The following is a 115,343-nucleotide window of genomic DNA, read 5'->3' on the forward strand; positions in this document are numbered from 1 at the left end:
GCGGCGGTTTCGGAGTTGCTCTGCACCGACGCGGCCATCTGGTTCATCGTCGCAACGGTCTGCTGCACGTTCGCCACGGTCTGACGCGTGCGATCGTTGAGATCGTCATTCCCCTGCGCCAGCCTGTCGCTGCCGTCACGGACGCTCACCACCTGACTCGAAACGTCATTAATCAACCAGCGGCACATCAGGCCAAGCTGCCCTACCGCACGCAGCGTCAGCCCCATCTCGTCGCTGCGGTTCAGGTGCTGCACGCTGTTGCGCTCGCCGGTGGCCACCCTCAGCGCCTGTCGCGCCACATTTTCTACCGGACGGACAATCTGTTGTTCAAACAGCACGGTTCCCAGCAGCATCACCGCCGCCGCCGCCGCGAGCGGTGCCCAGCCTGCGGAGGTCGTTACCAGCGTAGCGGCGAGGAGGGCAAAGAGCGCCGCCATCACGCTGCGCACGCGCCAGCGCAGCGGCATGGCCGGCAGTTTGCCCAGCCAGCCCTTGCCCACCACCAGCCCTTTGTGAATTCGCTTTTTACAGCGCCCGTCGTTCAGCGCCCGGTAGAGCGGCTCCACGGCGGCAATCTCTTCCGCGGTGGCTCGGGTACGAATCGACATATAGCCCGTCACCTGCCCGCGGCGCACCATCGGCACCGCGTTAGCACGCACCCAGTAGTGGTCACCGTTTTTGCGTCGATTTTTGACAATCCCGCTCCACGGCTCGCCCTGCTGCAGCGTGTACCACATATCGGCAAACGCGGCTTTTGGCATATCGGGATGGCGCACCATATTGTGCGGCTGGCCCGTTAGCTCATCCAGCTGATAGCCGCTCACCTGCACAAAGGTGTCGTTGGCGTGGGTAATGTAGCTGTGGACGTCTGTGGTAGACATTAAGGTGGTGTCATCGTCCAGAGGATATTCATTCTGGGTGACATAGGTTGGAGAGGACATGGCGTGCATCCCTTGCAGGTTATTTGAATGTTAATTTTGTGGGTCAATGTTTTTTCGGCGGTAAACAATTTATCTTTAGTTGTTAAACTTGATGGAGATCGCAGATTTGACTTAAACCATACTTTTTGTACGATTTTTTAATCCATTGATTTCTAATACTTTCAGCAAGAAATTACCTACAAAGCATGACCCGTTAACGCCCACTTAAGTTGCAGCCTATGCTCTTCTTTAGTGCAGCGGCTCGCTTCTCCCCTGTCTTTTACTCTCTGGTCTGTACCGCTAAATACCGTTTGGCTTCTATCGGCATGATTAAATATTGTGCAACATTATTTTAACCTGGCGTTTATCCCGATTTTCGTTATGGCATCTGAAGTGGCGTAATCCCTGCAATACTTAAACCAGTATCATGTGATACGCGATCCCCGGGAGCACATTTTGAACAGGTTACCTTCCAGCGCCTCGGCTCTTGCCTGTACCGCGCACGCACTGAATCTCATTGAGAAGCGAACGCTCGATCATGAGGAGATGAAACAGCTTAACCGAGAGGTCATTGATTACTTTAAAGAGCACGTCAATCCAGGATTTCTGGAGTATCGCAAATCTGTTACCGCCGGCGGGGATTACGGAGCCGTAGAGTGGCAAGCGGGAAGTCTGAACACGCTTGTCGACACCCAGGGACAGGAGTTTATCGATTGCCTTGGTGGTTTTGGTATCTTCAACGTGGGGCACCGTAATCCAGTTGTGGTTTCCGCCGTACAGAATCAACTTGCGAAACAACCTCTCCATAGCCAGGAACTGCTCGACCCGCTTCGCGCCATGCTCGCGAAAACCCTGGCGGCCCTAACGCCCGGCAAACTGAAATACAGCTTCTTTAGCAACAGCGGCACGGAATCGGTCGAAGCGGCGATTAAGCTCGCCAAAGCGTACCAGTCGCCGCGCGGGAAATTCACCTTCATTGCCACCAGCGGCGCGTTCCACGGTAAATCCCTGGGCGCACTGTCGGCGACCGCTAAATCCACCTTCCGCAAGCCGTTTATGCCGCTGCTGCCGGGCTTCCGCCACGTGCCGTTTGGCGACATCAACGCCATGCGCACCGCGCTGAGTGAATGCCGTAAAACCGGCGATGACGTGGCGGCGGTGATCCTGGAGCCGATTCAGGGCGAAGGCGGCGTGATCCTCCCTCCGCAGGGCTATCTGCCTGCCGTGCGTCAGCTGTGCGATGAGTTTGGCGCGCTGCTGATCCTCGACGAAGTGCAGACCGGAATGGGGCGCACCGGCAAGATGTTTGCCTGCGAGCACGAAAACGTTCAGCCGGACATTCTGTGCCTGGCGAAGGCGCTCGGCGGCGGCGTGATGCCAATTGGTGCGACGGTCGCCACCGAAGAAGTCTTCTCGGTGCTGTTCGACAACCCGTTCCTGCATACCACCACCTTTGGCGGTAACCCGCTGGCCTGTGCGGCCGCGCTGGCGACAATCAACGTGCTGCTGGAGCAAAACCTGCCCGCGCAGGCGGAGCAGAAAGGCGACATGCTGCTGGACGGCTTCCGCCAGCTGGGCCGGGAATACCCGGACCTGGTGCAGGAGGCGCGCGGCAAGGGGATGCTGATGGCGATTGAGTTTGTTGATAACGAAATTGGCTACAGCTTCGCGAGCGAGATGTTCCGCCAGCGGGTGCTGGTGGCCGGCACGCTCAATAACTCGAAAACCATCCGGGTTGAACCCCCGCTGACGCTGACCGTCGAGCAGTGCGAGCAGGTGCTGAAGGCGGCGCGTAAAGCGCTGGCCGCGCTGCGGGTGAGCGTGGAAGAGGCGTAATAAAATGCCGGGTGGCGCTAACGCTTACCCGGCCTACTTTTTATCGGTGAAACTCCGCCACGGTCATGGTGAAGTGAAGCACGGTATCGCCAGCATTGGCATAGCCGTGCGCCGCTTCCGTTTTGGCCACCGCCGACGCCCCGGCAGCTACCCGCGTTACCGTCTCGTCCACCGTCAGGGTTAACACGCCCGCGTTTACGTGCAGCAGCTCACAGGTTCCCGCCGGGTGCCCCGGAGAGGTGAAGCACTCCCCCGGCTGCATTTCCCACTGCCACAGCTCAATCATATCCGGGCCCGCTGTACCTGCCAGCAGTCTGGCGTAACCACCCTGTTCACCCTGCCACAGCACCGGGATGGCCTGTTCTTCAATAACGTGTACAACCGGCTCGCTGGAGACGTTGACAATATCCGCCACCGACACGCCGAGCGCGGCGGCCAGCTTGCACAAGATGGCAATGCTGGGGTTCGCTGCCCCTTTCTCAATCTCAACCAGCATCCCTTTGCTGACGCTGGCGCGGCGGGACAGCTCGTCCAGCGACATTTTTTTATCTTTACGCCAGTTGCGGATGCGGTTCGCCACGGCCAGGCTTACCTGGGCAACATCGGCTCCCTGCACAGTCATTATATTGACTTTATCAGTCATTGGTCACTACCATGGTATAAAACAGTCAATACAGGATTATTTATGTCTCTCGTTACGCCGTCAATAGATCCGCGTCTTGCCGGAATTGCCCCGGGCTTTCGGGCGCTGAGCATTCTGGTTGAAGCCGCGGCGATTACCCATCCAGAGATCGCCCCTGCCGCGCTGGCGCAGGCCTGCCAGCAGGTGTTGAATGATGATGTGCCTTGGGCAGATGCGCACCTCTCAAACTGGGATGAGGTATTTAAAGCCTTCGGCGCGAAACCGAAGCGCACGCCCTGCTCCGCCGCGGCCCTGCGCAAGCGGGTCTTAAAAGACGGCTCGCTGCCGTCGTTAGATCCGGTCGTGGATATCTATAACGCAGTGAGTATTCGCTACGCCATTCCGGTAGGGGGCGAGAATCTCGCGGCCTACTCCGGTGCGCCGCGCCTGACGCTGGCCGAAGGTCATGAACCTTTCGATACCTTTAAAGAGGGCCAGCCGATGGTGGAATATCCGGAGCCGGGCGAGGTTATCTGGCGCGACGACCTCGGCGTCACCTGCCGCCGCTGGAACTGGCGACAGGGGGTACGCACCCGTCTTGATAGCGAAGCGCAGTCCATGTGGTTTATTCTCGAAAGCCTGCCGTCGATGCCCTTAACGGCGCTTGAGGAGGCGGGCGCAGAGCTGATCAACAACCTGCAACGCCTCATGCCAGGCGCAACGGCTCAGGTTCAACTGCTGGAACTGTAAGAGGACAACACGATGTTTCACGGGTTAAGTGCGTTTCCGTTAACGCCCCTGAAAGCGGGAAAGTTTGACGAGCAGACCTTTATCAACCTGCTGCGCCCCCTGGTCGACGCGGGGGTGGATTCGCTGGGGGTTCTGGGTTCAACGGGCAGCTATGCCTACCTCACCGTTGAGGAGCGCACGCACATTACCCGCTGCGCGGTGGAACATGCCAATGACATTCCGGTCATGGTCAGTATTGGCGCACTGAGACTGGATGACATTCTGCGTCTGGCCGAGCACGCGCAGAAGGCGGGTGCATCCAGCGTGCTGATGGCACCGGTGTCGTACCAGCGCTTGACGACGGACGAGGTCTATTCGCTGTATGAGACGGTAACTCGTCAGCTCTCCGTCCCGCTGTGCGTTTATGATAATCCCGCCACCACCGGGTTTGAGTTTAGCGACGAGCTGATGTTTGCCGTGGCGGCGCTGCCCAATATTGGCTCGGTGAAAATGGGCCGCATGCCGGAGGATGTGTCGCAGGTGCGGGCGCGTCTTCCCAAGACGGTCACGCTGGGGATAAGCGGCGACTGGCGGGCAGCATCCGCCCTGCAGGCCGGGTTTGACGTCTGGTATTCCGTCGTCGGCGGGCTGTTCCCTCGGGCGGCACTGGCAATCGCGCACTCGGAAGACGGTACGGAATCAGAACGTCTGGCTCCACTGTGGGCGCTGTTCCGCCGTTACGGCAGCTTGCGGGTGATGGCAGCGGCAGCCGAGATGCTGGGAAAAGTGGAGGCACCGGCGCTCCCCTTCCCGCTGCAGGCGATTCAGGGTGAGCCGCGCGAGGCGCTTGCTGCGATCCTGGCGGAGCTGAAGCTGGCCTGAGAAACGCCGGGTGGCGCTGGCGCTTACCCGGCCTACAAAACTTCATCCATCTGTTGCGTCCCCGATCAAACGTGGAATCTCGCAATAATGATTCCTTTTCCAGGATGAGATATCATTTCCAGATAATCGGCCAGCAGCCTCTGAGGGACCATGCGCTATTTTTTTCTGGGATACAGCGCCTTTCCGTTCCTGGATTATGTCGCCGGTATGCCGTGTAAAAAGTGCTTATTCTCCGCGACGTCCTTGACGCCCTGACGCGTAAATATAGCTTTGATCCCGCCATATGAGCCTATTCGCGCAAATGTGGTGCGCACATTAACATCGGCACTCGAAAATAGCGGCTTCAAAACAGATTTCTACCTGCTGGATAAGTACGGTAATCAGGATAGCCATCCTGATAATTGTCAAATAAACAACTCAGCCATCAGGAAAATACTGCGCAGACGGCCTGCTCGCAACGTTGCTGGAGTAAAACCTGGCCGCGCTGCGGGCGAGCGTGGAAGAGGTATGACATAAAGACCTACTCTTCAGATGTAGAGGGCGTGTTTTCAATTGTCTATATGATTCAATATTATTTCTTGAATATATTTATAGAAAATTCTGTCATCGCGTTAATTTATCGACCGCATCAATAACTTCACAGCATTAGCCGTCCCTTCGATTTTACAAAATACTACCGACGCATGTAACAGGTATAAAGTACAGTGTTATTATAAACACTAATAACCTTAATAGTACATCAATAAATACAAGGCGTTAAGAATAAAGTAATGCACCACGCCAAAATCATTAATTACAAGTTAATTCATTTTTAAGTAAAAATAATACTAAAGGAGTAGTTCCAATATTGATCTTTTTTTCACCTAAACATAAAATAAACTTCAACGTTGTTTATTTGTAAAGCTAATATCATCCTTCCACTTCACATGCTAACGGATTGAGAAAGCCGTTCCAGACAAATTAAACATCAAATCAACCAAATAGAACTTTATTTAATAAAAGGATTTGTATGAAAAAGAATATTTTGGCACTGGTCACTGCTGCAGCAGTGACGGGCGGTATTTGCGCGAACGCGCAGGCTGATACCGTAACCGTCTCTGGCGGTACCGTTGATTTCGTTGGGCAGGTTGTCAATGCCGCCTGTTCTGTTGCTGCTGATTCTGTCGACCAGACCGTTATTCTGAGCCAGGTTCGTACCGTGAAACTGACGCAGGCAGGGATGCTGGCCAATCAAAAAGAAGATTTCCAGATCAAACTGGAAGACTGTGACACCTCCGTAAGCCAGAACGCGGCGGTCATCTTTAACGCACAGCAAGATGAATCACAGCCCGGCACGCTGGCGAACACTGCAGGCGCTGGCTCCGCGCTGAACGTGGCACTGCAGCTGTTTGGACCAGATGGTAAGAAGCTGAATCTGGGCACGACATCGTCCACGATTAAGTTGATCAACGGCGAAAACATTATCCCTCTGAGCGTTGATTATATCGCCACAGGCGCTGCTGTAGCAGGTAACGTTGCCGCAACCGCAACGTTCCAGATGGTTTACTCCTGATTAATTAACCCGATAACCCTCAGCACGAGGGCTATATAGATCCTTTATTTCTGAAGCAGGTAAGAGAAGTCGTCATGAAGAAAATGTGTAAAATAGCCAGCGGACTCTTATTTGTGTCAGTAATGGTATCAAATGCCTATGCTGGAGGAATTGCCCTGGGCACGACTCGCGTTATTTATCCTCAGGGTGACAAACAAGTTTCACTTCCTGTTATCAACTCTTCAACAAACAACGCTTTTTTAGTGCAATCGTGGGTTGCCAATGCCGATCAGTCTAAATCTTCTGATTTTATCCTGACCCCACCGTTATTTGTCATGCATCCTAAAAAAGAGAATACCATACGGATTATGTACGTCGGGCCTGATTTACCGACCGATCGCGAAAGCGTATTTTACTTAAATAGCAAAGCGATACCTGCGGTGGATAAAAACAACTTGCGCGGAAACACGCTGCAAATTGCCACTCAAAGCGTCATTAAATTATTTGTACGCCCTAAAAAGCTACCGACCCCTTCTATTGATGCGCCGAAAACGCTTCGCTGCCGGGTCGCTAATGGCAAAGTTACCATTACCAATCCATCGCCGTATTACGTCTCGCTGGTGAAGTTTAACGTCGGCACCACGCTGCTTAAGAACAACATGGTTTCACCAAAAAACACGCTTACGGTCGACGTACCCGGTGAACAGGGCGGACAGGTGAGCTTCCAGACGGTTAATGACTTCGGTGCGACTACGCCGGTGCAGTCATGTCCATCCGCCTAGCCGCGGGAACGAACGCTGCGCCACTAACCTCCAGGCATAAACAGACAATGCATCGTAAGCAACAACATTTGTTACACACAGGTAACTATTCGCTGGCGCCCGTAGCGCTGTCAGTCCTGTGTATGTTGGCCTCTTTGGATGCACGGGCAAGTTACTACTTCAACCCTGCATTTCTCTCCAGCGATCCATCCGCGGTTGCAGATTTATCACGCTTCAGCGCTGATGGGCAGGCACCTGGCACATATCGCGTCGATCTGTGGCTAAATGACAATTTTCAGTCAACGCGAGATATTGTCTTCAACGCACGTAAAGCCTCCGCACCAGGCGATGACGATACAGGCCTGACGGCCTGCTTCACGCTGAAATCCTTAGACGATCTCGGCGTAAATGTTCACTCTATTCCTGCGCTGAAAGATGTCTCCCCCGACAGCTGTATCGATATTGCGACGGCCATTCCGGCCGCAAGCGCGCGTTTTAATTTCGAACAGCAGCGTCTGGATCTGAGCGTTCCGCAGGCGGCCATTCGCAACAATGCGCGCGGATACATCCCGCCAGAACAATGGGACGAGGGCATCAATGCCCTGCTACTGAACTATAACTTCAGCGGTTCTCACAGCCGTTCTCAGGGGGAGAACAGTTCAACATCAAAGAACTACTTCCTGAACCTGAACAGCGGGCTCAATCTTGGGCCGTGGCGCCTGCGCGACTACTCGACCTGGAATTACAGCCACTCCGGCTCCAGCAGTTATAACGACTGGGAACACGTTTCAACCTATGCCCAGCGGGCCATTATTCCGCTTAAGAGTCAGCTTACGGTTGGGGAAAACTACACCCCCTCCGAGGTGTTTGATAGCCTGCCCTTTCGCGGCATCCAGCTAAACTCCGATGACAACATGTTGCCAGATAGCATGAAGGGCTTTGCGCCGACTATCCGTGGCATCGCGCGTTCAAACGCTCAGGTCACCGTAAAGCAGAATGGCTATACCATTTATCAAAGCTATGTACCGCCTGGCGCCTTTGCCATTAACGACCTGTTCCCTACCTCCTCCAGCGGTGACTTAACCGTAGAGGTGAAAGAATCGGACGGCAGCATAAACAGCTACTCCGTTCCGTACTCCGCCGTTCCGGTTTTACAGCGCGAAGGCCGCGTAAAGTATGCCGCAACGGTTGCCCGGTATCGCAGCAACAGCAGTCAGCAGAACGATCCGAATTTTGCGCAGGGCACGGTAATTTGGGGCCTGCCAAAAGGCTTTACGGCGTATTCAGGCTCACAATTGTCGTCCAATTATACCGCCCTTGCCCTGGGCGGCGGTGTGAATATGGGCACGCTGGGCGCGGTCTCGGTGGATCTCACCCATGCAAAAAGCGAACTTTCGGATGACTCCACGCACAGCGGGCAATCCATTCGTTTTTTATATGCCAAATCGCTCAATGGCTTAGGCACCAACTTCCAGCTTCTGGGGTATCGCTACTCGACTTCCGGGTTCTATACCCTTAATGAGACAACCTATAAGCGGATGGAAGGGTACAACGGCGATAGCGGTGATAATGAGCACCAGGACGATCAAGACACCACGCCGGTCTGGACGGAATATTACAACCTCTATTACACCAAACGCGGCAAATTGCAGTTCAATATTTCCCAGCAAATTGCGCAGGCTGGCTCAATCTTCCTTACCGGCAGCCAGCAAACGTACTGGCATACTGACAAAAAGAACACGCTTGTGCAGGTCGGATACAGCGGTACAACGGCGGGTATCACCTACAACCTAAGCTACAACTACAACAAAGCCCCCGGTCTGGAGAAGAGCGACAGCATCTATTCTTTGACGCTGTCGCTGCCTATCAGTCTGTGGCTGCACCCCGGCGGGGACGTGACAAAACGTGTCAATAATATGTACGCCACGGCGGGAACGAGTACAGACAATCACGGTAAAGTTTCAAACATCGCGGGTTTGAACGGAACGCTGCTGGAAGATAACAACCTGTCCTATGCCATTCAGCAGGGTTATCAAAATCAAGGGGAGGGAGCCAACGGCTCGCTCAACGCCGAGTATGACAGTGCGTATGGCAATATCAACGCCGGTTATAACTACAGCAACAACGGTGACTATCAGCAGATCAACTACGGGCTTGAAGGCGGCGTTGTCTTACACCGTAACGGCCTCACGCTCAGCCAGCCGCTCGGTGAAACGAATGTACTTATCGCCGCCCCGGGTGCCGGCAATGTGAAAGTTGAGGATGGACCAGGCATCCATACCGACAGTCGCGGCTACGCGATCGTCCCTTACGCCACGGCCTATCACCGTAACCGGATGGCGCTGGATACCAACTCCTTGCAGGACGATCTTGATATTGATGAGGCGGTCGCGCACGTCGTTCCAACTCAGGGCGCTCTGGTGCGCGCAACCTTCAAAGCACGCCAGGGCGCGCGTGCGCTCTTTACCCTGATGCACAACGGCAAGCCCGTGCCGTTTGGCGCAGTGGTTGCCCTCATCGACGAAGGTGGAAATACCATTGTCGGCGAAAATGGCGAAGCCTACCTGTCGGGTCTGAGCCAGAAAGGGTCACTCCACGTCCAGTGGAGCGACGCAGTTGACGGCCAGTGCAACGCAAATTATCAGTTACCCGAAACGAAGCAAACTCTGGTTCGTTTGAAAGCGGAGTGTAAGTAAATGCTCAAACCTTCATCAACGTTATTACTCATTCTGCTGACCTCCTTCAACTGTCTGGCAAGCGTTTGTCATAACGTCAAGAATGCTGCCTCTCTGGTGAATTACGATTTAACAACAACGCTCACCAAGGAACAAAACCAGCTTGGCCAGGCGACTGAAATGACTAAGTCTCAGTTTGTTGGCGTAGACGCGATATGTCCTGAGTACGATCCTACTAACACCGATAGTCGAACATATCGAAGCTACACCACCAGCTTCCCCGTGGTTGAAACCGACGGACAATGGCAGTACTTAACACTCGATCCAGAGTATATAAACGGCGCCATGAGCATTACCGACACCGACGCTGGGGTTTTCTATCCCCCCATTAACTACATTCATATGGGTCGAAACACGCAGGTAAATAGGCTAAAAAGTTTCGGGGTTTATGACTCGAATTTAACGTTCCGGTTAAAGGTCGTTAAGCCGTTTATTGGTTCCGTGGTCATTCCAGCCAGAACGATGTTTAACGTCTATGTCACGACCAATAATAAAGACCCGCTTTCTACCATCGTTTACCAAATTACTTACAGTGGTGTTGTCACCGTTCCGCAAAACTGCGAAATCAACGGCGGTCAGATTATCACCGTTGATTTAGGGAAGCTGAATAGCGCCGCCTTTAACGAGGCGGGGAAAAAGCCGTATAACGTGCCAGAGAAAACCTTCAACGTGCCCATTGCCTGCAACGGCGACGTCATTTCTCCAGCGCATCTGACATTGCGTATGCAAGCCACGCCAGACAGCCATATTGCCGACGCCATTGCGACGGATAACCAGGATGTTGGCGTAGTGGTCACCAGTGAAAACGGTTCAATTTTAAAGCCCAACGATATCAACAGCAGCGTCGATTTCACGACCAATGACGCAGGCAACGCCAACATTACGCTGAAAACCTATCCTGTCAGTACGACCGGTAACGCGCCAGCGGAAGGGATATTTACGGCACTTGCCTGTTTGCGAGTCGATTTTGCCTAGGTGCGATGCATGAAAACATTCTTGTTAAAAGTAATAACGCTGTTGGCTTTGCTCAATACTCTTGCCGCGTACGCCGACAGTGGGGCGGTCTATAACCTGCGTGTGACGGGAACCATCATCAGCGAGTCCTGTGAAGTCGACACATCAAGCCAGGAGCAAAGCGTCTCACTGGGTGAGTTCGATAGCAGCGATTTCCCATCAACTGGAGCGACATCGGCATGGGTGCCGTTTAATATTCAGTTGAAAAATTGTTCAAAAGCAATCAACGGGACCAAAATCTGGTTTAGTGGCCTGGCCGATACTGACAACCCGGCGCTGCTTGCGTTAAGCGACACGGGCAAAGGAACAGGCAGCACGATGGCGACAGGTCTCGGTGTGGAAATTAGCGATGCGGACCAGAGCATAGTGCCCATTAACAATACTGAATCAGCTACCTTTACGCTTCGGACCGGTGATAACGAACTGACATTCAACCTGCGTTATAAATCAACCCGTCAGGACATGACGCCGGGGGACGCGACCGCCGTGATGTATTTTGACCTTCTTTATCAATAAGAGCGCGCCATGAAACCAATAATCTTCTGGATCGTTGCCACCGTTTATACAGGGTTTGCCTTCTGCCTGCCCGTCCAGGCGCATGACGGCACGGTCTATATTAATGGCAAAATCAACCAACGAACCTGTACCGTCGCCACCGACTCTCAGGCACTGCTTGTCAAAATGGGGAACGTTCAGCGCAATCAATTCACTCAGGTCGGCGACAGTAGCTATTACGAATCCTTTACGATAAATCTGGAAAACTGCCAGGGTTCAAAGCAGAACATGAGCATCAGCTTTGAAGGTGCGCCTGATAAGAGCAATCCTTCCCTTCTTGCCCTTACACCCGACGCTGCCAGCGCGACGGGGATAGGCATTGGGATCTATAATCAGGATAAAACGCTTATTCCCATGGGCAAACCCAGCTCAACGCTTACGCCCGCGCAGGCCAGCGATACGCTGGCGTTTATCTTCTTTGCTCGCTATGTCTCGACTGTCACAGACGTGACGACCGGGACGGCCAACGCGTCCACCACGTTTATCGTCAATTATGCTTAATTTTCCCGGCATCCTGCTCAGCGCCTGCGCGTTGCTTACCGCCGTGCCCGCCGCTCACGCTGGCGTGGTTATCAGCGGAACGCGTTTCATTTATCCGGCGGGCGAGAAATCAATCACCTTCACGGTACGTAACCCGTCGACAAGCACGTGGCTGATTCACACGAAAGTCAATGCGGGAGGCAGTTGGAAAGGCGCGGACCAGCCTGAGACGACACAAAACACGTTCATTGCCACCCCGCCGCTTTTTACCCTCAGACCCGACCGGGAAAATACCGTCCGCCTGACCTTTACCGACGGTGCGCTGCCGACCGATCGTGAGTCACTTTTTACCCTGATTGTCGCGGCCATTCCTGAGGGGAAAAATGGGGGCAACAGCGTGCAGACTGCGGTTCGCTCCCGCTTCAAGCTCTTCTATCGCCCGGCCAAACTGCCCGGCGAACCTGACGGCGCCTACCAGGCATTACGCTGGTCATACGGTAATGGCGCAGTGACCGTGGAAAACCCAACGCCCTATTACGTCACGCTGTTTCAACTTTCGCTCAATGATAAAAAATTGGCCGACAGCGGCCTCGTTGCTCCTTACGCAAAGCGCACCTTCGCAGGATGCCAGCAGGCAAGCCGCTGTGATATCCGCTGGCACGCTATCAACGAGTACGGACGCATTCTGCCCGAAATCACTCGACATGTGAGATAACCCTATGAAAAACCCTTTCCTCCCTCTCGCGCTTTGCGTATCACTCTTCCCCGCCTTTCAGGCTAGCGCAGAGCCGGCCAACACGCTCACGCCGCAACAAATCGAGCAAACGGGCAAAGCTGCGGAAGCCTGGTTTGAAGCGCATCCTGAAAAAATGGGCGAGATTGTTGCGACCTACCTGGCAGAGCATCCTGAGTTTCTGGTGGCTGCTGGTGAAAATCTTCGTCAGCGCCAGCAGGTAGCTCAGCAGCAGGCCTTCGTGCAGGCCGCGCTGCACCAGCGCGATGCTCTGCTCAACGGCAAAAGTCCGGAACATGGCCCAAAAACAGCGAAAGCAGCCGTTATCGCCTTCCTGGATGAGACGAGCCCGGCAGGCCAGGCGGCCAGTGAAATGCTTAGCAATGTCGAAAAATCAAACCCGGACGTGCGCTTCATTTTTAAAGCGTTGGCTGCGACCGACAAGCAGCCGCTCGCGGCTGCCGTGCAGGAAACAAACGTCGCCCTGGCTCAGGCGATGAGTTTCACCGTCACGCCAGCGTTCGTCGTGATGCCGCAGGAGCAAGATCCGGAGATCCATCGGGTGAGCGTAATGAGCGGCAACGTCTCCGAAGAGGCGCTGATCATGGCAATCCAGAAAGCGAAGAAATAAGAACATTATGGCCGGGCGGTCCGCTATCCGCCCGGCAAAGCCACTACTCCGGCAACAATCCTACAAAACTGCGTTTTTTGCGCGGCTCTGACATCAATTCCTCAAGCTTATCCACGCACGCCAGATAGTGCGGGGTTTGCTTATGCGCCAGCACCGCTTCTTCATCTTTATAGGCTTCGTAGATAAAGAACCGGGTTTTCACCCTCGGATCCTGCAGCACGTCAAAGCGCAGGTTTCCCGGCTCCTTAATCGCCCCCTCGTGGTTGGCGCGAAACACCGTCAGAAACTCGTCTACCCGCTCGGGCTTGATGTTGATCTCCACTAACGTCACGTTCATTTTGCTTCTCCCTGTTTCTCTTCCTGCCAGAACTGGAACGCTTCACGGGCGCTCATGCTCTCGTGAACCACTTTTTTCACCGCCTTCAGCATGGCGAGCGGCGCGCTGGACTGGAAGATGTTGCGCCCCATGTCCACGCCGGACGCGCCCTGGTCAATCGCGCGCCAGCACATCTCCAGCGCCTCGTGCTCCGGCAGCTTTTTGCCGCCGGCGATGACGATGGGCACCGGGCAGCTGGCGGTGACTTTTTCAAAACCCTCGTCCACGTAGTAGGTTTTGACGAACTGCGCCCCCATTTCGGCGGCGATGCGGCTGGCGAGCGAGAAATAGCGCGCGTCGCGCGCCATCTCTTTCCCCACCCCCGTCACCGCCAGCGTCGGCATGCCGTAGCGTGCGCCCGCGTCCACCAGCTTGATGATGTTGTTGATCGACTGATGCTCGAACTCGCTGCCGATATAGACCTGCGCCGCGACCGCGCAGACGTTCAGGCGCAGGGCATCCTCCATTGCCACCGCCACGCACTCGTTGGACAATTCGCCCAAAATCGAGTTACCGCCGGAGGCGCGCAGCACGACCGGCTTGTTGGTGGCCGCAGGCACGGTGCTGCGCAGGATGCCGCGGGTGCACATCAGCACGTCGGTTTCGCCAAACAGCGGGGCGATGGAGAGATCGATACGCTCAAGGCCGGTGGTCGGCCCCTGGAAATAGCCGTGATCAAAGGCCAGCATCACCGTGCGGTTGCTTTGCGGGTTGAAGATGCGCGAAAGCCTGGACTGCATGCCCCAGTCCAGCGAGCCGCAGCCCTTCAGCGTGAACGGCACGTTGACCTGCGGCGTGCCGATGCCAAAATCCTTCCCGTCTTTGATGTCGTCTAAATCAGCCATTTGCTCCCCCGTCAGAAATCGTATTTGCTGATGTTCTCTTTGGTGAACACCACGCGCTCCGGCAGCAGCACGATGCCGTTGCCCTTAGCCTCATACTGGTAGCCCTGCACGCTGTTTGGCTCGACCTTCAGCGAGCCGAGATCTTTCACCTCTACGCTGTCGCCAACGTTAAGATCGCCTTTTTTCAGTAAACGATCGGCGACATTGACCGCAATTTTTCCCTGTTGCACCACGTCCCACAGGCCGAAGGCTTTTACCGTGCCGCGCTCCACGTACGGGCGCATCACGTTCGGCGTGCTGAACCCGACAATCGCTACCCCTTCCCGCTTCAGGTTTTCCGCCGCCTGCGCCGCCGCCGGCAGCGCGTTGGCGTCCGGGGCAACGATCGCATCCAGATCCGGATACGCTTTTAGGATCCCCTCGGCGGTCTGCAGGGATTTGGTGGCATCGTTATAGCCAAACTGGGTGGTGACGATCTGCCACTGGGGATGATCTTTCTCGATTTTGGCCTTCGCCTCTTTTACCCACTGGTTCTGGTCGGTGACCGTCGGGCTGGAGTAGAAGAATGCCACTTTGGCATTGGGTTTGGTGACCTGCTTGCCCGCCATCTCCACCAGCAGGCCGCCGAGCTGTTCCGGCGTCCCCTGGTTGATGTAAATACTGCGGCACTCCGGTTTGGTGTCGGAATCCCAGGTCAGCACCTTGACGCCGCGCTGCATCGCGCGCTTGAGTGCCGGGCATAATCCGTCCGGCGACACGGCGGAGACGATAATCGCGTTGTAGCCCTGGTTAACGAAGTTGTTGATGAGCTGCACCTGGCCGGAAACGCTCGGCTCGGTTGGGCCGTCGTAGGTGACGTCCACGCCAAGATCCTTCCCCGCCTCTTTCGCGCCGTTGCCGCCGCTGGTGAAGAAGCCGACGCCCACCAGTTTCGGGATAAAGGCAATGCGGTCCGCCGCCTGCGCCGAGGCGAAGCTGAGGGCCATTGCCAGGACGAGCAGTTTTGTTTTCATCTTACGCTCCGGATAGTTTTTTAAAGAGAGAACGCACCCATTCGCGGTGCAGACTCAGCGAACGTCCCATCACCACCACAACCAGCAGCGCCCCTGACAGCGCGCTCGATACCTGGTTGGGGATGCCGACCATCTGTAAACCCTGCTGCAGGTAGCCCACCAGCAGCGCCGCCAGCGCCGTCCCCACAACCGAACCTGACCCGCCGTAGATATTCGCTCCGCCGAGCACGGCGGCGGTGAGCGCGGGCATCAGCAAATCGCGCCCCAGATCCGAACGCGCGGAGCCGAAATAGGAGACCATCACCAGCGCGGCAATCGCCGAAGCCACGCCCACCAGACCGTACAGCGCGTAGGGCATACCGTTAACCGACAGCGCCGCATAGCGCGCCGCGCGGGGGTTTTGCCCAATCAAAAACAGATGACGACCAAAGCGCCCGCGGTGGGTAATGAGCCAGAAGAAGACGGTAATCACCGCGAACAGCACCAGTGGGATCGGCAAGCCCAGCACCGTGAGGTTAGCGAAGGCGGTAAAGCTGTCCGGGAAGCCGCCGATGCCCTCATAGCCCGTCGCCCCCGCCATGCCGGAAAGCAGCAGCGCCCCGCCGCCGTAGAGGTAGAGCGTGCCGAGGGTGATAACCAGCGGGCTGATGCCGGTGTAGTGGATCAGCGCCGCATTCACCAGCCCGCACAGCAGGCCGAGCAGCAGCGTCAGCGGAATGGCCACCGCCATCGGCCACCCGGCCTGCATCATCACCCCCAGCGCGATGGCGCACAGGCCGATGGTCGATCCCAGCGAGATGTCGATCCCGCCGCTGACGATCACCAGCGTAAGCGGCAGCGCCACAATCCCGATGCAGATAAAATCGCTGGTGCTGAACAGCAGCATGTTGACGTCGAGCATGCGCGGGTTGATGGCGCCAAAGAGCAGGATCTCCAGCACCAGCAATATCAGCAGCGCGCTCTCCCAGTTAAGCCTCATTTACGCCACCTCTTTTTTGCGTTTGGGAAACGGGGTGACGTGCTTTCCCCCTCTGTTACCCGGCTGGAAACGACCGTACTTCAGCGCCCGCTGGTGGCGCGCCAGCGCCTGACGCAGCCGCCCGTCGAGCACCAGCACGCCCAGCAGCACCAGCCCGGCGATAAAGTCGTTCCACCACGCAGGGAGCCTGAACAGCACCAGCACGGTGTCGATTTGCGTCAGGAAGAACGCGCCGAGCAGCGCGCCAATCAGCGTGCCCGTGCCGCCCAGCAGCGAAATACCGCCGAGCACGCAGGCAGCGATGGCCTTCATCTCCAGCCCGCTGCCGGTCTGATTGGGGACAAAACCAATCTGCGCGGCAAAGACGATCCCGGCGCAGGCCGCCAGCATGCCGTTGAGGGTAAAGGCAATCATGCGGGTGCGGTTCACCGCCACGCCCAGCTGGCGCGCGGCGGCGAGGTTATCCCCGACGGCGTAGAAATCACGACCGAACGCGGTGCGCGACAGCGTCCACGCCCCTGCGGCTGCGACGATCAACACCACCACACCGAGCGGCGAAATGCCGATGGCAAGCGGTTCGGAGAGGGATTTCAGCCCCGGCGGCAGCCTTTCAATCCACTTCCCGCCGGTCCAGAGCAGCATCGCCCCGCGATACAGCCCCAGCGTGCCGAGGGTGGCGACAATCGCCGGAATGCGCAGCCCCACCACCAGAAAGCCGTTGAACGCCCCGGCCAGCGCGCCGATGGAGAGCGCGAAGAGAATGGAAACGGACAGGCTGTAGCCGCCGTTGAGCGCCACGCCGACGGCGATGGCCGACAGCCCAACGGTCGAGCCAACTGAAACGTCAATATTGCGGGTCAGCATCACCAGCGCCGCGCCGATAGCCAGCAGGATCAGGATCTGCGAGCTGGCGAAGATCATCCCCAGCGTCTGTAAGCTCAGGTAGGACGGGTTCAGCGCCACCAGCACGGCGAACAGCGCCAGAATGGCGAGAAGCGCGCTCAGCTCGCGGTTTTTCAGTAAGGTCTTCATGATTGCCCCCCGAACGCCAGCGCCATCATCCTGTCGAGGCTGACGGCATGACGCGGCAGCTCGCCGCTCAGTACGCCCTGATGCATCACCAGCACGCGGTCCGCGAGCCCCGGGAACTCGTCGAGATCGCTTGAGATCATCAGCACCGCGACGTTCTGCGCCGCCACGCTTTTTATCAGCTGGTAGATGTCGGCGCGCGCCGAGACGTCCACGCCGCGCGTCGGTTCATCGACAATGAGTAATAGCGGATTGGCCTCCAGACAGCGCGCCAGCAGCACCTTCTGCTGGTTGCCGCCGGAGAGCGTGCGCACGGTTTGATCCGCATGGTTGAGCTTGATCCCGAGCGCCCGGTGATAGCGCTCCACCACCGCAGACTCCCGCTTGCGCTGCTGCCATAGGGACGGCTCGTTCAGCGCCACGGTGTTCCAGCGGATCGGCGCGTCAAGGAACAGGCCGGACACCTGCCTGTCTTCCGGCAGGTAAACCAGGCCTTTCTCCAGCCGAGAACTGACCGGATCGCCGGTGATATCCTGATTCTCGAGCCAGACGCGACCTCCGCGCACCGGACGCAGGCCGTAAAGGGTTTCGGCAAACTCGGTGCGCCCGGATCCCACCAGCCCGGCCAGGCCGACGATCTCTCCCGCGTAGATCTCAAGGCTCAGATCGATAAACCCCTCCCCGGTGAGATCCTCCACGCGCAGCACCGGGAAATCCTGCGGCTGGGTGCGCCGGTTGCCCGGCAGCGCCAGCCACAGCTTTTGCGTATCGCTCAGGGATTTCTCCCGGCTCACCGGCGTCATGGCGGCGATCAGGGCGCTATCGTCAAACTGCGCGGTTTCGCCGCTCAGCACCACCGCGCCGTCGCGCATCACCGAGACGTGGCTCGACAGCAGGCGGATTTCCGGCAGCTTGTGGGAGATAAACACGATCCCGACGCCGAGCGCCTGCATCGCGCGGATCTGGCGGAACAGGCGTTCGGTTTCGCCCGGCGTGAGGGAGGCGGTAGGTTCGTCGAGGATCAGGATCCTGGCGTTGCGCATTAGCCCACGCAGGATCTCCACCATCTGCTGATCCGCCACTTCCAGGGTGCTGGCGGCGGCGTCGAGGTTAAGCCGGCACTGCAGCTGCTCGAGTTTTTCCGCCAGCCGCTTTTCACGATCGCGTTCGCGCGGCAGGCGAAACAGGATGTTTTCCCGCACCGTCAGGTTGGGGAACAGCATCGGCTCCTGCGGCACCAGGTAAATGCCGAGCCTGTGCGCCTGCGCGGGCGTAAGGCGTGCAAAAGACTCCCCTGCAACCGAAAGTTCACCGCCGTCCGGCGTCTCAACCCCGGCGATGATCTTCATCAGCGTCGATTTTCCCGCGCCGTTCCCGCCCATCAGCGCGTGCACCTGGCCCGCAAGCAGCGTGAAATCAATGCTTTTTAGAACCGGCACGCCGGAGAACTGCTTGCTGATACTTCGCGCGTCGAGAAGTGGGGTCATCATCGCTCCGCTATTGAACAAATGATTTTTAGATTTAATAATGTTCAAAAGCGTAGACGGTGAACTATATTTACAACCGTGCAGGGATCACAGTTTTATCGATTGAGATTCAGATAAACCAGAAACGATCGAAATGATCCGTTTTGTCGCGTGGCTCACACTTTCCCTTCGCGCCATCACGAACATATGATCTAAATTTTTATAAGAGTTCAACTATGAGCGATAAACGCACTGCGGAAGAAGGACGGTTTGCCGGGCTGGCGCTGGCGGAAGAGGAGCTGGTCGCGCGCGTGGCCTGGTGCTACTACCACGACGGACTGACCCAGAACGACATCGGCGAGCGGCTCGGGCTGCCGCGTTTGAAGATCTCCCGCCTGCTGGAGAAGGGCCGCCAGTCCGGGGTGATCCGCGTGCAGATCAACTCCCGCTACGAGGGCTGCCTGGCGCTGGAGACCGAGCTACAGCAGCGCTTCGGCCTGAAGCTGGTGCGCGTCATGCCCGCGTTAAATACGCCGCCGATGAGCGTGCGGCTCGGTATTGGCGCGGCGCAGTCGCTGATGGGCGTGCTGGAGCCCGGCCAGCTGCTGGCGGTGGGCTTTGGTGAAACCACCATGATCAGCCTGCAGCACCTGAGCGGCTTTATCAGCTCGCAGCAGATCCGCCTGGTGACGCTCTCCGGCGGCGTCGGGCCGTATATGACCGGTATCGGCCAGCTGGACGCGGCCTGCAGCGTCAGCATGATCCCCGCCCCGCTGCGCGTGTCATCCGCCTCCGTTGCCGGGATCTTAAAGCGCGAAACCAGCGTGCGGGACGTGATCCTCGCGGCCACCGCCGCCGACGTGGCGGTGGTTGGGATTGGTTCGGTGAACCAGCGCCGCGACGCCACGATACTGCGCTCCGGCTACATCAGCGAAGGTGAACAGCTGATGTACGCCCGCAAAGGCGCGGTCGGCGACATTCTCGGCTATTTCCTCAATGCCGAAGGCGAATGCGTTGAGGAGCTGGAGATCCACAAAGAATTACTCGGCGTCACGCTCGATGAGCTGGCGCAGCTGCCCACCATCGTTGGCGTGGCCGGCGGGGAAGAGAAAGCCGATGCGATTTATGCCGCACTGAAGGGTCGCCGTATCAATGGCCTGGTGACGGAGGAGACGACAGCCCGCGCGGTGCTGGCTCTGGCCGAATAAGAGCCCGACCTGCGCAAACAGCGAGGCAAGCTCATGAGCTACCTTTTAGCGTTAGATGCAGGGACCGGCAGCGTTCGCGCCGTGATTTTCGATTTGCAGGGCAACCAGATTGCCGTCGGCCAGGCCGAGTGGAAGCACCTGAGCGTGGAGAATGTGCCGGGATCGATGGAGTTCGACCTCGACACCAACTGGCGGCTGGCCTGCCAGTGCATTCATCAGGCGCTTGCGCGCGCGCAGCTTGGCCCGGCGGATATTCAGTCCGTCGCCTGCTGCTCGATGCGCGAAGGGATCGTACTGTATGACCGCAACGGCGAGGCCATCTGGGCCTGCGCCAACGTCGACGCCCGCGCCAGCCGCGAGGTGGCCGAACTCAAAGAGATCCACGACAACCGCTTTGAATCCGAAGTGTATGACGTCTCCGGGCAGACGCTGGCGCTGAGCGCCATGCCGCGCCTGCTGTGGCTGGCGCACCACCGCCCGGACATCTACCGCAACGCCGCCACCATCACCATGATCGGCGACTGGCTGGCGGCGAAGCTCTCCGGCGAGCTGGCGGTTGACCCGTCGAACGCGGGCACCACCGGCATGCTGGACCTCTTCTCCCGCGACTGGCGTCCGGCGCTGCTCGACATGGCCGGGCTGCGCGCCGATATCCTCTCCCCGGTGAAAGAGACCGGTACCCTGCTGGGTGCCGTTACCCGTGAAGCCGCACAGCAGAGCGGCCTGCGCGAGGGTACGCCGGTGGTGATGGGCGGCGGCGACGTGCAGCTGGGCTGTCTGGGGCTGGGCGTGGTTCGCGCCGGGCAAACGGCGGTGCTGGGCGGCACCTTCTGGCAGCAGGTGGTGAACCTCCCCCAGGTACGCACCGACCCGGACATGAACATCCGCATCAACCCGCACGTGATCCCCGGCATGGCGCAGGCGGAGTCGATCAGCTTCTTCACCGGGCTGACCATGCGCTGGTTCCGCGACGCCTTCTGCGCGGAGGAAAAGCTGATTGCCGAGCGGATGGGAGTGGACACCTATTCCCTGCTGGAAGAGATGGCGAGCCGCGTGCCGGCGGGCTCCCACGGGGTGATGCCGATCTTCTCCGACGCGATGCATTTTAAGCAGTGGTACCACGCCGCGCCGTCGTTTATTAACCTCTCCATCGACCCGGAAAAGTGCAACAAAGCGACGCTGTTCCGCGCCCTGGAGGAGAATGCGGCAATCGTTTCGGCCTGCAACCTGGTGCAGATTTCGCGCTTCTCCGGCGTGACGTTTGACAGCCTGGTGTTTGCGGGTGGAGGCTCGAAGGGGGCCCTGTGGAGCCAGATTTTAAGCGACGTCACCGGCCTGCCGGTGCGCGTGCCGGAGGTCAAAGAGGCGACGGCGCTCGGCTGCGCCATTGCCGCCGGCACCGGCGCGGGGCTGTTTGCCGATATGGCCTCGACGGGCGAGCGGCTGGTGAAGTGGAGCCGGGAATTTACGCCGAACCCGGCGCACCGTGAGCTGTACGACGGCATGATGCAGAAATGGCAGGCGGTGTATGCCGACCAGCTTGGGCTGGTGGACAGCGGGCTGACGACGTCGATGTGGCAGGCGCCGGGGCTGGTGTGCGACACACGCCCCTCACCCTAACCCTCTCCCCCTGTACAGTCCGGGGACATAGTGAACACTTGTTCGGGGACATGGTAGACACTTACAACTAAGGCATAAGAACCCGTTTATGGAGTCGCTTATGCCGTGGGATGCGAGAGATACCATGTCATTACGTACCGAGTTTGTTTTGTTCGCCTCGCAGGACGGGGCGAACATCCGTTCCCTCTGCCGTCGCTTCGGCATTTCACCTGCTACCGGCTACAAGTGGCTTCAGCGCTGGGCTGTCGAGGGCGAACCCGGCCTGCAGGACCGCCCCCGCACGCCGCATCATTCCCCCAACCGCTCGTCTGACGACGTCACCGCCCTGCTGCGCATGGCACATGAGCGTCATGAACGCTGGGGCGCCCGCAAGATTAAGCGCTGGCTGGAAGACCAGGGACACCGTATGCCTGCCTTCAGCACTGTCCATAACCTGATGGCCCGTCACGGCCTGCTGCCCGGCACGGCTCCGGGTATTCCGGCCACCGGACGGTTCGAACATGACGCCCCGAACCGGCTCTGGCAGATGGATTTTAAGGGGCACTTCCCCTTTGGCGGCGGCCGTTGCCATCCGCTCACCCTGCTCGACGACCACTCCCGTTTTTCCCTGTGCCTCACACACTGTACCGATGAACGGCGTGAGACCGTGCAGCAACAGCTGGTCAGCGTCTTTGAACGCTACGGCCTGCCGGACCGGATGACGATGGATAACGGCTCACCGTGGGGCGACACAACCGGCACCTGGACGGCGCTGGAGCTGTGGCTGATGCGCCACGGTATCCGGGTGGGCCATTCCCGGCCTTATCATCCGCAGACGCAGGGCAAGCTGGAGCGTTTTCACCGCAGCCTGAAGGCGGAAGTGCTGCAGGGGAAATGGTTCGCGGACAGCGGCGAGCTGCAGCGTGCCTTCGACCACTGGCGGACGGTCTATAACCTTGAACGCCCGCACGAGGCGCTGGATATGGCGGTCCCGGCCTCACGCTATCAGCCGTCTGCGCGGCAGTACGGCGGCAGCGTGACGCCCCCGGAATATGATGAAGGTGTGCTGGTCAGGAAAGTGGATATCAGCGGGAAGCTGAGCTTACAGGGAGCCAGTCTGAATGCAGGAAAGGCGTTCAGGGGAGAACGGGTGGGGCTGAAGGAGACGCAGGAGGATGGCTGCTATGAAGTGTGGTGGTACAGCACGAAAGTGGGGGTGATCGACCTGAAGAAAAAGTCGATCACCATGGGTAAAGGATGTTAAAAAGTGTTCACCATGTCCCCGAACACCTGTCTACCATGTCCCCGGACCGTACACCCCCGAGGGGAGAGGGGACTGCTCCGTGCGGCCTTTCACCCTCTCCCCTCTGGGGAGAGGGCCGGGGTGAGGGGAAGTTCTTTGAGATCTATCACAATCATTCGATCCCGCTTTTACCTTTCCGCTGCCGCTGGCTAAATTAGTAACTCATCCGACCACATAACAATAATTTTACACTGGAAGAGACTATGAGCCGCTACCCGTCGTTATTCGCCCCCCTCGATCTGGGGTTCACCACCCTTAAAAACCGCGTGTTAATGGGCTCGATGCACACCGGTCTGGAGGAGCATCCGGACGGGGCCGAGCGTCTGGCGGCTTTCTACGCCGAGCGCGCCCGCCACGGGGTGGCGCTGATCGTCACCGGCGGCGTCGCCCCTGCCCCTTCCGGCGTCGGCATGGAAGGCGGCGCGGTGCTGAACGACGCGTCACAGCTGCCGCACCACCGCATCGTGACCGACGCGGTACACCGCGAGGGCGGCAAAATCGCCCTGCAAATCCTGCACACCGGACGCTACAGCTATCAGCCGAACCTGGTCGCACCGTCGGCTATTCAGGCGCCGATTAACCGCTTTAAACCTCACGCCCTCACCCACGACGAGATCCTCGCGCTGATCGACGACTTTGCCCGCTGCGCGGCGCTGGCGCGTGAAGCAGGTTATGACGGCGTCGAAGTCATGGGCTCAGAAGGTTATCTGATCAACGAATTCCTTGCCGCCCGCACTAACCAGCGCGAGGACGAATGGGGCGGCGACTACGTCCGCCGCATGCGCTTTGCCGTAGAAGTGGTGCGCGCGGTGCGCGAACGAACAGGAACAGATTTTATTATCGTCTTCCGCCTGTCGATGCTCGACCTAGTGGAGGGAGGCGGCACGTTCGACGAAACCGTGCAGCTGGCGCAGGCGATTGAAGCCGCGGGTGCCACCATCATTAACACCGGCATCGGCTGGCACGAGGCGCGCATCCCTACCATCGCCACGCCGGTGCCGCGCGCGGCCTTCAGCTGGGTGACGCGCAGGCTGAAAGGCAAAGTGTCTGTTCCGCTGGTCACCACCAACCGCATTAATGACCCGCAGGTGGCGGACGATGTGATATCGCGCGGCGATGCCGACATGGTGTCGATGGCGCGGCCGTTCCTTGCTGATGCCGAGCTGCTGTCCAAAGCGCAAAGCGGACGCGCGGATGAGATCAACACCTGCATCGGCTGTAACCAGGCCTGCCTGGATCAGATCTTCGTCGGCAAGGTGACCTCCTGCCTCGTCAACCCGCGCGCCTGCCACGAAACTAAAATGCCGGTCGTTCCGGCGGCCAGCATAAAACGCCTGGCCGTCGTGGGCGCGGGTCCGGCGGGCCTGGCGTTTGCAGTGAATGCCGCCTGGCGCGGCCACAGCGTGACGCTATTTGACGCCGCAGGCGAGATTGGCGGGCAGTTTAATATCGCCAAACAGATCCCCGGCAAAGAGGAGTTCTACGAAACGCTGCGCTACTACCGCCGGATGATCGACCTGACGGGCGTCGAGCTGCGGCTCAATCAGTTTGTCAGCGCGGCGGATCTGATCGGTTTTGATGAGGTGATTCTGGCGAGCGGGATCGTGCCGCGCACGCCTGCGATCGCCGGTATCGATCATCCAAAAGTGCTGAGCTATCTGGACGTATTGCGGGACAAAACGCCGGTTGGCGAGAAGGTAGCCATTATCGGCTGCGGCGGAATTGGCTTTGATACCGCCATGTACTTAAGCCAGCCGGGCGAGGCCACCAGCCAGAACATTGCCGAGTTTTGCGTGGAATGGGGCATTGATACCAGCCTGAGCCAGTCCGGCGGCCTGCGTCCGGAAGGGCCGCAGCTGCCGAAAAGCCCGCGCCAGATCGTGATGCTGCAGCGTAAAGCCAGCAAGCCGGGCGAAGGGCTGGGCAAAACCACGGGCTGGATCCACCGCGCCACCCTGCTCTCGCGCGGGGTGAAGATGATCCCGTCGGTGAGCTACGAAAAGATCGACGACGAGGGCCTGCACGTTACGATCGGCGGCGAGCCGCAGCTGCTGCGCGTGGATCACGTGATTTTGTGTGCCGGGCAGGAGCCGAAGCGCGATCTGGCGGATCCGCTGCGCGAGGCCGGTAAAACCGTTCATCTGATTGGCGGGTGCGACGTGGCGATGGAGCTGGACGCGCGGCGCGCGATTGCGCAGGGGACGAAGTTGGCATTAGCGATTTGATTTTTCCCCTCACCCTGGCCCTCTCCCCAAAGGGGCTAGAGGGAAAAGACCGCACCGAGCCGTTCCCTCTCCCCTCTGGGGAGAGGGTTAGGGTAAGGGGATAACAATCTTACCGACGGCGCCCCAGCTTCACCGACTTCAGCACCACAAACTTGTTGTTGGTCGCAACGGTGACGCAGTTGCCGAAAATTTTCTTCAGCTTGTGGAAGTAGTCCAGGTGGCGGTTCGCCACGATGTACAGCTCGCCGTTAATCTTCAGGCAGCGGCGCGCGTGGTGGAACATCTCCCAGGCGACGTTATCCGTCAGGGCGTGCTTCTGGTGGAACGGCGGGTTACAGAACACGGCGTTGAAGCGGAACGGCTCGACGCCGGAGAGCGCGTTGTTAATCATAAACTCGCAGCGGTCCAGCGCGTCCGGCAGGTTGGTTTCCACGTTCAGACGGCTCGACGCCACCGCCATCGGCGACTCGTCGCTGAACACCACGCTGGCTTCCGGGTTCTTCGCCAGCAGCGTCAGGCCAATCACGCCGTTGCCGCAGCCGAGGTCGACAATTTCCCCTTCCAGATTTTCCGGCAGATGCTCCATAAAGAAGCGCGCCCCGATATCCAGGCCGGTGCGGGAGAAGACGTTCGCGTGGTTGTGGATGGTCCAGTCGGTGCCTTCCAGCGTCCAGCTCAGCGTCTCCGGCGCGTCGGCCAGCTCCGGTGCGCTGAAGGTACAGTTGATCAGGCGCGCTTTTTTCCACGCCAGCGTCGTGGTGGTCGGGCCGAGGACTTTCTCGAACAGCTCCAGCGTCGAGGTGTGGATATCGCGCGCCTTGGCGCCCGCGATGATGCGGGTTTCTGGCGTGACGACCTTACGCAGCGCGCGCAGCTGCTGTTCCAGCAGCGCCATGGTTTTTGGCACTTTGATCAGCACCACGCCCGGCGCCTGCGGGTACTCCGCGGTGCTGTCGAGAAACTTCACGCTGGACTCGTCGATGTCGTTATGGCGCAGGTTTTCACGCGTCGCCAGCTCGCTCAGGTAGGAATCACCGATGCTGTATGGTTTGTGCTCCGCCAGGGCGCAGCCCAGGGCGCCAAACGCGTCATTCAGGATCAAAACCGGGCCGCGGATTTCAGCGTCATCCAACTGCTGCAGCAGATATTTATCCGCCGCTTCCCACGCCTGAAGCGGGTTAACGTCGTCCGTTTCCGGGAAACGCTTAAGGTTGAGTGAACGGAAACCGTTGTCTAAGTGGCTCATCGGCCCTCCTGAATGGTAAAATTTGGCGTATCCCTGAAAAGGGTGCGTGAGTATACCCGTTTTATTGTCAATTTGGGGCGTTGATGAACCAACTTACTTATCTCCAGGGCTACCCGGAGCATTTACTTTCTCAGGTTCGCAGCCTGATTGCCGAGCAGAAGCTGGGCGCGGTGCTGGAAAAACGCTACCCCGGCACGCACGATTTCACGACCGATAAGGCCCTCTGGCAGTATACGCAGGATCTGAAAAGCCGGTATCTGAAGAGCGCCCCGCCGATCAACAAGGTGATGTACGACAATAAAATCCACGTGCTGAAAAACGCGCTCGGCCTGCACACGGCGATTTCCCGCGTGCAGGGCGGCAAGCTAAAGGCGAAGGCCGAGATCCGCGTGGCGACGGTGTTTCGCAACGCGCCGGAAGCCTTTCTGCGGATGATTGTGGTCCACGAGCTGGCGCACCTGAAAGAGAAAGAGCACGACAAAGCGTTCTATTCCCTGTGCTGCCACATGGAGCCGCAGTATCACCAGCTGGAGTTTGATACCCGGCTGTGGCTGACGCATTTATCGTTAAAGAGTAATGCGCAGTAGCGCACGCGAATTGTCATGATGACGTGCTACAGTGGCTAAAGGTTCCCCGCTACGGAGTACGTAAACGTTTATGATACGTTTCGCAGTCATTGGAACGAACTGGATCACGCGCCAGTTCGTCGACGCCGCCCACGAAACCGGCAAACTTAAACTTACCGCAGTCTATTCCCGCAGCCTTGAGCAGGCGCAGAGTTTTGCCAACGATTACCTCGTCGAGCATCTCTTTACCTCGCTGGATGAGATGGCGCAAAGCGATGCCATAGACGCGGTGTATATCGCCAGCCCGAACTCCCTGCACTTCCCGCAGACGACGCTGTTCCTCAGCCACAAAAAGCATGTGATTTGCGAGAAGCCGCTGGCGTCGAATATCCAGGAAGTGGAAGCCGCCATCGCGCTTGCCCGCGAAAACCAGGTGGTGCTCTTCGAAGCGTTCAAAACTGCCAGCCTGCCGAATTTCCTGCTGCTACAGCAGTCGCTGCCGAAAATTGGCAAAGTGCGTAAAGCCTTTATTAACTACTGCCAGTACTCGTCGCGCTATCAGCGCTACCTCGACGGCGAGAACCCCAACACCTTTAACCCGGCCTTCTCGAACGGCTCGATTATGGATATCGGCTTCTACTGCCTGGCCTCCGCCGTGGCCCTGTGGGGCGAGCCGCACGGCGTGACGGCCACCGCCAGCCTGCTGGAAAGCGGGGTGGATGCGCACGGGCTAGCGGTGCTCGATTACGGCGATTTCAGCGTCACGCTGCAGCACTCCAAGGTGAGCGATTCCGTGCTGCCGAGCGAAATTCAGGGCGAAGCCGGGTCGCTGGTAATCGAGAAGATCTCCGAGTGCCAGAAAGTGAGCTTTGTGCCTCGCGGCGGCAAAGCGCAGGAGCTGACGCAGCCTCAGCATATTAACACTATGCTCTATGAGGCAGAGGTCTTCGCCCGACTGGTGGAAGACAACGAAGTGAATCACCCGGGCCTCGCGGTGAGCCGCACCACGGCGAAGCTGCAGACGGAGATCCGCCGTCAGACCGGCGTGGTCTTCCCGGCGGACGGCGTGAGCACGGAAGTTATCGCGTAAAGCTGTGTAATGAAACGGCGCAGACCATTGACGAAACCGATGGTCTGACATATTTTGTTACCTGCAAAGGGGAGTAACTTCTTCGCCGGTGGATCGTCATTACGATGCGTGCAAAACCGCATCCGGTCGCCGGGCAACCCTCGTGGTTGTAAGTGAGACCTTGCCGGAAGGCGAGGTCTATGCATAAAAAGCTAACGGCTATCGTCTTCTGACCATAGCCGTTTTTGTTTTTTATGTGTAAGGAAAATAGTATGCATTCTGTCGGCACTCCAATGTTGTGGGGCGGATTCGCGGTTGTCGTGCTCATCATGCTGGCGATCGACCTCTTTTTGCAGGGGCGTCGCGGCGAGCACGGCATGACCATGAAGCAGGCCGCCGTCTGGTCTCTGGTGTGGGTCACGCTCTCCCTGCTCTTCTGCGCGGCATTCTGGTGGTATCTGGCCTCGACCGAAGGCCGGGCGGTGGCCGATCCTCAGGCGCTCGCCTTCCTCACCGGCTATCTGATTGAAAAAGCCCTCGCCGTTGATAACGTCTTCGTCTGGCTGATGCTGTTCAGCTACTTTGCCGTACCTGCTGCCCTACAGCGCCGCGTGCTGGTCTACGGCGTGCTGGGTGCGATTATCCTGCGTACCATTATGATCTTCGCCGGCAGCTGGCTGATTACCCAGTTCGAATGGCTGCTGTACGTCTTCGGCGCGTTCCTGCTGTTCACCGGGGTCAAAATGGCGCTGGCGAAAGAGGACGGCTCTGCGATTGGCGATCGCCCGCTGGTGAAGTGGATCCGCGGCCACCTGCGCATGACCGACAAGATCGAGAGCGAGCACTTCTTCGTGCGCAAGAACGGCCTGCTGTTTGCCACACCGCTGCTGCTGGTGCTGATTCTCGTTGAGCTGAGCGACGTGATTTTCGCGGTGGACAGCATCCCGGCCATTTTCGCCGTCACCACCGACCCGTTCATCGTTCTGACCTCAAACCTGTTCGCCATTCTGGGCCTGCGTGCGATGTACTTCCTGCTGGCGGGCGCGGCGGAGCGCTTCTCCATGCTGAAGTACGGCCTGTCGGTGATCCTGGTGTTTATCGGTATCAAGATGCTGATCGTCGATTTCTACCATATCCCGATCGCTATCTCGCTCGGCGTGGTGTTTGGCATTCTGATCGTGACGCTGATTATCAATACCTGGGTTAACCGCCAGCACGATAAGAAGCAGCAGGTGGAATAAAACGTTCGGTGCGGGCTGATGCCCTCACCCCGACCCTCTCCCACAGGGAGAGGGAGAAATACAATGTAGGCCGGGTAAGCGCAGCGCCGCCCGGCAATTTCGTTAATCAATAGTTAAAAAACATGACGCAACACGTAAAATCCAGCATTTTACGCTTCCCTCTATTCGCACATTCCCTATACTCGACCAGGCAAACATTTACTTACATCCGGACATAAATGTGACTAAGAGCACATCCAGGATGGAACGCAATTTCACTCAGGAATAACGTATGAGCACACAATCAAGCGGTCTGTTCGCGCGCCTGGCGCAGGGCAGCCTCGTTAAACAAATTCTGGTCGGGCTGGTATTGGGTATTCTGCTGGCCATGGTGTCAAAACCTGCTGCAGAGGCCACTGGGCTGCTCGGGACGCTGTTCGTCGGCGCACTGAAGGCCGTCGCACCGGTTCTGGTTCTGATGCTGGTCATGGCCTCAATTGCCAATCACCAGCACGGACAAAAAACCAACATTCGCCCTATTCTGTTCCTGTATCTTCTGGGAACCTTCTCGGCTGCCTTAACGGCCGTTGTATTTAGCTTCCTGTTCCCGTCTACGCTGCATCTGACCAGCGCGGCCGGTGACATCACGCCGCCGTCCGGCATTGTCGAAGTGCTTCGCGGCCTGCTGATGAGCATGGTCTCTAACCCCGTCACGGCGCTGATGAACGGAAACTACATCGGCATCCTGGTCTGGGCGATTGGTCTGGGCTTTGCGCTGCGTCACGGTAACGACACCACGAAAAACCTGGTCAACGATTTGTCGAACGCCGTCACCTTTATGGTGAAGCTGGTGATTCGCTTTGCGCCAATCGGGATCTTCGGGCTGGTCTCCTCCACGCTGGCCACCACCGGTTTTGACGCGCTGTGGGGCTACGCGCAGCTGCTGGTTGTTCTGGTCGGCTGTATGCTGCTGGTGGCGCTGGTGATCAACCCGCTGCTGGTGTTCTGGCAGATCCGCCGCAATCCGTATCCGCTGGTGCTGACCTGCCTGCGCGAGAGCGGCGTGTATGCGTTCTTCACCCGCAGCTCTGCGGCAAATATTCCGGTTAACATGGCGCTGGCAGAGAAGCTGAACCTGGACCGCGATACCTACTCCGTCTCCATTCCGCTGGGTGCGACCGTGAACATGGCTGGCGCGGCGATCACCATCACCGTGCTGACCCTGGCCGCGGTGCATACGCTGGGTATTCCGGTGGATCTGCCAACGGCGCTGCTGCTGAGCGTGGTGGCATCGCTGTGTGCCTGTGGCGCGTCCGGCGTGGCGGGCGGCTCGCTGCTGCTGATCCCGCTGGCGTGCAATATGTTCGGCATCCCGAACGAAATCGCGATGCAGGTTGTGGCCGTCGGCTTTATCATCGGCGTACTGCAGGACTCCTGCGAAACGGCCCTGAACTCTTCTACCGACGTGCTGTTCACCGCAGCGGCCTGCCAGGCGGAAGACGCGCGTTTAGCGAAGAATGCCCTGCGCGGATAACAGCAAAACGGCAACCCTGAGGTTGCCGTTTTTAGTGTTTGTACCCTCTCCCCGTGGGAGAGGGCCAGGGTGAGGGCATCAGGCCGCACCCGACTTAAAGCGTCACACCACTCTTAAAGATCGCCAGCTCGCGGAAGTCGTTCTTCTCGTTGCAGGTCTGCCTGCCGCTGGCAAATTCCACGATAGCGTCCACGAACTCCGTCAGCAGCTGCGGCATCGCCTTGCCGTGAATGAGCTGGCCTGCATCAAAGTCGATCCAGTGTTTTTTCTTCGCCGCCAGCTCGCTGTTGGTGGCAATTTTTACCGTCGGCACAAAACCGCCGTACGGCGTACCGCGACCGGTACTGAACAGCACCATATGGCAGCCGGCACCCGCCAGCGCGCTGGTGGCAACGGCGTCATTACCCGGTGCGCTCAGCAGGTTCAGACCGTGGGTTTTCAGGCGCTCGCCGTAGCGCAGCACGTCAACCACCTGGCTTGCGCCCGCTTTCTGGGTGCAGCCCAGGGATTTCTCTTCGAGCGTAGTGATCCCGCCCGCTTTGTTACCCGGCGACGGGTTCTCATAAATCGGCTGATTATGGGCGATGAAGTACTGCTTGAAGTCGTTCACCATGGTGACGGTCTTCTCAAACGTCGCTTCGTCGCGGCAGTGGCTCATCAGAATACGCTCTGCCCCGAACATTTCCGGCACCTCGGTCAGCACCGTCGTGCCGCCGTTGGCGATCACGTAGTCCGAGAAGCGGCCCAGCATCGGGTTAGCGGTAATGCCGGAGAGGCCATCGGACCCGCCGCACTCCAGACCAAACTTCAGCTCGCTCAGCTTGCCCGGCTCGCGCGTGTCCTGGCGCATCACCTCGTACAGCTGGTGCAGATGCTCCAGGCCCGCCTCCACTTCGTCATCCTGGTGCTGACACACCATAAAATGGACGCGCGAAGGATCGAACTCGCCCAGCGTGTCGCGGAAGGCGTCTACCTGATTGTTCTCGCAGCCCAGGCCAATCACCAGCACCGCGCCCGCGTTCGGGTGGCGCACCATGTTTTGCAGCATGGTGCGGGTGTTGATGTGGTCGTCGCCCAGCTGTGAACAGCCGTAGGTGTGGCTGAACAGATGCACCCCGTCGATGCCTTCGGCATCGCGAGTCTCTTTCAGAAAACGCGTCTGGATCTGACGCGCAATCCCGTTGACGCAGCCGACGGTTGGAAGGATCCACAGCTCGTTGCGGATCCCCACCTCGCCGTTGCCGCGGCGATAGATCTGCACCTCACGATCCGCCGCCTCCCGCGCTTGCGCAGGTAAATCAGGTTGATAGCTATACTCGTCCAGATCGCTCAGATTGGTGCGGGTATTGTGGGAATGAATATGTTCACCCGGCTCGATATCCGCCAGCGCATGCCCAATCGGAAGCCCGTACTTAACGACGTTCTCCCCGTTAGCGATGGGCTTCACGGCAAACTTATGTCCGCGACCGATCGCCTGACGCAGGGTGGTACTCTGGTTATCAACGGTCACCACGTCGCCTTCACCGAGATCCGTCAGCGCGACGGCAACGTTATCCAGCGAATGGATTTTGATGTATTGCATATCAACCTCAAACGGCCCTAGTTCAGTTCAATGGCGAAGTAGTCACGCGCATTGTTAAAGCAGATGTTTCTCACCATGTCGCCCAGCAGCTGGAGGTCCGCTGGCGCTTCGCCCGCGTGCACCCAGCGGCCAATCATCTGGCACAAAATGCGGCGGAAATATTCATGACGGGTATAGGACAGGAAGCTGCGGCTGTCGGTCAGCATGCCGACAAAGCGGCTCAGCAGGCCCAGCTGCGCGAGCTGCGTCATCTGACGCTCCATGCCGTCTTTCTGATCGTTAAACCACCAGCCGGAACCGAACTGCATTTTGCCCGGCATCCCTTCGCCCTGGAAGTTGCCAACCATGGTGCCCAGCACTTCGTTATCACGCGGGTTCAGGCAGTAAAGGATGGTTTTTGGCAGCAGGTTTTGTTCGTTCTGTTTGCTCAGCAGTTTTGACAGCTCTTCCGCCAGCGGACGATCGTTGATGGAGTCGAAGCCCACGTCCGCGCCCAGCAGTTTGAACTGGCGCTGGTTGTTATTGCGCAGCGCACCGATGTGGTACTGCTGCACCCAGCCGCGACGCGCGTATTCCGCACCGAGGAACACCAGCACCGCCGTTTTGAACTGCGCCACGTCGTGCTCGCTGAGCGATTCACCGGACAGGCGACGCGCCAGGATGCTGTCCAGCTCGGCCTCGCTTGATTCCGCGAACAGCACCACGTCCAGCGCGTGGTCAGAGACTTTACAGCCGTGCGCCGCGAAGTGATCCAGACGTTTGGTCAGCGCGGTTTGCAGGTCAGCGAAACGGCGAATATCGGTATCCGACACTTCTGCCAGCTTCGCCATGTAGTCGTTAAACGTGGTCTGCTCAATGTTGAAGGCTTTGTCCGGGCGCCAGCTTGGCAGCACCTTGATATCAAAAGAGGCGTCTCTGGCGACAACGGCATGATGCTCCAGAGAGTCAATCGGATCGTCGGTGGTACCCACCATCTTCACGTTCATCTGCTTCATGATGCCGCGCGCGGAGAAGTTCTCCTGCGCCAGCAGCGCATTGCAGCGATCCCAGATCTCATCGGCGGTCGCTGGGGAGAGCAGTTTGCCGGTGATGCCAAACGGACGGCGGAGCTCAAGGTGCGTCCAGTGATAGAGCGGGTTGCCGATGGTGTGCGGAACGGTCGCCGCCCAGGCGTCAAACTTCTCGCGGTCGGTCGCATCGCCGGTACACAGGCGCTCCGCGACGCCGTTGGTGCGCATGGCGCGCCATTTGTAGTGGTCACCCTTCAGCCAGATGTCATACAGGTTTTTGAAACGGTAATTTTCGGCAACCTGCTGCGGCGGCAAATGGCAGTGGTAGTCGAAAATCGGCTGGTCTTTAGCGTAGTCATGGTACAGGCGGCGAGCAAATTCGGTATCTAACAGAAAATCGTCGGTCATAAACGGCGTCATTATCGTCATCCTCATTACGGGAGCGTCAGAAAGCGTATGTTCATATGCTGCAAAGTTATCACACCAATTTCCACCGACCGAAGCTTTTTTCGTGAGTGAGATCAATAAACGTCAACAAATAAATTACCCTCAACGGAGTAAACCGTTCTGCATCCCGCGCCATTACTGGCTTTGTCCGCGACAATGAATGTCCCCACAAAGAATCATACATTTGTGATGTCACTCACCTTTTAAAGTTGTATGACAAGTTATCTTTTCGCCGTCGCAAACTATACGCCGACGGAATGCATTACCGATGTTTGATACATCGGGTTTAACGGTACGGATACCGACTTATGCACGCTTACTTATGGCAAGGTTCGGGCCGTTCCGGGACATGCTCCCGGCTACGCCCCTCCCGTTACACAACTGCTCCCGGAAACGGTTGAGAAGTTGCCGCGCCCAGGCGCGGACATAACATGACGATGAGGTTTTAGATGCGTAAAATTAAAGGGTTACGTTGGTATATGATCGCACTGGTGACGTTAGGCACCGTGCTGGGCTACCTGACGCGTAACACCATAGCGGCGGCTGCGCCTACGCTAATGGAAGAGCTGCACATTTCGACCCAGCAATATTCCTACATCATTGCGGCCTACTCCGCGGCGTATACCATCATGCAGCCGGTTGCTGGCTATGTTCTGGATATTTTAGGCACCAAAATCGGCTATGCCTTCTTCGCCGTCACCTGGGCTATTTTCTGTGGCGCCACGGCGCTGGCAGGCAGCTGGGGCGGGCTCGCGCTGGCGCGTGGTGCAGTAGGTGCCGCCGAAGCCGCGATGATCCCGGCAGGGCTGAAGGCCAGCTCTGAGTGGTTCCCGGCGAAAGAGCGTTCCATTGCAGTCGGGTACTTTAACGTGGGCTCGTCGATTGGCGCGATGATTGCGCCGCCGCTGGTGGTGTGGGCTATCGTGATGCACAGCTGGCAGCTGGCGTTCATTATCTCAGGCGTGCTGAGCTTCGCGTGGGCCATGGCGTGGCTGATTTTCTACAAGCACCCGCGCGACCAGAAAAAACTGTCTGAAGAAGAGCGTGAATACATTATTGGCGGTCAGGAAGCGCAGCATCAGGTCAATAACGGCAAGAAAATGTCCGTCTGGCAGATCCTGGGAACCCGTCAGTTCTGGGGTATCGCCCTGCCGCGCTTCCTGGCTGAGCCGGCCTGGGGTACCTTCAACGCGTGGATCCCCCTGTTCATGTTTAAGGTCTACGGCTTTAACCTGAAAGAGATCGCCATGTTCGCCTGGATGCCTATGCTGTTCGCGGACCTGGGCTGTATCGTCGGCGGCTACCTGCCACCGCTGTTCCAGCGCTGGTTTGGTGTGAACCTGATTGTTTCCCGTAAGATGGTGGTGACCATGGGCGCGCTGCTGATGATTGGCCCGGGGATGATCGGCCTGTTCACCAGTCCGTATGTGGCCATTGCCCTGCTGTGCATCGGTGGATTTGCGCACCAGTCCCTGTCCGGCGCGCTGATTACGCTCTCGTCTGACGTCTTTGGTCGTAACGAAGTGGCCACCGCCAACGGTCTGACGGGTATGGCCGCCTGGACCGCGAGCACGATGTTCGCCCTGGTGGTCGGCGCGCTGGCGGACACCATCGGCTTTAGCCCGCTCTTCGCCGTGCTGGCCATCTTCGACCTGATGGGCGCGGTGGTGATCTGGACGGTGCTGAAAAACAAATCCGCCGAGGAGCTGCAGAAAGAGACGGTTGGGAGCCCCGCGACGCAGAGCTAGCGTCAATGCACCTACTCGGCTAATCCCCCAAAAACCGCTGACCCGCAAAACCGTTCACTTAAGATATTTTGAGTGAACGGTTTACTGTTTTTTAGAGGCACGAATAATCCTCAGCAACTCTGGCGCGTGCAGACCCAATGTTTTGTGCCCCTCTTTCAAGAGGGGCATTAGATTACCTATCCCGGACCGAATATTTACGCCGCATATCTGTGTCATTTTTAAATCACCCCCGTGTTTTTTTAACACAAAATAAACATTCATCTTCGATTATAATCCCTTTAGACATAGCATTATTACGATGTATTAATTCGAAATATGTGAAATGGGATGATAAAAATAACCTCCTATATTAACCATTGTTTTGCCAGTCAATATAGTGAGTTTATTCATGTATTTTCATAAACCCTGTTTCTTTAGCCACCTCTTGCTATAGCTTTCCATTTGGAATGGTCCTCACCCTGGAATTTATTTTAACAAGCAGTTCGAGCATCTGAAATAGTTTGTACCACCAACCTCTCTGAAAAATTACTCTTGATGGTAATTATTGTAAGCAGAGTTAATTTTAAACCTATAGAAGGTAAATTCAATGAACAACCGTATAGTTTATTTTCAGGATTATATTGAGAGCAATCAAAATATTAGCACCGCTTCAGCAGACAACTACAGCATGACGCACTATGATGGAACCCCAAGAATACCTAATGGTCAATCCGTTACTAATATTCCGGCTGGAGCATGGTTAAAGTTTACGGGTTCCATTCCAGCCGGATATTATGCTACCTGTATGCTGTACGCATCAGCAATGGCAGGCAACCAGAAGGTCGAGATCCGCCTGAAATCTCTTGAGGCAGAGCCGACATGGCGTTTTAGTGTAAATACCGTTTCTGTCGAAAAGTTTTTCACTGAAACCGTAGGGCAGGCTGTAAATATCCCGGAAAGCGAAGAAGATATCGATATCTATTTTACCTTCCCGGATGGCTTTACCGGCTATCTGAACTGGTTCGTGTTCTGCCAGAACCCTGGTAATGAAACCCAGGAAGATAAACAGCGGCGTATGCTGTGGTTCAATGAAGCCCGCTTCGGGCATATGATCCACTGGGGAGCGTACTCTGTATTGGGGCGCGGCGAATGGGTGATGAATAATGAACATATCCCCAAAGATGAGTATATTCAGGAAGCCTGCATCCCGTTTGACCCACAAAATTATGATCCAGAGTACTGGGCCTATGTTATCCAGAGTACGGGTCAGAAATACCTGACCGTCACCACCAAACACCATGACGGCTTTGCCATGTTCGATACAAACGTTATCGACTTCGCACCGTATGATGTCGAAAATACCGCTAGCATTCATGCCTCCGTATTGCGCCCTCTGGCACAGGCCTGTCGTGCACGCGATATCCGTTTTTGCTGCTATTACTCATGGCTTGACTGGGGCAACGTGAATGAAGTGGCTATCGAAAACGCCGCAGCAGTGGACCCTGCAACCATTAATCCGGACGATGTCACTCGCTACCTGTCCGAGATAAAAGAACATCTCAAAGAGCTGATTGAAATCTTTGATCCGGCCCTGATTTGGTTTGATGGTTCCTGGGCTGCCTTTATTAACAGCTCAGTCTCTCAGGACATTGGTAACTTCCTGCGTCGCCTGTCGCCGGATATCATCATTAACGATCGTATCGGTAACTCTGCCGGCGACTTCTCGACAGCGGAACAAAGCATTCCAGCAGGTGCGCAAAGCGGCCCATGGGAAGCCTGCATGACAATGAACGACAGCTGGGGCTATAACAGCAGCGATACCGACTGGAAATCAACCCAAACCTTGCTGGCCGATTTGCTGGATTGTGCCAGCAAAGGCGGTAACCTGCTGCTGAACACTGGGCCGACCGGTGACGGGGTCATCCCTTCGGCCAGTATCAGCCGCCTTGCGGAGCTCGGGGACTGGATGAAAATCTGGGGCGCTGCCGTTTACAATACCCGCGCCGGAACGCTGGACGTCTCTGCCCAGCCGGGCGCTTATTGTACCGTCGGACGGGATAATACGCTGTACATCACACTGACGGAACGACCCGATGACGGGCTGCTGCGTATCGATTTACCCGTGAATCTGCCGGAAAAAGCGTACTGGCTGAATGCACCAGAAACGCCTGTGGCATACCAGACTGAAGACGGTTTTATGGTCGTCCCCCTGCCAGATGCATTATCGGACGATCTTGGCGTCGTACTGGCAATGACATTCGATGAACTTCCTCAGTCACGCCAGTACCCGGACAAAGCCCTGTTCCGCAGTGCAACGGCCAGCAATGTCTGGAATGGTGATACCACAAATTACGGTCCGCAGAATCTGACCGATGGTAATGACAGTACTCGCTGGGCCGCAGATAAAACTGATAATGTCACGCTGACGATTAATCTGAGCCAGGCGGAATCGTTTGACCGGATCGCCTTCCGCCAGTATGAGCAGCGTATTGACGCATTCCGGATTGATGTGTATTCCGGTGCAACCATGCTGACCTCTGTGTCTGGTTCACAACCTGCACAGAACTATGTGGCTTATCTGCCGAAAGCCATCACCGCAGACCGTATTGTGCTGACCATCATCTCTTGTCTGGATGCGACCGATCCCGCCAGCCTGTACACCTTCTCCGTATTTAATTCTGCCGATACGCTGTGGCCCGTCAATCTGCCGGTAAACCTGGCACAGGGTGCTCCAACCAGCGCAAGTTCCGTCTGGGATGGTGATGAAAAGCAGTACAGCGCATCCTACGCTACGGATGGGAATACCAGTACGCGCTGGGCCGCCAATGATAATCCGAAGCTACCGATTACGCTGACGGTCAATTTCCTGAAAGAGGAAACGTTCGACCTTGTCCGTATCAACGAAGTCACCTACGGTGACGGTACAACACGCATTGCCGCCTTTACGCTGCAGACGCTGGGTGAAGATGGTCAGACCTGGAACGACGTATTAAGTGGTACCGACATCAGCGCACCACTGGTCTTACCCTACCTAACCCGCAGCACTGCGATTCAAATTGTCATTACAGCCCTGACGGGGGCGGGTGGACCGTCATTCTGGGAGTTCAGCGTGTACCAGACGGCGCGGGAACTGACGACCATGACAGACGCTGAGCTGCTTGACGCGGAAGCCCGCCAGTGCTTCGAATACCTCTGGCGCGAGGCAAATCTGACCAAAGGTTCTGTTGGCTATGGTCTGGTGGCGGATACCAAAGGTTCGCGCAGCGCCAGCATCGCCTGCTCCGGTTTTGCCCTGAGTGGCCTGGTGATTGCCGCTGAGCGTGGCTGGATCAGCCACGATCTCGCGCAGCAGCGCTGCCTTGATTCTCTGAACACCATTTATCAGAACGTCCCGCAATATAAGGGTTTCCTGTACCACTTTATTAATATGGATAACCCGATGGAAAGCAGCGGTGCGGAGTACTCCACCGTCGATACCATGCTGGCGCTTAACGGGATCCTGACCGCCGGTCAGTATTTTGGCGGCGACTGCGCCACCGTTGCACAGCAGATTTTTGATCGCGTTGAGTGGGATCAGGCGCTGGATTCCAGCGGCTATTTCACCATGTCGTGGGATGATAACTTCAAGATGAACTCCGCCGACTGGGGAGGATACGCAGAACAGTTCTGTATGTATCCGATGGCGCTGGGGTCAACCACTCATGCACCGACACAGGGGGCGGATCTGTTTTATTCTCTTGAGCGTAAATATGGTCATTATGCTGACAGTGGCGATTTGATTTACGTGTGGGATGGCTCACTCTTCACCTACCAGTTCTCGCATGCCTGGCTGGATTTCCGCCGCTTATGGGATCGTCAGGGTGCGGATTGGTGGCAGAACTCTGTCAATGCCAGTAAGGCCAACCAGCTGTTCTGTATTGATAACCACGATGCGTTCCCCTCGCTTGATGCGACTCACTGGGGGTTGACTGCCTGCCATGGCCCTGCCGGTTATAATGCCTTTGGCACACCGCCATCCGGCTACATCGGGGCGAACGATCAGCACTACACCGACGGCACCGTCAGCCCGAGTGGCCCGATTGGCAGCCTGCCATTTATGCCACAAGACGTCCTGGCCGCCATGCGCCGCTGGTATAATGACCCGCGTTTGTGGACCGGCTACGGCTTCAGCGAATCGTTTAATCTCTCCAGCCCTGCGCCGTGGTATTGCCCAACAAACTCCGGCCTGATTAAAGGGTTAACGCTGTTGATGATTGAAAACTACCGCAGTCGTCTGGTCTGGGACACTTATATGAGTCACCCAGTACTGCAGCGAGGGCTGCCGGTTATTTTTGATAACCAGGCCGCGGAAACGATTTTCCAGGAAACCGATCCGTCTATCACCTACAGCAGTATGACAAACTGGTGGCAGGCGACAGGACGCCCGCAAAGCACTGATGGTGCCAGTATGGTGGTACAGAAAGCAGACGCCTGGTTTGAATTCACATTCAACAGCCGAAATGTGGCGTATTACGGTGAGCGGGATAATGACCAGGGGGATATTGATTTTTATCTCGACGGAGAATACCACGGCACCGCCAGCGCCTGGGGAGCAACACATGAAGACAGCGATGTCATTTACGCGATTACCAATCTGGAGCCAACGTCTCACGTACTGAAAGGCGTTAAACGTAGCGGGGAGTGGATGACGCTGGATGCGCTAAAAACCTACGCCAGCCACAGTTTTGATGCTGTCATCACCTCTGCGGCGGCGGCGGGAAATATGGCCAGCGTCGTGTTGACCCTGACGCAGAGTGCCGATTATCAAAGCGCCAGTAATAGTGAATCCTGGCAGGTTGATCAGAACGCAAGCATTTCAGCTGTCGTTCTGAGTCGGGATAAAAAAACGGTTACCCTTACGGTCACCGGTATTCAGGACGGTGTCACGTACCACCTGGATGCTGCACATGTTCGGAATGAAATCCTGAGTGAAACGCTGGATAAACGGATTTTGACATTCACCTGCGATGTACTTCCACCAGAGCGGGTTTACGATGACACCGATCCCGATATTGTTTATGAAGGTTCTGACTGGTGGCCTGCCGGTAACCGTGATGCCAGTATTTTTTATAATGAAAGCGCGGTTGCCGGAAATAATGGTGACAGTTTCAGCCTGACGTTTACCGGTACCGGCATTGCCTATTACTGTGAAACCAACAGCGACCAGGGTAATGTTGATATTTATATTGATGGCGTATTGGATAAAACCGTGAGTACCCACACTGATACGCATCAGGAGAGCGATATTCAATACCTGAACCTCACGTTACCCCTTGGGGTTCATACCATCAAAGGCGTCAAGCGTAGCGGTACCTGGATGCAGCTGGATGCATTAAAGGTTTATAACCCAGGTGATATTGCTGTCAGCAGCATTTCCACTGACAGTGAAGATAATATCATTGTCACCTTTAACCAGGCGCTTAATGAGACTCATGCACTGGATCTCAGCCACTACGCCCTGGATGGCGATGCGATTATCACAGCGGCTACCATTGATCGCCAGCTGTACCGGGTCACCCTGGCCACCCAGGATCTGCTTCTGAATAGCAGCTATACGCTGACCATCAGTGGTATCGATAACCAGAATGGGACCGCAACAATCGGAAAACTCACGGCCACCTTTGTCAACCGCGAAGGCCTGGTCAGATGGTATGCCTTTGACGATCTGGCGCAGGGCGTGGTCACTGAAAGCATAAGCGGCGATACCAGCGCCACCCTTAATGGCACAGTCTCTGCTGCGGTCGGGAAGTCAGGCTCCGGCTGCCTGTTCGGCAATGACGGCTATATTTCGCTGGGCAACTGGGATCTGCTACAGCAGCAGTATTTCACCATTGAGGCGTGGATCAACCCACGGGCCATGAGCGGTTCCGGCGCCATTATCAGCCAGCAGATGTCTGGTAATAATGACAGCCGCCTGATGCTGTACTACAGCGGAAACCAGCTCTATTTCTCCATGTCATCCGATGATAACAGCGAGAACGTGGGTATGCATACCGAAGGGTATATTTATGACGATGGTAATCACTGGGCGCATGTGGCGTTGATCCGCAATGGCGATATCTTCAACCTGGCGATTAACGGTAATATCCTGCGCACCTATGCTGACAACTTTACGCAAACGAATAAGCAGCCCGTCTGGATTGGCGCCTGCATGAGCGAAAGCGGCAGCACCGATCAATTCCTGGGGATGATTGATGAGCTCCGTTTCTATAACTGTGCGGTAACGCCTGACAAACTGGTTGAACACTACCGCCAGCTGGCGGACGACAACTACTCACTGGCGTTAATCAATGGTTCTGCCGTGGTGACGTTCAAGCAGGCACAGCCGGAACCACCAACCGCCGATGATTTCCATTGCTGGATCAAAATCAATGACGAGATGAAAGTCGGTTTACCGGTGACTTCATTTAGCTGGGATAATAAGACTCTGCAAGCCACGCTACTGTTTGACGAGATCCCGCGGGCAGCAGTGGTGCAGAACATCACGATTACCGTGCAGTATAACGAGTTACCGACAAAAGCCTCACTCTTCCTGGACGCGGTGGAATTTGCTGCACCTTCGGTTGAGCGTATTGCGCTGGCAGGGGATCGTAAAACCCGCGAGGTGCTGACGGCGGTATGGGAGATGCAGGACCCTGCCGGGCTGAAAGAAAATGGCAGTGCCTATACCTGGTGGGTAGGTGATACCACTGACGGTGAGTTCGAGCAGGTAATTGGCGTCTATACGCCAAGTATGATGCTGCTACCTGAACATGCCGGAAAATATATCCGTGTTGGTGTGACGCCGCGCAACGAGCGTTTTGCCTCAGGCGAGACGATGTATTGCACCACTACGCAAACTGTCGAAACACAGGAGGGTAACCCGCGTACCGACTGGTTTATGAAGGCCAAATACGGTGTTTCACATCACCTCCTGCCGAATTATCAGGGCATGTCACCGGCAGTACCGCCTGATGAACGCTGGCAGGAAGATGATACCTGGGATAGCTATCTGAGCACGTTTGACGTTGACAGCTATATCAAAGCCGTTGAGGCGCTGGGCGTTGGGTTTGTCATGATCACCATCGACCAACACTCCGGCTATAACCTGGCGCCGTCCTCCGTCTATGACAGCATTCTGGATATTGCGCCGGGGGTTCGTTCTCCATCACAGCGGGATTTACTTATGGAAATCGCTGAAAAGCTGAAGGAAAAAGGTATTCGCCTGATGTGCTATTTCATGGGGTACCCGCCGGGTAAAGCCAGCCTGACGTTCTATGATGACAACTATAACCAGCACTCCCCGGATCGCTGGGGGGATTACCTGGTCACCCGCACCATGGAGGTGGGACCATTCAGTGATGTCATGACCCGTGAAGCCACCCGGATGCACGCCGCCGTGGTGAAAAGTTTTGGCGAACACTACGGTGATATGCTGGCAGGCTTCTGGTTTGATGGTATGTACGATACCGACTGGTTTGAGGATACCAGCGAGCAGTACAACATCAATACGCTGATGGATGCAGCCAGGGCAGGCAACCCGGATCGTATTGTCACTGGCGCCGGCATGGGGGGCTCTGTTTATATGGACTTCCCGCATGGCGAAAGCTATGGCAAAACGGATGCGAATGGTAACGAGTTCATGAACGATTACCCAACCAGTCGCTGGTACAACAATGATGGTTATCATCAATGGTTTGAATGGATTGCGTTAGGTGATGTTGCCATCAACGCAGGCTGGGGAGTCCCAACCAACAGCGCCGACGGTCATCACTATGATACCGATGAACTGGTCACCTGGATTAAAGGTGCTACAGATAAGCAAGGGGTGGTGTGTATGGACGTTCGTGTTAACCGGTTCGGTGAGATTGATAGCTTCGGCGCAGAACAGGTAACAGCCGTTTGCAATGCTGTATATCCTCCTTCGGATAAAGCGTAAAAGCGCCCTCTAACGTTTACTGAAAGGACCCATTTACGTCTTCCTGCCAGAATAAATCCCCGCTTTTAAAAGCGGGGATATTCACTTCATGGCAAAATATGGAGAGTGGTACGCAAAAGTGGTATAACAAATCATCTGCCGTACCCTGCCTGGAGCGCATATGGAAATCACCGAACCACGTCGTTTATATCAACAGCTTGCTGCGGAGCTGAAAGATCGCATCGAGCAAGGGGTCTATCTTGTCGGTGATAAACTTCCCGCCGAGCGCTTCATCGCCGATGAAAAAAGCGTCAGCCGCACCGTGGTGCGTGAAGCGATCATCATGCTGGAAGTGGAAGGCTACGTTGAGGTACGCAAAGGCTCCGGCATTCACGTCATATCCAATCTGCCGAAACACTCTCCCGCCGCGGACGAAAGTCTGGAATTCGCCAGCTATGGTCCGTTCGAGCTGCTCCAGGCTCGCCAGCTCATCGAAAGCAATATTGCCGAATTCGCCGCGACGCAGGTGACCAAGCAGGACATCATGAAGCTGATGGAGATCCAGGAGAACGCGCGTAAGGAAAAATGTTTCCGCGATTCCGAGTGGGATCTGCAGTTCCACGTTCAGGTCGCTCTGGCAACCCAAAACACGGCGCTGGCGGCAATCGTTGAGAAAATGTGGACTCAGCGCGTTCACAACCCGTACTGGAAAAAACTGCACGACCACATCGATTCCCGTACCGTCGACAACTGGTGCGACGATCACGATCAAATCCTTAAGGCGCTGATTCGTAAAGATCCGCATGCCGCTAAGCTGGCGATGTGGCAGCACCTGGAAAACACCAAGCAGATGCTGTTCAATGAAACCAGCGATGACTTCGAATTCAACGCTGACCGCTATCTTTTTGCCGATAATCCGGTTGTTCATCTCGATACGGCGTCCAGTGCCGCAAAATAGCTGACGTTTCGGCTGGCAGGCGCTACGCTGCGCCTTCCGGCTTATATGGGTAAGCAAAACATATATAGTGTCAGCCTTTGTAAATCCCCTCGCTCACGTCCTGGGCTTACGCCAAAATCAATTCGCCCCTGCAAATTCTGTGACGCAGAACGTCGGGCTTTGTTACAATTGGATTCAATTCCTTATTTTGTAAGTTAGTGCTTGCTAACCAGCCAATTAACAGGGAACAGTGTTGGCCACACCGTAATGTGTCCGCGAGCGACCATAATGAAATCACAACAATGTCGCCGTGCTGTTTGTCCCGGATAACAGGCGTGACGTTAACCGATTTCCAGGAACACTGAATGGAACTTTTGACCCAACTACTGCATGCCCTCTGGGCGCAGGATTTTGAAACGCTGGCCAACCCTTCCATGATTGGCATGCTCTATTTCGTCTTGTTTATGATCCTGTTCCTTGAGAACGGTTTGCTGCCTGCTGCCTTCCTCCCCGGCGATAGTTTACTGGTGCTGGTTGGCGTGCTGTGTGCCAAAGGGGCGATGGCGTTTCCACAAACCATTTTATTACTGACCGTCGCCGCAAGCCTCGGTTGCTGGGTGAGCTATATCCAGGGAAGATGGCTGGGCAATACCCGGATCGTCCAGAACTGGCTCTCGCACCTGCCCGCCCATTACCACCAGCGGGCGCACCACCTTTTCCACAAGCACGGTCTTTCCGCGCTGCTGATTGGCCGCTTTATCGCCTTTGTTCGCACCCTGCTGCCCACCATTGCCGGCCTGTCGGGGCTGAGCAGCGCGCGCTTCCAGTTCTTTAACTGGATGAGCGGTCTGTTATGGGTGCTTATTCTGACGACGCTCGGCTATGCGTTGGGTAAAACGCCGGTCTTTATGAAATATGAAGACCAGCTGATGTCCTGTCTGATGCTGCTGCCTGTGGTGCTGCTGGTCTTCGGCCTGGTTGGCTCCCTGGTCGTCCTGTGGAAAAAGAAATACGGAGCCAAAGGCTGACGATGGTTATCTCACCGCTCGCTTTGCGCCGTTTTGCCTTTGCCGTGATTACGCTGGTGGTACTCAGCGCCCTGCTGCTGGCATGGCGCGCGCTTTCGCATCAGGAATCGACGCTGGCCATTCGCCCGATAAACCAGGGTGTCAGCGTGCCTGACGGTTTTTCCGTCTGGCATCATCTGGACGCGAACGGGATCCGCTTTAAGAGCATCACCCCGCAGGACGATGTTTTACTGATCAAGTTTGATTCCCGTGCGCAAAGTGCCGCCGCGAAAGTGGTTCTCGACCGTACGCTGCCGCACGGGTATATCATTGCTCAGCAGGAAGATGATAGCCAGCCTGCAGCCTGGCTCTCATTGATTCGCGATACGTCGCATCGGTTTGGATAACTTCCAGGATTCCGAATCTTTTCACTCACTTTGGTGATTCCCCCGTTTACTTACTATGCTTAAGTACGCGGAGCACCCCTCGAATGTACTCCGCATAACTTTGGATAGCGGCTTACGCCGCAGCACAATGGAAGGTTTCGATAATGAAATTCCGCATGACTCTGGCTCTGGCCCTTTTTTCTTTAAGCACAGCATCCTTCGCCAACTCTCTCTGTCAGGAGAAAGAACAGGATATTCAGCGTGAGATCGGTTATGCCGAAAAGCATAACAATCAGCACCGTGTTGATGGTCTTAAAAAAGCGCTCAGCGAAGTGAAAGCGAACTGTTCTGACAGCAAGCTGCGTGCCGACCACCAGAAAAAAATCGCTGAACAGAAGGACGAGATAGCCGAGCGCCGTCGCGACCTGCAGGAAGCGAAAGAGAAAGGGGATGCGGAAAAAATTGCGAAGCGCGAGAAGAAGCTGAAAGAAGCGCAGGACGACCTGAAAGCGCTGGAAGCTCGCGATTATTGAGTTAACGGAAATCTCAACAGGAGAGAGAATCATGTCAAAAGATACGACGTCTGAACATCTGCGCGCTGAACTGAAATCCCTGGCCGATACCCTTGAAGAGGTGCTGAACTCCTCGGCTGATAAATCGAAAGAAGAGGTCAGCAAGCTGCGCAGCAAGGCGGAGCAGGCGCTGAAAGAGAGCCGCTATCGTCTGGGTGAAACCGGTGATGCGCTGGCGAAACAGACCCGTGAAGCGGCCGCGCGCGCGGACGAATACGTGCGTGATAATCCATGGACGGGTGTAGGGATTGGTGCCGCAGTGGGCGTGGTACTGGGTGTCCTTCTGACGCGTCGTTGATATGGAAGATCCTCGTCACGCACAAGGGCCTGCTAACAACGTCCTCGGCATCGGCCAGCGTATTTTAACGACGCTGGTCGGGATTGCCGAAACGCGCGTCCGCCTGGCAGTGGTCGAGCTGGAAGAGGAGAAAGCGAACCTCTTCCAGATGCTGCTGATGCTCGGGCTAACCATGCTCTTCGCCGCGTTTGGTTTGATGAGCCTGATGGTGTTAATCATCTGGGCCATTGACCCGCAGTATCGTCTTAACGCTATGATTGCCACCACAGTCGTTCTGCTGGTCGCAGCCTTGATAGGCGGTATCTGGACGCTGCGTAAAGCGCGCAAGTCTACTTTCCTGCGCCATACGCGTCAGGAACTGGCGAACGATCGCGCCCTGCTGGAGGATGACAAGCCGTGAGCGGTAAAGCCGAACGTCAAAAGCGAAAAGCGTACCTGCTGAGCCAGATCCAGCAGCAGCGGCTGGATCTGTCTGCCAGCCGCCGCGACTGGATTGACGCGACGCGGCGGTTTGACCGGGGCTGGAACACCGTCCTGAGCCTGCGTTCATGGGCACTGGTCGGCAGCAGCGTGATGGCTATCTGGTCCGTTCGTCATCCGAATATGCTGATCCGCTGGGCGCGCCGTGGGTTTGGTGCCTGGAGCGCATGGCGTCTGGTGAAATCCACGATTCGACAGCAGCAGCTGCGGTAATAAACGCAAAACGGTAACCCGGGTTACCGTTTTTTGTTTTTAGTCCTCCCCCCGTGGGATAGGGCTGGGGTGAGGGTACCAGCGCGCACGTTCCCTTACTCAATATCTTTGAAGAAGATTGACAGTTTTCCTTGCTAACAATCGCCAACCGTCACGTTTATGATGCTCTCCATCGACAGCAACGACGCGGTATCTACCCGGAATTGCAGACAAATAACGTTCAGCCGCTGATGTGGTTTCCTGGAGAGTAAAATGAAAAAATTAGAAGATGTTGGTGTACTGGTAGCACGTATTCTGATGCCAATTCTGTTCATCGTGGCTGGTTGGGGCAAAATCACCGGTTATGCGGGTACCCAGCAGTATATGGAAGCCATGGGCGTTCCGGGGTTCCTGCTGCCGCTGACCATTCTTCTTGAGTTCGGCGGCGGCCTGGCAGTGCTGTTCGGCTTCCTGACCCGCACCACCGCGCTGTTTACCGCAGGCTTCACCGTGCTGACGGCGTTCATCTTCCACAGCAACTTTGCGGAATGCGTGAACTCCCTGATGTTCATGAAAAACCTGACCATCGCGGGTGGCTTCCTGCTGCTGGCCGTCACCGGTCCGGGCGCATACAGCATCGACCGCGTTCTGAATAAGAAATGGTAAGCACGCTATACTGAATAAACCCAAAGCGAGGAGACATCTCCTCGCTTTTGCTATCTGACGGAGGAGAAACAAATGGGACAACTCGTAGACGGCGTCTGGCAGGATGTCTGGTATGACACTCAATCCACCGGTGGACGCTTCAAGCGCTCTGTTTCGGCCTTCCGTAACTGGCTGACCGCCGACGGCGCACCTGGCCCAAGCGGCGAAGGCGGCTTCGCGGCGGAGAAAGATCGTTATCATCTGTATGTTTCTCTGGCCTGCCCGTGGGCGCACCGCACGCTGATCGTGCGCAAGCTTAAAGGTCTTGAATCCTTGATTCCGGTTTCGGTGGTCAACCCGCTGATGCTGGAAAACGGCTGGACGTTCGACAGTGATTTCCCCGCCGCCACCGGCGACGATCTTTATCACCATGATTTCCTCTACCAGCTTTATCTGCGCGCCGACCCGCACTACACCGGGCGCGTGACCGTGCCGGTGCTGTGGGACAAGAAAAACCAGACGATTGTCAGCAATGAGTCTGCGGAAATCATCCGCATGTTCAATACCGCATTTGACGCGCACGGCGCCCGCGCCGGGGATTACTACCCGACGGAACTGCGCGATAAGATTGATGAGCTGAACGGCTGGATCTACGACAACGTCAACAACGGCGTCTACAAGGCAGGTTTCGCCACCAGCCAGGAAGCGTATGACGAAGCGGTCGGGAAGGTGTTTGAATCGCTGGAGCGTCTGGAGCAGATCCTGGGCCAGCATCGCTACCTGACGGGCGATCGCCTGACGGAAGCGGACATTCGCCTGTGGACCACGCTGGTGCGCTTTGATCCGGTCTATGTCACCCACTTTAAGTGTGATAAGCACCGCATCAGCGACTACCTGAACCTGCACGGCTTCCTGCGTGACCTCTACCAGATGCCGGGCATCGCCGAAACGGTCGACTTCGACCATATCCGCACCCACTATTACCGAAGCCATAAGACCATTAACCCGACGGGCATTATCTCCATCGGCCCGTGGCAGGACCTGGATGAACCGCACGGTCGCGACGTCCGTTTTGGATAATTATCAAGGGCATCAATGGATGCCCTTTTTTAATTCACATTCTCCATCTATCCTTACCTCGATCGCTTAGAAAACAAGTGATTGACTGACTAATGAGGCAAGGAAAATGGACTGGTATTTAAAAGTACTGCGCAACTACATTGGATTTGGTGGCCGTGCCCGCCGCAAAGAGTACTGGATGTTCATTCTGGTGAACTTCATCTTCGCGCTGGTGCTAAGCATCGTGGATAAAATTCTGGGCTGGGAGCGGGCTGGCGGTGAAGGCGTGCTGACCACCATTTATGGCCTGTTAGTCCTGCTGCCATCATGGGCGGTTCTGTTCCGTCGACTGCACGACACCGATCGTTCAGCGTGGTGGTTATTGCTGCTGCTAATCCCGATCGTGGGCTGGATTGTGATTTTGATCTTCAACTGCCAGAGCGGCACGCCGGGCGAAAACCGCTTTGGTCCGGATCCTAAGATCGGCGCGTAAAATAACGCCCGGTGGCGCTTACGCTTACCGGGCCTACTCGTTTATTTATTATGGTGGGTGAAGAGTTTCGGTATTTCACGCAGGCACCACGACTTGGCTTCGCCCATGCTGTCGCGACGCCATGCCATAATAATGTCCACTTCGCTGGTGTACTCCGGGCTCACCACCCGCAGCCGCCCTTCCGCGATATCTTTTTCCACAAACGGGTACGGCATGGTCGCCACGCCAAGCCCTGCCAGCAGCGCCTGGCGTTTGTCTTCCAGTGAGGTCACCGTCAGACGAGGCTGTTTATCCAGCAGTTGCACCGTCAGTACCGGACGCTCGCGCGCGGTATCCGCGACCGCCACCCCGCGATACTTCACGCGCGTCACTTCAGAGAGCGGCTCCGGCTCCTGGTGAATCGGGTGATTGGGTGCGGCAACATAGACGTTCATGACGCTGTAAAGCTTGCGCGAGTTGATTTCCGATGAGGAACGAAAGTGCATGTCCGGCGCAATGACGATATCCGCCCTGCCCGTCTCCAGACGTTCCCACGCCCCTGCCAGCACCTCGGTGATGATCGACAGCTGCGTATTGGCCTTCGCCGCCAGGCGATCCACCAGCGGGAACAGCGCTTCCGTCGGCACCAGCGCTTCGGTCACTAACGTCAGGTGGGTCTCCCAGCCGCGCGCCAGCGCTTCGGCGTCCGTCGTGAGCTTGTCCGCCGCTTCCAGCAGGACGCGGCCGCGCTCCAGCAGCATTCGGCCCACGTTGGTGAATTTTGTTCGATGACCGGAGCGGTCAAACAGCACCACGTCGAGCTCTTCCTCCAGCTTCTGCATGGTGTAGCTCAGCGCAGACGGAACGCGCCCCAGCTCATCTGCCGCCGCCGCAAAACTGCCGCGGCGGTCAATCGCGTCCATGACGCGAAGCGCCTCAAGCGTCAATGCTCTCTCTTTAGCCATCTCGTTCTCATTCAGGAAATTTGAACATACCGGGCAGAATATCTGGCTAACAATGAAGCGTCCATACCTTTACCATTGTTTTAGTGTAAAGAGAGGTCAAGTTTATGATTACGACAAGAACAGCTAAACAGTGCGGACAAGCCGATTTCGGTTGGCTGCAGGCCCGCTACACCTTTTCCTTTGGACACTACTTTGACCCTAAACTCCTTGGTTACGCGTCATTACGCGTGTTGAATCAGGAAGTGCTCGCCCCGGGCGCCTCCTTCCAGCCGCGCACGTATCCGAAAGTCGATATCCTGAACCTGATCCTGGAAGGCGAGGCAGAATACCGCGATAGCGAGGGCAATCATGTCCAGGCAAAGGCTGGCGAAGCGCTGTTAATTTCCACGCAGCCGGGCATCAGCTACAGCGAGCACAACCTCAGCAAAGACAAAACGCTGACCCGCATGCAGCTGTGGCTGGACGCCTGCCCTGAGCGGGAAAATCCGCTGGTGCAGAAGATAGATTTAACGGGCGACGGGCAGCAGCTGATTGCATCACCCGATGGCAGCAAAGGCAGCCTGCAATTGCGTCAGCAGGTGTGGCTGCATCATATCGAGCTAAAGAAAGGTGAACAGGCGAGCTTCCAGCTTCATGGTCCGCGCGCCTATTTACAGTCTATTCACGGTACGGTGCATGCGGTGACGCACGCGGAAGAGAAAGAGGCGCTCACCTGCGGTGACGGGGCGTTTATTCGTGATGAAGCGAATATTACCCTGGTGGCGGATACGCCGCTGCGCGCGCTGCTGATTGATTTGCCGGTTTAACAATCCCCTCAGGCGAGGGTGCGATCGGTTCCCTCTCCCCTATGGGGAGAGGGTTAGGGTGAGGGGCAACTCACAACACCTTACTCGCCATAATCTCAATAATCTGCCGGTCCGTTGCCTGCATCGAGCGGCACGCCAGCGCGCACAGGTTTGCGATCGACTGCTCCACATCGTGCGCCACAATCCCCTCGTTACCCGTCACGCCCGAGTCATCCAGCGCCATCATCACCGCTTTCCAGGCGCTACTGACGCTGGTTGAGACCTTCATGGCACAGCTGTTTGATGCGCCGTCGCAGATCATGCCGCTGACGTCACCAATCATACTGCCGATCGCCGTCGCAATGGTCTGGTAACTGCCCCCCATCAGCCACGCCATCCCCGCCGCAGCGCCCATTGCCGCCGTTGTCGCCGCACACAGCGCGGAGAGGCGCGGAAGCTGGTAATGAATATAGATCGCCGACAGATGCGACAGCATCAGCGCCCGCGCCAGCCGTTCGTCATCAGCCTTAAGGTGCTCAGCGACCACGACAACCGGCATGGTGGCGGCGATCCCCTGATTACCGGAGCCCGAATTGCTCATCGCCGGCAGCGTCGCGCCGCCCATCCTGGCGTCCGATGCGGCGCTGGTGCGGATAACAATGTCTGACCCCAGATCCTGCGCCAGCCATCCGCGAGAACGCTGTTTACTGAGCGTTGCGCCTATGTGCAGCCCCCAGTGACCGCTTAAACCTTCGCGGGAGAGCGCATCGTTCAGACGCCCCGCATCGAGAATAAAGCGGATCGCATCGAACGGTATCTGTTCCACAAACTCAAGGATCTGCGAGAGCGTGGTGTTTGACAGTACCGCCAGCGGATCGTTACTTACCTCGGCCTGCCGATCGTCAAGCCTGAAGCGCGTTTCGCCCTGACAAACCACCTCCACCACGCGGGTATGCCCCCCCGCAATGGTCACCATAGCCGAAGCCTCTCCGGCGTAAACGCAGGCACGCGAATAAAGGATCTCATCGCACGGCTCCTGCAATTTCACCTGCACCAGCCCGGCGTTGAGCATCGACCTGGCGCGCGCCAGCGCATCGGCGGTGGCGTCTTTCAGCACCTCCAGCCCCGCCTGCGCATTGCCACCGATGGCGCCCAGCGCCGCTGCAATGGGCAGCCCGACCATACCGGTACCGGGCACCGTCACGCCCAGCCCGTTTTTCATCAGGTTTGGCGATACCCACGCCTCAATCTGCGTGACCTCCCCCGGCAGAAGGTCTGCGGCAATCGCGCAGGCCAATGCCAGAGAAACGGGTTCGGTACACCCCAGCGCAGGCTTAACTTCTTCCTGCACCGCGCGAATAAATTGATTCCATAAAGGATGATTTTGCTCAGACATCGTTACGACCTTAATTACCCTCAGGAGAATGCGAGGAAAGGAGAAACACAAAGCAGCAGTCCGGTGATGATGATAATCACCAGCGATACGCCCTTATATTTATGCAGGGCCGGCACCTTGTAGACCAGCCATGCCGGGATCAGGCAGCCCACCATGCCGAAGATAGGGCTACAGATGGAGGTGAAGCTCAGCACCGGCGCGTTCAGGACTATCGCGCTCCAGGCCAGCAGAATGGCGAACAGCATAATCCCGCGCTGGACGGCGTTCTCATTGATTTTCTCTGCCGGCATTTTGCGGTGCAGGATGTTCATGACGATCCCCTGCGTGGCCTCGCGAAAGCCGAGGTAGACGCCGAAGAACGCGGTCATCACGGCGAAGATATTCAGGATCACGCTGACGATTTTGACCCAGCCCGCGCCGTCACCGCTGATAAACTGCGCCGCAATCGCCAGAGCCGAAATGTTCTGTTCGTACGCTTTAACCGCCTCATCGTGCCCCATCGCCAGCGTGAAGGAGACGGCGTAGAAAAAGACCGTCACAAACAGTATGCCGAAGGCAATATTCATCGCCCGCAGCGCTTTATGGCGCGCCACCTCCACGGATTTTTCCCGTGAACGGTATGAGATAACCATCGGGCTCAGGGTCTGAATAAAGAGAATCGAGGTTAAGGTAAAAGGCAGCGTAATGATGGCGTTTTTGATCAGCAGCCCCGCTGGCGGCAGCATGCCTACGTTGGCCAGATGCCAGAGTCCAATCATCGACAGCCCCAGCGCCGCCACGACAAACAGCTTGGTAAGTACCATCAGGCTGGAGACTTTGAACAGCAGCTTTTCACCGCGTGAAGAAATCGCGACCAGAATGCAGATCAGGCATAGACCGTAGAATGGGTTCTCCGAGAGTAAACCGTCGGTCACGCCGAAGGTGTGTAAATACGAGGCGCTATCGTTGGTAATGGCCGTGGAATAGACAAACATCCAGATCACCAGCATCACGAAATAGAGCGCGCCTAACAAGATGCCCCAGTTTTTACCTAAATAGCCGCTAATTACGCTCGGGTAGTCTTTGCACTCCGGCGATTCCGCCAGCGTATTAATAAACAGGCGCTGGAACAGGTACATGGCCGGATAGCCAATTATTGATGAGAGCAAAAATACCCACAGCCCCATTAATCCTACCTGTACCGGGAGAAAAACAATCCCCGCGCCAATAGCCATCCCGATACTCATGATGACCCAGCCCGTGTCGGTGCTGTCGAATTTAATGGCCTCTTGCCACTCGCTTTCACTCATTCCCGCCCGCCTTGCCGCGGGGGAATTATTCACAATCACACTGCTGTTTGTTGCCGTATCCATGGGGCACTCGCTTATTTTGTAGGGTAAACAGTTGTTTTTATAGGGTTCCGATCGCCAGCGATTGCGAATCAGAGGGCAGCAGGTGCTTGTTATTGGTGTGGGAAGATCATATCCGCAGAGGCGGAGAAAAAAGTCACAATCTTTGTGTGGATTTTCAGAGACTGGAGGACAATTTGCTTTTATTCAGGTTTGAAATGTGGGATTTTTCTAAAAGTGACGACGATCAAGAAATATAAACCCGCGCCATGCGCGGGCAGGAAATCACTCAGCCAGCGCGTTAGCCATATCGGTTCGAATCTGTTTACGCTGTTCCGGCGTTAACATCTGACTGACGTCGAAGTAATATTTCACACGGTAATAGCGGGCCTGCTCTTCAATTTTGCTAAACGCGCTAAGCTGGCTCTTCACCGTGCTTTCGTCCCATTTACCCGCCTGGAACATGTCGATCAGCGCGCCGTCCTTCACGCCCGTCATCGGGATCTTGCTGACGTTTTGTTCCAGCTGCTTATGCAGATCGTCAATCTTCTTAACCTGCTCGTTGCTGAGCTTCAGGTGCTGAACCAGCGGATCCTGCGATGGAGAAGGAGCTGCCTCAACGTTCGCGGCCTGCGCCGTAAAACTGCACAGGGCCAGCGCCGCGGCGGCCAACGCAATACGGGTCATTTTCATCATCTTATTATCCTTACATGCTGTGATAGGAAAGGGCAGACATATTGTTTTTCAAGAGCGGATGAATATGTGTGAGTAATTATATAAACAATTTTGTATGTTCGACGGGACAAAAAAATGCCCCCTGCGCTGAGGGAGCATGAGAATTGACTTTTATCAGATAGATTGGGTAAAGGTTCGCGAAATCACATCCTGCTGCTGCTCGCGCGTCAGCGCATTGAAGCGTACGGCATAGCCCGAAACGCGGATCGTCAGGTTCGGATAATTTTCGGGATGAGCAATGGCATCCAGCAGCATCTCCCGGTTCATAACGTTAACGTTCAGGTGCTGCCCGCCCTCAATAGACGCTTCATGGTGGAAGTACCCGTCCAGCAGCCCCACCAGGTTGGTTTTGCGCACCAGCTCATCTTTGCCCAGCGCCTGCGGCACGATGGAGAAGGTGTAGGAGATCCCGTCTTTGGCATAGCTGAACGGCAGCTTGGCAACCGAGGTTAGCGAGGCCACCGCCCCTTTTCTGTCGCGGCCGTGCATCGGGTTCGCGCCCGGGGCAAACGGCGTGCCGCCGCGTCGTCCGTCCGGCGTGTTGCCGGTCTTCTGCCCATAAACCACGTTGGAGGTGATGGTCAGGATCGACTGGGTCGGTACGGCGTTGCGGTAGGTTGGCAGCGCCTGGATTTTCTTCATAAAGCGTTCCACCAGATCGCAGGCGATGCTGTCCACGCGATCGTCGTTATTGCCGTACTGCGGATAGTCCCCTTCTATCACGAAATCGACCGCCAGACCGGTATGGTCGCGCACCGGCTTCACCGTGGCATATTTAATGGCCGACAGGGAATCCGCCGCTACCGACAACCCGGCAATGCCGCAGGCCATGGTGCGGTAAACGTCCCGGTCGTGCAGCGCCATCAGCGAGGCTTCGTAGCTGTACTTATCATGCATGTAGTGAATGAGATTCAGCGCGCTGATGTACTGCACCGCCAGCCAGTCCATAAAGTGATCGAGGCTCGCCATCACGGTGTCGTAATCCAGCACGTCGTCCAGCAGCGGCGCGGTCTTCGGGCCGACCTGAATCTTCAGCTTCTCGTCCACCCCGCCGTTGATCGCGTACAGCAGCGTTTTGGCGAGGTTGGCGCGCGCGCCAAAGAACTGCATCTGCTTGCCGATCACCATCGGGCTGACGCAGCAGGCAATGGCGTAGTCGTCGCTGTTGAAGTCCGCACGCATCAGATCGTCGTTCTCATACTGCAGCGAAGAGGTGACGATCGACACCTGCGCGGCGTATTTCTTGAACGCGATCGGCAGGTGTTCAGACCAGAGGATCGTCAGGTTTGGCTCCGGCGCGGGCCCCATGGTGTGCAGGGTATGCAGATAGCGGAAGCTGTTTTTAGTCACCAGCGTGCGCCCGTCCAGCCCCATGCCGCCGATCACTTCCGTCGCCCAGATCGGATCGCCGGAGAAGAGCGTGTCGAACTCCGGCGTGCGCAGGAAGCGCACCATGCGGATCTTCATGATGAAGTGGTCGATCAGCTCCTGCGCCTGGACTTCATTCAGCCGCCCCGCCTGCATGTCGCGTTCGATGTAGATATCGAGGAACGAGGCCGTGCGCCCCAGCGACATCGCTCCGCCGTTCTGGGATTTTACCGCCGCCAGGTAGGCAAAGTAGACCCACTGCACCGCTTCCTGCGCGTTCATCGCCGGACGCGAGATATCAAAGCCGTAGCTCGCCGCCATCTGCTGGATCTGCAGCAGCGCGCGCTTGTGCTCCGCCAGCTCTTCACGCAGGCGGATCGTCGCTTCGAGATCTTCGCCGCGTTCCAGCCTGCCCTGCAGATCCGCAAACTGCAGCTCACGCTCGCGTACCAGATAGGCGATGCCGTACAGCGCCACGCGGCGATAGTCGCCGATGATGCGTCCGCGCCCGTAGCCGTCCGGCAAGCCGGTCAGCACGCCGGATTTACGGCAGCGCATCATCTCCGGCGAGTAAACGTCAAACACGCCCTGGTTGTGGGTTTTGCGCAGGTCGGTAAACAGGTATTCAAACTGCGGATCCATCTCGCGACCGTAGGCTTCGAACGAGCTGCGGATCATGTTGATCCCGCCGTACGGATGGAGCGCGCGCTTAAGCGGCTTATCGGTTTGCAGGCCGACGATCGTCTCCAGATCCTGGTCGATATAGCCCGGCCCGTGGGCCGTAATGGTGGTGGCAATGTTGGTATCAAAATCCACCGGGGCGTGGGTGGCGTTCTCCTGGCGAATGCCGACCATTACCTTCTGCCACAGCGCCGTCGTTGCTGGCGTCGCCTGCGCGAGGAAAGCTTCGTCGCCGTCATAAGGGGTGTAGTTATGCTGAATAAAATCGCGCACGTTGACGGCGCTTTTCCATTCTTCACCGCGAAACCCGGCCCATGCGTCGCTGTAGGGCGCGACGCCCGTATCGATTGTTACTTTCATGTGGATTCTCGCTTTATCAGGCGTAAGCCGCAGCCGGTGTCACCTTCCCAAGACGGAGGGCGTCCAGCGCGATCATTTTTTCTTCGTTGGTAGGGACAACCGCGCAGACCACGCGGGACGACTCGGTCGAGATGATGCGCTCGCCCGCGCTGCCCGGCAGGGCATTTTTGGCGTCGTCGAGGCGGATGCCGAACACGTTCAGATGCTCCGCCACCAGCGCGCGGATCAGCTTCGAGTTTTCGCCAATGCCGCCGGTAAAGATCACGCCGTCCAGACGGTGCAGCGACGCCGCGTGCCCCGCAATATGCCGCGCAATGCGGTGAACGAAGGTGCGGATCGCAAGCACAGCCCGCTCGTTGCCTTCGTGCCACGCTTTCTCCAGCGCGCGTAAATCGGAGGAGATGCCGGAGATCCCCAGCAGCCCGGACTCTTTATTGACCACTCGCTCCAGATCCTCGAAGGACTGGCCGGTCTGCTGGGCAATCCACGCCATCGCGCCAAAATCCACGTCGCCGCAGCGCGTGCCCATCATCAGCCCTTCCAGCGGCGTCATGCCCATCGAGGTATCAACGCTTTCGCCGTTACGCACCGCGCAGATGGACGCCCCGTTGCCGAGATGGGCAATCACCAGCCCGCTGTCGTCGGGGGACAGCCCGAGAAGCGTATGCGCCTGCGCGGCCACGTAGCGGTGAGAGGTGCCGTGGAAGCCGTACCGACGCACGCCCAGCGCTTCAAAATAGCGGTACGGCAAACCGTACAGGTACGCCTGCGGCGGCAGCGTCTGGTGGAAGCTGGTATCAAATACCGCAACCTGCTGCACGCCCGGGAACAGGCGCTCGGCGGCGTCCACGCCGCTTAAGTTGGCGTAGTTATGCAGCGGTGCCAGCGGGGAGACCTGGCGGATCTGCGCAATCACCGCTTCCGTAATCAGGGTCGACTCGCTGAAGAGGTCGCCGCCGTGCGCAATGCGGTGGCCAATTAAGGCCACGCTGCTCATCAGGTTACGCTTCTCCAGCTCCAGGGCGATGGCAGCCAGCGCCCCTTCGTAGTCCTGGTGAGCCAGTTTGACCGGCTCACCCCCGTTCACGGAAATAAAGGCCTTTTCAGTGTTAATGCCGTCCGCAATGCCCGTCATCAGGGCCTCACAGCTGCTGGCGTCGAGCACCGAAAACTTAACAGAGGACGAACCGCAGTTAATAACCAGTACTACCGGAAACTCAATCATCATGTGACTCCGCTCTTCCTGAGCAATGGGTTAGAACAGTTTGTAAACGATATTCAGAATGGTCAGCAGGCCCACAACCGTGACGAAGATGTTCTCGGGTTTGCCCTTATATTTCGCCATGGCTGGCGCTTTGCGGATGGCGTACATCGGCAGCAGGCACAGCAGAGAGGCGATGATCGGTGCGCCCATGGCTTCGATGAGGTCGAGAATGTTCGGGTTGGCGTAGGCCACAACCCAGGTGGATCCCATGATGAAGACCATGCTGATGGTGTTCAGCTTGCCGACAGAGACTTTCTTCTTGTCACCCTTGTAGCCGAACTTGAGGATCAGGCCGTTCAGCCCTTCCAGCGTGCCCAGATAGTGGCCGAAGAAGGATTTGAAGATAGCGACCAGCGCGATGATGGAGGCACCGTATTCGAGCACGGTGGCAAACGTCGATTTCGCTCCGGACAAGGAGGCAAAGTGGTTCGCCAGGTAAGAGAGCACCGGAATGTTCTGCGCCTTGGCGTCCGCCATGTTCTGCGGGGAGAGCGTGAACAGGCAGCTAAAGGCGAAGAACATCACCACGGCGACCATCAGCAGGCTGGCGCGGCCGATGATTTTGGAACATTTCTGCTCGGTGAAGGCTTTCCCGAACTCTGGCTCATACTCTTCGCGCTTGGAGACCACAAACGAGGAGACGATAGGCGAGAAGTTAAAGGAGAAGACCATGATGGAGATCCCCAGCCACACCGTGACCAGAATGCCATCATGCCCGGTGAAGGCGATATCGCTCAGGTTGACCTGGTCGATCACCGCCGAATTCCAGTAAGGGATCAGCGACAGGGAAATCAGCACCAGGCTGGCGATGAACGGGAACACCAGGAAGCTCATCACCTTCACCATCAGGTCTTTACCGAACCAGATAACAAAGGCCATCAGCAGCAGCAGGAACAGCGCCACCACGCCGCGGTTCAGCGCGGGCAGCTGGAGCTGGTTTTCCCAGAAGGTCATAAAGGTGTTGGTAATGGTAACGCCGTAAATCCACAGCAGAGGACAAATGGCGAAGAAGTAGAGGAACGTGATCACCACCCCGCCGGTTTTACCAAAGTGCTCTTCCACCGTTTCGGTGATGTTGCCGGAGACGTTGCTGCCGGAGAGGCACAGACGTGCCAGCGCGCGGTGGCAGTAAAAGGCGATCGGGAACGCGAGAACCAGCATCAGCAGGATAGGAATTAATCCGCCAAAGCCCGCGCGAATGGGGAAGAACAGCACGCCTGCGCCAATGGCGGTACCAAACAGGCCAAGCGTCCAAGTGGTATCAGACTTACGCCAGGAGGACGTTTTTGTCTGGCCAACGATAATGCTTTCTGTGTTGCTCATAGGTCACCTTTATGCGTCAACGAAGCCGGTAATTTGGGAAACACGGGAGAGATCGATATTGCCGCCGGAAATAATGCAGACGGTCTTGCGGCCCTGAATATAGTGATCGAGCTTGCCGCTTAACAACGCGGCACACGCCAGCGCGCCTGCGCCTTCCGTCACCACTTTATTTCGCTGAATAAGCGCGATCATGCTGTTGCGAATATCGTCTTCGCTCACCAGCACAATGTCATCGACCAGTTCACGAACGATTTCGAAGGTTAATTTCCCCGGACGAGAAACGTCGCAGCCGTCGGCTAACGTGCCGGTAATGCGATGGTTAGTTATTTCTCCGGCCTGCCAGGAAGCGGCCATTCCGTGCACGTTTTCAGACTGTACGCCGATAATATTGATGGTCGGGTTGATCGATTTAATCGCCGTCGCAATGCCGGCAATTAATCCGCCGCCGCCGATAGGGACAATGACGTTATCCACGTCGTATAAATCTTCGAGAATTTCCAGGCCGATGGTGCCCTGCCCGGCGATCACTTTGGCATCGTCGTAAGGCGGAATAAAAATACGCCCTTCCATCTCGACGATTTCGCTCACTTTGGCGATGGTGTCGTTGAAGTTCTCGCCGTGCAGCACCACTTCCGCCGAGTAGTCGCGCGTCGCGGCCACCTTGGATTTTGGCGCGCCCATCGGCATCACCACTTTGCCGTCGATGCCGAGCATGGCGCAGGAGAGCGAGACCCCCTGCGCGTGGTTTCCCGCGGAGCAGGCGACCACGCCCTTGCGTTTTTCAGCGTCGGTCAGCGAGCTTAATTTATTAAACGCGCCGCGAATTTTAAACGAACCGGTACGCTGCATGTTCTCAAACTTCAGGAATATTTCGCCCTTACAGCGCTCGCTGAGATAATTCGAACGCGGCATGCCGGTTTTATATATCTTGCCTGCCAGGCGTTTTCTGGCGTCCTGAATATCTTCAATAGTTACCGGGAGATCGTAAGTAATGTGCATAATATCCTCGTTATAATAATTCATTCTTTTCAGGCAAAGTCAGGGTATCAGAGCGTTAGAAAACTAAGCTCCGGGTATTTTTAAAATGCGTTCTATAAATTCATCGTCGTCTTTCGATATTCATCGACGAATACTGTTTTGCCAGCTCAACTAATACTGACGCTGATTTTTTAATTCTGTAATTTTTAGACCACACGGCGGCATAGCGCGCCACGGGTAATTCATCTTCTACGGGCAGCACGATAAACTGGTCAGAACCGAACGGGGCAATCATGTCGCGGGGAATGACCGTCAGATAATCGGCATTCAGCACAAGGTTATAAATGGTGACGACGGAATCGGTCTGGACGATGTTTTCGATGCTGATGTGGTTGTCTTGCAGAGTGGTCAGAAGTTCTTTGTAGTAGCCCATATCGGTTTGCGGCATCACCCACTGCTCGTGCGTGAGCGATGCCAGCGTCGTCGGGCCGGTGCACGTTCGCGTTTTGCTGGCGACCAGCACAAACTCGGACTCAAACAGCGGCTCGACGTGCAGATCCTGCAGCAACATTTCATCGCTCAGCGTGCCGATGGCGAAATCCAGACGTCCGTCGCGAATGGCCGGCAGGAAAGAGGAGAGCTGGGCTTCATACATGGATACGCGCGCTTTCGGGAACACTTCCTTGAATTTTTTGATCATTTCGGACAGGAAGGTAAAGCCGATCAGCGACGGATAGCCAAAGGAGACATCCATCACGGTGCTGAAACTCAGGCTGTTGATCTCGCTCACCATGTTTTTCATTTCGCGGGTAATCGACTCTGAGTAGGAGAGCAGCACCTGGCCTGCGGCAGTGAGTTTTACGCCGGTGTTTTTCCGCACCATCACTTCTACGCCGAAGTAGGATTCAATATCGCTGATGATTTTGCTCACGGCGGGCTGCGTCAGGCCCAGTTGTCTTGCAGCAGAACCTATGGAGCCACTTTTAATGACTTCCTGAAATACCACGAGGTGCTGTGTTTTCGGTAGAATAATAGTGTTCATAATATTCTGCGCTTATTTCCCTATGACGGGGTGGATTCTACTCAATAATGTTTAAAGGGGTATGTGCTGTTACTCACAATTTGCCTTCCAGGCCGTTTATTCCGCACAGCAAAAAACCATTAAAACCTTTATATATCAAAAGTATACATAATGATAAATACGCTACTACGCTGATATTGATCAACAAAAATAGCGGTAATAAATTTATTTTATGGCGATAACCCGGATAAATTCCCACGCCCTTAAAAAAGCAATAAAGACGATATTTCAGGCAATTAAAGGCCAATAAATAACCGTTATTTGTTTGAAACATTCTTTCAAATTATCAATTTTTTTCGAGGTGAATTTTCAGACTTCCTTAAAAGAGTGGATTAGGTCACATATTCACGGAGGGAATGTATTTGATTTCAATATATGTATATCAAACGAGAAAAGTTTCGCGATCATTAGAGTAACAACATTAACAAATTATCAATACTAAAAATCATCTGTTTTTTAGCGTGAAATTTTGTGATGGAGATCGTCTACAGATGCAGGAGCGACGATGAAGGGATAAAAGCAGTGGAATGTGCTTAATGTCGCAAATATGAGAATTGATGTCGTTTGTCCGCTGCCGGGTGGCGGTGCGCTTACCCTGCCTACAATCCCCACAAAGCAAAAACCCCGCCGAAGCGGGGTTTTTTAAGAAGTTGAAGCTGACCGATAAGCCGGGTTCTGTCGTGGACAGTCATTCATCTAGGCCAGCAATCGCTCACTGGCTCAAGCAGCCTACCCGGGTTCAGTACGGGCCGTACCATGTGAACCCCTATTTGGCCTTGCTCCGGGTGGAGTTTACCGTGCCACGGACTGTTACCAGCCGCGCGGTGCGCTCTTACCGCACCCTTTCACCCTTACCTGATCCCGCTTGCGCGGGCCATCGGCGGTTTGCTCTCTGTTGCACTGGTCGTGGGTTTCCCCCCCAGGCGTTACCTGGCACCCTGCCCTATGGAGCCCGGACTTTCCTCCCCTCCGCCCGTCTCCCCCGAAAGGGACGACGACGAAGCGGCGACTGTCTGGTCAGCTTCGGCGCGCAGTATAGAGGGTTTGCGCGCCGCTGTCACCCTCAGGTAGGGGTAAGCCGTGATTAACGCGCCACTTCCACCTTCGCCAGTTTTTCGTAATAGCACGCAATCGCGCTGTGATCGGCCGTGCCCAGGCCATCGGCACGCAGCGCCTGCATCATCTCCATGACCGCCGCGGTCAGCGGCAACTGCGCGCCCACGCCGTGTGACGTATCCAGCGCGTTCGCCAGATCTTTAATATGCAGGTCGATGCGGAAACCGGGTTTGAAATTACGATCCATCACCATCGGCGCTTTGGCATCCAGCACGGTACTGCCCGCCAGGCCACCGCGAATGGCCTGATAGACCAGGTCCGGATTGACGCCCGCTTTGGTTGCGAGGGTCAGCGCTTCGGACATCGCGGCGATGTTCAGCGCCACAATGACCTGGTTCGCCAGCTTGGTCACGTTGCCCGCGCCAATTTCACCCGTATGCACCACGGAGCCTGCCATCGCTTTCATCAGGTCATAGTATTTATCGAAAATAGCTTTATCACCGCCGACCATCACCGACAGCGTGCCGTCGATCGCTTTCGGCTCGCCGCCGCTGACCGGCGCGTCCAGCATATTGACGCCCTTCGCTTTTAACGCCTCGCTGATTTCACGGCTTGCGAGCGGCGCGATAGAGCTCATGTCAATCAGCACCAGGCCCGGCCTGGCGCCGTCGATAATGCCGTTTTCTCCCAGCGCAACCTCTTTAACGTGCGGGGAGTTTGGCAGCATGGTGATGATGACGTCGCACTGCTCGGCAATGGCTCTCGCGGTGGTGGCCGTTTCAGCGCCCGCCGCCATCACCTCCGCTACCGCATGCGAATTGTGATCGGAGACCACCAGAGAGTAACCCGCTTTGATGAGGTTCTTACTCATTGGTTTACCCATGATCCCCAGGCCAATAAAACCCACTTTCAGCGTCATAACTGTTTCCTCAATGATGGTTATTTTTTAAAAGCGTCCGCTAATTTTTGCGTCGCTGAGCGGAACACCCCAAGATCGCTGCCGACGGCAACAAAGGTGGCTCCCCACTCCAGATAGCGACGGGCGTCAGCCTCAACCGGCGCCAGGATGCCGCACGGTTTACCGTGTGCCTTGGCGCGGGCAAAGATGTGCTGGATAGCGCGCTGCACGTCAGGGTGGCTGGCGTTACCCAGGTGTCCAAAGGCGGCCGCCAGATCGCTTGGTCCGACAAAGATGCCGTCCACGCCGTTTGTGGCGGCAATCGCGTCGACGTTATCCACGCCCTGCTGGCTTTCGATCTGAACCAGAATGGTGATGTTGCTATTAGACTGGGTGAAGTAGTCCGGCACGGTGCCAAACATATTGGCGCGATGCGAAACGGAGACGCCGCGGATCCCTTCTGGCGGGTAGCGCGTTGAGGCAACGGCCAGCACCGCCTCTTCTTCCGTCTCCACAAACGGGATCAGGAAGTTGTAGAAACCGATATCCAGCAGGCGCTTAATAATCACCGGCTCGTTAGTCGGCACGCGCACAACCGGGGCGCTGGGACTGCCCTTCAGCGCCATCAGCTGCGGAATAAAGGTGCTGATATCGTTCGGCGCATGTTCGCCGTCCAGCACCAGCCAGTCGAAACCGGCCAGGCCCAGCACTTCGGTGCTGATGGGGTTTGCCAGCGCGGACCAGCAGCCAATCTGAATCTGGTGCGCCGCGAGGGCCGCTTTAAATTTATTCGGAAAGATATCGTTACTCATCGTATTTACCTTTTTAATTCCGCAGCCTTTTCAGCATCATTTTATTTATTCAGACACCGCGCCAGCATGATATTTATTTTTCTGACGTATTTAGGCGTAATAAAATCGTCATTCAGTATAAGACGCAATCCACGCGCGCACATTGTTTGAATGCTCAAGGATTGCGGTACATTTGGATAAAAATTTTTGCATATGCCCTGGATGCTGGGCGCTAATGCACAGAATCAAGGATTACGGGTTCCGGAGCGATCGCGATCACATTTTCATATCGCCTGTACTGACATGCTTTATTTCTGAAAAGCCGCGTATTTATTTCTACCATTAGAAAATTGGCTGACCTTAATATCAGACACTTTGCTGGAGAATACTGAACAATGGCCGACATTGAAATTCGACAGGCATCGCCGACGGCGTTTTATATAAAAGTACACGATACTGATAACGTGGCGATTATTGTCAACGACAATGGCTTAAAAGCGGGCACCCGCTTCCCGGACGGGCTGGAACTGATCGAGCATATTCCGCAGGGACATAAAGCCGCCCTGGTGGATATCCCTGCTAACGGCGAAATCGTACGTTACGGTGAAGTCATCGGCTATGCCGTTCGCGCTATACCGCAGGGGAGCTGGGTTGAGGAGTCGCTGGTTGCGCTGCCGGAAGCGCCGCCGCTGAATACGCTTCCGCTGGCTACCCGCGTGCCGGAACCGCTTCCTCCGCTGGAAGGCTATACCTTCGAAGGCTACCGCAACGCGGACGGCAGCGTCGGCACCAAAAACCTGCTCGGCATGACCACCAGCGTGCACTGCGTGGCGGGCGTCGTGGATTACGTGGTGAAAATCATCGAGCGCGATCTGCTGCCGAAATACCCCAACGTCGACGGCGTAGTTGGCCTGAACCATCTCTACGGCTGCGGCGTAGCGATTAACGCCCCCGCTGCCGTGGTGCCGATCCGGACCATTCACAATATCGCCCTGAACCCAAACTTTGGCGGCGAGGTGATGGTCATCGGCCTGGGGTGCGAAAAACTGCAGCCTGAGCGCCTGCTGCAGGGCACGGAAGATGTCAAAGCTATCCCGGCAGACGAGGCCAGCATCGTGCGCCTGCAGGATGAACGCCACGTGGGCTTCCGCTCAATGGTCGACGATATCCTGCAGGTGGCGGAGCGTCATCTGGACAAACTTAACCGCCGCCAGCGTGAAACGTGCCCGGCCTCGGAGCTGGTGGTCGGCACCCAGTGTGGCGGCAGCGATGCCTTCTCCGGCGTGACGGCCAACCCTGCGGTGGGCTATGCGTCCGATCTGCTTGTGCGCTGCGGCGCCACGGTGATGTTCTCCGAGGTAACCGAAGTGCGTGACGCCATCCATCTCCTGACGCCGCGCGCCGTCAATGAAGAAGTCGGCAAACGCCTGCTTGAGGAGATGGCCTGGTACGATAACTATCTCGATATGGGCAAAACCGACCGCAGCGCCAACCCCTCGCCCGGGAACAAAAAAGGCGGCCTGGCAAACGTGGTGGAAAAAGCCCTCGGATCGATTGCCAAATCCGGTCAGAGCGCCATTGCTGAAGTGCTCTCTCCGGGCCAGCGTCCGACGACGCGCGGCCTGATCTACGCAGCAACGCCGGCCAGCGATTTTGTATGCGGTACGCAGCAGGTGGCATCCGGCATTACGGTGCAGGTCTTTACCACCGGACGCGGCACGCCGTATGGCCTGATGGCGGTGCCGGTGATCAAAATGGCGACCCGCACCGAGCTGGCAAACCGCTGGTATGACTTAATGGACATCAACGCGGGCACCATCGCCACCGGGGAAGAGAGCATTGAGGACGTGGGCTGGAAGCTGTTCCACTTCATTCTGGACGTGGCGAGCGGGCGGAAGAAAACGTTCTCCGACCAGTGGGGATTGCATAACCAGCTGGCGGTGTTTAACCCGGCACCGGTGACGTGATGTCCCCTTCACCAAATCTGTCCCGCATTTAGATAACCCGTCGGGCACGCCGCAAACCTTCCAGGTTGAGGCGATACCCGTTGGCTAAAAGACGCATAACGATCGATAGGCCGGGTAAGGCATAGCCGCCCCCCGGCAAAAACCGGCAGGGGATGCCTTACTCCCCCTGCTGCTCCAGCGCGTACTTATACAGGGCATTCTTCTTCACGCCGTGAATTTCCGCCGCCAGCGCAGCGGCCTTTTTCAGCGGCAGCTCCGCCTGTAGCAATGCCAGAGTACGCAGCGCGTCGGCAGGCAGCGCGTCTTCTTCCGCCTTATGCCCTTCGACAATCAGCACCATTTCGCCCTTGCGGCGGTTTTCGTCTTCCTTTACCCATGCCAGCAGTTCGCCCACCGGCGCACCGTGAATCGTTTCCCAGGTTTTGGTCAGCTCGCGCGCCAGCACCACGTAGCGCCCTTCTCCCCAGACGGTCACCATATCTTCCAGGCTCTCCAGCAGTCGGTGGGTGGACTCGTAGAAAATCAGGGTGCGCGGTTCCGCTTCCAGGTCTTTTAAGACGTCGCGGCGGCCTTTGGATTTGGCAGGCAGGAAACCTTCATAGCAGAAGCGATCGGACGGCAGACCTGCGGCGCTCAGCGCAGCAATCGCGGCGCACGGCCCTGGCAGCGGCACTACGCGTATACCGGCTTCACGACAGGTACGCACCAGGTGATAGCCAGGATCGTTGATCAGCGGCGTACCGGCATCGGAGACCAGCGCAATGTTCTGCCCCTCTTTCAGCTTCGCCACCAGCGTTTCGGCTTTTTGTTGCTCATTGTGATCGTGCAAAGCAAACAAACGGGCGTTAATCGCGAAATGTTGCAGCAGTAAGCCGGTGTGGCGGGTATCTTCAGCAGCAATTAAATCAACAACTTGCAGTACGGTGAGCGCACGTTGGGTAATATCAGACAAATTCCCGATAGGAGTAGGTACAATATAAAGCTGGCCTTGAGAATTATCTGCCGTTTCGTGTTGTTTCATTGTTTCGTCCGTATTGCCGATTTAATATTGAGCATTGCGTAAAAAAAATCACTGGATACAGTATGGTACCGTTAACGTTTCTTCGAAAAAAAGCCGCGCGCAGCGTGCCGCTTCTGCTGGCAGCCCTGATCTTTGCAGGCTGTGGCACCCAGGCACCTGACCAGAGCACCGCCCATCTTCAGGGTTCTGCTCAGGCTGATTCTGGCTTTTATCTGCAACAAATGTCGCAGAGTTCAAATGATACCAAGACCAACTGGCAATTACTCGCCATTCGTGCACTGCTGAAAGAGGGTAAAACCCAGCAGGCTGCCGAACTGTTTAACCAGTTGCCAAAAGATCTTAACGACGCCCAGCGCCGTGAGCAGAGCCTGCTCTCCGCCGAGCTGAAGGTCGCGCTGAAAGATTACGCCGCCGCGAAGAAGATCCTCGGTGATATCGACCTGAGCGCGCTGGACAAAAACCAGCAGGCGCGCTTCTGGCAGGCGGGCATTACCGCGGAGCAGGGACGCCCTTCCCTGATGCTGCTCCGCGCGCTCGTCGCGCAAGAGCCGCTGCTCGGCGGTGCCGACAAACAGAAAAATATTGATGCCACCTGGCAAGCGCTGGCGTCGATGACGCAGGAACAGGCGCAGGCGCTGGTCATCAACGCCGATGAAAACGTCCTGCAGGGCTGGCTGGATCTGCAGCAGATGTGGTTTACCAACCGCAGCGATCCAAAGATGCTGAAAGCCGGCATTACGGACTGGCAGACGCGCTACCCGCAAAACCCGGGTGCGAAAATGCTGCCAACCCAGCTGGTGAACGTGCAGAACTTTAAGCCAGCGTCGACCAGCAAAATCGCCCTGCTTCTGCCGCTCAACGGCCAGGCGGCGGTGTTTGGACGCACCATTCAGCAGGGCTTTGAAGCGGCGAAAAACGGCACGACGCCGGTGACCGGCAGCGCCGTTCCCGCCCAGGCGGCTCAGGCGGCCAACGTGAACGATGTTGTCAGTCCGTCCGCCGCCGAGACCAGCGACCTGACCACGGCGCAAGCGCCAGCGCAGGGTACCATGCAAAACCCGGTGACGGCCCCGACCACGCCTCCGGCTACCCCTGCACCGGCGACTGCCGCCCCTGCGGCTCAGGCTCCGGTCGAGACGCAGGCGACACCAGCACCTGCCGCAACGGCAGAACAGCCTCAACAGCAGCCTGCACAGCCCGCGGTTCAGCCTGCCGCTCAGCCGCAGGCCGTGGCAACCACCAGCGCCAACCCCGGCGCTGAACTGAAAATCTACGATACCAGTTCGCAGCCGCTGGACCAGGTTCTGGCGCAGGTGCAACAGGACGGGGCGAGCATCGTTGTCGGTCCGCTGCTGAAAAACAACGTGGATGAGCTGATGAAGAGCAATACCACGCTGAACGTGCTGGCGCTCAACCAGCCTGAGCAGGTTCAGAACCGGGCGAATATCTGCTACTTCGCCCTTTCCCCTGAAGATGAAGCCCGCGACGCGGCGCGCCATATTCACGAGCAGGGCAAGCAGGCTCCGCTGCTGCTCATCCCACGCAGCGCGCTGGGCGACCGCGTGGCCACTGCCTTTGCCGATGAGTGGCAGAAGCTGGGCGGCGGCGTGGTGCTGCAGCAGAAATTCGGTTCCGTCTCTGAACTGCGCGCGGGCGTAAACGGTGGAGCGGGTATCGCGCTCAACGGTAGTCCTGTCGCCGCGAGCCTGCCACAGCAGCAGGGGGTGACGATTGGTGGCCTGACGATCCCAGCCCCACCAACCGACGCGCAGATTAGCGGGGGCGGCAAAGTGGATGCGGCCTATATCGTTGCCACGCCGCAGGAGATCGCCTTTATCAAACCGATGATTGCGATGCGTAACGGCAGCCAGAGCGGCGCAACGCTCTACGCCAGCTCGCGTAGCGCGCAGGGCACCGCAGGCCCGGATTTCCGTCTGGAAATGGACGGTCTGCAGTACAGCGAAATCCCAATGCTGGCAGGCAGCAACCCGGCGCTGATGCAGCAGGCGCTGAGTACCGTACGTAACGATTACTCGCTGGCGCGTCTGTATGCGATGGGTGTTGACGCGTGGGCGCTGGCGAACCACTTTACCCAGATGCGTCAGGTGCCTGGCTTTGAGCTCAACGGCAACACCGGCGATCTGACCGCCACTCAGGATTGTGTGATTAACAGGAAGTTATCATGGCTCAAATACCAGCAGGGGCAGATCGTCCCGGCCAGTTAAGCCGCAAGCAGACCGGCGATGCGTGGGAGCTAAAGGCGCGTCGCTGGCTTGAAGGCAAAGGACTGCGCTTTATCGCCGCTAACGTCCGCGGGCGCGGCGGCGAAATCGACCTGATCATGAAAGACGGTCAGGTCATCGTGTTTGTAGAAGTACGCTTTCGACAGTCCTCCCGTTTTGGCGGTGCTGCCGCCAGCGTGACGCTCGCCAAGCAACATAAATTATTACAGACTGCCCACTTGTGGCTTGCCCGCCATAATGGGAGTTTTGATACTGTGGATTGCCGGTTCGATGTGATAGCCTTCACCGGAAATGAGATCGAATGGCTTAAAAACGCTTTTGGCGAAGACGCATAATTAAGATTTAAAAGGGATAACGTGCTCGAAAGAATTAAAGTGTGCTTCACAGAAAGCATCCAGACTCAGATTGCCGCGGCGGAAGCCCTTCCGGATGCTATTTCGCGTGCCGCAATGACGCTGGTGCAGTCCCTGCTTAACGGCAACAAAATCCTCTGTTGTGGCAACGGCACGTCGGCCGCCAACGCACAGCATTTTGCTGCCAGCATGATCAACCGTTTTGAAACAGAGCGCCCGAGTTTACCTGCCATTGCACTTAATACCGATAATGTGGTCTTAACGGCGATTGCTAACGATCGTCTGCATGACGAAATTTACGCAAAGCAGGTGCGGGCCCTGGGTCATGCCGGAGATGTACTGCTGGCCATCTCCACGCGCGGCAATAGCCGGGATATTGTCAAAGCGGTTGAAGCCGCCGTCACCCGCGATATGACCATCGTGGCCTTAACCGGCTATGACGGGGGGGAGCTGGCGGGTCTGCTTGGGCCGCAGGATGTGGAAATCCGCATTCCTTCTCACCGGAGCGCGCGTATTCAGGAAATGCATATGCTCACGGTGAACTGCTTATGTGACCTGATCGATAACACGCTTTTCCCTCACCAGGATGATTAAGGAGTTCTTATGAAGGCTTTATCGACCCTCGCAGTCCTTATGTCTGCACTACTGCTTCAGGGATGTATCGCTGCGGCCGTTGTGGGTACCGCCGCGGTAGGCACCAAAGCGGCGACCGATCCACGCTCTGTCGGGACGCAGGTGGATGACGGCACGCTGGAGCTGCGCGTCAACAGTGCGCTGTCGAAAGACGAACAAATCAAGAAAGAGGCGCGTATCAACGTGACGGCCTATCAGGGCAAAGTGCTGCTGGCAGGCCAGGCGCCGAATATGGAGCTCGCCTCGCGTGCGAAACAGATTGCGATGGGCGTAGAAGGGACCACAGAGGTGTTTAACGAAGTGCGTCAGGGCAAGCCAATTGGCCTGGGTGACGCCTCTTCCGATACCTGGATCACCACCAAAGTGCGTTCCCAACTGCTGGGCTCGGACCAGGTGAAATCCTCCAACGTGAAAGTGACGACTGAAAACGGCGAAGTGTTCCTGCTGGGTCTGGTGACCGACCGTGAAGGAAAAGCGGCGGCCGATATCGCCAGCCGGGTGAGCGGCGTGAAGCACGTCACCACCGCGTTTACTTACATTAAATAAAAAAATCCCCTCAAGTGAGGGGATTGTTTTGTAGGCCCGGTAAGCGTAGCGCCACCGGGCGTTTTTCACAGAAGCGCAATACTCCCCACCATCACCCCACTTAACGCCACCAGCCCAGCGGTCAGCCACAGCGCTTTCGCCGGGAACGACTTACGCAGCATGATAAGCGACGGGAGACTGATCGCCGGCAGCGTAATCAGCAGCGCCAGCGCCGGCGCGGTGCCCATACCTGCCAGCATCATGGTCTGAACAATCGGGATCTCCGCCGCCGTTGGGATCACAAACAGGCAGCCTGCAACGGCCATCGCAATCACCCACATCAGCGTGTTGTCGATAGCGCCATCCGCATGCGGGAAGAGCCAGACGCGCGCCGCCCCGAGAACCAGCACCGCCAGTATATAGACCGGAATGGTGCTCCAGAAAAGCTGCCATAGCGCCCGGCCCCAGCGGGCAAAGAACCCGCCCTGCGGCTCGCTGACGTCCAGCTCAACAGACGCGGACGCTGGCGCCTTATCCTTCACCAAATTCTGCACCAGCGTCGCCACCACCAGCACGGTCAGCAGCCCGGCCACCAGACGAATAAACGCGAAATGCCAGCCCAGCACAAAGCCCATAAACACCAGAGTTGCCGGGTTGAGCAGCGGGTTGCCCATCCAGAACGCCAGCGCGCCGCCCATCGATACGCGCTGACGGCGCATTCCTGCCGCCACGGGCGCGGCGCAGCACGAACACATCATGCCCGGCAGGGAGAAAATCGTCCCCAGCAGCGTGCCCTGAAAGCGCGGCTGACCAAGCGTTTTCACCAGCCAGTTGCGCGAGATAAGCACCTGAATCAGCGAGCCCAGGATCACGCCGAGTACGGCGGCCTTCCAGACGGCAAGGAAGTAGACCATGGCGTAATCCCACGCCGCCTGAAGCGGGCTGGCATCAGCCTGCGCGAGAATAGATTTACCGATGCTGTGCGTTTCTGCGGCGGTGAAGGCTTTACCGTAGTACGGCTGCCATTTCACGTACCAGAGGCCAACAATGACCACGAGAAAGAAGAGTGCGGGCTTCCACCATTGAACAGGTGTTGCCGCCTGAGATGAAGACTGACCAGTCATAGCATTCCCCGGAGAGTATTAGGTTATTAGCCGGGGGAGTTTACGCCTCGCCCTGCGCGATTTCACGCAGTTTTGCCGAAGGGATGATGTTTACGCCCGCTTTCGACGGGGCGAGTCCCTCTTTTAACATCGCCCGCGCGACGTCCCGCGCCTCGATGGCCTTCCAGTTGCCGGGAAGGATTCGAAACAGCGGGGCCAGGATCGACTCGTTAAAGCGGCGCTCGTCCCGGTGGCCGATGAGCATCGAAGGGCGCGCAATCGTGAGTTGCTCCCATTTCTGCGCGATCAGCGCCTCCTCCATCTTGCCCTTCACCTTGTTGTAGAAGAAAGGCGATCCGGCGCTGGCGCCCAGCGCGCTGACCACCAGAAAATGTCTGGCCCCCAGCTTTTTCGCCGCGAGCGCGGTATCCACCACCAGCGTATAGTCGGCGTGGATAAATGCCTCTTTGCTACCCGCCTCCCGCCGCGTGGTGCCCAGACAGCAAAAGGCGATATCAATCGGGTCCTGCACCTGCGCCAGCGCATCCGTCAGCTGCGGATCGTGCGGATTAAAAACGCCGGAAATGTCCGCCAGCGGTCGACGCGTCGGGGCGGCAATGTAGTTCACGCGGCGATCCTGAATCAGCAGCCGCAGCAGATGATCGCCAACCAGCCCGGTCGCACCGGTAATCAATACCTGACTCATCGTATCCCCTTTACAGAATTGTCCGTTTGCGAACTCAGCATCGTCGACCACACTTAGAAGTCTGTTACAGGTAAGTATTTACCACAAGCGGAGAAAAATCAGTCTGAAGCGAAAACAACGGAGGAAGCATGGGTAAGAAAATCGCAGTCTTGATTACCGACGAGTTTGAAGATTCAGAATTCACCTCTCCTGCAGAGGCGTTCCGCAAGGCGGGACATGAGGTCATCACCATTGAGAAAGAGGCGGGCAAAACGGTCACAGGCCATAAGGGCGAGGCGAGCGTGACTATCGACGAGAACATCGATAACGTTAGCCCCTCCGATTTTGACGCCCTGCTGTTACCCGGCGGCCATTCACCGGACTCCCTGCGCGGAGACGATCGTTTCGTGACCTTTACGCGGGACTTCGTCGCGACCGGCAAACCGGTCTTTGCCATCTGTCACGGCCCGCAGCTGCTCATTAGCGCAGAAGTGGTTCGGGGGCGTAAGCTTACCGCCGTGAAGCCGATCGTTATCGATCTAAAAAACGCGGGAGCCGAGTTTTACGATCAGGAGGTGGTCAACGACAAAGACCAGCTGATCACCAGCCGGACTCCGGACGATCTCCCGGCGTTTAACCGCGAAGCGCTACGCCTGCTCGGCGCGTAGCCAGTGCAGCTTCTTGCCAAAACCCAGGGTGTTGTCGGTAAATTTCAGCTCATCGAGGCGAATTTCCCATACCGGGGCTTTTAGCGCAGCGGCAACCGGAAAGCGGCGCGTGTAGTGCTTACGACGCGCGTCGCTCTCTTCTCCGTCCAGACGACGAATTTCCCCTTTGAACTGCACGCCGCGGATCAGCGCGACCGTCTTCGGCTGGCCATTCACCGTGCCTGCGACCTTCGCCTGCTGGCCGGTCATTTGCGCATGACGCGTTTTGTCTTCGCTCATGACGTAAAACGCCACGCGTTCCGGATCGTAGTAGTAAAACGCGTTTGCGCACCACATCTCTTCGTCTTTACAGACGCACCAGGTGACAACATGCTGCTTCGCCAGCCAGCGGCTAATGGCGGCCAGTGTTTCCATTTTCGCTCTCTCTCATGCTATGGTGCGTTCACCTTAACATACTGAATCTGTTTACCGTGTGCTGGTTTCTCTATCTTGTCCGAACCGCTGATAACGCACTCTACACCGGGATCACCACCGATGTGGCCCGGCGTTTTTTACAACATCAAACGGGGAAAGGGGCAAAAGCGCTGCGGGGGAAAGGGGAATTACGGCTCGCCTTTTCGGCCCACGTCGGTGACCGAGCGCTGGCGCTCAGGCTGGAATACCGGATTAAACAGCTGACGAAGCGCCAGAAAGAGCGCCTCGTGACCGGAGACGGCTCCTTTGAGGCGCTACGCGAGAGCCTGATTAAAAGCGATTGAAATGGTCGTGGTACTCAACCAGGCCATGCACGCCGTTGAGCGCGTCGTCCGCCAGGCGATGCACCTGGAAGGCGGATTCCGTACCCGGCCAGCGACAGCGCAGATCGTAATGCGCGGCCTGCTCAAAGCCTAAACGGCCATAGAATGCCGGATCGCCCAGCGTGACAACGGCGGCGTAACCGAACTCATTGAGCGAATCCAGCCCTTCATAGACGAGCTGACGCGCCAGCCCCTGCCCGCGATAGCTTTCATCCACCGCCAGCGGCGCCATGCCAACCCACTGGAGCTCTTCGCCCTGAACGATGACCGGGCTGAAGGCTACATAGCCCACTACCTGACCTTCGTCATCGGTGGCAACCAGCCCCAGCGTAATCAGGCCGTCTTCACGAAGATCGTGGACCAGTTGAGCTTCGGCATCGCTCTCAAAGGCGCGTCGCAGCAGCGCATCGATCCCCGGCGCATCAATCCCAATTTCGACTCGAATCAGCATGGCTCACCTACTGAAGTGTGTTTACCGTCCGGCGGGGTTTTCAGCCCGGCCTCAACGAAATCTGCCATTTGCATTAACATCACGCGCAGCGCTTTCGGCATCTGCTCCAGCTCAATGGCATCCATTAAATTCTTCACGTACAGGCCCAGCTCCGTGTCGCCTTCAATCACCAGACGGCGCTGGAAGAAGAGCGTATCCGGATCCTGCTTACGCGCGGCGATCATCAGCAGATCGCTGGCGTTGGCGCTAAAGCTCACATCCGCCTCGGCGGATTCGCGGACGATCAGCTGGCCATTCTCAACGGAGGTAAACCAGCGCAGCCCGATGTCGCGCACTTCAATGCTCAACCAGCGGCCTTCCAGGAATTCCAGCTCGCCATCCTGCAGCGCCTGGCGGAACTGCCAGCTCAGGACCTGCTCCAGCACCTGGCGTTTAAGCGCGAACGGCGCCAGCTTGACCGGCACGCTCAGCATTGATGGACCAAATTGTACGAGACGTGAACGCAGTTTATCCAGCACGAGCTTTACTCCCTGATATCTATAGTCCGGCTATTTTGCCATATCCGACGCGTAACATAGCGGCGTAAATCAACAAACCGTCGTCCGCCGTACCTCATTATTGGTGCCATCAATACGCCATTAGCTGCCTTAAATCAAAAATTGTCGCGTATGGGTTAATTAAAATCCCAGCTCGTTAACAATTTTGCGATCGACTACATCAGGATAAATTATGGAGCTGCTCTGCCCTGCCGGAAACCTTCCGGCGCTTAAGGCGGCCATCGAAAATGGGGCCGATGCGGTCTATATCGGGCTGAAGGATGATACCAACGCCCGCCATTTTGCCGGCCTCAACTTCACGGAGAAAAAGCTTCAGGAAGCCGTTAACTTCGTTCACCAGCACCGCCGCAAACTGCATATCGCCATTAATACCTTTGCGCATCCTGACGGCTACGCGCGCTGGCAGCGTGCGGTGGATATGGCGGCTCAGCTGGGGGCCGACGCGCTGATCCTGGCCGACCTCGCCATGCTTGAGTATGCGGCAGAACGCTATCCCCATATTGAGCGCCACGTCTCTGTTCAGGCATCTGCCACCAACGAAGAGGCGGTGCGTTTTTATCATCGACACTTTGACGTGGCCCGCGTGGTGCTGCCGCGCGTGCTCTCTATTCATCAGGTTAAGCAACTCGCGCGCGTCACGCCAGTGCCGCTGGAGGTTTTTGCCTTTGGCAGCCTGTGCATTATGGCCGAAGGCCGTTGCTATCTTTCTTCTTACTTAACCGGTGAATCACCGAATACCGTCGGGGCCTGCTCCCCTGCCCGCTTTGTCCGCTGGCAGCAAACCCCGCAGGGGCTGGAGTCGCGCCTGAACGAGGTGCTGATCGACCGCTATCAGGACGGCGAAAACGCCGGTTATCCCACCCTGTGTAAAGGGCGCTATCTGGTCGATGGCGAACGCTACCACGCGCTAGAGGAACCTACCAGCCTCAACACGCTGGAGCTGCTGCCGGAACTGCTGGCGGCCAATATAGCCTCGGTGAAAATCGAAGGTCGTCAGCGCAGCCCGGCCTACGTGAGCCAGGTGGCGAAAGTGTGGCGTCAGGCCATCGACCGCTGCATGGCGGACCCGCAGAACTACGCGCCGCAGCAGGCCTGGATGGAGACGCTGGGCGCCATGTCCGAGGGCACGCAAACGACGCTTGGCGCCTATCACCGTAAATGGCAGTGAGATAACCATGAAATATTCATTAGGACCGGTGCTCTACTACTGGCCAAAAGAGACGCTGGAAGATTTTTACCAACAGGCCGCCGCCAGCAGCGCCGATGTGATTTACCTGGGAGAAGCGGTGTGCAGCAAGCGCCGCGCCACCAAAGTGGGCGACTGGCTGGAGATGGCGAAAAGCCTGGCCGGGAGCGGCAAGCAGGTGGTGCTCTCCACGCTCGCGCTGGTGCAGGCCTCGTCCGAGCTTGGCGAGCTGAAACGCTACGTAGAGAACGGCGAGTTCCTGCTGGAAGCGAGCGATCTCGGCGTGGTGAACATGTGCGCCGACCGCAGGCTGCCGTTTGTCGCGGGTCATGCACTGAACTGCTATAACGCCGTGACCCTGCGCCTGCTGCTCAAGCAGGGGATGACGCGCTGGTGCATGCCGGTAGAGCTCTCGCGCGACTGGCTGGCAAACCTGCTGAATCAGTGCGAAGAGCTGGGCATTCGCAACCAGTTTGAAGTGGAAGTGCTGAGCTATGGCCATCTCCCGCTGGCCTACTCCGCCCGCTGCTTTACCGCGCGCTCGGAAGACCGGCCGAAAGACGAATGCGAAACCTGCTGTATTAAGTACCCGAACGGCCGCAGCGTGCTGTCGCAGGAGAATCAGCAGGTCTTTGTCCTGAACGGCATTCAAACCATGAGCGGCTATGTCTATAACCTCGGCAACGAGCTGGCGTCGATGGCCGGGCTGGTGGATATGGTGCGCCTGTCGCCGCTGGATACCGGCGTGTTCGCGATGCTGGACGCCTTCCGCGCGAACGAAAACGGCGCAGCTCCGCTGCCGTTGACCGCAAACAGCGACTGCAACGGCTACTGGAGACGGTTAGCCGGGCTGGAACTGCAGGCGTAAAAAAGGCTCACTTTGTTAACAACGGTTATCATTTTTTAATGCAGTATTAAAGATTGACCGTCGACAAAGTGAGCTGTTATGACTGACAAAACCCTTCCGTTTTCGGTGCTGGATCTGGCGCCGATCCCACAAGGCGCCTCGGCAAGAGAGGCCTTTTCGCACTCTCTCGACCTGGCTCAGCTGGCTGAAAAGCGTGGCTATCAGCGCTACTGGCTGGCCGAGCACCACAACATGGTAGGCATTGCCAGCGCCGCCACCTCGGTACTGATTGGCTATCTGGCGGCAAATACCACCACCCTGCACCTGGGCTCCGGCGGCGTGATGCTGCCCAACCACGCCCCGCTGGTGATCGCCGAGCAGTTCGGCACCCTGAATACCCTCTATCCGGGACGTATCGATTTAGGGCTTGGCCGCGCGCCGGGCAGCGATCAGCCGACCATGCGCGCCCTGCGCCGCCATATGAGCGGCGATATCGACAACTTCCCGCGCGACGTGGCCGAGCTGGTGGACTGGTTCGACGCCCGCGATCCGAACCCGCACGTGCGGCCGGTGCCGGGCTACGGCGAGAAGATCCCGGTCTGGCTCTTAGGCTCAAGCCTCTACAGCGCGCAGCTCGCCGCCCAGCTGGGGCTGCCGTTTGCGTTTGCCTCGCACTTCGCGCCGGATATGCTGCATCAGGCGCTGCATCTTTACCGCACGAACTTCAAGCCGTCCGAGCGTCTGGAGAAGCCGTACGCGATGGTGTGTATCAACATCATTGCCGCCGACAGCAATCGTGACGCGGAATTCCTGTTTACCTCCATGCAGCAGGCGTTTGTGAGGCTGCGTCGCGGCGAAACGGGCCAGCTTCCGCCGCCGGTAGAGAATATGCATCAGCTGTGGTCAGCCTCCGAACAGTACGGCGTACAGCAGGCGCTGAGCATGTCGCTGGTCGGCGATAAGGCGAAAGTGCGCCACGGGCTGGAGGCGGTGCTGCGCGAAACGCAGGCGGATGAGATTATGGTTAACGGCCAGATTTTCGATCACCAGGCGCGTTTGCATTCGTTCGATCTGGCGATGCAGGTGAAAGAGGAGTTGGTGGGGTAGTTTTTTGCTTTGCTCCCTCTCCCTTTGGGAGAGGGGCGGAGTGAGGGGGCAAGCCGCACGTTTTACTGATATACCGGCAACAGGTTAAAGCTCGACAGCACGTGCACCAGCGCGTTACCCACCCCAAACACCAGGATTAGCGCAATCATCGGCTTGCCGCCCCAGACGCGGAATTTCGGGCTACCAAAGCGTTTACGTGATTTACGCGCCAGCAGCGCGGGCACGATCGCCGCCCAGATGGTTGCCGCCAGCCCCGCATAGCCAATGGCGTACAGAAAGCCGTTCGGCCACAGCAGGCCGCCCACAATCGGCGGCAGGAAGGTCAGCAGCGCGGTTTTGAAGCGCCCCAGCGCGGAATCATCAAAGCCAAACAGATCCGCCAGGTAGTCAAACAGGCCCAGCGTCACGCCGAGGAAAGAGCTCGCCACCGCAAAGTTAGAGAAGATCACCAGCAGCAGATCCAGGCTGCGGCTGTTCAGCACGCCGCTCAGGGCCTGCACCAGCACGTCGATGTTGCCGCCCTTCTGGGCAATGCCGATAAACTCCGGACGCGGGATGTTGCCCATCGTCCCCAGCAGCCAAATCACATACAGCCCCAGCGCCAGCAGCGTGCCGTAAACCAGACACTTCACGATGGTGCGCGGATCTTTGCCGTAGTACTTCATCAGGCTCGGCACGTTGCCGTGATAGCCGAACGACGCCAGGCAGAACGGCAGCGTCATGAGCAGGTACGGGGTGTAGGACGTATTCACTTCCGCGACGTTAAACAGCGTGGCGGGCGTCACGTGCCCCAGCAGGCTGCCGAAGGTCAGGAAGAAGGTGATGACCTTGGCGCCCAGCACGATCGCCGTCATGCGGCTCACCGCTTTGGTACTCATCCAGACAATAAACGCCACGGCCAGCGCGAAGCACAGCCCCGCCAGACGCGCCGGAACGTTCAGCGACATCTCCGAGAAGGTGTGATGCAGAATCGAACCGCTCGCCGAAATATATGCGTAGGTCAGGATATAGAGCACAAAGGCGATGGACAGACCGTTCACCAGGTTCCAGCCCTTGCCCAGCAGATCTTTGGTGATGGTGTCGAAGCTGGAGCCGATACGGTAGTTCAGGTTGGCTTCGAGGATCATCAGCCCGGAATGGAGCATACAGAACCAGGTAAAGACCAGCGCGGCCAGCGACCAGAAGAACCACGCACCGGACATGACCACGGGCAGGGAGAACATCCCGGCACCTATAATGGTTCCGCCGATGATCACCACGCCGCCAAGCAGCGAAGGTGACGTTTGGGTGGTGGTTAGTGTCGCCATACAGCCTTTTCTCCAGTCAATTATGCGGGAAGCATGTTAATGTGACGCACTGTACCAGTACAAGAGTACAAAGGGAATAAAAAAAACCCCGATAGCGCGTATCGGGGCTGTATATTTTACTTTACGTCAGAAGCGTAAGGCTTACGCGTCACCGAAACGACGACGGCTGGTGCCTTCTTCACGACGTGGGCCACGGCTTTCGCGACGCTCGCCGGAGAAACGACGACCTTCACCGCCGCGACCTTCGCTGCGACCGCCTTCACGACGCTCGCCGCCGAAGCTGCGACCACCGCCACGACGCTCGCCGCCACGGTCAGGACGTGGCTGTGCATCGCCCAGCAGCTGCATGTTCATCGGCTTGTTCAGGATGCGGGTACGCGTAAAGTGCTGCAGCACTTCACCCGGCATGCCTTTTGGCAGCTCGATGGTAGAGTGGGATGCGAACAGCTTGATGTTACCGATGTAACGGCTGCTGATGTCGCCTTCGTTAGCGATCGCGCCAACGATATGACGCACTTCAACGCCATCATCACGGCCCACTTCAATGCGGTACAGTTCCATGTCACCCGCGTCGCGACGTTCACGACGTGGACGGTCTTCACCACCACGCTCTGGACGGTCACCGCGTGGGCCACGGTCGTTACGGTCGCCACGACGCTCGAAGCGATCGTCACGGTCACGGAATTCACGCTTAGGACGCATCGGCGCATCGGGTGGCACGATCAGGCTACGTTCGCCCTGAGCCATTTTCAGCAGTGCTGCAGCCAGGGTTTCCATGTCCAGCTCTTCGCCTTCAGCAACAGGCTGAATCTGCGACAGCAGCGCACGGTACTGATCCAGATCGCTGCTTTCCAGCTGCTGCTGTACTTTGGCGGCGAATTTTTCCAGACGGCGTTTGCCCAGCAGCTCTGCGTTTGGCAGGTCCGCTTCTGGAATGGTCAGCTTCATGGTGCGTTCGATGTTACGCAGCAGGCGACGCTCGCGGTTCTCAACGAACAGCAGCGCGCGGCCAGCACGACCCGCACGACCGGTACGGCCGATACGGTGAACGTAAGACTCGGAATCCATCGGGATGTCGTAGTTCACAACCAGGCTGATACGCTCAACGTCCAGACCACGTGCTGCCACGTCGGTTGCAATCAGAATATCCAGACGACCGTCTTTCAGACGCTCCAGAGTCTGCTCACGCAGGGCCTGGTTCATGTCGCCGTTCAGCGCTGCGCTGTTGTAGCCGCTACGCTCCAGGGCTTCAGCCACTTCCAGGGTCGCGTTTTTGGTACGAACGAAGATAATCGCCGCATCAAAATCTTCCGCTTCCAGGAAACGTACCAGCGCTTCGTTTTTGCGCATGCCGTACACAGACCAGTAGCTCTGGCTGATGTCCGGGCGAGTGGTGACGCTGGACTGAATGCGCACTTCCTGAGGATCGTTCATGAAGCGCTTGGTGATACGACGGATCGCTTCCGGCATGGTGGCAGAGAACAGCGCGGTCTGATGACCGTCTGGGATCTGCGCCATGATGGTTTCAACGTCTTCGATGAAGCCCATACGCAGCATTTCATCTGCTTCATCCAGTACCAGACCGCTCAGTTTAGAGAGATCCAGCGTACCGCGCTTCAGGTGATCCAGCAGACGGCCCGGCGTACCGACAACAATCTGTGGGCCCTGGCGCAGGGCGCGTAACTGCACGTCATAACGCTGGCCGCCGTACAGGGCTACCACGTTTACGCCGCGCATATGTTTAGAGAATTCCGTCATGGCTTCTGCAACCTGAACAGCCAGTTCACGGGTTGGAGCCAGAACGAGGATCTGCGGTGCACGCAGGTCCGGATCAATGTTGTTCAGCAGCGGCAGCGAGAACGCTGCAGTTTTACCGCTACCAGTCTGGGCCATGCCCAGCACGTCACGACCAGAAAGCAGGTGTGGGATACACTCAGCCTGGATCGGAGATGGTTTTTCGTAACCCAGATCGTTAAGGGCTTCAAGGATAGGAGCCTTCAGGCCCAGATCTGCAAAAGTGGTTTCGAATTCAGCCATGTAGTACGAGTGCCTCAATGTCAATGGCGGCCAGTCTACTTAGCTCATCGTGAAAATGATTAGCAATTTTCATTGAAAAGTGTGAACCGGCTCAAAGTAGGTGTATTGACGAACAACAACGCCCTCACCAGTTAAGGTGATGGCAATCAAAAGATTACGGGCTGATGTTTATGTCGTCAGCTATTGCTGGTCCGATTCTGCCAGGTCGTCATGCTCCTGGCCCAAGAGCGATAATTCCAACAATGCATAACGGTGCTCAACGAAGTTGTGTACGTTGTTAGCAACCGCTAATTTGAACAGTGCCGTAGCGCTGTCCATATCCCCCAGACTTAGGTAGTACTTACCTAAATAGAAGTTGGTTTCACTGAGATGCTCAGCGAGCGAGGTGTTATCCGTTGCGTCCGCCTTGAGGCGTTCCATCAGCGTTGCTTCGCTAATGTTGCCCAGGTAGAACTCGACAATGTTCCATCCCCACTGTTCCTTGTCCGATTTATCGAAGCGCTGTTTCAGGGCCTCTTTTGCCTGCTTCTCATCGAGCTTCCGCTCAACGATGTAAAGCCACAGGCTACGGAAAGGATCATTAGGATCGTCTTGATAAAACGCCAGCAGATCATCTTGCGCTAACTTATCACGACCGCCGTAATACAATGCGATACCGCGATTCAAGTGCGCGTAGTTGTAAGTTGGATCAAGCTCAAGTACAGAATCAAACGCTTCATAGGCAGCATCAAAATTGCCTGCCTGCGTTAAATAAATGCCTAAGTAATTGAATACTTCAGGCATATCAGGTCGGATAGCCAGCGCTTGTGAAAAATCATTTCGCGCCAATGCCCTCAGACCGAGACTATCATACAACACTCCGCGCTCATATAAAAGCTGTGCGCGTTCGTCATCGGTTAAAGCCCGACTGGCAAGTATTTGTTCCATGCGTGCCAGAATCACTTCTTGCTGCAAAGTCGGTTGCAATGGCACTGCGAGGACTTCGCTCTTACGCCAGGCAGAGTTGCTGCATCCTGCCAGCGTTAAAGCTGTCGCAACGAAACACCAGCGCAAAAAAGGCTTCATTTCCCACTCCCGAAGACAACTATTGGATGAACGTCCTGTCCCCCGGCGGCTTAACAAGGCGTCCTGCCTGATAATAGGCCCTCCGCAACGCGGAGGGCAAATGGCAACTTACTCGCCCTGCTGTTCTGCTGCCTGTGCTTCTGGCGCAGCAGCTGGCTGAGACTGCTCGGTTGCTTCTTTAATGCTCAGACGGATACGGCCCTGGCGATCAACTTCCAGAACTTTAACCGGTACTTCCTGACCCATCTGCAGGTAATCGGTCACTTTCTCAACGCGCTTGTCAGCGATCTGAGAGATGTGAACCAGGCCTTCTTTACCGCCACCGATGGCAACGAACGCGCCAAAGTCAACGATACGGGTCACTTTACCTGCGTAGACGCGGCCCACTTCGATCTCTGCAGTGATTTCTTCGATGCGACGGATCGCGAATTTCGCCTTCTCGCCGTCGGTTGCTGCGATCTTCACAGTACCGTCATCTTCGATTTCGATGGTGGTGCCGGTCTCTTCGGTCAGCGCACGGATAACGGAACCGCCCTTACCGATAACATCTTTGATCTTGTCTGGATTGATCTTGATGGTGTGAATACGCGGTGCGAATTCAGAGATATCACCACGTGGCGCGTTGATAGCCTGTTCCATTACGCCCAGGATGTGCAGACGCGCACCCTTAGCCTGATTCAGCGCAACCTGCATGATCTCTTTGGTGATGCCTTCAATTTTGATATCCATCTGCAGCGCAGAGATACCGTCGCGGGAACCCGCCACTTTGAAGTCCATATCGCCCAGGTGGTCTTCGTCACCCAGAATGTCAGACAGAACAACGAAGTTGTCGCCTTCTTTCACCAGGCCCATTGCGATACCCGCAACGGCGGCTTTGATCGGCACGCCTGCATCCATCAGCGCCAGAGAAGCACCACACACGGAAGCCATGGAAGAAGAACCGTTGGATTCGGTGATTTCAGACACCACGCGTACGGTGTACGGGAATTTGTCTGCTTCTGGCATCACTGCCAGCACGCCGCGCTTCGCCAGACGACCGTGACCAATTTCACGACGCTTCGGCGAGCCAACCATACCGGTTTCGCCTACGGAGTACGGAGGGAAGTTGTAGTGGAACAGGAAGCTGTCGGTGCGCTCGCCCATCAGTTCGTCGATGATCTGTGCGTCACGAGCGGTACCCAGGGTCGCGGTAACCAGCGCCTGCGTTTCGCCACGGGTGAACAGCGCGGAGCCGTGAGTACGTGGCAGCACGCCAGTACGCACATCCAGACCACGGATCATGTCTTTTTCACGGCCATCGATACGCGGCTCGCCTGCCAGAACGCGGCTACGAACAACGTTTTTCTCGATAGCGTGCAGGATTTCGCCAATTTCGTTAGCGTCCAGCGTTTCGTCTTCGGCAACCAGGGTCGCGGTCACGTCAGATTTGATCGCATCAACCTGAGCATAGCGCTCCTGTTTGTCGGTGATACGGTACGCGTCGCTCAGACGAGATTCTGCCAGCGCCGCAACGCGTGCATTCAGCGCGTCGTTTGCTGCTTCTGGCTGCCAGTCCCAACGTGGCTTACCGGCTTCTTTCACCAGGTCGTTGATGTTCTGGATAACGATCTGCTGCTGATCGTGGCCAAAGACCACCGCACCCAGCATCTGGTCTTCGCTCAGCAGTTCAGCTTCGGATTCAACCATCAGCACAGCGGCTTCAGTACCGGCAACCACCAGGTCCAGCTTACTTTCTTTCAGCTCTTCCTGGGTCGGGTTCAGCACGTACTGGTCGTTGATGTAGCCAACGCGTGCGGCACCGATTGGGCCATTGAATGGAATACCAGACAGTGACAGGGCAGCGGATGCGCCGATCATCGCAACGATGTCCGGGTTAACCTGTGGGTTAACGGAAACAACGGTCGCGATAACCTGTACTTCGTTAACGAAGCCTTCCGGGAACAGCGGACGAACCGGGCGGTCAATCAGACGCGCGATCAGGGTTTCGCCTTCGCTTGGACGGCCTTCACGACGGAAGAAACCACCCGGGATTTTACCGGCAGCGTAGGTACGCTCCTGGTAGTTAACGGTCAGCGGGAAGAAGTCCTGACCTGGTTTAGCTTTTTTCTGGCCAACAACGGTAACGAATACCGCGGTGTCATCCATGCTTACCATAACGGCAGCAGTAGCCTGACGTGCCATCATGCCGGTTTCCAGGGTCACGGTATGTTGACCATACTGGAATTTACGAACGATCGGATTCAGCAAAGTTCTGTCCTTTCTTAAATGTTTGACAGCACACCACCGGCGTGCTGTCGATTTAACCCGACCTTCTTCGCATCCTCGCGACTAATGACAACCAACACCCCCATGGGTGAAGCCTCTCATTAGCCGCGCGAACCTCTGCAATGAAGATCATTTATAGCAACAATACAATAGTTTCCAGTGAATTGCTGCCGTCTGGTTGAAAAAAGGGGCCATCAGGCCCCCTTTTCTGAAACTCGCAAGACTTAGCGACGCAGACCCAGACGCTCGATCAGCGCGGTGTAGCGTGCAACATCTTTACGTTTCAGGTAGTCGAGCAGTTTACGACGCTGAGAAACCATGCGCAGCAGACCACGACGGCTGTGGTGATCTTTTTTGTGCTCTGCAAAGTGACCCTGCAGGTGGTTAATCTGTGCAGTCAGCAGCGCAACCTGAACTTCGGTAGAACCGCTGTCGTTAGTACCACGACCAAACTCAGAAACGATTTTAGCTTTAGCTTCAACGCTTAGAGACATTTTCAAACTCCAAAGTATAAAGAATGTAAGGGTGCCGATCTCTAATTCAGCGACCCCATGTACGCCCCGCAGATTGTTAAACAATTTACCAGGCGTTAAGCGGCGATATTCTACTCGTCTCCCCAGCTTATCGCAAGGTGAGCCGTTATCACCGTCACGCGTCGACCGGATATTCGACGACCAGACGACGCGGCGCAACGCGCCCTTCGCCATCCATTTCGCCCATCCCGATGAATTTCCCTTCGTCACCTTCGGTCACGCGCACCAGCCCTTCCTGCGGCGCTTGTGCCGTGCGAACCGGATTGCCGTTCTTAAAGTAAACGGACGATGTTAAAGGAAGATTAACAATCGGGAAGTCCGCTGCCGGACTGTCCATCGGCATCAGCAGGGGATCCAGCAAATCTGCCGGCGCGATCCCCTGGGCTTCCGCCTGCTCAACCAGCTCGCGAAGATGTTCCAGGGTTACCATTCGCTCCACCGGGTATTTGCTCACCGCCAGACGGCGCAGGTAAATCACATGCGCGCCGCAGCCCAGCTTTTCACCGAGGTCGTCAATGATGGTGCGAATATAGGTCCCTTTCGAACAGTGCACTTCCAGCTCCAGCTCATCACCTTGATGGCGAATAAAGAGCAGCTCATACACGGTAATCGGACGGGCTTCACGCGGGACGTCAATGCCCTGACGTGCATATTCGTAGAGTTTCTTGCCATGATATTTCAGCGCCGAATACATCGACGGCACCTGCATCGTGTCCCCACGGAAGCTCTCCAGCGCAGCGTCAAGCTGTTCCGCGCTGAAGGTCAGCGGACGCTCTTCCACGACCTGGCCATCCGCGTCGGAGGTATCCGTGCGCTGGCCCAGCTTAGCGATAACGCGGTAGCGCTTATCGGAGTCGAGCAGGTACTGGGAAAACTTTGTCGCCTCACCCAGGCATACCGGCAGCATGCCGGTTGCCAGCGGATCGAGCGCGCCGGTGTGGCCCGCCCGGTTGGCGTTATAAATACGCTTCACTTTTTGCAGCACGTCGTTGCTGGATGCGCCCTGGGGTTTATCCAGCAGCAGCACTCCATGCACGTCGCGACCGCGACGACGAGGACGACTCATCAGTCCTCCTTGCTGTCGTCCGCCGGGTTAACACGACGCTCGTCGTCATGTTTCACCACGCTGGTCACCAGGTTGGACATACGCATACCCTCGACCAGCGAGTTGTCGTAGAAGAAGGTCAGTTCAGGCACGATACGCAGGCGCATCGCTTTGCCGAGCAGAGAGCGGATGAAGCCGGAGGCTTCCTGCAGCGCTTTAATGCCGTTTTTCACGGCCGCTTCGTCCTGATCGTTCAGGAAGGTGACGAACACTTTTGCATACGCCAGATCGCGGGACATTTCGACACCGGACACGGTGGTCATCATGCCGACGCGCGGGTCTTTAATTTCACGTTGCAGAATGAGTGCGATCTCTTTCTGCATTTCCTGCGCTACGCGCTGAGGGCGACCAAATTCTTTCGCCATAATAAATTCTCCAGACAAAAAAGGGGCTAAAGCCCCTTTTTGAAATTATTGCCGGGTGGCGCTTCGCTTACCCGGCCTACGTCAGCCAATCTTCAGTCGACGAAGATTATGCGATGGTACGCTGAATTTCGATGATCTCGAACACTTCGATCATATCGCCAACGCGAACGTCGTTGTAGTTCTTCACGCCGATACCACATTCCATGCCGTTACGGACTTCGTTGACGTCATCTTTGAAGCGGCGCAGGGATTCCAGCTCGCCTTCGTAGATAACCACGTTGTCACGCAGTACGCGGATTGGGTTGTGACGCTTGATGTTACCTTCGGTAACCATACAGCCCGCGATCGCACCGAATTTCGGTGATTTGAACACGTCACGTACTTCAGCCAGACCGATAATCTGCTGTTTCAGCTCAGGAGACAGCATGCCGCTCATCGCTGCTTTCACTTCGTCGATCAGGTTATAGATGACGGAGTAGTAGCGCAGATCCAGGCTTTCAGATTCAATCACTTTACGCGCAGAGGCATCCGCACGAACGTTGAAGCCAACCAGGATAGCGTTGGACGCAGCGGCCAGGGTCGCGTCGGTTTCGGTGATACCACCTACGCCAGAACCGATGATCTTCACTTTCACTTCGTCGGTAGACAGTTTCAGCAAGGAGTCGGAGATCGCTTCCACAGAACCCTGAACGTCGGCTTTCAGAACAACGTTCACTTCGTGAACTTCGCCCTCGGTCATGTTGGCAAACATGTTCTCGAGTTTAGATTTCTGCTGACGAGCCAGCTTAACTTCACGGAATTTGCCCTGACGATACAGTGCCACTTCACGCGCTTTCTTCTCGTCACGCACAACGGTCACTTCGTCACCGGCAGCCGGAACACCGGACAGACCCAGGATTTCCACTGGAATGGACGGACCCGCTTCCAGCACTTCCTGACCCAGTTCGTTACGCATCGCACGAACACGACCGTATTCGAAACCGCACAGAACGATATCGCCTTTGTGCAGCGTACCTTCACGAACCAGAACGGTAGCAACCGGGCCACGTCCTTTATCCAGGAAGGATTCGATAACCGCACCGCTCGCCATACCGTTACGGATGGCTTTCAGCTCCAGAACTTCGGCCTGCAGCAGGATCGCGTCCAGCAGTTCGTCGATACCGGTACCCGCTTTCGCAGACACGTGTACGAACTGGCTTTCGCCGCCCCACTCTTCCGGCAGGATGCCGTACTGGGAAAGTTCGTTTTTAACACGATCGGGATCCGCTTCTGGCTTATCGATCTTGTTCACGGCAACCACAACCGGCACACCGGCCGCTTTCGCGTGCTGGATAGCTTCGATGGTCTGCGGCATCACGCCGTCGTCTGCAGCAACAACCAGTACAACGATATCCGTCGCCTGAGCACCACGAGCACGCATAGAGGTAAACGCGGCGTGGCCTGGGGTATCCAGGAAGGTGATCATACCGTTGTCAGTTTCTACGTGGTATGCACCGATGTGCTGCGTAATACCACCCGCTTCGCCAGAGGCAACCTTGGTAGAGCGAATGTAGTCAAGCAGAGAGGTCTTACCGTGGTCAACGTGACCCATGATGGTCACTACCGGTGCGCGCGGTTCTGCCGCAGCACCTGTGTCACGGTCGCTCATTACCGCTTCTTCCAGCTCGTTTTCACGACGCAGGATAACTTTGTGGCCCATTTCTTCGGCAACCAGCTGTGCGGTTTCCTGGTCGATCACCTGGTTGATGGTTGCCATCGCGCCCAGCTTCATCATCGCTTTGATGACCTGAGAGCCTTTAACCGCCATCTTGTTCGCCAGTTCGCCAACGGTGATGGTTTCGCCAATCACAACGTCACGGTTAACGGCCTGAGCTGGCTTCTGGAAGCCCTGCTGCAGCGCGGAACCTTTGCGCTTGCCGCCTTTACCACCGCGAACAGCCGCGCGTGCTTCTTCACGGTCAGCTTTAGATTCAGCGTGCTTGTTGCCTTTTTTCGCTGGACGCGCAGCTTTTGCATTACGGCCACGGCCACGACCGCCTTCAACTTCACGGTCGTTATCATCTTCAGCCTGACGCGCATGCTGAGAAGTGGTCACGTGATAGTCGCTGGTGTCTTCAGTCGGCTCAACGGTATTCACACCGTTCTTCTCGTTTTCTTCAGCCATACGGCGCGCTTCTTCGGCGACGCGGCGAGCTTCTTCTTCCAGCTTACGGCGGGCTTCTTCTTCCGCTTTACGCTTCAGCTCGGCAGCTTCATTTTCACGGCGGGCTTTTTCAGCCTGGGCGGTTTTGGTCATTTCGTCTGTCTGTTGATTGCTCACTTTGTCTTTTTCCGCAGCGTCACGCTTCACTTTATCACTTGCGTCGCGTTTCGCTTTTTCTGCGGCCTCACGTTCAGCTTTTAATTCTGCTTCACGTTTGGCGGCTGCTTCCGCCTCACGCTGAGCTTGTTCTTCCGCTTCACGCTGTGCCTGCTCTTCCGCGGCAAGGCGTTCTGCCTCTTGCGGATCACGTTTTACAAAGGTGCGCGTCTTGCGGACTTCAATTTGTACCGATTTGCTTTTGCCACCGGTACCAGGGATATTTAACGTGCTGCGCGTTTTGCGCTGCAGCGTTAACTTGTCAGGCGTAGAGCCGTGTTCACGGTTCAGGTGCGTTAACAAGGTTTGTTTTTCTTGCGCGGTCACCGAGTCATCAGCGGACTTCGGGATCCCTGCATCAGCAAATTGCTGTACCAGGCGGTCCACGGAGGTCTGAATCTCAGCAGCCAGCGATTTTACAGTTACATCAGTCATGCTGTTCCTTCCTGCTACAGTTTATTACGCTTCGTCGCCGAACCAGCAAATATTACGTGCGGCCATGATGAGCTCTCCGGCTTTCTCGTCGGTTAAACCTTCGATATCAGCCAGGTCATCAACGCCTTGCTCAGCGAGATCTTCCAGCGTACAAACACCACGGGCAGCCAGCTTGAACGCAATCGCACGATCAAGACCTTCCAGATTCAGCAGGTCATCAGCCGGCTTCTTATCGCCAAGGCTTTCTTCCTGAGCCAGTGCCAGGGTGGTCAGTGCGTTTTTAGCGCGTTCACGCAGGGCTTCAACGGTTGGTTCATCCAGACCGTCAATTTCCAGCAGCTCTTTCATTGGCACATAGGCCAGTTCTTCCAGCGTAGAGAAACCTTCTTCAACCAGAACAGTGGCGAAGTCTTCGTCAATGTCGAGGTATTTCGTGAAGGTATCGATCGCCGCATGGGCTTCAGCCTGATGCTTAGCCTGCAGGTCATCAACGGTCATCACGTTGAGTTCCCAGCCGCTCAGCTGTGACGCCAGGCGTACGTTCTGACCGTTACGGCCGATCGCCTGCGCCAGGTTGCCCGCTTCAACAGCGATATCCATGGTGTGTTTGTCTTCGTCAACAACGATAGACGCCACATCAGCTGGAGCCATTGCGTTGATCACGAACTGCGCCGGGTTGTCATCCCACAGAACGATATCAATACGTTCGCCGCCCAGCTCAGTAGACACTGCCTGGACACGCGCACCGCGCATACCGACGCAAGCACCGACCGGGTCGATACGCTTGTCGTTGGTTTTCACCGCAATTTTCGCACGGGAGCCCGGATCGCGAGCTGCCGCTTTAATCTCGATAACTTCTTCACCGATTTCCGGTACTTCGATACGGAACAGTTCTACCAGCATTTCTGGTTTAGAACGGGTCACGAACAGCTGTGCACCACGCGCTTCAGGGCGTACCGCGTACAGAACGCCGCGAATACGGTCGCCTGGGCGGAAGTTTTCACGCGGCAGCATATCTTCACGCAGGATCACGGCTTCAGCGTTACCCGGCAACCCTTCGGATTTGATCTCCAGAGAGATGTTGTCGCGGTTCACTTTCTTCACCACGCCGGTGATGATCTCGCCTTCCTGATCGCGGAACTGATCGACAACCAGCGCGCGCTCGGCTTCGCGCACTTTCTGCACGATAACCTGTTTAGCGGTCTGAGTCGTGATACGGTCGAAGGTAACAGATTCAATCTGATCTTCAACATAGTCGCCCACGTTCAGACTTTCGTCTTCAAAACGGGCAGCTTCCAGCGTGATCTCTTTCGTCGGCTGGGTCACTTCTTCAACGATTACCCAACGACGGAAGGTATCGAAGTCACCGCTTTTACGATCGATTTCTACGCGAACATCGATCTCTTGCTCGTATTTTTTCTTGGTTGCTGTAGCCAGTGCACTTTCCAGCGCTTCGAAAATCTTCTCACGCGGCAGTGATTTCTCGTTGGAGACGGCTTCAACAACAGCCAAAATTTCTTTGTTCATCGCGGGCTTTTCACCTCAATCCAGACTGTTAAAAGTGGGGAACCAGGTTCGCCTTCTGGATATTACTCAGCGCGAACACTTCATCTTTGCCTTCGACTGTCACCGTGATCATTTCACCATCAACGGCTTTGATAATTCCCTGCCATTTACGGCGGTTCTGTACGGCCATACGCAGAACGAGAGCCACTTCTTCACCGGTAAAGCGCACGTAGTGCTCGGCCGTGAACATCGGGCGATCGAGGCCAGGTGAGGAAACTTCCAGGTTGTACGCAACGGTAATCGGGTCTTCAACATCAAGAACCGCACTCACCTGGTGGCTGACATCAGCACAATCATCAACATTGATGCCATCTTCACTATCAATATAGATGCGCAGCGTCGATGTACGGCCGCGAACAAATTCGATGCCGACCAGTTCGTAGCCCAGTGCTTCGACCGGTGCAGTAATCATCTCTGTTAATTTTTGCTCTAATGTGGACAAGCCCACCCCCAAGACATAAAAAAAGGGCGTAAAGCCCAGTTATTCTGTAGTCAGATAACAAAAAACCCCGATAAATCGGGGCTTTAGATAACTGAACCCTATAGCCACAACTGTGGCCTGGAGCACTCTCCGAAAGAATTTTTTCAAATCCAGCTACGAAGGCTCTAAGTCTTCACAGTATATTTGAAAAAGAACTTTATGGGAAAGTGGTTGCGGGGGCCGGATTTGAACCGACGACCTTCGGGTTATGAGCCCGACGAGCTACCAGGCTGCTCCACCCCGCGCCTGAAACGTGGCAAATTCTACGCGTTTTGGACAGAATTTGCAAATAATGCTGGGATTTGGTACCGAAGACGGGACGTAAAATCGGCATTTAGTATATTGATAGTTGACCCCACCTGTCAAGGCGACTTCCGCCAGAGCGATCGGACCAAAATTTTTACAAAAAACGCACGACTCTCTTCCTGTCTTCGCCAAAAGATGATTAAATGAATACTCACTTATTTTGCATAAAAATGCACAAGAGAGCGAAAGCGGTCTCTAATCAGTCAATCAAGCAGGGTTTTATTCTATGACGACGATTCTCAAGCATCTTCCGGTAGGACAACGTATTGGCATCGCTTTCTCAGGCGGCCTGGATACCAGCGCTGCACTGCTGTGGATGCGCCAGAAGGGAGCGGTTCCGTATGCCTATACTGCGAACCTGGGTCAGCCGGATGAGGACGACTATGATGCCATTCCTCGTCGCGCTAAAGAGTATGGCGCAGAGAACGCGCGCCTGATTGACTGCCGTAAGCAACTGGTTGCGGAAGGTATCGCGGCTATTCAGTGTGGTGCATTCCATAACACCACCGGCGGCCTGACCTATTTCAACACCACCCCGCTGGGCCGTGCCGTTACCGGCACCATGCTGGTTGCCGCCATGAAAGAAGACGGCGTTAACATCTGGGGTGACGGCAGCACCTATAAAGGAAACGATATTGAACGTTTCTATCGTTATGGCCTGCTGACCAACGCCGAACTGCAGATCTACAAGCCGTGGCTGGATACCGACTTCATCGACGAGCTGGGTGGCCGTCATGAGATGTCAGAATTTATGATCGCCTGTGGTTTCGACTATAAGATGTCAGTCGAGAAAGCGTACTCCACCGACTCCAACATGCTGGGTGCAACGCACGAAGCGAAAGACCTGGAATTCCTGAACTCCAGCGTGAAGATCGTTAACCCGATCATGGGCGTGAAGTTCTGGGATGAGAACGTGAAGATCCCGGCAGAAGAAGTGACCGTGCGTTTCGAACGCGGCCATCCGGTTGCGCTGAACGGCAAAACCTTCTCTGACGACGTCGAGCTGATGCTGGAAGCGAACCGCATCGGCGGTCGTCACGGTCTGGGTATGAGCGATCAGATTGAAAACCGTATCATCGAAGCAAAAAGCCGCGGTATCTATGAAGCACCGGGGATGGCGCTGCTGCACATCGCTTACGAGCGTCTGCTGACCGGTATCCATAACGAAGACACCATCGAGCAGTATCACTCGCATGGCCGCCAGCTGGGTAAACTGCTGTATCAGGGCCGCTGGTTCGATCCGCAGGCGCTGATGCTGCGTGATGCACTGCAGCGTTGGGTGGCAAGCGCGATCACCGGTGAAGTGACGCTGGAGCTGCGTCGCGGTAACGACTACTCCATCCTGAATACCGTGTCTGACAACCTGACCTATAAAGCAGAGCGTCTGACCATGGAGAAAGGGGAATCGGTCTTCTCACCTGACGATCGTATTGGTCAGCTGACCATGCGTAACCTGGACATCGCCGATACCCGTGAAAAGCTGTTCAACTATGTTGAGAATGGCCTGCTCTCCGCCAGTTCCGGTAACGGCCTTCCGCAGGTAGAAAACCTGGAGCACAGCGATAAGAAGTAATCGACAGCAAGTCATGCAAAAGGCGCCCATCAGGCGCCTTTTTTGTTTGGTGTTTGTAGGGCGGGTAAGCGCAGCGCCACCCGCCATTTCGCCTGCCATACAATGTACAAACGAAAAAAAAGACGTCTTTCGACGTCTTTTTTCTGGAATATTGGTACCGAGGATGGGACTCGAACCCACAAGCCCGTTAGGGCACTACCACCTCAAGGTAGCGTGTCTACCAATTCCACCACCTCGGTACGGAATACTTACTGCGGGATATCGCTGGTTGGCTTAGCCGGTGCAGCTGGCTGAGTCTGCTCAGTTTTTGCTGGCGCGCTCAGATTTTCCCACTCGCTTCCTTTGCTGGTCTTGTTGCTGTTGATATTGCCAAGCACCAGGCTGATGATGAAGAACAGCGTAGCCAGAATCGCTGTGGTGCGGGTCATGAAGTTCGCAGAACCACTTGAACCGAACAGCGTACCGGAAGCGCCTGCTCCGAAGGAGGCTCCCATATCAGCGCCTTTACCTTGCTGCAGCATAATCAGCGCTACGAGAGCGATGGCTACAATAAGGAAAACAACTAAAAGAGCTTCGTACATAATCAACCTGTTCCTTGCGGATTTGCCGCATACCAATGCTTCGACCAATTAGCAGGATTTCTGTTTCCCACTGAAGCGGGTGTGAATACTAACCAAAGCGAATCACCTTCGCAAGGGCATTTTCGACGCATTGTATCAACTGCGGAAAAAAACAGCAAAAAGCCATTAATTGCTTAAAACAAAGGCGGCAAACGCCGCCTTTTTAAACATTTAGCATGCAAGATTATGCAGCTTTCACGGCATCCGCAATACGGTGCGCGAATTCGGTTACCTGCGCTTCGTCTTCACCTTCTACCATCACGCGGATCAAAGGTTCAGTTCCGGACTTACGCAGCAGCACGCGTCCACGGCTGCCCAGGGCCGCCTCAACGTCAGCCATTACGGCTTTCACGTTGTCATTTTCCAGCGGATCGCCTTTGCCAGCAGTAAAACGGACGTTTACCAGGACCTGTGGGAACATTTTCATGCCGCTGCAGAGATCGTGCAGGCTCATATGGTTGCGCGCCATTGCGGCAACCACCTGCAGCGCGGCCACAATGCCGTCACCGGTGGTGGTTTTATCGAGCAGGATCACGTGACCCGAGTTTTCTGCACCGATGCGCCAGCCCTTCTCCTGCAATTTTTCCAGCACATAGCGATCGCCCACTTTCGCGCGAACAAACGGAATACCGAGCTGTTTCAGCGCCAGTTCCAGGCCCATGTTACTCATCAGCGTGCCGACGGCACCGCCGCGCAGCTGGCCCTGGCGCAGCCCTTCGCGTGCAATGATGTAAAGGATCTGATCGCCGTCGACCTTGTTACCTTCGTGGTCAACCATGATCACGCGGTCACCGTCGCCGTCCAGGGCAATACCCAGATCGGCTTTTTCGGCCAGAACGCGCGCCTGCAGGGCACGAACGTCAGTAGCGCCCACCTGCTCGTTGATGTTCAGACCATCCGGCTCGCAGCCAATGGCGATCACTTTCGCACCCAGCTCGCGGAAGACGTTTGGCGCAATGTGGTAGGTCGCACCGTTGGCACAGTCCACCACAATTTTAAGGTGGGCCAGGCTCAGCTCATTCGGGAAGGTTCCTTTACAGAATTCGATATAGCGACCCGCCGCATCAACGATACGGTTCGCCTTACCCAGCTCTGCGGAGTCCACGCAGGTGATCTCTTTTTCCATTTCGGCTTCAATGGCTTCTTCTACGTCATCCGGCAGCTTGGTGCCATCAATGGAGAAGAATTTAATGCCGTTGTCATAGAACGGGTTGTGAGAAGCCGAGATGACAATTCCCGCTTCAGCGCGGAAGGTACGGGTCAGATACGCAACAGCAGGCGTCGGCATTGGGCCCGTAAAGGAGGCAGACAGCCCGGCCGCTGCCAGACCGGCTTCCAGCGCGGATTCCAGCATGTAACCTGAAATGCGAGTATCTTTACCAATAATGATCTTACGGGAGCCATGACGTGCGAGTACCTTGCCAGCAGCCCAGCCGAGCTTAAGGACAAAATCAGGCGTGATAGGCGCATCGCCGACACGCCCACGGATACCATCGGTCCCAAAATATTTACGATTACTCATAGCGTTTGTTTTCCTTCGCTGCCAGTGTGGCTTCCACCACGCGCATGGCTTCTACTGTTTCTTTGACGTCATGGACACGGATAATGTGCGCACCCTGCATCGCTGCAATCACCGCGCAGGCCAGGCTGCCGCTCAGGCGCTCGCTCGGTCCCACGTTAAGCAATTGGCCAATCATCGATTTTCTCGACATCCCCACCAGCAGCGGCAGGCCGAAGTGATGGAATTCCGATAAGCGCGCAAGCAGTGCATAGTTGTGGGAGAGATTTTTACCGAAACCGAACCCCGGGTCGAGCAGCAATTTCTCTTTTGGGATACCTGCACGTTCACAGCGTGCGATATGCTCAATAAAGAAGCGATTTACGTCGGCAAAGACATCGTCATACTTCGGTGCTTCCTGCATGGTTTTCGGTTGACCCTGCATGTGCATCAGACATACCGGCAACCCCGTCTCTGCCGCGGCTTCAAGTGCGCCAGGCTCGGTGAGCGAACGAATATCATTAATAATGTGAGCGCCTACTCTCGCTACTTCACGAATCACTTCTGGTTTAGACGTATCGACCGAGATCCATACCTCAAAACGTTGTGCGATTGCTTCAACCACCGGCACCACCCGCGCCAGCTCTTCTTCCACAGACACGTCTGCCGCACCAGGACGCGTTGATTCTCCGCCAACGTCAATGATGGTAGCACCCGCATTAATCATTAAATTCGCGTGCTTAACCGCCTCGATAAGCGTGTTATGCGTGCCGCCGTCAGAGAAGGAGTCAGGGGTAACATTCAGGATCCCCATCACATGGGGATGGGAAAGATCGAGATGCGAGTCCTGAGCGAATAATTTCATGGCGAAATCCCTGGTATCTTTATGGTTAAACAGAAATGAAAAACCCCGGAGCAAGCTCCAGGGTTTGAGGTACAGACGAACGCTTCAACAGCGGGGACTTACTTATCGCCCAACTGTTCTGACATGGTGTTGCCCGGGTTTGGCGTACGCGGTTCATCAACCGGACGCGGCGCACGCGGGGTGCCATTGTTGTCAGAATTATTGGAAGCGCCTGGGTCTTCCCAGCCCGCTGGCGGACGCACTTCGCGGCGAGCCATCAGGTCGTCAATCTGCGGTGCATCGATGGTCTCATATTTCATGAGCGCATCTTTCATCGAATGCAGGATATCCATATTGTCGTTCAGGATCTGACGCGCGCGACCGTAGTTACGTTCAATCAGCGCTTTCACTTCCTGGTCGATGATACGAGCCGTCTCATCGGACATATGTTTCGCTTTCGCCACGGAGCGACCCAGGAAGACTTCCCCCTCTTCCTCTGCATAAAGCAGCGGACCGAGTTTGTCGGAGAAGCCCCACTGCGTCACCATGTTACGCGCCAGGTTTGTCGCGACCTTAATGTCGTTAGACGCACCGGTCGAAACATGTTCCGCACCGTAGATAATCTCTTCTGCCAGACGACCGCCGTAGAGGGTAGAGATCTGACTTTCCAGCTTCTGACGACTGGCGCTAATCGCGTCGCCTTCAGGCAGGAAGAAGGTCACACCCAGCGCGCGACCGCGCGGAATAATCGTCACTTTATGCACCGGATCGTGTTCCGGCACCAGTCGACCAATAATCGCGTGACCGGCTTCGTGGTACGCCGTGGACTCTTTCTGCGCTTCCGTCATCACCATGGAGCGACGTTCCGCACCCATCATGATCTTGTCTTTCGCTTTCTCGAACTCCACCATCGATACGACGCGCTTGTTACCGCGAGCGGCAAACAGTGCAGCTTCGTTGACCAGGTTAGCGAGATCGGCACCGGAGAAGCCCGGGGTACCGCGCGCAATGATGGCCGCGTCAATATCTGGCGCCAGCGGTACGCGACGCATATGGACTTTCAGAATCTGTTCACGACCGCGAACATCCGGCAAACCGACAACAACCTGACGGTCGAAACGGCCTGGGCGCAGCAGCGCCGGGTCAAGTACGTCCGGACGGTTAGTCGCCGCGATAACGATGATACCTTCGTTACCTTCGAAGCCGTCCATCTCAACCAGCATCTGGTTCAGGGTCTGTTCACGTTCATCGTGACCACCGCCCAGGCCTGCGCCACGCTGGCGGCCCACGGCGTCGATTTCATCGATGAAGATAATGCACGGTGCTGCCTTCTTGGCCTGCTCGAACATGTCACGCACGCGAGATGCACCGACACCTACGAACATTTCAACGAAGTCAGAACCTGAAATAGTAAAGAACGGCACCTTCGCTTCACCCGCGATGGCTTTTGCCAGCAGGGTTTTACCGGTACCCGGAGGGCCAACCATCAGCACGCCTTTCGGGATCTTACCGCCCAGCTTCTGGAAACGGCTCGGTTCGCGCAGGTATTCAACCAGTTCCCCCACCTCTTCCTTCGCTTCGTCACAACCGGCGACGTCCGCGAACGTGGTCTTGATCTGGTCTTCCGTCAGCATACGCGCCTTGCTCTTACCGAACGACATGGCACCTTTGCCACCGCCGCCCTGCATCTGGCGCATAAAGAAGATCCAGACGCCGATAAGAAGCAGCATCGGGAACCAGGAGATGAAGATAGAAGCCAGCAGGCTTGGTTCTTCTGGCGGCTCACCGACCACCTTGACGTTTTTGGTCAGAAGGTTATCAAGCAGCTTAGGATCGTTCACCGGGATGTAAGTCGTGTAACGGTTACTATCTTTCTTGGTAACGTTGATCTCACGTCCGTTGATACGCGCTTCGCGAACCTGGTCCTGATTGACCTCCTGCAGGAAGGTAGAATAATCCACCTTGCGGCCATTCGACTCGCTGGGCCCAAAGCTCTGGAATACTGACATCAGCACAACGGCAATGACCAGCCAGAGTATTAGGTTTTTCGCCATGTCACTCAAGGGATTAACCTCATATTACAACTGTGTTAAAAACAGCGTCAGGATACTCTATATCCAGTTTCATTCAAACTTTCGTCTGAAATCTCCCGGTTATCATTTTCGCCCGGTCGCTACAATATACACTTCACGGGAACGGGCCCGGGAAGAGTCCGGCTTACGAACTTTAACCTTCGCAAACAGGGAGCGAATTTCCTTAAGATACTCCTCGAAACCTTCGCCCTGAAACACCTTCACAACAAAACTACCACCAGGCGCTAGTACATCACGACTCATTTCTAACGCTAGCTCCACCAGATACATGGCGCGGGGGATATCCACCGCCGGTGTTCCGCACATATTTGGTGCCATATCTGACATGACAACCTGGACCTTACTTTCACCTACACGATCAAGTAACGCTTTCAGCACTAATTCATCACGAAAGTCGCCCTGAAGGAAGTCGACACCGACGATGGGATCCATTGGTAAAAGATCGCACGCGATGATTCGGCCCGTTCCGCCGATCTGCGTTACCGCATACTGGGACCATCCGCCAGGTGCCGCACCGAGGTCAACAACCGTCATCCCCGGCTTAAAAAGTTTGTCACTTTGCTGTATTTCATCAAGTTTAAACCAGGCACGGGAACGTAACCCCTTTTTCTGTGCCTGTTGAACATATTTATCGCTAAAGTGTTCCTGAAGCCAGCGGCTGGAGCTGGCAGAACGCTTTTTACCTGTCATTTAACATTTCCGTCCTGGTTCATCGTTTCTTGCCTGTGACGTAAATTTCTACGCAGCTATTTGGCGATATAAGGGAGATGGCGGTAGAATGAACCGTTTTCAATCCCAACGTAAGCAAAAATATACGATGAATCTGAGTACTAAACAAAAACAGCACCTTAAAGGTCTGGCACATCCGCTCAAGCCTGTAGTGATGCTTGGCAACAATGGTTTGACCGAAGGGGTGCTTGCCGAGATTGAACAAGCGCTGGAACACCACGAGCTGATCAAGGTGAAAATCGCCTCTGAAGACAGAGACACTAAAAACCTGATCGTGGAAGCCATCGTGCGCGAAACCGGCGCCTGTAATGTACAGGTCATCGGTAAAACGCTGGTGCTCTACCGCCCATCTACAGAGCGTAAAATCTCGCTGCCACGCTAAGGATATCCTGAATCGAACACATTTTCTGTGTGAAACGAGGGATTTCTGTCAGCAGGCGAGCAAAATGCCATGCTCCTTGAGTTGATAAAAGGCCGCTATGCGGCCTTTTTCTTTTCTTTACAATGTATCAACATCTTAGTAGAGAAGCGAATTACAGGTATTCAACCTTAATAATTTCGTATTCCACTTCGCCGCCAGGGGTGCGGATGGTGACGACATCGTCCTGCTCTTTGCCAATCAGGCCACGAGCAATCGGCGAGTTCACTGAAATCAGGTTCTGTTTGAAGTCTGCTTCATCATCACCCACGATGCGATAGGTCTGCTCTTCGTCATTATCCAGGTTCAGCACGGTAACGGTAGAACCAAAGATCACACGCCCGTTGTTAGGCATTTTGGTGATATCGATAACCTGTGCATTGGAGAGTTTGGCTTCGATATCTTTAATACGCCCTTCACAAAAGCCCTGCTGTTCACGCGCAGCGTGATATTCAGCGTTCTCTTTCAGGTCGCCATGCTCGCGCGCATCCGCGATAGCGGCGATGATTTCAGGACGACGCACGGATTTCAGGAAATCCAGCTCTTCGCGCAGTTTTTCGGCACCACGTAAGGTCATCGGAATAGCTTGCATTTGTTATACCTCTTAAACATTCCTGTTGGGAGCAGTGTTCCCTGCTCCTGCCCCCCTAAGCGGGCAAGAAGCAAAAAGAAAACCGACCCGGGAGCAGCGCCCCAGGTCAGCAGCAATTTTTCAATTTGATATGCATTTTACCGCGAAGTTCACTATGGGTCATCGTTTACTTTGCAGTGCCATGCACCGTAGTATGACGGTTTGTTTTCGGGTTGTTAGCGCGAGATTATGCGATTTTCCAGATTTATCATCGGATTGACTACCAGTATAACGTTCACCGCCCAGGCCGCGAACGTTGATGAGTACATTAATCAGCTCCCCGCAGGCGCGAACCTCGCCCTGATGGTGCAGAAGGTTGGCGCACAGGCTCCGGAGATTGACTATCACAGTCAACAGATGGCGCTGCCTGCCAGTACCCAAAAGGTGATCACTGCCCTCGCCGCCCTGCTCCAGCTCGGGCCCGACTTCCGCTTTACGACCACACTCGAGACTAAAGGTAACGTCGAGGCTGGCGAACTAAAAGGCGATCTTATCGCCCGTTTTGGCGGCGATCCGACCTTTAAGCGCCAGGATATCCGCAATATGGTTGCGGTGCTGAAAAAATCTGGCGTGCAGAAAATCGATGGTAACGTGCTGATCGATACCTCCATTTTTGCCAGCCACGATAAAGCACCCGGCTGGCCGTGGAACGACATGACCCAGTGCTTTAGCGCTCCGCCCGCCGCCGCGATTGTTGACCGAAACTGCTTCTCGGTTTCGCTTTACAGCGCGCCAAAGCCTGATGATTTAGCGTTCATCCGCATCGCGTCCTACTATCCGGTCACGATGTTTAGCCAGGTCCGCACGCTGGCGAAAGGATCCCCGGATGCGCAGTACTGTGAGCTGGACGTCGTGCCCGGCGATCTTAACCGCTTCACGCTTACCGGCTGCCTGACGCAGCGCACCGATCCGCTGCCGTTGGCCTTTGCAATACAGGATGGCGCAAGCTATGCGGGCGCCATTCTGAAGGATGAACTGAAACAAGCGGGCATCACTTACACCGGCACGCTGCTTCGCCAGACGCAGGCCAACCAGCCCGGTACGGTCGTCGCCAGCAAACAGTCTGCGCCGCTGCACGATTTACTGCGAATCATGCTGAAAAAGTCGGACAACATGATTGCCGATACGGTGTTCCGCATGATTGGTCACGCCCGTTTCGGCGTGCCTGGAACCTGGCGCGCGGGCTCAGACGCGGTTCGTCAGATCCTGCGCCAGCAGGCCGGGATCGATCTGGGGAATACCATCGCCGTCGATGGCTCCGGCCTGTCGCGCCATAATTTGATCTCTCCGGCCACGATGATGCAGGTGCTTCAGTACATTGCACAGCATGACACTGAGCTAAACTTTATTTCAATGCTGCCGCTGGCCGGGCATGACGGTTCACTGCAGTATCGCGCGGGGCTTCACGCCGCCGGCGTGGACGGCAAAGTCTCCGCGAAAACAGGCTCGCTGCAGGGGGTTTACAACCTTGCAGGCTTCATCACTACCGCCAGCGGACAGCGCATGGCATTCGTGCAGTATCTTTCCGGCTATGCCGTCGAACCGACCGACCAGCGCAACCGCCGTATTCCGCTTGTTCGCTTCGAAAGCAGGCTTTATAAGGACATCTACCAGAATAACTAGCGATGAAACTACTTATAGTTGAAGACGATCTGTTATTGCAGGAAGGGCTGGCGCTAGGGCTGGCGAATGAAGGGTACGCCCTCGACTGTGCCGGCACCGCAGCAGAGGCGGATGCCCTGATCCAGAGCGGCGAATACAGTCTGGTGATCCTCGATTTGGGCTTGCCGGATAAAGACGGGGCCACGCTGCTCAGCCAGTGGCGACGCCGCGGTATCGCCAACCCGGTATTGATCCTGACGGCACGCGATGCCATTGAAGATCGTATCACCGGCCTCGACGCCGGCGCAGATGATTACCTGGTGAAGCCCTTTGCGCTCGCGGAGCTGCAGGCTCGGGTACGGGCGTTGATTCGCCGCTATCAGGGGCATAGTGACAACTTACTGACCGACGGCGATATTACGCTGAATTTGCAGACCCAGCAGGTATTGCGACAGAATCAGGCCGTAGAGGTGACGCCAAAAGAGTTCGCCTTGCTTACGCGTCTTATCATGCGCAGCGGGCAAACGGTGCACAGAGAGACGCTCCAGCAGGATATCTACTCCTGGCAGGACGATCCCGGATCAAATACCCTTGAGGTCCACATCCACAACCTGCGGCGTAAGCTCGGCAAGGACAGGATCAAAACCGTCCGCGGCGTCGGCTACCGTCTGGAGAGCCAGAAATGAACAGCATGCGTCGGCGTTTGATGGTGCTGCTGGCGGTGATCCTCCTGTTTTTCCAGCTGATAAGCGTCATCTGGCTGTGGCACGAAAGCCGTGAGCAGATTGGCTTTCTGGTGAATGAAACGCTGTCGGCGAAAGCGCGCAATAACCATGTCGAAAAAGAGATCCGCGAGGCGATTGCCTCGCTGCTGGTCCCTTCCCTGGTCATGGTCAGCTTCACCCTGCTCTTCTCTTTTTGGGCGGTCACCTGGATAACCCGGCCGCTGAATAAGCTCCGCGACAGCCTCGCTAACCGTTCGGCCGATAACTTAACCCCGCTACCTATGTATTCCGACATGGAAGAAATCGGCGCGGTGACGACCTCCCTGAACCAGCTACTCGCCCGGCTGGACAATACCATTCAACAGGAGCGTCTCTTCACCGCAGACGCCGCACACGAGCTCCGAACGCCTCTTGCCGGTATCCGGCTTCATCTGGAGCTGATGGCGCAGTCTGGCGCGCCACAGGCCGAAACGCTGATAAGTCGTATCGATCAGCTCATGCATACCGTTGAACAGCTGCTGATGCTGGCCCGTGCGGGGCAGGCAATGGCCAGCGGCCACTACGAAACCGTGAGCTGGACGGAAAATATCATTGAACCTCTCGGCCTGGGGCATGAAGCCAAAGAGCATACGGTGATTTGGCCCGCTAAAAGCGCGCTCACGGTTCAGGGAGACGCCGTGCTCCTGCGCCTGATGCTGCGCAACCTGCTGGAGAATGCCGGGCGCTACAGCCCGACAGGGACAACGATTACGGTGACATTAACCGAGGTCGACGGCGGGACGCAGATCGGCGTTATCGATCAGGGGCCGGGGATTGATGAAGCGCACCAGCAGTCGATTACCGAGCCGTTCCGCCGTCTTGATCAGCGCTACGGAGGCAGCGGTCTGGGCCTGAGCATCGTGCAGCGCATCGTGCAGCTTCACCACGGCAGGCTGAAGCTGGAGAATGGTGCTGAAGGCGGTTTAATCGCCAGCTGCTGGCTGCCCGCAACGCTGGAATAAAAAAGCCCCCATAATGGGGGCTCTGGACAGCGATTAGTGCTTGTAGATGAACTCGACGCCTTCTTCGTCGTCTTCATCCCAGTCATCGTCCCAGTCTTCATCATCCTCTTCCGCTTCAAGCTCTTCGAGCTGCTGGCGGTGGTAGTCATCCCACATGAATTCGACTTTTTCAGGCTGTTTAGCTTCTTCCGCCTGAACGATTGGGTTCTCGATGATGAAGGTCATCACATCCCAGCAGAGGTCTTTCACGCCAACCTGGCTTGCCGCAGAGATCAGGTAGTACTTATCTTCCCAACCCATTGCGTCAGCAATCGCTTTCGCTTTAGCTTCCGCTTCAGCTTTGTCCATCATGTCGATCTTGTTGAAGACCAGCCAGCGTGGTTTATTTGCCAGTTTCTCGCTGTATTTTTCCAGCTCACCGATGATGATGCGGGCGTTTTCAACCGGATCGGAACCGTCGATAGGATCGATATCGATAAGGTGCAGCAGCACGCGGCAACGCTCAAGGTGTTTCAGGAAGCGAATACCCAGACCCGCGCCTTCCGCAGCGCCTTCAATCAGGCCCGGAATATCCGCGACCACAAAGCTCTTCTCGTTATCCATACGGACAACGCCCAGGCTTGGTACCAGCGTGGTAAACGGATAGTCCGCCACTTTTGGTTTCGCCGCAGAAACGGCGCGAATGAACGTCGATTTACCGGCGTTTGGCATACCCAGCATGCCCACGTCAGCCAGAAGCATCAGCTCCAGCTGCAGGTCGCGCTTATCGCCCGGCGTACCCATCGTTTTCTGACGCGGGGTACGGTTAACGGAAGATTTGAAACGACTGTTACCCAGACCGTGCCAGCCGCCTTTAGCCACCATCAGGCGCTGACCGTGTTTGGTCATGTCACCCATGGTTTCACCGGTTCCCTGGTCAATCACGCGCGTACCGACCGGAACTTTAATGGTGACGTCTTTACCGCGTTTGCCGGTACAGTCACGGCTCTGGCCGTTCTGGCCACGTTCAGCGCGGAAAGATTTTTCGAAACGGTAGTCGATCAGCGTGTTGAGGTTCTCATCCGCCTCCAGCCACACGTCACCACCATCCCCGCCGTCGCCGCCGTCAGGGCCGCCACGAGGGATATACTTTTCACGGCGGAAGCTCACGCAACCATTGCCGCCATCACCAGCCACGACCAGGATCGTCGCTTCATCAACAAACTTCATTTTACTCTCCGTAACTCATTCGCCTGAGCGGGGGACTACTACAACCGCTTCATTTTTGCGCCAACGTCCCCAAAGACGATGACCAATGGCGGAATACATCGCGCCCGCAACCACGACAAACGCACCGAGATAACCCAACAGGTTGAGCATCGGTCTGACGAAGACATCGGGCCAGGCCATTGATAACAAATCTGAAAATAACAGCGTAAACAGCGGGGTGAGCGTGATTAACGCGCTCACCTGTGCTGCCTGCCAGCGCGCCATCGCTTCGGCCAGCGCGCCATAGCCAACCAGCGTGTTGAGACCACAAAAAATGAGGCACGCCAGTTGCCAGTCGCTAAGTTGGGTAATGACACCCGGCTTCGCTAACGGCAGCAATGCTATTGTACACAAAGTGTACAGCAAAAAGAGGATCTGCTGTGAGGCAAGTCGGCGCAATAACACCTTTTGTGCGACGCCATAGCTCACCCAGACCGTTGCTGCCCCCACACCAAAAATTACACCCCATGTGTAATCCGTCAGGCGGGTAAAAATCTCTATCAGACTGGTGTTGAAGAACATCACCAGACCGCACAACAGCATGCTCGCCCCGATAATCTGGGTACCGCGCATCTTCTCCTTGAGGATAAAGACGCTGGCAACCATCATCCCCACCGGTGAAAGCTGACCTATCACCTGCGACGCCGTGGGGCTGAGATACTGTAGGGAAGAGCTGAACAGGATGAAGTTACCGAACAGACCGCCCGTCGCAATAGCCAGCAACACCAGCCAGCGCGGTTTACGGAAGAGCCGCAGGGGAGGAAGCTTACCTTTGACGGCCAGAATGGCCCCGAGGCCGATGCTTGCCATCAGAAAGCGATAAAAGACCACCGTAGGCGGCTCCATCACTTCCAGTACCTGCTTCATTGCAATTGGCAGCGCACCCCAGCACATTGCGGTGGTGAGCGCCAAAAGAATTCCTATGCCGGCCTGCTGCTTCATGCCCGTTTTCCCTACAGAAAAAATTACCGGGTTTCCAATGTAAAAAGCCCCGCAACAGGTTGCGGGGCTTTAATCCGTTACCGGACCGAGAAAACCTTACTCAGCAACGATGCTGATGTATTTACGGTTGTTCGGGCCTTTAACTTCAAATTTCACTTTACCGTCTGCTTTAGCAAACAGAGTGTGGTCACGACCGCAACCTACGTTGTTGCCAGCGTGGAATTTGGTACCACGTTGACGAACGATGATGCTACCCGCCAGAACGGATTCGCCACCGAAACGCTTAACGCCCAGGCGTTTAGCTTCTGAATCGCGACCGTTACGTGTGGAGCCGCCAGCCTTTTTATGTGCCATTTAAATCTCTCCTCAGGTCTTAGGCGCTGATGCCAGTAATTTTCACATCAGTGAACCACTGACGGTGGCCCTGCTGCTTACGGTAGTGCTTACGACGACGAAACTTAACGATTTTAACTTTCTCGCCACGACCGTGTGCAACAACTTCAGCTTTGATAACGCCGCCATCAACGAAAGGAACGCCGATTTTGACTTCTTCACCGTTTGCGATCATCAGAACTTCTGCGAACTCAACAGATTCGCCAGTTGCGATGTCCAGCTTTTCCAGGCGAACGGTCTGACCTTCGCTTACTCGGTGTTGTTTACCACCACTTTGGAAAACCGCGTACATATAAACTCCGCTTCCGCGCACGTCCTCGTATGAATCAGAGTGCGCTATAAATATTCACAATAGGGCGCGAATATTACGCAAAACGCGAGCCTTTGACAAGTGCTACCGTCAATACATGAAGAAAAAAAACACAACACGTACGGTAACGTTTATCTGAGCCGTTTTTTCAGTACAATCAGCACTACTATTGATAAACCGAAACCCTTCGTTACCCCATTGAAGATGGGATCAACAGGATAAAAAGCCCGGCTTTTGCGATGAATTTAGAAAAAATCAACGAGTTAACCGCGCAAGATATGGCGGGTGTGAATGCAGCAATCCTGGAGCAACTCAACTCTGACGTTCAACTGATCAATCAGTTGGGCTATTACATCGTCAGCGGCGGCGGTAAACGCATTCGTCCGATGATCGCTATTCTGGCTGCCAGAGCCGTTGGTTATCAGGGAAATGCCCACATCACTATCGCAGCGCTCATCGAATTTATTCACACGGCGACGCTTCTGCATGACGATGTGGTGGATGAATCGGATATGCGTCGTGGTAAAGCCACGGCAAACGCCGCCTTCGGTAACGCTGCCAGCGTCCTGGTGGGGGATTTTATCTATACCCGCGCCTTCCAGATGATGACCAGCCTGGGTTCCCTGAAAGTGCTGGAAGTGATGTCTGAAGCCGTAAACGTGATTGCTGAAGGCGAAGTGCTGCAGCTGATGAACGTCAACGATCCGGACATTACCGAAGAAAACTACATGCGCGTCATCTACAGCAAAACCGCGCGCCTGTTTGAAGCGGCTGCCCAGTGTTCCGGCATTCTGGCTGACTGTACCGAAGCCCAGGAAAAAGGCCTGCAGGACTATGGCCGCTATCTGGGTACGGCCTTCCAGCTGATTGATGATCTGCTGGACTACAGTGCGGACGGCGAGACGCTCGGCAAAAACGTGGGTGACGACCTGAACGAAGGCAAACCGACCCTACCGCTGCTCCATGCTATGCACAACGGTACGGCCGACCAGGCGAAAATGATCCGTGAGGCGATCGAGCAGGGAAATGGCCGCCATCTTCTGGAACCCGTGCTGGAAGCCATGGCTATCTGCGGATCGCTGGAATGGACGCGCCAGCGTGCGGAAGAAGAAGCCGATAAAGCCATCGAAGCTCTCCAGGTTATTCCCGACAGCCCGTGGCGCGATGCACTGATTGGCCTTGCCCACATCGCTGTTCAGCGCGACCGTTAATCCCCTCTTGTCTCTCCCCGCGACCATGACGGGGAGAGGCGAGTATACTCCTGTAAATTCCGCATTCCTGTAAATTCATCGGTTTAGAGACCGCATGAATAAAGCCGTGTCTTATTCTGAATATCCCATCAAGTAACGCGAACTTTTTAGAACAAAAGTTTGAAATGGGTATAGTAAACCCCGTCGTTTCAGAAGAAACGGCGTAGTTGAATCCGAACTTAAGGACAGCGTTATGGATACGAAATTTATCGACTGGCACACGGCTGATATTATTGCCGCACTGCGCAAAAGAGGCACTTCACTGGCAGCAGAGTCCCGCCGCCATGGACTGAGTTCTTCAACTCTGGCAAACGCCCTCACCCGCCCCTGGCCCAAGGGAGAATTAATTATCGCAACGGCGCTGGAAACGCACCCGTGGGTGATTTGGCCTTCACGCTATCACGATCCCATTACCCATGAATTTATCGACAGATCGCGCATGATTCGCCAGAGAAAAGTGAAAAAAGAACCGCAGGAATAACGCGTTTTTTTGACAGGAACAGCAACCCCCCGGTCATGTCTGGCAGGGGGCTGCCGGAACGATTACTCGCCCTTCACACGCTCAATATTGGCACCCAGCGCGCGCAGTTTATCTTCGATACGCTCATAACCGCGATCGATGTGATAGATACGATCCACGATCGTTGTGCCTTCCGCGATACAACCCGCCAGCACCAGGCTTGCAGATGCACGCAGATCGGTTGCCATCACCTGAGCACCTGACAGTTTCTCAACGCCATGGCAAATCACGGTATTACTTTCGATCTCAGCATGAGCCCCCATACGGATCAGCTCCGGTACGTGCATAAAGCGGTTTTCGAAAATCGTTTCAGTGATGAAGCCCGTACCTTCGGCGACCAGGTTCAGCAAGGTGAACTGGGCCTGCATATCGGTCGGGAACGCAGGATGTGGCGCCGTACGCACATTGACCGCCTTTGGACGCTGGCCGTGCATATCAAGGCTGATCCAGTCTTCACCGATTTCGATATCCGCGCCCGCATCACGCAGCTTCGCCAGCACCGCATCCAGAGTATCTGGCTGCGCGTTGCGACAAACAATCTTGCCGCCCGAGATCGCCGCGGCGACCAGGAAGGTCCCGGTTTCGATACGGTCCGGCAGTACGCGGTATACGCCACCGCCCAGGCGCTCAACGCCTTCGATGGTGATACGGTCGGTGCCCTGACCTGAAATTTTCGCGCCCAGCGCCACGAGGAAGTTGGCGGTATCCACAATTTCCGGCTCGCGCGCGGCGTTTTCGATGATAGTGGTACCCTCTGCCAGCGTCGCCGCAGACATAATGGTGACCGTTGCGCCCACGCTCACTTTGTCCATGACGATGTGCGCGCCTTTCAGACGACCGTTCACGGATGCCTTAACGTAACCTTCTTCCAGCTTGATCTCTGCGCCCAGTTTCTCCAGACCAAAGATGTGCAGGTCAACCGGACGCGCACCGATGGCGCAGCCGCCCGGCAGAGAGACCTGACCCTGACCAAAACGCGCCACCAGCGGGCCAAGCGCCCAGATGGATGCACGCATGGTTTTCACCAGATCGTAAGGAGCAGAGAAGTTGTTCACCTTGCTGGCGTCGATCCAGACGGAACCGTTGCGCTCAACTTTCGTGCCCAGCTGGGTGAGCAGCTTCATGGTGGTGTCGATATCTTTCAGCTTCGGTACGTTCTGAATTTCTACCGGCTCTTCCGCGAGCAGCGCAGCAAAGAGGATTGGCAGCGCGGCGTTTTTCGCGCCAGAAATTGTGACTTCGCCCTGGAGACGCGTTGGCCCCTGTACACGAAATTTGTCCATTGTGTGCTCTCTTATAAATTCAACCGTGCTGCGGGCCTGTCGCCCTCAGCTCAAAAACCGTTTAGTTTGCGATCGCGTGCCCACTCTTGCGGGGTGAACGCTTTAATCGACAGGGCGTGGATGCGGTTATCCGCAATATATTCCATCAGCGGCGCGTACACAGCCTGCTGCTTCTTCACACGGCTCATACCGTCGAACATCTCACCCACAGCAATAACCTGGAAGTGACTGCCATCGCCAGTGACGTGGGCTTCCTGAAGGGAGAGTGCATTCATCAGCACTGTCTGGATTTCATGATTTTCCATGGGCTCTTAATCATCTGATAGAGAAAACAAGCCCAACATCTTAGAGCAAAGTGGCGTCGTCTTAAACAAGCAAAAAGCCCCGACGATGAAACTGTCAGGGCTTTCGGAAGTAACGCACTGAAAATATTAACGAGGCAGGACGTCCTGAGGCAGATTGTAGAGCTGTGCAAGGGTGACGACATTATCGCTCGCGCCGTGAAGCGTGACGCTTGCCCCTTGCTTTTTCCCTACCGCAACCAGATGGGCCAGCAGCGCCACACCCGCCGTATCCACCCGCGAGACGTCGGTTAAGTCAATAAGCGTCACGCCCTGCATCGCTTCATGGCGTTTGTCCCACAGTGGGTTCAGCAGATCCTGATCCAGTTCACCGGACAGCTTTAACGTCTCGCCTTCACGCGACCAGCTCAGTTGCTGTGACATTACTTCTTCTCGTCCAGACTAATTTTCTGACGAGCAATGGACTGCAGCTGCGCGGTCAGGCCATCGATGCCTTTGGTGCGCAGCAGGTCGCTCCATTCGTTCTGTTTGGTGGTGATCATGCTTACCCCTTCGGCAATCATGTCATACGCCTGCCAGTGACCGGTCTGGCTGTTTTTACGCCACTGGAAATCCAGACGCACCGGCGGACGACCATTTGGATCGTTGATCGTCACGCGGATAGGGATGATAGTCGCATCGCCCAGCGGCTGCTCAGGCGCAATCTGATAGGTCTGACCGTGGTACATCGCCAGCGCCTGACCATACGCCTGCTTCAGGTATTCACGAAACGCGGCAAAGTAGGCTTCGCGCTGCGCAGGGGTTGCGTCTTTGTAATAACGGCCCAGCACCAGCGCACCTGCGTATTTAATCTGCACATACGGCAGCAGCTCCTGGTCAACGATGTCACGCAGATAATCAGGATTAGCACGAATTTTAGGCTGTTCGTTTTTAAGACGGTCGAAAGTCTTTTTCGCCGCTTCGTCCATCAGTTTGTACGGGTTGCTCTGATCCGCAGCATGAGCCGCGGTAAGAGGAGCGATGACCAGCATGGCAACCATTAACAGTCGTTTAAACATGAATTACTTCTCCTGATATTAATTCGCCGCACCTGGGGTCGGTGCCGCATTGGTATGGTCTTCACTCTGCGCAGGGGCATTGTCAGACTTTTTATCATCCCCTTTACTGTTGTAAAGGAACTGACCAATCATATCTTCCAGCACCATGGCGGACTTGGTGTCCTGGATAACGCTACCGTCTTTAAGGATAGTCGTTCCCAGCTCGGGATCTTCAAAGCCGACGTTCAGGGCCAGATATTGTTCACCCAGCAGACCGGAAGTACGGATAGAAAGGGAACTGGTGTCCGGGATATGGTTGTAACGTTCTTCGATATCCATCGCGACGCGCGGCAGATAGGTTTTCTCGTCAAGCGTGATGTCAGCTACGCGTCCGATCACCACGCCGCCGATGCGGACCGGTGAACGCGCCTTCAGACCGCCGATGTTATCGAAGGTGGCATAGATGCGATACGTTGGTTCGGTGCGCACTGAGGTGATATCCGCCGCTCGCAGGCAGATAAACAGCGCGGCCAGCAGCGCCAGCAGCAGGAATACACCGACCCAAATTTCATTTTTTCTCGTTTGCATGAACTCAATTCCCAAACATCAGTGCGGTGAGCACAAAATCCAGACCCAGTACGGCCAGCGACGAATGTACGACTGTACGTGTAGTTGCGCGGCTAATGCCCGCCGACGTTGGGATTGCATCGTAACCGTTGAACAATGCAATCCAGGTGACCGTAATGGCAAACACAACGCTTTTAATCAGGCAGTTAATCAGATCCATTCGCAGGTCGATGGCGTCCTGCATCGCGGACCAGAAGAAACCGGCATCAATGCCTTTCCAGTGCACGCCAACCAGCGAACCGCCCCAGATACCCACGGCGACAAACAGAATAGTCAGTAACGGTAAAGAGATCACTCCCGCCCAGAAACGCGGCGAGATCACGCGACGCAGCGGATCGACCGCCATCATCTCCATGCTGGAGAGCTGCTCGGTCGCTCGCATCAGGCCAATTTCAGCCGTTAATGCCGACCCCGCGCGCCCGGCGAACAGCAGCGCCGCCACAACCGGGCCCAGTTCACGCAGCAGCGAGAGCGCCACCAGCATCCCGAGGCTGGTTTCAGCACTGTACGTTGTCAGAACAAGATAGCCCTGCAGCCCAAGCACCATGCCGATAAACAGACCGGAGACAATGATGATGAGCATCGACAGCACGCCGACATTATAAAGCTGCCGCACCAGCAGCGGCGCGTGCTTGCGGAATTCCGGCTTGCCGACCAGCGCGTTGAATAACATCAATCCGGCGCGCCCGAACGTCCTGATGGTTTTTATGCCACGGTGTCCGAGAGCGGCCAACGCATTTAGCAGCATGAGTGGCTTAACTCCCTATTCCCAGTAAATCGTCACGATAGTCGCCCGCCGGGTAGCGGAACGGCACAGGGCCATCTGCAATACCGTCAAGGAACTGCCGCACGCGCGGATCGCAATTTTCCTGCAGCGCCTGGGCGCTGCCGTGTGCGACGATCTTTTTGTCCGCCACAATATAGGCGTAATCGGCAATGCTCAATACTTCCGGTACATCGTGAGAGACGACAATGCAGGTAACGCCCAGCGCGCTGTTCAGCTCAGAGATGAGCTTCACCAGCACGCCCATCGTGATGGGATCCTGTCCAACAAACGGTTCGTCGAACATGATTAAATCTGGTTCCAATGCAATTGCGCGTGCCAGCGCGGCGCGGCGCGCCATGCCGCCGGACAGCTCCGAAGGCATCAGCTTCGCGGCGCCCCGCAAACCGACGGCTTCGAGCTTCATCATTACCGTACTTTTCAGCAGTTCAGGCGGCAGGCTGGTATGCTCGCGCAGCGGATAGGCCACGTTATCGAAGACGTTCATGTCGGTGAATAAAGCCCCCGACTGAAAGAGCATGCTCATGCGTTTGCGGACAGTATACAGGCGCGAGCGCGACATCTCCGGGATGTTTTCGCCATCAAAGAGGATTTCGCCGCTATCCGGTGGGATCTGCCCACCAATAAGGCGCAGCAGGGTCGTTTTACCGATCCCGGACGGCCCCATGATGGCAGTGATCTTGCCACGCGGTACGGTCAACGAAATATCATCAAATATCAATCTGTTGGCGCGAGAAAAACTCACACCGCGAACATCGACTAAATTCGCCATCGTTTGGCTCATTTATGGATCCTTTATTACCCAGCTCACGTTAAGGCATGCCGCCTGAATCAGCCCTCAACTGCGCATTTTTACAGAATAATAGCCGTTGAGGTTAGCGAAAGCTGGCATTTGTTTTACTTTTCCGGCGCATAAAGTCAAAATTAGGAATTCGTTACGCCTCAGACTGTATGCAGTCCAGCCATTCCCGCGCGATGGACCGACGAGTATACCTGAAGAAAGGACTTTTGATGCTTTTAGCAACAGCACTGTTAATAATTGGTTTACTTTTGGTGGTCTACAGTGCTGACCGTTTAGTGTTTGCTGCATCTATCCTGTGTCGCCTGACGGGCGTACCGCCTGTCGTTATCGGGATGACCGTAGTCAGCGTGGGAACGTCACTTCCGGAAATCATCGTCTCGGTCACGGCTTCGCTGCATGGTCAGTTAGACCTCGCGGTAGGCACCGCGATTGGCTCGAACATCGTCAATATACTCTTGATTTTAGGCCTGGCCGCCCTGCTCCATCCATTTCGCGTGCATTCTGATGTTCTGCGCCGTGAATTGCCGCTAATGTTAATTGTAAGCCTGCTGGCAGGCTGCGTATTTTATGATGGTGTACTGAGCTACAGCGACGGCATTTTCCTGCTGGCGCTGGCCGTCATTTGGCTGCTGTATAGTGTTAAAATCGCCCGTCTGGCTGAGAAACAGGGCCAGGATAGCCTCACGCGCGAGCAGGTCGCCGAACTGCCGCGGGAAGGCACGCTGCCTGTTGCCCTGCTCTGGCTTGGCGTTGCGCTGATCATCATGCCGATGGCAACGCGCATGGTCGTGGATAACGCGACGGTGCTGGCGAACTATTTCGCCATCAGCGAACTGACCATTGGCCTGACGGTGATTGCCATCGGTACCAGCCTGCCGGAGCTGGCCACGGCCATTGCGGGGGCGCGTAAAGGTGAGGATGACATTGCCATTGGTAATATCATCGGTTCTAACATTTTTAATATCGCCATTGTGATGGGGCTGCCGGCCCTGATTACGCCAGGGCCCTTTAATCCTCTGGCGTTCTCACGCGACTACGGCGTGATGTTATTGGTCAGCGTGATATTTGCCCTGCTCTGCTGGCGGCGGCAACGACAGATCGGCAAAGGCGCAGGCGCGCTGCTGACGGGTGGATTTATCGTATGGATGGCGATGCTGTACTGGCTCTCGCCTCTTCTCTCTGGGTAAACGGAAACGCATTATGTCGCAAATAGAATTGCAGCCGGGTTTTGACTTTCAGAAGGCAGGCAAAGAGGTTCTGGAGATTGAACGTGAAGGT

The 115,343-nt window shown here is 56.2% G+C and carries 107 protein-coding genes, 2 tRNA genes and 1 other RNA gene (2 of these 110 cut by a window edge); 51 read left to right on the forward strand and 59 right to left on the reverse strand.

Annotated features, from left to right (window positions below):
- Positions 1-941, reverse strand: the 5' portion of a protein-coding gene (locus FY206_RS21310; RefSeq protein WP_032642218.1) for a methyl-accepting chemotaxis protein. 580 nt of this gene lie to the left of the window's left edge; the window shows 941 of its 1,521 coding nt (coding positions 1-941); its start codon is at positions 939-941; the stop codon falls past the left edge of the window.
- 435 nt (positions 942-1,376) lie between these two features.
- Between FY206_RS21310 and ygjG the strand changes: the two genes are divergently transcribed.
- Positions 1,377-2,756 (forward strand): putrescine aminotransferase, encoded by a 1,380-nt coding sequence (gene ygjG, locus FY206_RS21315; protein ID WP_032642220.1) that lies wholly within the window; start codon positions 1,377-1,379, stop codon positions 2,754-2,756.
- Between the two features lie 40 nt (positions 2,757-2,796).
- Here ygjG and FY206_RS21320 read toward each other — a convergent pair whose 3' ends face one another.
- Positions 2,797-3,399 carry a helix-turn-helix domain-containing protein gene (locus FY206_RS21320; protein WP_032642222.1) on the reverse strand — a complete coding sequence of 201 codons (603 nt, stop codon included), beginning with the start codon at positions 3,397-3,399 and terminating at the stop codon, positions 2,797-2,799.
- A 42-nt stretch (positions 3,400-3,441) separates the two neighbouring features.
- On the opposite strand from FY206_RS21320, the gene FY206_RS21325 reads away from it, so the two are divergent.
- From FY206_RS21325 to FY206_RS21370, 10 genes are all read left to right on the forward strand, one after another.
- On the forward strand, positions 3,442-4,128 hold the full coding sequence (locus FY206_RS21325) for a B3/B4 domain-containing protein (protein WP_032642224.1): 687 nt from the start codon (positions 3,442-3,444) through the stop codon (positions 4,126-4,128).
- Between the two features lie 12 nt (positions 4,129-4,140).
- Positions 4,141-4,989 (forward strand): dihydrodipicolinate synthase family protein, encoded by an 849-nt coding sequence (locus tag FY206_RS21330; protein WP_032642227.1) that lies wholly within the window; start codon positions 4,141-4,143, stop codon positions 4,987-4,989.
- Positions 4,990-5,998: 1,009 nt separating this feature from the next.
- Positions 5,999-6,541: a fimbrial protein BcfA gene (locus FY206_RS21335; protein ID WP_032642229.1), complete on the forward strand. Its 543-nt coding sequence runs from the start codon at positions 5,999-6,001 to the stop codon at positions 6,539-6,541.
- Between the two features lie 74 nt (positions 6,542-6,615).
- Complete coding sequence (locus FY206_RS21340; protein WP_032642231.1) at positions 6,616-7,302, forward strand: fimbria/pilus periplasmic chaperone; 687 nt, start codon at positions 6,616-6,618, stop codon at positions 7,300-7,302.
- A gap of 47 nt (positions 7,303-7,349) precedes the next feature.
- Positions 7,350-9,977, forward strand: coding sequence for a fimbrial biogenesis usher protein (locus FY206_RS21345; protein WP_045890494.1), 2,628 nt, complete (start codon positions 7,350-7,352; stop codon positions 9,975-9,977).
- Complete coding sequence (locus FY206_RS21350; RefSeq protein ID WP_045890493.1) at positions 9,978-10,991, forward strand: fimbrial protein; 1,014 nt, start codon at positions 9,978-9,980, stop codon at positions 10,989-10,991.
- A gap of 9 nt (positions 10,992-11,000) precedes the next feature.
- Complete coding sequence (locus FY206_RS21355; protein ID WP_032642233.1) at positions 11,001-11,546, forward strand: fimbrial protein; 546 nt, start codon at positions 11,001-11,003, stop codon at positions 11,544-11,546.
- A 9-nt stretch (positions 11,547-11,555) separates the two neighbouring features.
- Positions 11,556-12,086, forward strand: a complete 531-nt coding sequence (locus FY206_RS21360; protein WP_032642235.1) for a fimbrial protein — start codon at positions 11,556-11,558, stop codon at positions 12,084-12,086.
- Positions 12,079-12,780: a fimbrial biogenesis chaperone gene (locus FY206_RS21365; RefSeq protein ID WP_045890492.1), complete on the forward strand. Its 702-nt coding sequence runs from the start codon at positions 12,079-12,081 to the stop codon at positions 12,778-12,780. The genes FY206_RS21360 and FY206_RS21365 overlap by 8 nt, the downstream gene beginning before the upstream one ends.
- A 4-nt stretch (positions 12,781-12,784) precedes the next feature.
- The gene (locus tag FY206_RS21370) at positions 12,785-13,429 is read left to right on the forward strand and encodes a thioredoxin domain-containing protein (protein ID WP_045890491.1); all 645 of its coding nucleotides are present in this window, start codon (positions 12,785-12,787) and stop codon (positions 13,427-13,429) included.
- A 43-nt stretch (positions 13,430-13,472) separates the two neighbouring features.
- Here the strand turns inward: FY206_RS21370 and lsrG are convergent, their stop codons facing one another.
- From lsrG to lsrA, 6 genes are read right to left on the reverse strand one after another with little or no spacing between them, the layout of a single operon-like run.
- Positions 13,473-13,766: a (4S)-4-hydroxy-5-phosphonooxypentane-2,3-dione isomerase gene (gene lsrG, locus FY206_RS21375; RefSeq protein ID WP_032642238.1), complete on the reverse strand. Its 294-nt coding sequence runs from the start codon at positions 13,764-13,766 to the stop codon at positions 13,473-13,475.
- Positions 13,763-14,650 carry a 3-hydroxy-5-phosphonooxypentane-2,4-dione thiolase gene (gene lsrF, locus FY206_RS21380; protein WP_032642241.1) on the reverse strand — a complete coding sequence of 296 codons (888 nt, stop codon included), beginning with the start codon at positions 14,648-14,650 and terminating at the stop codon, positions 13,763-13,765. Before lsrF ends, lsrG begins: the two co-directional genes overlap by 4 nt.
- An 11-nt stretch (positions 14,651-14,661) precedes the next feature.
- A complete protein-coding gene (gene lsrB / locus FY206_RS21385; RefSeq protein ID WP_032642244.1) occupies positions 14,662-15,663 on the reverse strand; it encodes an autoinducer 2 ABC transporter substrate-binding protein LsrB in 1,002 nt (333 codons plus the stop codon).
- Between the two features lies 1 nt (position 15,664).
- Positions 15,665-16,642 (reverse strand): autoinducer 2 ABC transporter permease LsrD, encoded by a 978-nt coding sequence (lsrD, locus tag FY206_RS21390; protein ID WP_032642246.1) that lies wholly within the window; start codon positions 16,640-16,642, stop codon positions 15,665-15,667.
- The gene (lsrC, locus tag FY206_RS21395; RefSeq protein ID WP_032642248.1) at positions 16,643-17,674 is read right to left on the reverse strand and encodes an autoinducer 2 ABC transporter permease LsrC; all 1,032 of its coding nucleotides are present in this window, start codon (positions 17,672-17,674) and stop codon (positions 16,643-16,645) included.
- Positions 17,671-19,158 (reverse strand): autoinducer 2 ABC transporter ATP-binding protein LsrA, encoded by a 1,488-nt coding sequence (lsrA, locus tag FY206_RS21400; RefSeq protein ID WP_032642250.1) that lies wholly within the window; start codon positions 19,156-19,158, stop codon positions 17,671-17,673. The genes lsrC and lsrA overlap by 4 nt, the downstream gene beginning before the upstream one ends.
- Before the next feature lie 215 nt (positions 19,159-19,373).
- Here lsrA and lsrR point away from each other — a divergent pair, with 215 nt between their 5' ends.
- The 4 genes from lsrR to FY206_RS21420 all read left to right on the forward strand — a co-directional run bounded on the left by lsrR (position 19,374) and on the right by FY206_RS21420 (position 25,472).
- The gene (gene lsrR, locus FY206_RS21405) at positions 19,374-20,345 is read left to right on the forward strand and encodes a transcriptional regulator LsrR (protein WP_032642252.1); all 972 of its coding nucleotides are present in this window, start codon (positions 19,374-19,376) and stop codon (positions 20,343-20,345) included.
- A gap of 33 nt (positions 20,346-20,378) precedes the next feature.
- On the forward strand, positions 20,379-21,965 hold the full coding sequence (lsrK, locus tag FY206_RS21410) for an autoinducer-2 kinase (protein WP_032642255.1): 1,587 nt from the start codon (positions 20,379-20,381) through the stop codon (positions 21,963-21,965).
- A gap of 100 nt (positions 21,966-22,065) precedes the next feature.
- A complete protein-coding gene (locus FY206_RS21415) occupies positions 22,066-23,208 on the forward strand; it encodes an IS481 family transposase (protein ID WP_032638743.1) in 1,143 nt (380 codons plus the stop codon).
- A 242-nt stretch (positions 23,209-23,450) separates the two neighbouring features.
- Positions 23,451-25,472 (forward strand): NADPH-dependent 2,4-dienoyl-CoA reductase, encoded by a 2,022-nt coding sequence (locus FY206_RS21420; protein ID WP_032642257.1) that lies wholly within the window; start codon positions 23,451-23,453, stop codon positions 25,470-25,472.
- 109 nt (positions 25,473-25,581) lie between these two features.
- Here FY206_RS21420 and rlmG read toward each other — a convergent pair whose 3' ends face one another.
- The gene (gene rlmG, locus FY206_RS21425) at positions 25,582-26,718 is read right to left on the reverse strand and encodes a 23S rRNA (guanine(1835)-N(2))-methyltransferase RlmG (RefSeq protein WP_032642260.1); all 1,137 of its coding nucleotides are present in this window, start codon (positions 26,716-26,718) and stop codon (positions 25,582-25,584) included.
- Between the two features lie 83 nt (positions 26,719-26,801).
- Here rlmG and FY206_RS21430 point away from each other — a divergent pair, with 83 nt between their 5' ends.
- From FY206_RS21430 to sstT, 4 genes are all read left to right on the forward strand, one after another.
- A complete protein-coding gene (locus FY206_RS21430; protein ID WP_014885318.1) occupies positions 26,802-27,305 on the forward strand; it encodes a YgjP-like metallopeptidase domain-containing protein in 504 nt (167 codons plus the stop codon).
- A 70-nt stretch (positions 27,306-27,375) separates the two neighbouring features.
- Positions 27,376-28,374: a Gfo/Idh/MocA family protein gene (locus FY206_RS21435; protein ID WP_032642262.1), complete on the forward strand. Its 999-nt coding sequence runs from the start codon at positions 27,376-27,378 to the stop codon at positions 28,372-28,374.
- Between the two features lie 251 nt (positions 28,375-28,625).
- Complete coding sequence (locus FY206_RS21440; RefSeq protein ID WP_032642265.1) at positions 28,626-29,594, forward strand: TerC family protein; 969 nt, start codon at positions 28,626-28,628, stop codon at positions 29,592-29,594.
- A gap of 271 nt (positions 29,595-29,865) precedes the next feature.
- Positions 29,866-31,107 (forward strand): serine/threonine transporter SstT, encoded by a 1,242-nt coding sequence (gene sstT, locus FY206_RS21445; protein WP_077064436.1) that lies wholly within the window; start codon positions 29,866-29,868, stop codon positions 31,105-31,107.
- A gap of 94 nt (positions 31,108-31,201) precedes the next feature.
- On the opposite strand, the gene FY206_RS21450 is transcribed toward sstT, so the two are convergent.
- Both FY206_RS21450 and uxaC read right to left on the reverse strand, forming a co-directional pair.
- A complete protein-coding gene (locus FY206_RS21450; RefSeq protein ID WP_032642269.1) occupies positions 31,202-32,689 on the reverse strand; it encodes a UxaA family hydrolase in 1,488 nt (495 codons plus the stop codon).
- Positions 32,690-32,706: 17 nt separating this feature from the next.
- Positions 32,707-34,119, reverse strand: coding sequence for a glucuronate isomerase (gene uxaC, locus FY206_RS21455; protein ID WP_032642271.1), 1,413 nt, complete (start codon positions 34,117-34,119; stop codon positions 32,707-32,709).
- Between the two features lie 476 nt (positions 34,120-34,595).
- Here uxaC and FY206_RS21465 point away from each other — a divergent pair, with 476 nt between their 5' ends.
- From FY206_RS21465 to FY206_RS21520, 12 genes are all read left to right on the forward strand, one after another.
- The gene (locus FY206_RS21465; RefSeq protein ID WP_032642273.1) at positions 34,596-35,894 is read left to right on the forward strand and encodes an MFS transporter; all 1,299 of its coding nucleotides are present in this window, start codon (positions 34,596-34,598) and stop codon (positions 35,892-35,894) included.
- Between the two features lie 784 nt (positions 35,895-36,678).
- Positions 36,679-43,830 (forward strand): alpha-L-fucosidase, encoded by a 7,152-nt coding sequence (locus tag FY206_RS21470; protein WP_160119305.1) that lies wholly within the window; start codon positions 36,679-36,681, stop codon positions 43,828-43,830.
- Between the two features lie 160 nt (positions 43,831-43,990).
- A complete protein-coding gene (exuR, locus tag FY206_RS21475; protein ID WP_032642278.1) occupies positions 43,991-44,767 on the forward strand; it encodes a transcriptional regulator ExuR in 777 nt (258 codons plus the stop codon).
- A gap of 344 nt (positions 44,768-45,111) precedes the next feature.
- Entirely contained in the window at positions 45,112-45,774 is a 663-nt protein-coding gene (yqjA, locus tag FY206_RS21480) for a DedA family general envelope maintenance protein YqjA (RefSeq protein ID WP_032642281.1), read from the forward strand.
- Positions 45,775-45,776: 2 nt separating this feature from the next.
- Positions 45,777-46,160, forward strand: a complete 384-nt coding sequence (mzrA, locus tag FY206_RS21485) for an EnvZ/OmpR regulon moderator MzrA (protein WP_032642283.1) — start codon at positions 45,777-45,779, stop codon at positions 46,158-46,160.
- A 143-nt stretch (positions 46,161-46,303) separates the two neighbouring features.
- On the forward strand, positions 46,304-46,672 hold the full coding sequence (locus FY206_RS21490) for a DUF1090 domain-containing protein (protein WP_008503142.1): 369 nt from the start codon (positions 46,304-46,306) through the stop codon (positions 46,670-46,672).
- A gap of 31 nt (positions 46,673-46,703) precedes the next feature.
- Positions 46,704-47,009 (forward strand): ElaB/YgaM/YqjD family protein, encoded by a 306-nt coding sequence (locus FY206_RS21495; RefSeq protein ID WP_008503141.1) that lies wholly within the window; start codon positions 46,704-46,706, stop codon positions 47,007-47,009.
- Position 47,010: 1 nt separating this feature from the next.
- Positions 47,011-47,409 carry a phage holin family protein gene (locus FY206_RS21500; RefSeq protein ID WP_014885329.1) on the forward strand — a complete coding sequence of 133 codons (399 nt, stop codon included), beginning with the start codon at positions 47,011-47,013 and terminating at the stop codon, positions 47,407-47,409.
- A complete protein-coding gene (locus FY206_RS21505; protein ID WP_032642285.1) occupies positions 47,406-47,702 on the forward strand; it encodes a YqjK-like family protein in 297 nt (98 codons plus the stop codon). Before FY206_RS21500 ends, FY206_RS21505 begins: the two co-directional genes overlap by 4 nt.
- 252 nt (positions 47,703-47,954) lie before the next feature.
- Entirely contained in the window at positions 47,955-48,347 is a 393-nt protein-coding gene (locus FY206_RS21510; RefSeq protein ID WP_077064435.1) for a DoxX family protein, read from the forward strand.
- A 72-nt stretch (positions 48,348-48,419) separates the two neighbouring features.
- On the forward strand, positions 48,420-49,406 hold the full coding sequence (locus FY206_RS21515) for a glutathione S-transferase family protein (RefSeq protein WP_032642287.1): 987 nt from the start codon (positions 48,420-48,422) through the stop codon (positions 49,404-49,406).
- Positions 49,407-49,512: 106 nt separating this feature from the next.
- The gene (locus FY206_RS21520) at positions 49,513-49,878 is read left to right on the forward strand and encodes a DUF805 domain-containing protein (protein WP_032642290.1); all 366 of its coding nucleotides are present in this window, start codon (positions 49,513-49,515) and stop codon (positions 49,876-49,878) included.
- A gap of 41 nt (positions 49,879-49,919) precedes the next feature.
- Here FY206_RS21520 and yhaJ read toward each other — a convergent pair whose 3' ends face one another.
- Positions 49,920-50,822: a DNA-binding transcriptional regulator YhaJ gene (gene yhaJ / locus FY206_RS21525; RefSeq protein WP_032642292.1), complete on the reverse strand. Its 903-nt coding sequence runs from the start codon at positions 50,820-50,822 to the stop codon at positions 49,920-49,922.
- A gap of 104 nt (positions 50,823-50,926) precedes the next feature.
- On the opposite strand from yhaJ, the gene FY206_RS21530 reads away from it, so the two are divergent.
- Positions 50,927-51,628, forward strand: coding sequence for a pirin family protein (locus tag FY206_RS21530; protein WP_032642294.1), 702 nt, complete (start codon positions 50,927-50,929; stop codon positions 51,626-51,628).
- A 70-nt stretch (positions 51,629-51,698) separates the two neighbouring features.
- Here the strand turns inward: FY206_RS21530 and FY206_RS21535 are convergent, their stop codons facing one another.
- From FY206_RS21535 to garL, 11 genes are all read right to left on the reverse strand, one after another.
- Positions 51,699-53,003 (reverse strand): L-cysteine desulfidase family protein, encoded by a 1,305-nt coding sequence (locus tag FY206_RS21535; protein ID WP_032642296.1) that lies wholly within the window; start codon positions 53,001-53,003, stop codon positions 51,699-51,701.
- Between the two features lie 20 nt (positions 53,004-53,023).
- Positions 53,024-54,355 carry an SLC5/6 family protein gene (locus FY206_RS21540; protein ID WP_032642298.1) on the reverse strand — a complete coding sequence of 444 codons (1,332 nt, stop codon included), beginning with the start codon at positions 54,353-54,355 and terminating at the stop codon, positions 53,024-53,026.
- 261 nt (positions 54,356-54,616) lie between these two features.
- Positions 54,617-55,027 (reverse strand): Spy/CpxP family protein refolding chaperone, encoded by a 411-nt coding sequence (locus FY206_RS21545; protein WP_032642300.1) that lies wholly within the window; start codon positions 55,025-55,027, stop codon positions 54,617-54,619.
- A gap of 153 nt (positions 55,028-55,180) precedes the next feature.
- Positions 55,181-57,475: a formate C-acetyltransferase gene (gene pflB, locus FY206_RS21550; RefSeq protein ID WP_032642302.1), complete on the reverse strand. Its 2,295-nt coding sequence runs from the start codon at positions 57,473-57,475 to the stop codon at positions 55,181-55,183.
- A gap of 16 nt (positions 57,476-57,491) precedes the next feature.
- A complete protein-coding gene (tdcD, locus tag FY206_RS21555) occupies positions 57,492-58,700 on the reverse strand; it encodes a propionate kinase (protein ID WP_032642721.1) in 1,209 nt (402 codons plus the stop codon).
- A gap of 30 nt (positions 58,701-58,730) precedes the next feature.
- Positions 58,731-60,062, reverse strand: a complete 1,332-nt coding sequence (gene tdcC / locus FY206_RS21560; RefSeq protein WP_077064433.1) for a threonine/serine transporter TdcC — start codon at positions 60,060-60,062, stop codon at positions 58,731-58,733.
- A gap of 9 nt (positions 60,063-60,071) precedes the next feature.
- Complete coding sequence (tdcB, locus tag FY206_RS21565; RefSeq protein ID WP_032642723.1) at positions 60,072-61,061, reverse strand: bifunctional threonine ammonia-lyase/L-serine ammonia-lyase TdcB; 990 nt, start codon at positions 61,059-61,061, stop codon at positions 60,072-60,074.
- A gap of 100 nt (positions 61,062-61,161) precedes the next feature.
- Entirely contained in the window at positions 61,162-62,082 is a 921-nt protein-coding gene (tdcA, locus tag FY206_RS21570; RefSeq protein WP_008501504.1) for a transcriptional regulator TdcA, read from the reverse strand.
- Positions 62,083-62,769: 687 nt separating this feature from the next.
- Positions 62,770-63,146: RNase P RNA component class A (gene rnpB / locus FY206_RS21575), an RNA gene on the reverse strand.
- Positions 63,147-63,205: 59 nt separating this feature from the next.
- The gene (gene garR / locus FY206_RS21580) at positions 63,206-64,096 is read right to left on the reverse strand and encodes a 2-hydroxy-3-oxopropionate reductase (RefSeq protein WP_032642304.1); all 891 of its coding nucleotides are present in this window, start codon (positions 64,094-64,096) and stop codon (positions 63,206-63,208) included.
- 20 nt (positions 64,097-64,116) lie between these two features.
- Positions 64,117-64,887 (reverse strand): 2-dehydro-3-deoxyglucarate aldolase, encoded by a 771-nt coding sequence (garL, locus tag FY206_RS21585; protein WP_032642306.1) that lies wholly within the window; start codon positions 64,885-64,887, stop codon positions 64,117-64,119.
- 374 nt (positions 64,888-65,261) lie between these two features.
- Between garL and garD the strand changes: the two genes are divergently transcribed.
- Positions 65,262-66,833: a galactarate dehydratase gene (garD, locus tag FY206_RS21590; RefSeq protein WP_032642308.1), complete on the forward strand. Its 1,572-nt coding sequence runs from the start codon at positions 65,262-65,264 to the stop codon at positions 66,831-66,833.
- A 157-nt stretch (positions 66,834-66,990) separates the two neighbouring features.
- On the opposite strand, the gene rsmI is transcribed toward garD, so the two are convergent.
- Positions 66,991-67,854 (reverse strand): 16S rRNA (cytidine(1402)-2'-O)-methyltransferase, encoded by an 864-nt coding sequence (rsmI, locus tag FY206_RS21595; RefSeq protein ID WP_032642310.1) that lies wholly within the window; start codon positions 67,852-67,854, stop codon positions 66,991-66,993.
- Positions 67,855-67,916: 62 nt separating this feature from the next.
- Here rsmI and FY206_RS21605 point away from each other — a divergent pair, with 62 nt between their 5' ends.
- From FY206_RS21605 to dolP, 4 genes are read left to right on the forward strand one after another with little or no spacing between them, the layout of a single operon-like run.
- Entirely contained in the window at positions 67,917-70,079 is a 2,163-nt protein-coding gene (locus FY206_RS21605; RefSeq protein ID WP_032642311.1) for a penicillin-binding protein activator, read from the forward strand.
- The gene (locus tag FY206_RS21610; RefSeq protein WP_021242244.1) at positions 70,037-70,432 is read left to right on the forward strand and encodes a YraN family protein; all 396 of its coding nucleotides are present in this window, start codon (positions 70,037-70,039) and stop codon (positions 70,430-70,432) included. The genes FY206_RS21605 and FY206_RS21610 overlap by 43 nt, the downstream gene beginning before the upstream one ends.
- A 21-nt stretch (positions 70,433-70,453) precedes the next feature.
- Positions 70,454-71,044: a DnaA initiator-associating protein DiaA gene (gene diaA / locus FY206_RS21615; protein WP_003861754.1), complete on the forward strand. Its 591-nt coding sequence runs from the start codon at positions 70,454-70,456 to the stop codon at positions 71,042-71,044.
- 9 nt (positions 71,045-71,053) lie between these two features.
- Positions 71,054-71,629 carry a division/outer membrane stress-associated lipid-binding lipoprotein gene (gene dolP, locus FY206_RS21620; RefSeq protein ID WP_024906379.1) on the forward strand — a complete coding sequence of 192 codons (576 nt, stop codon included), beginning with the start codon at positions 71,054-71,056 and terminating at the stop codon, positions 71,627-71,629.
- Positions 71,630-71,694: 65 nt separating this feature from the next.
- On the opposite strand, the gene FY206_RS21625 is transcribed toward dolP, so the two are convergent.
- Together FY206_RS21625 and FY206_RS21630 are read right to left on the reverse strand one after the other, a co-directional pair.
- Positions 71,695-72,732: a permease gene (locus FY206_RS21625; protein ID WP_032642314.1), complete on the reverse strand. Its 1,038-nt coding sequence runs from the start codon at positions 72,730-72,732 to the stop codon at positions 71,695-71,697.
- Positions 72,733-72,772: 40 nt separating this feature from the next.
- The gene (locus FY206_RS21630) at positions 72,773-73,417 is read right to left on the reverse strand and encodes an NAD(P)H-binding protein (protein WP_032642316.1); all 645 of its coding nucleotides are present in this window, start codon (positions 73,415-73,417) and stop codon (positions 72,773-72,775) included.
- Between the two features lie 128 nt (positions 73,418-73,545).
- On the opposite strand from FY206_RS21630, the gene FY206_RS21635 reads away from it, so the two are divergent.
- The gene (locus FY206_RS21635) at positions 73,546-74,064 is read left to right on the forward strand and encodes a type 1 glutamine amidotransferase domain-containing protein (protein WP_032642319.1); all 519 of its coding nucleotides are present in this window, start codon (positions 73,546-73,548) and stop codon (positions 74,062-74,064) included.
- On the opposite strand, the gene FY206_RS21640 is transcribed toward FY206_RS21635, so the two are convergent.
- Positions 74,044-74,478: a YhbP family protein gene (locus FY206_RS21640; RefSeq protein WP_032642320.1), complete on the reverse strand. Its 435-nt coding sequence runs from the start codon at positions 74,476-74,478 to the stop codon at positions 74,044-74,046. The two genes, FY206_RS21635 and FY206_RS21640, sit on opposite strands and share 21 nt — an antisense overlap.
- Positions 74,479-74,492: 14 nt before the next feature.
- On the opposite strand from FY206_RS21640, the gene FY206_RS21645 reads away from it, so the two are divergent.
- Positions 74,493-74,822 carry a GIY-YIG nuclease family protein gene (locus FY206_RS21645; protein ID WP_077064431.1) on the forward strand — a complete coding sequence of 110 codons (330 nt, stop codon included), beginning with the start codon at positions 74,493-74,495 and terminating at the stop codon, positions 74,820-74,822.
- On the opposite strand, the gene FY206_RS21650 is transcribed toward FY206_RS21645, so the two are convergent.
- The gene (locus FY206_RS21650) at positions 74,809-75,312 is read right to left on the reverse strand and encodes a GNAT family N-acetyltransferase (RefSeq protein WP_032642322.1); all 504 of its coding nucleotides are present in this window, start codon (positions 75,310-75,312) and stop codon (positions 74,809-74,811) included. The two genes, FY206_RS21645 and FY206_RS21650, sit on opposite strands and share 14 nt — an antisense overlap.
- On the reverse strand, positions 75,306-75,830 hold the full coding sequence (gene ubiT, locus FY206_RS21655; protein WP_032642325.1) for a ubiquinone anaerobic biosynthesis accessory factor UbiT: 525 nt from the start codon (positions 75,828-75,830) through the stop codon (positions 75,306-75,308). The genes FY206_RS21650 and ubiT overlap by 7 nt, the downstream gene beginning before the upstream one ends.
- A gap of 211 nt (positions 75,831-76,041) precedes the next feature.
- On the opposite strand from ubiT, the gene ubiU reads away from it, so the two are divergent.
- The 3 genes from ubiU (at position 76,042) to FY206_RS21670 (ending at position 79,009) form a co-directional block, all read left to right on the forward strand.
- Positions 76,042-77,037, forward strand: a complete 996-nt coding sequence (gene ubiU / locus FY206_RS21660; protein WP_032642327.1) for a ubiquinone anaerobic biosynthesis protein UbiU — start codon at positions 76,042-76,044, stop codon at positions 77,035-77,037.
- 7 nt (positions 77,038-77,044) lie between these two features.
- Positions 77,045-77,923, forward strand: coding sequence for a U32 family peptidase (locus FY206_RS21665; protein WP_032642329.1), 879 nt, complete (start codon positions 77,045-77,047; stop codon positions 77,921-77,923).
- Between the two features lie 78 nt (positions 77,924-78,001).
- Positions 78,002-79,009, forward strand: a complete 1,008-nt coding sequence (locus tag FY206_RS21670; protein WP_032642330.1) for a luciferase-like monooxygenase — start codon at positions 78,002-78,004, stop codon at positions 79,007-79,009.
- 62 nt (positions 79,010-79,071) lie between these two features.
- On the opposite strand, the gene mtr is transcribed toward FY206_RS21670, so the two are convergent.
- From mtr to FY206_RS21730, 12 genes are all read right to left on the reverse strand, one after another.
- Complete coding sequence (mtr, locus tag FY206_RS21675; RefSeq protein ID WP_032642333.1) at positions 79,072-80,316, reverse strand: tryptophan permease; 1,245 nt, start codon at positions 80,314-80,316, stop codon at positions 79,072-79,074.
- 141 nt (positions 80,317-80,457) lie between these two features.
- Positions 80,458-82,353 (reverse strand): DEAD/DEAH family ATP-dependent RNA helicase, encoded by a 1,896-nt coding sequence (locus tag FY206_RS21680; protein WP_032642335.1) that lies wholly within the window; start codon positions 82,351-82,353, stop codon positions 80,458-80,460.
- Positions 82,346-82,426, reverse strand: a complete 81-nt coding sequence (gene yrbN, locus FY206_RS25875; RefSeq protein WP_100122156.1) for a protein YrbN — start codon at positions 82,424-82,426, stop codon at positions 82,346-82,348. Before yrbN ends, FY206_RS21680 begins: the two co-directional genes overlap by 8 nt.
- Positions 82,427-82,533: 107 nt before the next feature.
- Entirely contained in the window at positions 82,534-83,418 is an 885-nt protein-coding gene (nlpI, locus tag FY206_RS21690; protein WP_032642338.1) for a lipoprotein NlpI, read from the reverse strand.
- A gap of 108 nt (positions 83,419-83,526) precedes the next feature.
- Positions 83,527-85,665 carry a polyribonucleotide nucleotidyltransferase gene (gene pnp, locus FY206_RS21695; RefSeq protein WP_032642340.1) on the reverse strand — a complete coding sequence of 713 codons (2,139 nt, stop codon included), beginning with the start codon at positions 85,663-85,665 and terminating at the stop codon, positions 83,527-83,529.
- Positions 85,666-85,907: 242 nt separating this feature from the next.
- Entirely contained in the window at positions 85,908-86,177 is a 270-nt protein-coding gene (gene rpsO / locus FY206_RS21700; protein ID WP_003861789.1) for a 30S ribosomal protein S15, read from the reverse strand.
- A gap of 154 nt (positions 86,178-86,331) precedes the next feature.
- Entirely contained in the window at positions 86,332-87,282 is a 951-nt protein-coding gene (truB, locus tag FY206_RS21705; protein WP_032642342.1) for a tRNA pseudouridine(55) synthase TruB, read from the reverse strand.
- Positions 87,282-87,686, reverse strand: a complete 405-nt coding sequence (gene rbfA / locus FY206_RS21710; protein WP_003024988.1) for a 30S ribosome-binding factor RbfA — start codon at positions 87,684-87,686, stop codon at positions 87,282-87,284. Before rbfA ends, truB begins: the two co-directional genes overlap by 1 nt.
- Before the next feature lie 106 nt (positions 87,687-87,792).
- A complete protein-coding gene (gene infB / locus FY206_RS21715; RefSeq protein WP_077064430.1) occupies positions 87,793-90,480 on the reverse strand; it encodes a translation initiation factor IF-2 in 2,688 nt (895 codons plus the stop codon).
- 24 nt (positions 90,481-90,504) lie between these two features.
- Complete coding sequence (nusA, locus tag FY206_RS21720) at positions 90,505-92,007, reverse strand: transcription termination factor NusA (protein WP_003861798.1); 1,503 nt, start codon at positions 92,005-92,007, stop codon at positions 90,505-90,507.
- A 28-nt stretch (positions 92,008-92,035) separates the two neighbouring features.
- A complete protein-coding gene (gene rimP, locus FY206_RS21725; RefSeq protein ID WP_014833432.1) occupies positions 92,036-92,488 on the reverse strand; it encodes a ribosome maturation factor RimP in 453 nt (150 codons plus the stop codon).
- A gap of 207 nt (positions 92,489-92,695) precedes the next feature.
- Positions 92,696-92,772: transfer RNA gene (locus FY206_RS21730), tRNA-Met, on the reverse strand.
- Between the two features lie 287 nt (positions 92,773-93,059).
- Here FY206_RS21730 and argG point away from each other — a divergent pair.
- The gene (argG, locus tag FY206_RS21735; RefSeq protein WP_032642346.1) at positions 93,060-94,406 is read left to right on the forward strand and encodes an argininosuccinate synthase; all 1,347 of its coding nucleotides are present in this window, start codon (positions 93,060-93,062) and stop codon (positions 94,404-94,406) included.
- A 152-nt stretch (positions 94,407-94,558) separates the two neighbouring features.
- Here argG and FY206_RS21740 read toward each other — a convergent pair.
- From FY206_RS21740 to rlmE, 6 genes are all read right to left on the reverse strand, one after another.
- Positions 94,559-94,645, reverse strand: a tRNA-Leu gene (locus tag FY206_RS21740).
- Positions 94,646-94,654: 9 nt separating this feature from the next.
- A complete protein-coding gene (gene secG / locus FY206_RS21745; protein ID WP_021242256.1) occupies positions 94,655-94,987 on the reverse strand; it encodes a preprotein translocase subunit SecG in 333 nt (110 codons plus the stop codon).
- A 223-nt stretch (positions 94,988-95,210) separates the two neighbouring features.
- Positions 95,211-96,548 (reverse strand): phosphoglucosamine mutase, encoded by a 1,338-nt coding sequence (gene glmM, locus FY206_RS21750; protein WP_032642349.1) that lies wholly within the window; start codon positions 96,546-96,548, stop codon positions 95,211-95,213.
- Positions 96,541-97,389: a dihydropteroate synthase gene (folP, locus tag FY206_RS21755; protein WP_024906364.1), complete on the reverse strand. Its 849-nt coding sequence runs from the start codon at positions 97,387-97,389 to the stop codon at positions 96,541-96,543. The genes glmM and folP overlap by 8 nt, the downstream gene beginning before the upstream one ends.
- A 98-nt stretch (positions 97,390-97,487) precedes the next feature.
- The gene (ftsH, locus tag FY206_RS21760) at positions 97,488-99,422 is read right to left on the reverse strand and encodes an ATP-dependent zinc metalloprotease FtsH (protein ID WP_014833437.1); all 1,935 of its coding nucleotides are present in this window, start codon (positions 99,420-99,422) and stop codon (positions 97,488-97,490) included.
- A gap of 102 nt (positions 99,423-99,524) precedes the next feature.
- Complete coding sequence (gene rlmE, locus FY206_RS21765) at positions 99,525-100,151, reverse strand: 23S rRNA (uridine(2552)-2'-O)-methyltransferase RlmE (protein WP_077064347.1); 627 nt, start codon at positions 100,149-100,151, stop codon at positions 99,525-99,527.
- A gap of 127 nt (positions 100,152-100,278) precedes the next feature.
- Between rlmE and yhbY the strand changes: the two genes are divergently transcribed.
- Positions 100,279-100,572, forward strand: coding sequence for a ribosome assembly RNA-binding protein YhbY (gene yhbY, locus FY206_RS21770; RefSeq protein ID WP_032642727.1), 294 nt, complete (start codon positions 100,279-100,281; stop codon positions 100,570-100,572).
- A gap of 151 nt (positions 100,573-100,723) precedes the next feature.
- On the opposite strand, the gene greA is transcribed toward yhbY, so the two are convergent.
- Positions 100,724-101,200, reverse strand: coding sequence for a transcription elongation factor GreA (greA, locus tag FY206_RS21775; protein WP_014171793.1), 477 nt, complete (start codon positions 101,198-101,200; stop codon positions 100,724-100,726).
- Positions 101,201-101,428: 228 nt separating this feature from the next.
- On the opposite strand from greA, the gene dacB reads away from it, so the two are divergent.
- Genes dacB through pmrB form a run of 3 tightly spaced genes read left to right on the forward strand, consistent with a single transcriptional unit; the run spans position 101,429 to position 104,567 of the window.
- Complete coding sequence (gene dacB, locus FY206_RS21780; RefSeq protein WP_032642354.1) at positions 101,429-102,862, forward strand: serine-type D-Ala-D-Ala carboxypeptidase; 1,434 nt, start codon at positions 101,429-101,431, stop codon at positions 102,860-102,862.
- 2 nt (positions 102,863-102,864) lie between these two features.
- Positions 102,865-103,527 carry a two-component system response regulator PmrA gene (pmrA, locus tag FY206_RS21785; protein WP_032642356.1) on the forward strand — a complete coding sequence of 221 codons (663 nt, stop codon included), beginning with the start codon at positions 102,865-102,867 and terminating at the stop codon, positions 103,525-103,527.
- On the forward strand, positions 103,524-104,567 hold the full coding sequence (pmrB, locus tag FY206_RS21790; RefSeq protein ID WP_032642358.1) for a two-component system sensor histidine kinase PmrB: 1,044 nt from the start codon (positions 103,524-103,526) through the stop codon (positions 104,565-104,567). Before pmrA ends, pmrB begins: the two co-directional genes overlap by 4 nt.
- 33 nt (positions 104,568-104,600) lie before the next feature.
- On the opposite strand, the gene cgtA is transcribed toward pmrB, so the two are convergent.
- From cgtA to rplU, 4 genes are all read right to left on the reverse strand, one after another.
- Entirely contained in the window at positions 104,601-105,776 is a 1,176-nt protein-coding gene (gene cgtA, locus FY206_RS21795; RefSeq protein WP_032642360.1) for an Obg family GTPase CgtA, read from the reverse strand.
- 15 nt (positions 105,777-105,791) lie between these two features.
- The gene (locus FY206_RS21800) at positions 105,792-106,757 is read right to left on the reverse strand and encodes a DMT family transporter (RefSeq protein WP_014833443.1); all 966 of its coding nucleotides are present in this window, start codon (positions 106,755-106,757) and stop codon (positions 105,792-105,794) included.
- Positions 106,758-106,853: 96 nt separating this feature from the next.
- Positions 106,854-107,111 (reverse strand): 50S ribosomal protein L27, encoded by a 258-nt coding sequence (gene rpmA, locus FY206_RS21805; protein WP_004385076.1) that lies wholly within the window; start codon positions 107,109-107,111, stop codon positions 106,854-106,856.
- Between the two features lie 19 nt (positions 107,112-107,130).
- The gene (gene rplU / locus FY206_RS21810) at positions 107,131-107,442 is read right to left on the reverse strand and encodes a 50S ribosomal protein L21 (RefSeq protein ID WP_003025032.1); all 312 of its coding nucleotides are present in this window, start codon (positions 107,440-107,442) and stop codon (positions 107,131-107,133) included.
- 257 nt (positions 107,443-107,699) lie between these two features.
- Between rplU and ispB the strand changes: the two genes are divergently transcribed.
- Together ispB and sfsB are read left to right on the forward strand one after the other, a co-directional pair.
- Positions 107,700-108,671: an octaprenyl diphosphate synthase gene (ispB, locus tag FY206_RS21815; RefSeq protein ID WP_032642362.1), complete on the forward strand. Its 972-nt coding sequence runs from the start codon at positions 107,700-107,702 to the stop codon at positions 108,669-108,671.
- Positions 108,672-108,903: 232 nt separating this feature from the next.
- Positions 108,904-109,191, forward strand: a complete 288-nt coding sequence (gene sfsB, locus FY206_RS21820) for a DNA-binding transcriptional regulator SfsB (RefSeq protein WP_077064348.1) — start codon at positions 108,904-108,906, stop codon at positions 109,189-109,191.
- Between the two features lie 62 nt (positions 109,192-109,253).
- On the opposite strand, the gene murA is transcribed toward sfsB, so the two are convergent.
- From murA to mlaF, 7 genes are all read right to left on the reverse strand, one after another.
- On the reverse strand, positions 109,254-110,513 hold the full coding sequence (gene murA / locus FY206_RS21825) for a UDP-N-acetylglucosamine 1-carboxyvinyltransferase (RefSeq protein WP_023309349.1): 1,260 nt from the start codon (positions 110,511-110,513) through the stop codon (positions 109,254-109,256).
- A gap of 50 nt (positions 110,514-110,563) precedes the next feature.
- The gene (ibaG, locus tag FY206_RS21830; RefSeq protein WP_008501458.1) at positions 110,564-110,818 is read right to left on the reverse strand and encodes a BolA family iron metabolism protein IbaG; all 255 of its coding nucleotides are present in this window, start codon (positions 110,816-110,818) and stop codon (positions 110,564-110,566) included.
- A 126-nt stretch (positions 110,819-110,944) separates the two neighbouring features.
- On the reverse strand, positions 110,945-111,238 hold the full coding sequence (gene mlaB, locus FY206_RS21835; RefSeq protein WP_032642367.1) for a lipid asymmetry maintenance protein MlaB: 294 nt from the start codon (positions 111,236-111,238) through the stop codon (positions 110,945-110,947).
- Positions 111,238-111,873 carry a phospholipid-binding protein MlaC gene (mlaC, locus tag FY206_RS21840; protein WP_032642369.1) on the reverse strand — a complete coding sequence of 212 codons (636 nt, stop codon included), beginning with the start codon at positions 111,871-111,873 and terminating at the stop codon, positions 111,238-111,240. Before mlaC ends, mlaB begins: the two co-directional genes overlap by 1 nt.
- Before the next feature lie 18 nt (positions 111,874-111,891).
- The gene (gene mlaD, locus FY206_RS21845; RefSeq protein WP_032642372.1) at positions 111,892-112,440 is read right to left on the reverse strand and encodes an outer membrane lipid asymmetry maintenance protein MlaD; all 549 of its coding nucleotides are present in this window, start codon (positions 112,438-112,440) and stop codon (positions 111,892-111,894) included.
- Between the two features lie 4 nt (positions 112,441-112,444).
- Positions 112,445-113,227: a lipid asymmetry maintenance ABC transporter permease subunit MlaE gene (gene mlaE, locus FY206_RS21850; protein ID WP_008501454.1), complete on the reverse strand. Its 783-nt coding sequence runs from the start codon at positions 113,225-113,227 to the stop codon at positions 112,445-112,447.
- Between the two features lie 7 nt (positions 113,228-113,234).
- Positions 113,235-114,047 carry a phospholipid ABC transporter ATP-binding protein MlaF gene (mlaF, locus tag FY206_RS21855; protein WP_024906354.1) on the reverse strand — a complete coding sequence of 271 codons (813 nt, stop codon included), beginning with the start codon at positions 114,045-114,047 and terminating at the stop codon, positions 113,235-113,237.
- Positions 114,048-114,274: 227 nt separating this feature from the next.
- Between mlaF and FY206_RS21860 the strand changes: the two genes are divergently transcribed.
- Positions 114,275-115,252 carry a calcium/sodium antiporter gene (locus FY206_RS21860; RefSeq protein WP_032642374.1) on the forward strand — a complete coding sequence of 326 codons (978 nt, stop codon included), beginning with the start codon at positions 114,275-114,277 and terminating at the stop codon, positions 115,250-115,252.
- Between the two features lie 13 nt (positions 115,253-115,265).
- Positions 115,266-115,343, forward strand: the start of a protein-coding gene (kdsD, locus tag FY206_RS21865) for an arabinose-5-phosphate isomerase KdsD (protein ID WP_032642376.1). Its footprint extends 909 nt past the window's final position; 78 of the gene's 987 nt are visible here — the first part of the coding sequence; its start codon is at positions 115,266-115,268; its stop codon lies beyond the right edge, outside the window.

Origin of the sequence: Enterobacter chengduensis (genome assembly GCF_001984825.2) — a bacterium.
GTDB classification, from domain to species: Bacteria; Pseudomonadota; Gammaproteobacteria; order Enterobacterales; family Enterobacteriaceae; genus Enterobacter; species Enterobacter chengduensis.

Coding starts and splice junctions, on each gene's coding strand:
- FY206_RS21335 (WP_032642229.1), top strand. CDS start 5,999: ATGAAAAAGAATATTTTGGCACTGGTCACTGCTGCAGCAGTGACGGGC.
- FY206_RS21325 (WP_032642224.1), top strand. CDS start 3,442: ATGTCTCTCGTTACGCCGTCAATAGATCCGCGTCTTGCCGGAATTGCC.
- FY206_RS21495 (WP_008503141.1), top strand. CDS start 46,704: ATGTCAAAAGATACGACGTCTGAACATCTGCGCGCTGAACTGAAATCC.
- ispB (WP_032642362.1), top strand. CDS start 107,700: ATGAATTTAGAAAAAATCAACGAGTTAACCGCGCAAGATATGGCGGGT.
- FY206_RS21500 (WP_014885329.1), top strand. CDS start 47,011: ATGGAAGATCCTCGTCACGCACAAGGGCCTGCTAACAACGTCCTCGGC.
- FY206_RS21370 (WP_045890491.1), top strand. CDS start 12,785: ATGAAAAACCCTTTCCTCCCTCTCGCGCTTTGCGTATCACTCTTCCCC.
- FY206_RS21860 (WP_032642374.1), top strand. CDS start 114,275: ATGCTTTTAGCAACAGCACTGTTAATAATTGGTTTACTTTTGGTGGTC.
- lsrR (WP_032642252.1), top strand. CDS start 19,374: ATGAGCGATAAACGCACTGCGGAAGAAGGACGGTTTGCCGGGCTGGCG.
- FY206_RS21350 (WP_045890493.1), top strand. CDS start 9,978: ATGCTCAAACCTTCATCAACGTTATTACTCATTCTGCTGACCTCCTTC.
- nusA (WP_003861798.1), bottom strand. CDS start 92,007: ATGAACAAAGAAATTTTGGCTGTTGTTGAAGCCGTCTCCAACGAGAAA.
- pmrA (WP_032642356.1), top strand. CDS start 102,865: ATGAAACTACTTATAGTTGAAGACGATCTGTTATTGCAGGAAGGGCTG.
- dolP (WP_024906379.1), top strand. CDS start 71,054: ATGAAGGCTTTATCGACCCTCGCAGTCCTTATGTCTGCACTACTGCTT.
- lsrK (WP_032642255.1), top strand. CDS start 20,379: ATGAGCTACCTTTTAGCGTTAGATGCAGGGACCGGCAGCGTTCGCGCC.
- pflB (WP_032642302.1), bottom strand. CDS start 57,475: ATGAAAGTAACAATCGATACGGGCGTCGCGCCCTACAGCGACGCATGG.
- secG (WP_021242256.1), bottom strand. CDS start 94,987: ATGTACGAAGCTCTTTTAGTTGTTTTCCTTATTGTAGCCATCGCTCTC.
- FY206_RS21545 (WP_032642300.1), bottom strand. CDS start 55,027: ATGATGAAAATGACCCGTATTGCGTTGGCCGCCGCGGCGCTGGCCCTG.
- greA (WP_014171793.1), bottom strand. CDS start 101,200: ATGCAAGCTATTCCGATGACCTTACGTGGTGCCGAAAAACTGCGCGAA.
- lsrA (WP_032642250.1), bottom strand. CDS start 19,158: ATGACCCCACTTCTCGACGCGCGAAGTATCAGCAAGCAGTTCTCCGGC.
- FY206_RS21435 (WP_032642262.1), top strand. CDS start 27,376: ATGATACGTTTCGCAGTCATTGGAACGAACTGGATCACGCGCCAGTTC.
- rsmI (WP_032642310.1), bottom strand. CDS start 67,854: ATGAAACAACACGAAACGGCAGATAATTCTCAAGGCCAGCTTTATATT.
- FY206_RS21415 (WP_032638743.1), top strand. CDS start 22,066: ATGCCGTGGGATGCGAGAGATACCATGTCATTACGTACCGAGTTTGTT.
- exuR (WP_032642278.1), top strand. CDS start 43,991: ATGGAAATCACCGAACCACGTCGTTTATATCAACAGCTTGCTGCGGAG.
- FY206_RS21345 (WP_045890494.1), top strand. CDS start 7,350: ATGCATCGTAAGCAACAACATTTGTTACACACAGGTAACTATTCGCTG.
- FY206_RS21360 (WP_032642235.1), top strand. CDS start 11,556: ATGAAACCAATAATCTTCTGGATCGTTGCCACCGTTTATACAGGGTTT.
- FY206_RS21540 (WP_032642298.1), bottom strand. CDS start 54,355: ATGGATACGGCAACAAACAGCAGTGTGATTGTGAATAATTCCCCCGCG.
- garR (WP_032642304.1), bottom strand. CDS start 64,096: ATGACGCTGAAAGTGGGTTTTATTGGCCTGGGGATCATGGGTAAACCA.
- yrbN (WP_100122156.1), bottom strand. CDS start 82,426: ATGAAAATTGCTAATCATTTTCACGATGAGCTAAGTAGACTGGCCGCC.
- FY206_RS21530 (WP_032642294.1), top strand. CDS start 50,927: ATGATTACGACAAGAACAGCTAAACAGTGCGGACAAGCCGATTTCGGT.
- cgtA (WP_032642360.1), bottom strand. CDS start 105,776: ATGAAGTTTGTTGATGAAGCGACGATCCTGGTCGTGGCTGGTGATGGC.
- sstT (WP_077064436.1), top strand. CDS start 29,866: ATGAGCACACAATCAAGCGGTCTGTTCGCGCGCCTGGCGCAGGGCAGC.
- FY206_RS21645 (WP_077064431.1), top strand. CDS start 74,493: ATGCTATGGTGCGTTCACCTTAACATACTGAATCTGTTTACCGTGTGC.
- mzrA (WP_032642283.1), top strand. CDS start 45,777: ATGGTTATCTCACCGCTCGCTTTGCGCCGTTTTGCCTTTGCCGTGATT.
- FY206_RS21440 (WP_032642265.1), top strand. CDS start 28,626: ATGCATTCTGTCGGCACTCCAATGTTGTGGGGCGGATTCGCGGTTGTC.
- FY206_RS21625 (WP_032642314.1), bottom strand. CDS start 72,732: ATGACTGGTCAGTCTTCATCTCAGGCGGCAACACCTGTTCAATGGTGG.
- FY206_RS21430 (WP_014885318.1), top strand. CDS start 26,802: ATGAACCAACTTACTTATCTCCAGGGCTACCCGGAGCATTTACTTTCT.
- FY206_RS21520 (WP_032642290.1), top strand. CDS start 49,513: ATGGACTGGTATTTAAAAGTACTGCGCAACTACATTGGATTTGGTGGC.
- ibaG (WP_008501458.1), bottom strand. CDS start 110,818: ATGGAAAATCATGAAATCCAGACAGTGCTGATGAATGCACTCTCCCTT.
- nlpI (WP_032642338.1), bottom strand. CDS start 83,418: ATGAAGCCTTTTTTGCGCTGGTGTTTCGTTGCGACAGCTTTAACGCTG.
- rlmE (WP_077064347.1), bottom strand. CDS start 100,151: ATGACAGGTAAAAAGCGTTCTGCCAGCTCCAGCCGCTGGCTTCAGGAA.
- FY206_RS21640 (WP_032642320.1), bottom strand. CDS start 74,478: ATGGAAACACTGGCCGCCATTAGCCGCTGGCTGGCGAAGCAGCATGTT.
- mtr (WP_032642333.1), bottom strand. CDS start 80,316: ATGGCGACACTAACCACCACCCAAACGTCACCTTCGCTGCTTGGCGGC.
- FY206_RS21800 (WP_014833443.1), bottom strand. CDS start 106,757: ATGAAGCAGCAGGCCGGCATAGGAATTCTTTTGGCGCTCACCACCGCA.
- rpsO (WP_003861789.1), bottom strand. CDS start 86,177: ATGTCTCTAAGCGTTGAAGCTAAAGCTAAAATCGTTTCTGAGTTTGGT.
- FY206_RS21365 (WP_045890492.1), top strand. CDS start 12,079: ATGCTTAATTTTCCCGGCATCCTGCTCAGCGCCTGCGCGTTGCTTACC.
- mlaF (WP_024906354.1), bottom strand. CDS start 114,047: ATGAGCCAAACGATGGCGAATTTAGTCGATGTTCGCGGTGTGAGTTTT.
- FY206_RS21535 (WP_032642296.1), bottom strand. CDS start 53,003: ATGTCTGAGCAAAATCATCCTTTATGGAATCAATTTATTCGCGCGGTG.
- rpmA (WP_004385076.1), bottom strand. CDS start 107,111: ATGGCACATAAAAAGGCTGGCGGCTCCACACGTAACGGTCGCGATTCA.
- mlaC (WP_032642369.1), bottom strand. CDS start 111,873: ATGTTTAAACGACTGTTAATGGTTGCCATGCTGGTCATCGCTCCTCTT.
- murA (WP_023309349.1), bottom strand. CDS start 110,513: ATGGACAAATTTCGTGTACAGGGGCCAACGCGTCTCCAGGGCGAAGTC.
- yqjA (WP_032642281.1), top strand. CDS start 45,112: ATGGAACTTTTGACCCAACTACTGCATGCCCTCTGGGCGCAGGATTTT.
- tdcB (WP_032642723.1), bottom strand. CDS start 61,061: ATGCACATTACTTACGATCTCCCGGTAACTATTGAAGATATTCAGGAC.
- mlaB (WP_032642367.1), bottom strand. CDS start 111,238: ATGTCACAGCAACTGAGCTGGTCGCGTGAAGGCGAGACGTTAAAGCTG.
- FY206_RS21610 (WP_021242244.1), top strand. CDS start 70,037: ATGGCTCAAATACCAGCAGGGGCAGATCGTCCCGGCCAGTTAAGCCGC.
- FY206_RS21355 (WP_032642233.1), top strand. CDS start 11,001: ATGAAAACATTCTTGTTAAAAGTAATAACGCTGTTGGCTTTGCTCAAT.
- FY206_RS21680 (WP_032642335.1), bottom strand. CDS start 82,353: ATGGCTGAATTCGAAACCACTTTTGCAGATCTGGGCCTGAAGGCTCCT.
- argG (WP_032642346.1), top strand. CDS start 93,060: ATGACGACGATTCTCAAGCATCTTCCGGTAGGACAACGTATTGGCATC.
- FY206_RS21450 (WP_032642269.1), bottom strand. CDS start 32,689: ATGCAATACATCAAAATCCATTCGCTGGATAACGTTGCCGTCGCGCTG.
- FY206_RS21330 (WP_032642227.1), top strand. CDS start 4,141: ATGTTTCACGGGTTAAGTGCGTTTCCGTTAACGCCCCTGAAAGCGGGA.
- pmrB (WP_032642358.1), top strand. CDS start 103,524: ATGAACAGCATGCGTCGGCGTTTGATGGTGCTGCTGGCGGTGATCCTC.
- infB (WP_077064430.1), bottom strand. CDS start 90,480: ATGACTGATGTAACTGTAAAATCGCTGGCTGCTGAGATTCAGACCTCC.
- FY206_RS21320 (WP_032642222.1), bottom strand. CDS start 3,399: ATGACTGATAAAGTCAATATAATGACTGTGCAGGGAGCCGATGTTGCC.
- lsrB (WP_032642244.1), bottom strand. CDS start 15,663: ATGAAAACAAAACTGCTCGTCCTGGCAATGGCCCTCAGCTTCGCCTCG.
- tdcA (WP_008501504.1), bottom strand. CDS start 62,082: ATGAACACTATTATTCTACCGAAAACACAGCACCTCGTGGTATTTCAG.
- truB (WP_032642342.1), bottom strand. CDS start 87,282: ATGAGTCGTCCTCGTCGTCGCGGTCGCGACGTGCATGGAGTGCTGCTG.
- FY206_RS21515 (WP_032642287.1), top strand. CDS start 48,420: ATGGGACAACTCGTAGACGGCGTCTGGCAGGATGTCTGGTATGACACT.
- yhbY (WP_032642727.1), top strand. CDS start 100,279: ATGAATCTGAGTACTAAACAAAAACAGCACCTTAAAGGTCTGGCACAT.
- uxaC (WP_032642271.1), bottom strand. CDS start 34,119: ATGACGCCGTTTATGACCGACGATTTTCTGTTAGATACCGAATTTGCT.
- FY206_RS21650 (WP_032642322.1), bottom strand. CDS start 75,312: ATGCTGATTCGAGTCGAAATTGGGATTGATGCGCCGGGGATCGATGCG.
- glmM (WP_032642349.1), bottom strand. CDS start 96,548: ATGAGTAATCGTAAATATTTTGGGACCGATGGTATCCGTGGGCGTGTC.
- FY206_RS21605 (WP_032642311.1), top strand. CDS start 67,917: ATGGTACCGTTAACGTTTCTTCGAAAAAAAGCCGCGCGCAGCGTGCCG.
- folP (WP_024906364.1), bottom strand. CDS start 97,389: ATGAAATTATTCGCTCAGGACTCGCATCTCGATCTTTCCCATCCCCAT.
- FY206_RS21470 (WP_160119305.1), top strand. CDS start 36,679: ATGCTGTACGCATCAGCAATGGCAGGCAACCAGAAGGTCGAGATCCGC.
- garL (WP_032642306.1), bottom strand. CDS start 64,887: ATGAGTAACGATATCTTTCCGAATAAATTTAAAGCGGCCCTCGCGGCG.
- rplU (WP_003025032.1), bottom strand. CDS start 107,442: ATGTACGCGGTTTTCCAAAGTGGTGGTAAACAACACCGAGTAAGCGAA.
- ubiU (WP_032642327.1), top strand. CDS start 76,042: ATGGAGCTGCTCTGCCCTGCCGGAAACCTTCCGGCGCTTAAGGCGGCC.
- FY206_RS21665 (WP_032642329.1), top strand. CDS start 77,045: ATGAAATATTCATTAGGACCGGTGCTCTACTACTGGCCAAAAGAGACG.
- lsrD (WP_032642246.1), bottom strand. CDS start 16,642: ATGAGGCTTAACTGGGAGAGCGCGCTGCTGATATTGCTGGTGCTGGAG.
- FY206_RS21465 (WP_032642273.1), top strand. CDS start 34,596: ATGCGTAAAATTAAAGGGTTACGTTGGTATATGATCGCACTGGTGACG.
- FY206_RS21490 (WP_008503142.1), top strand. CDS start 46,304: ATGAAATTCCGCATGACTCTGGCTCTGGCCCTTTTTTCTTTAAGCACA.
- yhaJ (WP_032642292.1), bottom strand. CDS start 50,822: ATGGCTAAAGAGAGAGCATTGACGCTTGAGGCGCTTCGCGTCATGGAC.
- dacB (WP_032642354.1), top strand. CDS start 101,429: ATGCGATTTTCCAGATTTATCATCGGATTGACTACCAGTATAACGTTC.
- tdcC (WP_077064433.1), bottom strand. CDS start 60,062: ATGAGCAACACAGAAAGCATTATCGTTGGCCAGACAAAAACGTCCTCC.
- FY206_RS21340 (WP_032642231.1), top strand. CDS start 6,616: ATGAAGAAAATGTGTAAAATAGCCAGCGGACTCTTATTTGTGTCAGTA.
- lsrG (WP_032642238.1), bottom strand. CDS start 13,766: ATGAACGTGACGTTAGTGGAGATCAACATCAAGCCCGAGCGGGTAGAC.
- rbfA (WP_003024988.1), bottom strand. CDS start 87,686: ATGGCGAAAGAATTTGGTCGCCCTCAGCGCGTAGCGCAGGAAATGCAG.
- mlaD (WP_032642372.1), bottom strand. CDS start 112,440: ATGCAAACGAGAAAAAATGAAATTTGGGTCGGTGTATTCCTGCTGCTG.
- garD (WP_032642308.1), top strand. CDS start 65,262: ATGGCCGACATTGAAATTCGACAGGCATCGCCGACGGCGTTTTATATA.
- sfsB (WP_077064348.1), top strand. CDS start 108,904: ATGGATACGAAATTTATCGACTGGCACACGGCTGATATTATTGCCGCA.
- lsrF (WP_032642241.1), bottom strand. CDS start 14,650: ATGGCTGATTTAGACGACATCAAAGACGGGAAGGATTTTGGCATCGGC.
- FY206_RS21630 (WP_032642316.1), bottom strand. CDS start 73,417: ATGAGTCAGGTATTGATTACCGGTGCGACCGGGCTGGTTGGCGATCAT.
- tdcD (WP_032642721.1), bottom strand. CDS start 58,700: ATGATTGAGTTTCCGGTAGTACTGGTTATTAACTGCGGTTCGTCCTCT.
- rlmG (WP_032642260.1), bottom strand. CDS start 26,718: ATGAGCCACTTAGACAACGGTTTCCGTTCACTCAACCTTAAGCGTTTC.
- FY206_RS21420 (WP_032642257.1), top strand. CDS start 23,451: ATGAGCCGCTACCCGTCGTTATTCGCCCCCCTCGATCTGGGGTTCACC.
- lsrC (WP_032642248.1), bottom strand. CDS start 17,674: ATGAAGACCTTACTGAAAAACCGCGAGCTGAGCGCGCTTCTCGCCATT.
- FY206_RS21510 (WP_077064435.1), top strand. CDS start 47,955: ATGAAAAAATTAGAAGATGTTGGTGTACTGGTAGCACGTATTCTGATG.
- ftsH (WP_014833437.1), bottom strand. CDS start 99,422: ATGGCGAAAAACCTAATACTCTGGCTGGTCATTGCCGTTGTGCTGATG.
- FY206_RS21635 (WP_032642319.1), top strand. CDS start 73,546: ATGGGTAAGAAAATCGCAGTCTTGATTACCGACGAGTTTGAAGATTCA.
- FY206_RS21670 (WP_032642330.1), top strand. CDS start 78,002: ATGACTGACAAAACCCTTCCGTTTTCGGTGCTGGATCTGGCGCCGATC.
- mlaE (WP_008501454.1), bottom strand. CDS start 113,227: ATGCTGCTAAATGCGTTGGCCGCTCTCGGACACCGTGGCATAAAAACC.